At 63.1% G+C, this 112,412-nt stretch carries 113 protein-coding genes and 1 pseudogene (1 of these 114 running past the window's edge); 55 read left to right on the top strand and 59 right to left on the bottom strand.

The window, feature by feature from the left end:
• Positions 1-1,097, top strand: partial view of a glucodextranase DOMON-like domain-containing protein gene (locus CRO01_RS12465; protein ID WP_097009475.1) — the final stretch only. 2,854 nt of this gene lie to the left of the window's left edge; the window shows 1,097 of its 3,951 coding nt (coding positions 2,855-3,951); its start codon lies off the left edge, out of view; its stop codon occupies positions 1,095-1,097.
• A gap of 171 nt (positions 1,098-1,268) precedes the next feature.
• Here CRO01_RS12465 and CRO01_RS12460 read toward each other — a convergent pair whose 3' ends face one another.
• Positions 1,269-1,457, bottom strand: coding sequence for a DUF7470 family protein (locus tag CRO01_RS12460; RefSeq protein ID WP_097009474.1), 189 nt, complete (start codon positions 1,455-1,457; stop codon positions 1,269-1,271).
• A 147-nt stretch (positions 1,458-1,604) separates the two neighbouring features.
• On the opposite strand from CRO01_RS12460, the gene eif1A reads away from it, so the two are divergent.
• The 3 genes from eif1A to rio1 are packed head-to-tail and all read left to right on the top strand — an operon-like array spanning position 1,605 to position 3,011.
• Positions 1,605-1,883, top strand: coding sequence for a translation initiation factor eIF-1A (gene eif1A / locus CRO01_RS12455; protein ID WP_097009473.1), 279 nt, complete (start codon positions 1,605-1,607; stop codon positions 1,881-1,883).
• Positions 1,883-2,080, top strand: coding sequence for a PF20097 family protein (locus CRO01_RS12450; RefSeq protein ID WP_097009472.1), 198 nt, complete (start codon positions 1,883-1,885; stop codon positions 2,078-2,080). The genes eif1A and CRO01_RS12450 overlap by 1 nt, the downstream gene beginning before the upstream one ends.
• A 46-nt stretch (positions 2,081-2,126) precedes the next feature.
• A complete protein-coding gene (rio1, locus tag CRO01_RS12445; RefSeq protein WP_097009471.1) occupies positions 2,127-3,011 on the top strand; it encodes a serine/threonine-protein kinase Rio1 in 885 nt (294 codons plus the stop codon).
• A gap of 6 nt (positions 3,012-3,017) precedes the next feature.
• Here rio1 and samp2 read toward each other — a convergent pair whose 3' ends face one another.
• Positions 3,018-3,215, bottom strand: a complete 198-nt coding sequence (gene samp2 / locus CRO01_RS12440; protein ID WP_097009470.1) for a ubiquitin-like small modifier protein SAMP2 — start codon at positions 3,213-3,215, stop codon at positions 3,018-3,020.
• A gap of 66 nt (positions 3,216-3,281) precedes the next feature.
• Complete coding sequence (locus CRO01_RS12435; RefSeq protein WP_097009469.1) at positions 3,282-3,776, bottom strand: hypothetical protein; 495 nt, start codon at positions 3,774-3,776, stop codon at positions 3,282-3,284.
• Between the two features lie 105 nt (positions 3,777-3,881).
• On the opposite strand from CRO01_RS12435, the gene CRO01_RS12430 reads away from it, so the two are divergent.
• Positions 3,882-4,880, top strand: coding sequence for a replication factor C small subunit (locus CRO01_RS12430; RefSeq protein WP_097009468.1), 999 nt, complete (start codon positions 3,882-3,884; stop codon positions 4,878-4,880).
• On the opposite strand, the gene CRO01_RS12425 is transcribed toward CRO01_RS12430, so the two are convergent.
• From CRO01_RS12425 to CRO01_RS12395, 7 genes are all read right to left on the bottom strand, one after another.
• Positions 4,874-5,296 (bottom strand): type II toxin-antitoxin system VapC family toxin, encoded by a 423-nt coding sequence (locus CRO01_RS12425; protein WP_097009467.1) that lies wholly within the window; start codon positions 5,294-5,296, stop codon positions 4,874-4,876. The genes CRO01_RS12430 and CRO01_RS12425 overlap by 7 nt on opposite strands.
• Positions 5,278-5,529, bottom strand: a complete 252-nt coding sequence (locus CRO01_RS12420; protein ID WP_097009466.1) for an AbrB/MazE/SpoVT family DNA-binding domain-containing protein — start codon at positions 5,527-5,529, stop codon at positions 5,278-5,280. Before CRO01_RS12420 ends, CRO01_RS12425 begins: the two co-directional genes overlap by 19 nt.
• Before the next feature lie 116 nt (positions 5,530-5,645).
• On the bottom strand, positions 5,646-6,155 hold the full coding sequence (locus CRO01_RS12415) for a TspO/MBR family protein (RefSeq protein WP_097009465.1): 510 nt from the start codon (positions 6,153-6,155) through the stop codon (positions 5,646-5,648).
• 60 nt (positions 6,156-6,215) lie between these two features.
• Positions 6,216-7,013 (bottom strand): alpha/beta fold hydrolase, encoded by a 798-nt coding sequence (locus CRO01_RS12410; protein ID WP_097009464.1) that lies wholly within the window; start codon positions 7,011-7,013, stop codon positions 6,216-6,218.
• Positions 7,014-7,103: 90 nt separating this feature from the next.
• A complete protein-coding gene (locus CRO01_RS12405) occupies positions 7,104-7,790 on the bottom strand; it encodes a helix-turn-helix domain-containing protein (RefSeq protein WP_097009463.1) in 687 nt (228 codons plus the stop codon).
• Between the two features lie 105 nt (positions 7,791-7,895).
• Entirely contained in the window at positions 7,896-9,359 is a 1,464-nt protein-coding gene (locus tag CRO01_RS12400; RefSeq protein WP_097009462.1) for an HPP family protein, read from the bottom strand.
• 31 nt (positions 9,360-9,390) lie between these two features.
• Positions 9,391-9,663 carry a hypothetical protein gene (locus CRO01_RS12395; RefSeq protein ID WP_097009461.1) on the bottom strand — a complete coding sequence of 91 codons (273 nt, stop codon included), beginning with the start codon at positions 9,661-9,663 and terminating at the stop codon, positions 9,391-9,393.
• A 131-nt stretch (positions 9,664-9,794) separates the two neighbouring features.
• Between CRO01_RS12395 and CRO01_RS12390 the strand changes: the two genes are divergently transcribed.
• Entirely contained in the window at positions 9,795-11,975 is a 2,181-nt protein-coding gene (locus CRO01_RS12390) for an ATP-dependent DNA helicase (RefSeq protein ID WP_097009460.1), read from the top strand.
• A 107-nt stretch (positions 11,976-12,082) separates the two neighbouring features.
• Here the strand turns inward: CRO01_RS12390 and CRO01_RS12385 are convergent, their stop codons facing one another.
• The 4 genes from CRO01_RS12385 to CRO01_RS12375 form a co-directional block, all read right to left on the bottom strand.
• Positions 12,083-12,472: a PIN domain-containing protein gene (locus CRO01_RS12385; RefSeq protein WP_097009459.1), complete on the bottom strand. Its 390-nt coding sequence runs from the start codon at positions 12,470-12,472 to the stop codon at positions 12,083-12,085.
• Positions 12,469-12,621: a hypothetical protein gene (locus tag CRO01_RS16695; protein WP_179747481.1), complete on the bottom strand. Its 153-nt coding sequence runs from the start codon at positions 12,619-12,621 to the stop codon at positions 12,469-12,471. The genes CRO01_RS12385 and CRO01_RS16695 overlap by 4 nt, the downstream gene beginning before the upstream one ends.
• Positions 12,622-12,670: 49 nt before the next feature.
• Positions 12,671-13,180, bottom strand: coding sequence for a 2'-5' RNA ligase family protein (locus tag CRO01_RS12380; protein ID WP_097009458.1), 510 nt, complete (start codon positions 13,178-13,180; stop codon positions 12,671-12,673).
• Between the two features lie 66 nt (positions 13,181-13,246).
• A complete protein-coding gene (locus CRO01_RS12375; RefSeq protein WP_097009457.1) occupies positions 13,247-13,441 on the bottom strand; it encodes a DUF7554 family protein in 195 nt (64 codons plus the stop codon).
• Between the two features lie 178 nt (positions 13,442-13,619).
• Here CRO01_RS12375 and CRO01_RS12370 point away from each other — a divergent pair, with 178 nt between their 5' ends.
• From CRO01_RS12370 to hjc, 16 genes and pseudogenes are all read left to right on the top strand, one after another.
• Positions 13,620-15,908, top strand: coding sequence for a nitric-oxide reductase large subunit (locus CRO01_RS12370; RefSeq protein WP_097009670.1), 2,289 nt, complete (start codon positions 13,620-13,622; stop codon positions 15,906-15,908).
• A gap of 198 nt (positions 15,909-16,106) precedes the next feature.
• Positions 16,107-17,180, top strand: coding sequence for a copper-containing nitrite reductase (gene nirK, locus CRO01_RS12365; RefSeq protein WP_097009456.1), 1,074 nt, complete (start codon positions 16,107-16,109; stop codon positions 17,178-17,180).
• Between the two features lie 105 nt (positions 17,181-17,285).
• Complete coding sequence (locus CRO01_RS12360) at positions 17,286-18,545, top strand: helix-turn-helix transcriptional regulator (protein ID WP_097009455.1); 1,260 nt, start codon at positions 17,286-17,288, stop codon at positions 18,543-18,545.
• A gap of 154 nt (positions 18,546-18,699) precedes the next feature.
• A complete protein-coding gene (locus CRO01_RS12355; protein ID WP_097009454.1) occupies positions 18,700-19,557 on the top strand; it encodes a hypothetical protein in 858 nt (285 codons plus the stop codon).
• A 24-nt stretch (positions 19,558-19,581) separates the two neighbouring features.
• Positions 19,582-20,283 (top strand): DUF7345 domain-containing protein, encoded by a 702-nt coding sequence (locus CRO01_RS12350; RefSeq protein WP_218839191.1) that lies wholly within the window; start codon positions 19,582-19,584, stop codon positions 20,281-20,283.
• A gap of 474 nt (positions 20,284-20,757) precedes the next feature.
• Positions 20,758-22,005 (top strand): argininosuccinate synthase, encoded by a 1,248-nt coding sequence (locus tag CRO01_RS12345; RefSeq protein WP_097009452.1) that lies wholly within the window; start codon positions 20,758-20,760, stop codon positions 22,003-22,005.
• Positions 22,006-22,008: 3 nt separating this feature from the next.
• Positions 22,009-23,478: an argininosuccinate lyase gene (argH, locus tag CRO01_RS12340; protein WP_097009451.1), complete on the top strand. Its 1,470-nt coding sequence runs from the start codon at positions 22,009-22,011 to the stop codon at positions 23,476-23,478.
• A 219-nt stretch (positions 23,479-23,697) separates the two neighbouring features.
• Positions 23,698-23,862 carry a lysine biosynthesis protein LysW gene (gene lysW / locus CRO01_RS12335; protein ID WP_097009450.1) on the top strand — a complete coding sequence of 55 codons (165 nt, stop codon included), beginning with the start codon at positions 23,698-23,700 and terminating at the stop codon, positions 23,860-23,862.
• A gap of 57 nt (positions 23,863-23,919) precedes the next feature.
• The gene (gene lysX, locus CRO01_RS12330) at positions 23,920-24,810 is read left to right on the top strand and encodes a lysine biosynthesis protein LysX (protein WP_097009669.1); all 891 of its coding nucleotides are present in this window, start codon (positions 23,920-23,922) and stop codon (positions 24,808-24,810) included.
• On the top strand, positions 24,807-25,868 hold the full coding sequence (gene argC / locus CRO01_RS12325) for an N-acetyl-gamma-glutamyl-phosphate reductase (RefSeq protein WP_097009449.1): 1,062 nt from the start codon (positions 24,807-24,809) through the stop codon (positions 25,866-25,868). The genes lysX and argC overlap by 4 nt, the downstream gene beginning before the upstream one ends.
• Before the next feature lie 85 nt (positions 25,869-25,953).
• Positions 25,954-26,826, top strand: a complete 873-nt coding sequence (locus CRO01_RS12320; RefSeq protein WP_097009448.1) for an acetylglutamate/acetylaminoadipate kinase — start codon at positions 25,954-25,956, stop codon at positions 26,824-26,826.
• Positions 26,823-27,959: an aspartate aminotransferase family protein gene (locus CRO01_RS12315; protein WP_097009447.1), complete on the top strand. Its 1,137-nt coding sequence runs from the start codon at positions 26,823-26,825 to the stop codon at positions 27,957-27,959. The genes CRO01_RS12320 and CRO01_RS12315 overlap by 4 nt, the downstream gene beginning before the upstream one ends.
• On the top strand, positions 27,956-29,044 hold the full coding sequence (locus CRO01_RS12310; RefSeq protein ID WP_097009446.1) for a [LysW]-lysine hydrolase: 1,089 nt from the start codon (positions 27,956-27,958) through the stop codon (positions 29,042-29,044). The genes CRO01_RS12315 and CRO01_RS12310 overlap by 4 nt, the downstream gene beginning before the upstream one ends.
• A complete protein-coding gene (gene argF, locus CRO01_RS12305) occupies positions 29,041-30,003 on the top strand; it encodes an ornithine carbamoyltransferase (RefSeq protein WP_097009445.1) in 963 nt (320 codons plus the stop codon). The genes CRO01_RS12310 and argF overlap by 4 nt, the downstream gene beginning before the upstream one ends.
• Positions 30,004-30,202: 199 nt before the next feature.
• Positions 30,203-31,894 (top strand): Na+/H+ antiporter NhaC family protein, encoded by a 1,692-nt coding sequence (locus tag CRO01_RS12300; RefSeq protein WP_097009668.1) that lies wholly within the window; start codon positions 30,203-30,205, stop codon positions 31,892-31,894.
• Positions 31,895-31,995: 101 nt separating this feature from the next.
• Positions 31,996-32,418: pseudogene (gene hjc / locus CRO01_RS12295) on the top strand (Holliday junction resolvase Hjc); the annotation flags it as partial.
• Between the two features lie 7 nt (positions 32,419-32,425).
• Here hjc and CRO01_RS12290 read toward each other — a convergent pair.
• Complete coding sequence (locus tag CRO01_RS12290) at positions 32,426-33,073, bottom strand: hypothetical protein (protein WP_097009443.1); 648 nt, start codon at positions 33,071-33,073, stop codon at positions 32,426-32,428.
• Between the two features lie 144 nt (positions 33,074-33,217).
• On the opposite strand from CRO01_RS12290, the gene CRO01_RS12285 reads away from it, so the two are divergent.
• The gene (locus CRO01_RS12285; RefSeq protein WP_097009442.1) at positions 33,218-34,531 is read left to right on the top strand and encodes a cytochrome P450; all 1,314 of its coding nucleotides are present in this window, start codon (positions 33,218-33,220) and stop codon (positions 34,529-34,531) included.
• Positions 34,532-34,590: 59 nt separating this feature from the next.
• Here the strand turns inward: CRO01_RS12285 and CRO01_RS12280 are convergent, their stop codons facing one another.
• Entirely contained in the window at positions 34,591-35,259 is a 669-nt protein-coding gene (locus CRO01_RS12280; protein WP_245838545.1) for an SWIM zinc finger family protein, read from the bottom strand.
• Between the two features lie 255 nt (positions 35,260-35,514).
• Here CRO01_RS12280 and CRO01_RS12275 point away from each other — a divergent pair, with 255 nt between their 5' ends.
• Positions 35,515-35,763, top strand: a complete 249-nt coding sequence (locus CRO01_RS12275; protein WP_097009441.1) for a DUF7472 family protein — start codon at positions 35,515-35,517, stop codon at positions 35,761-35,763.
• Here the strand turns inward: CRO01_RS12275 and CRO01_RS12270 are convergent, their stop codons facing one another.
• Positions 35,764-36,810 (bottom strand): DNA primase large subunit PriL, encoded by a 1,047-nt coding sequence (locus tag CRO01_RS12270; protein WP_099458953.1) that lies wholly within the window; start codon positions 36,808-36,810, stop codon positions 35,764-35,766. It abuts the gene before it with no gap.
• Between the two features lie 129 nt (positions 36,811-36,939).
• On the opposite strand from CRO01_RS12270, the gene CRO01_RS12265 reads away from it, so the two are divergent.
• Positions 36,940-37,524, top strand: a complete 585-nt coding sequence (locus CRO01_RS12265; RefSeq protein WP_097009439.1) for a DUF7474 family protein — start codon at positions 36,940-36,942, stop codon at positions 37,522-37,524.
• A gap of 50 nt (positions 37,525-37,574) precedes the next feature.
• Here the strand turns inward: CRO01_RS12265 and CRO01_RS12260 are convergent, their stop codons facing one another.
• Entirely contained in the window at positions 37,575-38,534 is a 960-nt protein-coding gene (locus CRO01_RS12260; RefSeq protein ID WP_097009666.1) for a C-terminal binding protein, read from the bottom strand.
• A 132-nt stretch (positions 38,535-38,666) separates the two neighbouring features.
• On the bottom strand, positions 38,667-39,410 hold the full coding sequence (locus CRO01_RS12255; protein WP_097009438.1) for a DNA polymerase sliding clamp: 744 nt from the start codon (positions 39,408-39,410) through the stop codon (positions 38,667-38,669).
• A 120-nt stretch (positions 39,411-39,530) separates the two neighbouring features.
• Here CRO01_RS12255 and CRO01_RS12250 point away from each other — a divergent pair, with 120 nt between their 5' ends.
• From CRO01_RS12250 to CRO01_RS12240, 3 genes are all read left to right on the top strand, one after another.
• A complete protein-coding gene (locus CRO01_RS12250; protein ID WP_097009437.1) occupies positions 39,531-39,734 on the top strand; it encodes a hypothetical protein in 204 nt (67 codons plus the stop codon).
• Between the two features lie 86 nt (positions 39,735-39,820).
• Entirely contained in the window at positions 39,821-40,477 is a 657-nt protein-coding gene (locus tag CRO01_RS12245) for a lactate utilization protein (RefSeq protein ID WP_097009436.1), read from the top strand.
• Positions 40,478-40,576: 99 nt separating this feature from the next.
• Positions 40,577-41,344 carry a 23S rRNA (uridine(2552)-2'-O)-methyltransferase gene (locus CRO01_RS12240; protein WP_097009435.1) on the top strand — a complete coding sequence of 256 codons (768 nt, stop codon included), beginning with the start codon at positions 40,577-40,579 and terminating at the stop codon, positions 41,342-41,344.
• A 27-nt stretch (positions 41,345-41,371) separates the two neighbouring features.
• On the opposite strand, the gene CRO01_RS12235 is transcribed toward CRO01_RS12240, so the two are convergent.
• On the bottom strand, positions 41,372-41,545 hold the full coding sequence (locus CRO01_RS12235; RefSeq protein ID WP_097009434.1) for a ribbon-helix-helix domain-containing protein: 174 nt from the start codon (positions 41,543-41,545) through the stop codon (positions 41,372-41,374).
• Positions 41,546-41,623: 78 nt separating this feature from the next.
• Positions 41,624-43,891, bottom strand: a complete 2,268-nt coding sequence (gene tatC / locus CRO01_RS12230; RefSeq protein WP_097009433.1) for a twin-arginine translocase subunit TatC — start codon at positions 43,889-43,891, stop codon at positions 41,624-41,626.
• A 104-nt stretch (positions 43,892-43,995) separates the two neighbouring features.
• Here tatC and CRO01_RS17085 point away from each other — a divergent pair, with 104 nt between their 5' ends.
• Complete coding sequence (locus CRO01_RS17085) at positions 43,996-45,186, top strand: twin-arginine translocase subunit TatC (RefSeq protein WP_179747480.1); 1,191 nt, start codon at positions 43,996-43,998, stop codon at positions 45,184-45,186.
• A gap of 63 nt (positions 45,187-45,249) precedes the next feature.
• Here the strand turns inward: CRO01_RS17085 and CRO01_RS12220 are convergent, their stop codons facing one another.
• Positions 45,250-45,642, bottom strand: a complete 393-nt coding sequence (locus tag CRO01_RS12220; RefSeq protein ID WP_097009432.1) for a hypothetical protein — start codon at positions 45,640-45,642, stop codon at positions 45,250-45,252.
• Between the two features lie 222 nt (positions 45,643-45,864).
• Here CRO01_RS12220 and CRO01_RS12215 point away from each other — a divergent pair, with 222 nt between their 5' ends.
• Both CRO01_RS12215 and CRO01_RS16685 read left to right on the top strand, forming a co-directional pair.
• Positions 45,865-46,500 carry a histidine phosphatase family protein gene (locus CRO01_RS12215; RefSeq protein ID WP_097009431.1) on the top strand — a complete coding sequence of 212 codons (636 nt, stop codon included), beginning with the start codon at positions 45,865-45,867 and terminating at the stop codon, positions 46,498-46,500.
• 123 nt (positions 46,501-46,623) lie between these two features.
• On the top strand, positions 46,624-46,779 hold the full coding sequence (locus tag CRO01_RS16685) for a hypothetical protein (RefSeq protein ID WP_179747479.1): 156 nt from the start codon (positions 46,624-46,626) through the stop codon (positions 46,777-46,779).
• A 33-nt stretch (positions 46,780-46,812) separates the two neighbouring features.
• Here the strand turns inward: CRO01_RS16685 and CRO01_RS12210 are convergent, their stop codons facing one another.
• Positions 46,813-47,052, bottom strand: a complete 240-nt coding sequence (locus CRO01_RS12210) for a hypothetical protein (protein WP_097009430.1) — start codon at positions 47,050-47,052, stop codon at positions 46,813-46,815.
• A gap of 117 nt (positions 47,053-47,169) precedes the next feature.
• Between CRO01_RS12210 and CRO01_RS16680 the strand changes: the two genes are divergently transcribed.
• Positions 47,170-47,307, top strand: coding sequence for a hypothetical protein (locus CRO01_RS16680; RefSeq protein ID WP_179747478.1), 138 nt, complete (start codon positions 47,170-47,172; stop codon positions 47,305-47,307).
• A 30-nt stretch (positions 47,308-47,337) separates the two neighbouring features.
• Here the strand turns inward: CRO01_RS16680 and larE are convergent, their stop codons facing one another.
• Together larE and CRO01_RS12200 are read right to left on the bottom strand one after the other, a co-directional pair.
• Positions 47,338-48,219: an ATP-dependent sacrificial sulfur transferase LarE gene (gene larE / locus CRO01_RS12205; protein WP_097009429.1), complete on the bottom strand. Its 882-nt coding sequence runs from the start codon at positions 48,217-48,219 to the stop codon at positions 47,338-47,340.
• A gap of 58 nt (positions 48,220-48,277) precedes the next feature.
• Positions 48,278-48,601 carry a hypothetical protein gene (locus CRO01_RS12200; protein WP_097009428.1) on the bottom strand — a complete coding sequence of 108 codons (324 nt, stop codon included), beginning with the start codon at positions 48,599-48,601 and terminating at the stop codon, positions 48,278-48,280.
• A 139-nt stretch (positions 48,602-48,740) separates the two neighbouring features.
• Between CRO01_RS12200 and CRO01_RS12195 the strand changes: the two genes are divergently transcribed.
• On the top strand, positions 48,741-50,768 hold the full coding sequence (locus CRO01_RS12195) for a MutS-related protein (protein ID WP_097009427.1): 2,028 nt from the start codon (positions 48,741-48,743) through the stop codon (positions 50,766-50,768).
• Between the two features lie 56 nt (positions 50,769-50,824).
• On the opposite strand, the gene CRO01_RS12190 is transcribed toward CRO01_RS12195, so the two are convergent.
• Positions 50,825-51,145, bottom strand: a complete 321-nt coding sequence (locus CRO01_RS12190) for a hypothetical protein (protein WP_179747477.1) — start codon at positions 51,143-51,145, stop codon at positions 50,825-50,827.
• Between the two features lie 148 nt (positions 51,146-51,293).
• On the opposite strand from CRO01_RS12190, the gene CRO01_RS16675 reads away from it, so the two are divergent.
• From CRO01_RS16675 to CRO01_RS12170, 4 genes are all read left to right on the top strand, one after another.
• The gene (locus tag CRO01_RS16675) at positions 51,294-51,455 is read left to right on the top strand and encodes a hypothetical protein (protein ID WP_179747476.1); all 162 of its coding nucleotides are present in this window, start codon (positions 51,294-51,296) and stop codon (positions 51,453-51,455) included.
• Between the two features lie 94 nt (positions 51,456-51,549).
• Complete coding sequence (locus tag CRO01_RS12180; RefSeq protein WP_097009425.1) at positions 51,550-52,677, top strand: ORC1-type DNA replication protein; 1,128 nt, start codon at positions 51,550-51,552, stop codon at positions 52,675-52,677.
• Between the two features lie 102 nt (positions 52,678-52,779).
• Positions 52,780-53,655 carry a DUF4097 family beta strand repeat-containing protein gene (locus tag CRO01_RS12175; protein ID WP_097009424.1) on the top strand — a complete coding sequence of 292 codons (876 nt, stop codon included), beginning with the start codon at positions 52,780-52,782 and terminating at the stop codon, positions 53,653-53,655.
• Positions 53,656-53,757: 102 nt separating this feature from the next.
• A complete protein-coding gene (locus tag CRO01_RS12170) occupies positions 53,758-54,261 on the top strand; it encodes a PPC domain-containing DNA-binding protein (protein ID WP_097009423.1) in 504 nt (167 codons plus the stop codon).
• On the opposite strand, the gene uvrB is transcribed toward CRO01_RS12170, so the two are convergent.
• From uvrB to CRO01_RS12155, 3 genes are all read right to left on the bottom strand, one after another.
• The gene (gene uvrB / locus CRO01_RS12165) at positions 54,258-56,318 is read right to left on the bottom strand and encodes an excinuclease ABC subunit UvrB (protein WP_097009422.1); all 2,061 of its coding nucleotides are present in this window, start codon (positions 56,316-56,318) and stop codon (positions 54,258-54,260) included. The genes CRO01_RS12170 and uvrB overlap by 4 nt on opposite strands.
• A gap of 749 nt (positions 56,319-57,067) precedes the next feature.
• Positions 57,068-58,165: a Gfo/Idh/MocA family protein gene (locus CRO01_RS12160; RefSeq protein WP_097009421.1), complete on the bottom strand. Its 1,098-nt coding sequence runs from the start codon at positions 58,163-58,165 to the stop codon at positions 57,068-57,070.
• 97 nt (positions 58,166-58,262) lie between these two features.
• Positions 58,263-58,994 (bottom strand): fumarylacetoacetate hydrolase family protein, encoded by a 732-nt coding sequence (locus CRO01_RS12155; RefSeq protein WP_097009420.1) that lies wholly within the window; start codon positions 58,992-58,994, stop codon positions 58,263-58,265.
• Between the two features lie 56 nt (positions 58,995-59,050).
• Between CRO01_RS12155 and CRO01_RS17080 the strand changes: the two genes are divergently transcribed.
• On the top strand, positions 59,051-59,332 hold the full coding sequence (locus CRO01_RS17080) for an alcohol dehydrogenase catalytic domain-containing protein (RefSeq protein ID WP_375097341.1): 282 nt from the start codon (positions 59,051-59,053) through the stop codon (positions 59,330-59,332).
• 211 nt (positions 59,333-59,543) lie between these two features.
• On the opposite strand, the gene CRO01_RS12145 is transcribed toward CRO01_RS17080, so the two are convergent.
• The 12 genes from CRO01_RS12145 to CRO01_RS12090 all read right to left on the bottom strand — a co-directional run bounded on the left by CRO01_RS12145 (position 59,544) and on the right by CRO01_RS12090 (position 71,863).
• Positions 59,544-60,638 (bottom strand): mandelate racemase/muconate lactonizing enzyme family protein, encoded by a 1,095-nt coding sequence (locus CRO01_RS12145; RefSeq protein ID WP_097009418.1) that lies wholly within the window; start codon positions 60,636-60,638, stop codon positions 59,544-59,546.
• A 94-nt stretch (positions 60,639-60,732) separates the two neighbouring features.
• Positions 60,733-62,946, bottom strand: coding sequence for an LUD domain-containing protein (locus CRO01_RS12140; RefSeq protein WP_097009417.1), 2,214 nt, complete (start codon positions 62,944-62,946; stop codon positions 60,733-60,735).
• Positions 62,939-63,451 carry an LUD domain-containing protein gene (locus tag CRO01_RS12135; protein ID WP_097009416.1) on the bottom strand — a complete coding sequence of 171 codons (513 nt, stop codon included), beginning with the start codon at positions 63,449-63,451 and terminating at the stop codon, positions 62,939-62,941. The genes CRO01_RS12140 and CRO01_RS12135 overlap by 8 nt, the downstream gene beginning before the upstream one ends.
• Positions 63,452-63,568: 117 nt before the next feature.
• Positions 63,569-63,997 (bottom strand): universal stress protein, encoded by a 429-nt coding sequence (locus CRO01_RS12130; RefSeq protein ID WP_097009415.1) that lies wholly within the window; start codon positions 63,995-63,997, stop codon positions 63,569-63,571.
• A 60-nt stretch (positions 63,998-64,057) separates the two neighbouring features.
• Positions 64,058-65,083: an NAD(P)-dependent alcohol dehydrogenase gene (locus CRO01_RS12125; protein ID WP_097009414.1), complete on the bottom strand. Its 1,026-nt coding sequence runs from the start codon at positions 65,081-65,083 to the stop codon at positions 64,058-64,060.
• A 245-nt stretch (positions 65,084-65,328) separates the two neighbouring features.
• A complete protein-coding gene (locus CRO01_RS12120) occupies positions 65,329-66,465 on the bottom strand; it encodes a UxaA family hydrolase (protein WP_097009413.1) in 1,137 nt (378 codons plus the stop codon).
• Positions 66,465-66,779, bottom strand: coding sequence for a UxaA family hydrolase (locus CRO01_RS12115; RefSeq protein WP_097009412.1), 315 nt, complete (start codon positions 66,777-66,779; stop codon positions 66,465-66,467). Before CRO01_RS12115 ends, CRO01_RS12120 begins: the two co-directional genes overlap by 1 nt.
• On the bottom strand, positions 66,776-67,963 hold the full coding sequence (locus CRO01_RS12110; RefSeq protein ID WP_097009411.1) for a UxaA family hydrolase: 1,188 nt from the start codon (positions 67,961-67,963) through the stop codon (positions 66,776-66,778). Before CRO01_RS12110 ends, CRO01_RS12115 begins: the two co-directional genes overlap by 4 nt.
• An 80-nt stretch (positions 67,964-68,043) precedes the next feature.
• A complete protein-coding gene (locus tag CRO01_RS12105) occupies positions 68,044-69,348 on the bottom strand; it encodes a TRAP transporter large permease (protein WP_097009410.1) in 1,305 nt (434 codons plus the stop codon).
• Positions 69,341-69,907, bottom strand: a complete 567-nt coding sequence (locus CRO01_RS12100) for a TRAP transporter small permease (protein WP_097009409.1) — start codon at positions 69,905-69,907, stop codon at positions 69,341-69,343. The genes CRO01_RS12105 and CRO01_RS12100 overlap by 8 nt, the downstream gene beginning before the upstream one ends.
• 51 nt (positions 69,908-69,958) lie before the next feature.
• On the bottom strand, positions 69,959-70,981 hold the full coding sequence (locus CRO01_RS12095) for a TRAP transporter substrate-binding protein (RefSeq protein WP_179747475.1): 1,023 nt from the start codon (positions 70,979-70,981) through the stop codon (positions 69,959-69,961).
• Between the two features lie 93 nt (positions 70,982-71,074).
• Positions 71,075-71,863, bottom strand: a complete 789-nt coding sequence (locus CRO01_RS12090; protein ID WP_097009408.1) for an SDR family NAD(P)-dependent oxidoreductase — start codon at positions 71,861-71,863, stop codon at positions 71,075-71,077.
• Between the two features lie 153 nt (positions 71,864-72,016).
• Here CRO01_RS12090 and CRO01_RS12085 point away from each other — a divergent pair, with 153 nt between their 5' ends.
• Positions 72,017-72,979: a mannonate dehydratase gene (locus tag CRO01_RS12085; RefSeq protein ID WP_097009407.1), complete on the top strand. Its 963-nt coding sequence runs from the start codon at positions 72,017-72,019 to the stop codon at positions 72,977-72,979.
• A 233-nt stretch (positions 72,980-73,212) separates the two neighbouring features.
• A complete protein-coding gene (locus tag CRO01_RS12080; RefSeq protein ID WP_097009406.1) occupies positions 73,213-73,974 on the top strand; it encodes an IclR family transcriptional regulator in 762 nt (253 codons plus the stop codon).
• Positions 73,975-73,990: 16 nt separating this feature from the next.
• Here CRO01_RS12080 and CRO01_RS12075 read toward each other — a convergent pair whose 3' ends face one another.
• From CRO01_RS12075 to xacF, 4 genes are all read right to left on the bottom strand, one after another.
• The gene (locus CRO01_RS12075) at positions 73,991-74,734 is read right to left on the bottom strand and encodes an SDR family NAD(P)-dependent oxidoreductase (protein ID WP_097009405.1); all 744 of its coding nucleotides are present in this window, start codon (positions 74,732-74,734) and stop codon (positions 73,991-73,993) included.
• A gap of 684 nt (positions 74,735-75,418) precedes the next feature.
• Positions 75,419-76,594, bottom strand: coding sequence for a mandelate racemase family protein (locus CRO01_RS12070; RefSeq protein WP_097009404.1), 1,176 nt, complete (start codon positions 76,592-76,594; stop codon positions 75,419-75,421).
• Between the two features lie 97 nt (positions 76,595-76,691).
• On the bottom strand, positions 76,692-77,774 hold the full coding sequence (gene gfo6, locus CRO01_RS12065) for a D-xylose 1-dehydrogenase Gfo6 (RefSeq protein ID WP_097009403.1): 1,083 nt from the start codon (positions 77,772-77,774) through the stop codon (positions 76,692-76,694).
• A 136-nt stretch (positions 77,775-77,910) separates the two neighbouring features.
• Positions 77,911-79,350 (bottom strand): 2,5-dioxovalerate dehydrogenase, encoded by a 1,440-nt coding sequence (gene xacF, locus CRO01_RS12060; RefSeq protein ID WP_097009402.1) that lies wholly within the window; start codon positions 79,348-79,350, stop codon positions 77,911-77,913.
• Positions 79,351-79,441: 91 nt separating this feature from the next.
• Here xacF and CRO01_RS12055 point away from each other — a divergent pair, with 91 nt between their 5' ends.
• Together CRO01_RS12055 and CRO01_RS12050 are read left to right on the top strand one after the other, a co-directional pair.
• Complete coding sequence (locus CRO01_RS12055; protein WP_097009401.1) at positions 79,442-80,305, top strand: fumarylacetoacetate hydrolase family protein; 864 nt, start codon at positions 79,442-79,444, stop codon at positions 80,303-80,305.
• 829 nt (positions 80,306-81,134) lie between these two features.
• Positions 81,135-81,413, top strand: a complete 279-nt coding sequence (locus tag CRO01_RS12050) for a DUF7553 family protein (protein WP_097009400.1) — start codon at positions 81,135-81,137, stop codon at positions 81,411-81,413.
• 44 nt (positions 81,414-81,457) lie between these two features.
• Here CRO01_RS12050 and CRO01_RS12045 read toward each other — a convergent pair whose 3' ends face one another.
• From CRO01_RS12045 to CRO01_RS12035, 3 genes are all read right to left on the bottom strand, one after another.
• Positions 81,458-82,282 carry a DUF2270 domain-containing protein gene (locus CRO01_RS12045; protein WP_245838543.1) on the bottom strand — a complete coding sequence of 275 codons (825 nt, stop codon included), beginning with the start codon at positions 82,280-82,282 and terminating at the stop codon, positions 81,458-81,460.
• Between the two features lie 207 nt (positions 82,283-82,489).
• Positions 82,490-83,101: a rubrerythrin family protein gene (locus CRO01_RS12040; protein WP_097009399.1), complete on the bottom strand. Its 612-nt coding sequence runs from the start codon at positions 83,099-83,101 to the stop codon at positions 82,490-82,492.
• Between the two features lie 156 nt (positions 83,102-83,257).
• The gene (locus tag CRO01_RS12035; RefSeq protein ID WP_097009398.1) at positions 83,258-84,640 is read right to left on the bottom strand and encodes an ATP-binding protein; all 1,383 of its coding nucleotides are present in this window, start codon (positions 84,638-84,640) and stop codon (positions 83,258-83,260) included.
• A gap of 63 nt (positions 84,641-84,703) precedes the next feature.
• Between CRO01_RS12035 and CRO01_RS12030 the strand changes: the two genes are divergently transcribed.
• On the top strand, positions 84,704-84,880 hold the full coding sequence (locus CRO01_RS12030; protein ID WP_218839189.1) for a hypothetical protein: 177 nt from the start codon (positions 84,704-84,706) through the stop codon (positions 84,878-84,880).
• Positions 84,881-85,001: 121 nt separating this feature from the next.
• Here the strand turns inward: CRO01_RS12030 and aglF are convergent, their stop codons facing one another.
• The 4 genes from aglF to CRO01_RS12010 all read right to left on the bottom strand — a co-directional run bounded on the left by aglF (position 85,002) and on the right by CRO01_RS12010 (position 88,294).
• A complete protein-coding gene (gene aglF, locus CRO01_RS12025) occupies positions 85,002-85,748 on the bottom strand; it encodes a UTP--glucose-1-phosphate uridylyltransferase AglF (RefSeq protein WP_097009397.1) in 747 nt (248 codons plus the stop codon).
• 74 nt (positions 85,749-85,822) lie between these two features.
• Positions 85,823-87,097: an RNA-guided endonuclease InsQ/TnpB family protein gene (locus CRO01_RS12020; protein WP_097009396.1), complete on the bottom strand. Its 1,275-nt coding sequence runs from the start codon at positions 87,095-87,097 to the stop codon at positions 85,823-85,825.
• Between the two features lie 222 nt (positions 87,098-87,319).
• Positions 87,320-87,751, bottom strand: a complete 432-nt coding sequence (locus tag CRO01_RS12015; protein WP_097009395.1) for a hypothetical protein — start codon at positions 87,749-87,751, stop codon at positions 87,320-87,322.
• A gap of 9 nt (positions 87,752-87,760) precedes the next feature.
• A complete protein-coding gene (locus CRO01_RS12010; protein ID WP_097009394.1) occupies positions 87,761-88,294 on the bottom strand; it encodes a DUF7342 family protein in 534 nt (177 codons plus the stop codon).
• 170 nt (positions 88,295-88,464) lie between these two features.
• Here CRO01_RS12010 and aglM point away from each other — a divergent pair, with 170 nt between their 5' ends.
• Positions 88,465-89,751 carry a UDP-glucose 6-dehydrogenase AglM gene (gene aglM, locus CRO01_RS12005; RefSeq protein ID WP_097009393.1) on the top strand — a complete coding sequence of 429 codons (1,287 nt, stop codon included), beginning with the start codon at positions 88,465-88,467 and terminating at the stop codon, positions 89,749-89,751.
• A gap of 21 nt (positions 89,752-89,772) precedes the next feature.
• Here the strand turns inward: aglM and CRO01_RS12000 are convergent, their stop codons facing one another.
• Positions 89,773-90,126 (bottom strand): type II toxin-antitoxin system PemK/MazF family toxin, encoded by a 354-nt coding sequence (locus CRO01_RS12000; protein ID WP_097009662.1) that lies wholly within the window; start codon positions 90,124-90,126, stop codon positions 89,773-89,775.
• Positions 90,127-90,134: 8 nt separating this feature from the next.
• The gene (locus CRO01_RS11995) at positions 90,135-90,401 is read right to left on the bottom strand and encodes an AbrB/MazE/SpoVT family DNA-binding domain-containing protein (protein WP_097009392.1); all 267 of its coding nucleotides are present in this window, start codon (positions 90,399-90,401) and stop codon (positions 90,135-90,137) included.
• A gap of 271 nt (positions 90,402-90,672) precedes the next feature.
• On the opposite strand from CRO01_RS11995, the gene CRO01_RS11990 reads away from it, so the two are divergent.
• The 6 genes from CRO01_RS11990 to CRO01_RS11965 all read left to right on the top strand — a co-directional run bounded on the left by CRO01_RS11990 (position 90,673) and on the right by CRO01_RS11965 (position 99,590).
• A complete protein-coding gene (locus CRO01_RS11990) occupies positions 90,673-92,877 on the top strand; it encodes an MFS transporter (RefSeq protein ID WP_097009391.1) in 2,205 nt (734 codons plus the stop codon).
• Between the two features lie 60 nt (positions 92,878-92,937).
• A complete protein-coding gene (locus tag CRO01_RS11985; RefSeq protein WP_097009390.1) occupies positions 92,938-94,812 on the top strand; it encodes an O-antigen ligase family protein in 1,875 nt (624 codons plus the stop codon).
• Between the two features lie 35 nt (positions 94,813-94,847).
• On the top strand, positions 94,848-96,332 hold the full coding sequence (locus CRO01_RS11980; protein WP_097009389.1) for a flippase: 1,485 nt from the start codon (positions 94,848-94,850) through the stop codon (positions 96,330-96,332).
• A gap of 47 nt (positions 96,333-96,379) precedes the next feature.
• On the top strand, positions 96,380-97,321 hold the full coding sequence (locus CRO01_RS11975; protein WP_097009388.1) for a hypothetical protein: 942 nt from the start codon (positions 96,380-96,382) through the stop codon (positions 97,319-97,321).
• Positions 97,322-97,378: 57 nt separating this feature from the next.
• Positions 97,379-98,680 (top strand): sulfatase-like hydrolase/transferase, encoded by a 1,302-nt coding sequence (locus tag CRO01_RS11970; RefSeq protein WP_097009387.1) that lies wholly within the window; start codon positions 97,379-97,381, stop codon positions 98,678-98,680.
• Between the two features lie 115 nt (positions 98,681-98,795).
• Complete coding sequence (locus tag CRO01_RS11965) at positions 98,796-99,590, top strand: glycosyltransferase family 2 protein (protein ID WP_097009386.1); 795 nt, start codon at positions 98,796-98,798, stop codon at positions 99,588-99,590.
• A 26-nt stretch (positions 99,591-99,616) separates the two neighbouring features.
• On the opposite strand, the gene CRO01_RS11960 is transcribed toward CRO01_RS11965, so the two are convergent.
• From CRO01_RS11960 to CRO01_RS11950, 3 genes are read right to left on the bottom strand one after another with little or no spacing between them, the layout of a single operon-like run.
• Entirely contained in the window at positions 99,617-101,077 is a 1,461-nt protein-coding gene (locus CRO01_RS11960; protein WP_097009385.1) for a sulfatase family protein, read from the bottom strand.
• A 2-nt stretch (positions 101,078-101,079) separates the two neighbouring features.
• The gene (locus CRO01_RS11955) at positions 101,080-102,228 is read right to left on the bottom strand and encodes a glycosyltransferase family 4 protein (RefSeq protein ID WP_097009384.1); all 1,149 of its coding nucleotides are present in this window, start codon (positions 102,226-102,228) and stop codon (positions 101,080-101,082) included.
• Positions 102,229-102,282: 54 nt separating this feature from the next.
• A complete protein-coding gene (locus CRO01_RS11950; RefSeq protein WP_097009383.1) occupies positions 102,283-103,836 on the bottom strand; it encodes an alkaline phosphatase family protein in 1,554 nt (517 codons plus the stop codon).
• Between the two features lie 157 nt (positions 103,837-103,993).
• On the opposite strand from CRO01_RS11950, the gene CRO01_RS11945 reads away from it, so the two are divergent.
• Entirely contained in the window at positions 103,994-104,914 is a 921-nt protein-coding gene (locus CRO01_RS11945) for a polysaccharide deacetylase family protein (RefSeq protein ID WP_179747474.1), read from the top strand.
• Between the two features lie 3 nt (positions 104,915-104,917).
• Here CRO01_RS11945 and CRO01_RS11940 read toward each other — a convergent pair whose 3' ends face one another.
• Positions 104,918-106,039 (bottom strand): glycosyltransferase family 4 protein, encoded by a 1,122-nt coding sequence (locus CRO01_RS11940; protein WP_097009381.1) that lies wholly within the window; start codon positions 106,037-106,039, stop codon positions 104,918-104,920.
• Between the two features lie 168 nt (positions 106,040-106,207).
• On the opposite strand from CRO01_RS11940, the gene CRO01_RS11935 reads away from it, so the two are divergent.
• From CRO01_RS11935 to CRO01_RS11925, 3 genes are all read left to right on the top strand, one after another.
• The gene (locus CRO01_RS11935) at positions 106,208-107,185 is read left to right on the top strand and encodes an NAD-dependent epimerase/dehydratase family protein (protein ID WP_097009380.1); all 978 of its coding nucleotides are present in this window, start codon (positions 106,208-106,210) and stop codon (positions 107,183-107,185) included.
• Positions 107,182-108,540 carry a nucleotide sugar dehydrogenase gene (locus CRO01_RS11930; RefSeq protein ID WP_097009379.1) on the top strand — a complete coding sequence of 453 codons (1,359 nt, stop codon included), beginning with the start codon at positions 107,182-107,184 and terminating at the stop codon, positions 108,538-108,540. Before CRO01_RS11935 ends, CRO01_RS11930 begins: the two co-directional genes overlap by 4 nt.
• A gap of 78 nt (positions 108,541-108,618) precedes the next feature.
• Positions 108,619-109,539: an NAD-dependent epimerase/dehydratase family protein gene (locus CRO01_RS11925; protein WP_097009378.1), complete on the top strand. Its 921-nt coding sequence runs from the start codon at positions 108,619-108,621 to the stop codon at positions 109,537-109,539.
• A gap of 44 nt (positions 109,540-109,583) precedes the next feature.
• Here CRO01_RS11925 and CRO01_RS11920 read toward each other — a convergent pair whose 3' ends face one another.
• Positions 109,584-110,963 carry a sugar transferase gene (locus CRO01_RS11920; RefSeq protein WP_310731937.1) on the bottom strand — a complete coding sequence of 460 codons (1,380 nt, stop codon included), beginning with the start codon at positions 110,961-110,963 and terminating at the stop codon, positions 109,584-109,586.
• Positions 110,964-111,217: 254 nt separating this feature from the next.
• Between CRO01_RS11920 and CRO01_RS11915 the strand changes: the two genes are divergently transcribed.
• Positions 111,218-112,351 (top strand): DUF4330 family protein, encoded by a 1,134-nt coding sequence (locus CRO01_RS11915; protein WP_097009376.1) that lies wholly within the window; start codon positions 111,218-111,220, stop codon positions 112,349-112,351.
• Positions 112,352-112,412 lie beyond the last annotated feature (61 nt).

Raw genomic sequence — 112,412 nt, 5'->3', positions numbered from 1 at the left:
GCTACGACGGCTCGGCCGACGGCAACGTCATGCCCGTCGAGTCGGAGGCCGCCGCGAACGCCTTCGGCGGCGCCGAGAACGACAGCGCGCCGAACATCATCGACATGGTGACCAGCGACAACACGACCCAGCCCAAGGCGCTGTCGTACTCCGAGGGCGAGCTCGCCCAGCTCTCGTACGTGCTGGTCACGACCGAGTTCAAGGAGGTCGCAAGCTTCTCCGACCCGGTCGGCGACGGGATGGCATCGGGCCAGTACACTCTGCCGACCGCCGACGCCTACTACGAGAACGCGTGGGACATCGAGTCCTTCAGCGTCGAGGCCTCTCGTAGCCGCGTCCGGTTCAACTACACGATGGCCGAGGAGATCCAGAACCCGTGGAGCTTCGGCCCCGGCTTCAGCCACCAGATGTTCCAGATCTACGTGGCTGCGCCCAACGCTGGCGGCCCCAGCGGAACCGAAGGCCGCGGCGGGACGAATCTCGGCTTCGCCCAGCCGTACCACTACCGCGTGGTCGTCCACGGCGAGGGCACCATGGCCGTCGAGAACGCAGCCGGCGAGGCTATCTCGACGGACGTGAACACCCAAACCGACGGGAAGACCGTCTCCATCGACGTGCCCCGCGGCGCGCTCAGCTGGTCCCACGAGGAGACCGGCATGGCGATCCAGCCGGTCACCGTCCCCTACGACGGCTACGGCACCAAGGGCGTCCGCGGAATCGCCGAGTCCAACGGTCAGCACGCCATCGGCGGCGGCACGGGTACCAACGACCCGGCCGCGATGGACATCCTGACGCCCGAAGGCACCGATCAGGCGTCCGTGCTGAGCAACTACTCCGCCGACAGCACCGTCTCCCTGCCCTTCGTCACGGTGGGCAACTACAGCGGTGGCAGCGGTAGCGGCGGTAACAACGACGACGGTAACAGCGACGACGGCAGCGGCTCCAGCAGTGACAGCGGCGGTAACAGTTCCAGCAGCGACGACGGCAGCAGCGACGGGCTGCCCGGCTTCGGCGTCGCGGCTGGTGCGGCCGGCGTGGCCGGCGCCGCCGAGGCGGCACGCCGCATGTCCGACACCGAAGACGACGACGAAGAGTAACCGCAATCGAGCGGTTCCGATTCGACGCTGATTTTTTGCGCAGGAGATTCGAAGCGACGCCACGCGAGAGCTAGCGACGGCGGCGCCGCTCTATGGCTAGCGACGGCGACGCCGCTGGTCGGGACGGCTGTCAGAGAGTTAGACCGGGCGATATCGGTAGCTACCGGGGGATCAGAACATGCCACCCATACCCATCGAGTTGATGAGGCTGGTGACGAGCGCGCGAACGATCAGTCCGATCCCAGCGAGCACCAGCGCGATGCCGCCGGCGACGACGAGACTTTCGGAGGCGATGAGCGCGATACCGCCGAGGATCGCAAGCAGGCCGACGATACCGGTCGCACCGAGTCGTTTGAGCATACGCTCGGGAGTCCCGAACAACAGTTAATGGTTTTCGTTTGCGCGGGCGAGAGGACCAGACGGCCGAGTGCGCCCACGCGACGGCGTCTCCACGGGCCGTGAGCCCGATCCCGCGTTTTTAAAAACGTCCGCCACCAATGGGCGCACATGAGCGACGGCCGCAACGACCTCCGGATGCCAGAGGGAGACGAGGTGTTCGCCGAGGTCACGAACATGCTCGGAGCGAATCGCGTCAAGGTACGCTGCGCCGACGGCACCGAACGCACCGCACGGATCCCCGGCAAGATGCAAAAACGCATCTGGATCCGGGAAGACGACGTCGTGCTCGTCGAGCCGTGGGACTGGCAGGACGAGAAGGCCGACATCACGTGGCGCTACGACAAACAGGACGCCGACCAGCTGCGCGACGAAGGACACATCCAGTAATGGCGACCGAGCCGCGCTGTCCCGACTGCGGCGTCGGCATGGAGTCGGGACGGCTCGGAAGCGCCGAGCGGTTCGTGCTCGATGAGCAACGGGACGGACTGCTTGGGAAGGTCGGCGCCAAGGAGCAACTCGATGTCGACGCCGTCGTCTGCCCGGAGTGTGGGTTGGTTCGGGTCTACGCCGATGTCGACGAGTGAGCAATGAACGCACCCTTTTAGGGCTGGCTCGCCTAGCCCGTCGTAGATGAACGGCGAGTACGGCCTCCTCGACACCGACGAAGCCGAGGCGCCCGGCGACGAGTTCGAGGAGATCGACGTCAGCGACACGGAGGCCGACCGGATCGCGCGCGAACGCGACCGCGAGTTCGACCAGTGGCGAAAGCGCATCAAAAACTCAGAGCGGTTCAAAGTCCAAGAGTCGGCGTTCGACGACGCCACGTTCGCCGCGCTGTACAAACTCGTACAGGACGGCTACGTCGACGCGCTGGGCGGCCCCGTGTCGACTGGCAAGGAGGCAAACGTCTACGAGGCGCTGGGCGGCGAACGCTCCTTGAAAGAACTCGCCGACGGCGCCGAACAGGTCGCCATCAAGGTGTACCGAACGCGGGCGACCAACTTCCGGGACATGCGCGAGTATCTCGTCGGCGACCCCCGCTTCGAGGAGCTTGGCGACAAAAAAGAGATCGTGCTGGCGTGGACCCGCAAGGAGCTATCGAACCTCGAACGCGCGCGCAAAGCCGGCGTCCGCGTTCCGACCCCGATCGCCGCCCAGCGCAACGTGCTGGTGATGGAGTTCGTCGCCACCGAGGGCCAGCGCGCGCGCCGCCTCGACGAGGTATCCATCGAAAATCCCGAGACGGCCTACGGCGTCGTCCGGGAGTACGTCCGCCGGCTGTACGCCGCCGGACTCGTACACGGCGACCTGAGCGAGTACAACGTGTTGTTCTACGAGGGTCAGCTGGTGATCATCGACATCGGACAGGCGGTCACGATCCACCACCCCAACGCCGAGGAGTTCCTCGAACGGGACTGCGAGAACGTCGCTTCCTTTTTCCGCCGACAGGGCGTCGACGCCGACGGCGCCGAGTTGTACGAGTGGGTCCACGAGAACGCCGACCCGAACAAGTAGTCGTAGCTATCCGCCCTTGATGAGCCGCAGAACAGTCACCCGGTCGCTCTCGACGGGCTGGTCCTCGGGCACCGGACTCCCGTCGACCAGTACCGACGCCTCGTGCGGACTCAGATCGACCGCCGACAGGAGGTCGGCGTAGGTCGGTTCCGAGAGATCGACCTCGTGGGTGTCCTCGCCCTTGACGTCCACGATAACCTGCATGGATCGGCGTAGCGGCGGGACGGGCTTGAGCGTGTCGCGTCTCGGGCGGGCGAGCCGTCGGAGCAGCTACTCCGGAACCGATCGTCGGCGGTGCCAGAGCGACCACAGCATCGCCCCGCTGCCGAGCGTCAGGATACCCAAAAAGAGCACGTCGATCACGGCGTCGCGGGGGAGCCACGAGATCGTCGCCGGAACGACGCCGCCGATCGCGAGCGCAGGATACGGGCTGTCGACGCCGACCAGCGAGAGGACGCCGCCGAATACGCCGAGCGTGACATACACCAGTGCGAGCAGCGCAAGCGGGAGCCAGACCAGCGCGAACACGACGAAGGGGCCGGCGATCCACAGGGCGGTGAAAGCGAGCACCGCCAGTCCCGAGACCAGCAGCATCACGAACGCCCCCGAGACGAGCGCACGACCCGGTCGCCTGACGACCGTCCGGGACGCCGTCGCGGAAAACTCCGGCCACAGCGTCAGCGCGAGCGCGCCGACGAGGTAGTACGCCGCGGCTGCCGTCGCGGCGCCGGCGATCGGAGCAGGAAGCCAGCTCGCGGGACCCATAGCAAAGCGTACGACGAGTCGGGCCAAAAGCGTGGGCGGCGAAACGGTCGGCGCTGCGGGATCGCTCTCGGGGATTTTATAGCCGTGAGGGGACTGGGACGTGGTATGAGCGACGCCGAGGGAGCGCCGGCGGGTGGGCGACAGGACGTCTGGACCGAGAAGTATCGACCCCAGACCCTCGACGAGATCGTCGGGCAGGACGGGATCACCGAGCGCCTCCAGAGCTACATCGAGCGCGACGACCTGCCCAACCTCTTGTTTGCCGGCGAGGCGGGGATCGGGAAAACCACTGCGGCCACGGCCATCGCCCGCGAGATCTACGGCGACGACTGGGAGCAGAACTTCCTCGAACTCAACGCCTCCGACGAGCGCGGGATCGACGTGGTTCGCGGTCGGATCAAGGACTTCGCGCGATCGAGCTTCGGCGGCGAGGTGCAGGGCTACAGCTACCGCATCATCTTCTTGGACGAGGCCGACGCGCTGACCAGCGACGCCCAGTCGGCGCTGCGCCGGACGATGGAGCAGTTCTCGAACAGCACGCGCTTTATCCTCTCGTGTAACTACTCCAGCCAGATCATCGATCCGATCCAGTCGCGCTGTGCCGTCTTTCGGTTCGCGCCGCTTGCCGACGACGCCGTCGAGAAACAGGTCCGAAAAGTCGCCGCAGAGGAGGAGATCGATCTGACTCAGGACGGCGTCGACGCGCTGGCCTACGCCGCCGACGGCGACATGCGCAAGGCGATCAACGCCCTGCAGGCCGCCGCGGTGATGGGCGAGACCGTCGACGAGGAGACGGTGTTTAAGATCACCTCGACGGCCCGCCCGGAGGAAGTCGAGACGATGATCCAGACCGCTATCGACGGCGACTTCGTCGCAGCGCGCTCGAAGCTCCGCGAGTTGCTCGTCGACAAGGGGATCGCCGGCGGCGACGTGATCGACCAACTCCACCGGTCGGTGTGGGATCTCGACATCGACGACGACGCCGCGGTGCGCCTGATGGACCGCGTCGGCGAGGCCGACTACCGCATCACCGAGGGCGCCAACGAGCGCGTCCAGCTAGAGGCGATGCTGGCGTCGCTCGCGCTCGAAGCGGGCGATCAGTAGACGACGGCGTCCACTTCCTCGACATCCTCAAAGTCCGAGTCGCCAGTGTAGAGTACGGTACAGTCCAGTAGCGCGGCCGTCGCCAGATGGATCGCGTCCGCGTAGGAGAGTTCCCGCTCGCGGCGCTGATAGTACTTCGATCGCAGCTGCGAGGCGTACAGCGCGACTTCCGACGAGACGGGGACGACATCGATGGCGTCGAAGCCCTCGATCGCCCCGGTGACGAGATCCGCCGCCTCTCGGTCGACATCGCGGGCGAGGATGTAGTCGACCTCGGCGAGTGCGATCGCCGAAACGACGCCGCCGTTCGATCGGGCCTCCTCGATGGCGTCGCGCGCTCGTTCCCACGACTCACCGCGGAATCCGTACTCCAACCAGACCCACGAGTCCAGATAGATCACCGTAACCGGCTCCACTGCTCGCGCTCGCGCTCGATCAGCTCTTGGGCGTCGAGGTCGTACGGTGCCGCGCGCTGTTGGGCCTCGTCCAGACGGTCCATCGGATCGCTCGGAACGCCGACGATCCGCACGCTGCCGTCCTCGTCGAACCGGAACAGGACTTTCTCGCCGCGATGGAGTCCCATCCGTTCACGAACCTCCTTCGGGATCGTGATCTGGCCCTTGCTCGTGACGGTCGCCTCGTAAGACATTTTCAAATCCTCCTTACGTGAACTACATCCTCCTTACTCAAAAGTCTGCGGTCCCAGAAGGTAGACGACGCCTCAGTCGTGCGCACGACACTTAGCGAAAAACGCCGACGCGACACTCACGCGCTCCCCTGCCAGACCGCGTAGTTCAGCACCGCCGCGAACGTCACCCACGCCAGATAGGGCACCAGCAGCGCCGCTGCGCGCCGGTCCACCCGATCAAACGCCGCGATCGTCCCGACGATGGCGACCCAGAGCGCGGCGATGATCGCCAGCCCGAGTCCCGGCATCTGTAGGCCGAAAAACGCCGGCGTCCACGCGACGTTCAGCGCCATCTGGACGCCGAAGGCGCCCAGCGCGATCTTGACGGCGCGTCGGTCCGTGCCGCGGCGCCAGACCAGAAAGAGCGCGACGCCCATGAGGGTAAACAGCAGCGTCCAGACGATCGGAAAGGCGATCGTCGGCGGGAAGAACCACGGTTCTTCGATCCACGAGGTGTCGGCGCCGGCGACGACCGACGGCGCCGCGCCGACCGCGTTGACGCCGACGATGAATCCCGCGAGGGCGAGCAGGTTGCGTGCGTCGAGATCAGAGAGGCCGAAGCGCCCCGTCTGTTCGGTGTGGCTCATACGTAGAGTATGGGCCGCGACGGTCGTAGCAGTTTGGGCGGCGCGGCGGCGACCGAACGCCTACCGTCGGGTGGCGAGGAACGATTCGACCGCTGCTGCAACCGTTGCCGGCGCTTCGGCTGGGCCGCTGTGACTGACGCCGTCGAACTCGACGAAGCGGCTGTGGGGGAGTGCCTCGTGGACGGCGCGGGCGCTCTCGCGGAGGAACGCCGGACCGTCCGTGCCGGTCAGGACGAGCGCCGACGCCTCGACATCCAGCCGATCGGGAAGCCGGTAGCGCTCGACAGCGCGGTTCATCCGGACGACCTCCTCGGCGAGGTCGACACACTCCGGCCAGACCGGCCACTCGGCGAGCCACGCGTCGAGGTCGTCGATTCCGTCCGGGTGGAGAACCTGCTCGACGTAGCGTTTGATCGCTTCGCGGCGGTCGCCCTCGTCGAGAAGTGCTTGCATCCGGTCGGCTAGGTCTGCCTGCCCGCGATAGTCCTCGGGGAGAACGGCGGGTTCGTAGCCGACGACGGCTTCGATCGGCGCGTCCGTCGCGGCCTCGAACGCGGTGAGCGCGCCGAACGAGTGACCCAGCAGGATCGGCTGCCCCTCGACGGCGTCGACGAGCGCGCGAACGTACTCGGCCTCGCGGTCGACGATGTCGGCCGCGCTCGTCTCCGCTGGGTCGTCGAGGCAAGTCCCGAAGCCGGGACGCTGCGGGATCACGGCGGCGTACTCCTCGAAGTGAGGAACGACCGGCTCCCAGTACTGCCGGGGCGCCATCCCGCCGTGGAGCAAGATTAGCGGGCGTCCGTCGCCGCGTCGTTCGTACTCGATGCTCGTTCCGTCGTCAGTGGTCGTTGTCTGCATCGCTGGGTACGCTGATTGGTCGCAGACTCGGGTAGGGCTGTCTCTCAATCGTCCGGCGTTTTAAGTGAGCACCGCGGCCGGACGATCGAATCAGTCGAGCAGCGGCGGCCACGTCGGGGCGACCGTCTCCTCGACGAGCCGGGTCTGAGCGCGGCGCAGGCGTTCGGAGACCGACGACGCCGAGATGTCGAGTTCCGCGGCAACGTCCTCTAGAGAGGCACCTCGTGGGATGTCGAAGTAGCCCAACTCGTAGGCCGTCCGTAGCGCCTCGTCCTGTCGGTCGGTCAGCCCGTCGCCGGGTGGCTCGGGCGTTCCGTCCCGAGTGAGCCGTCGCAGACGGAAGCCGGAGTTGCGCTGCCAGAAGGTTCGGAACTCGTCGAACGTCTCCCGGTCGGCGAACCAGCCGGTCTGGGTCCAGCCGTCCGGCGTGACCTCTATGCGTTCGATGATGGCGTCGGCCGTGGCGAGCGCTTTCAACCCCGAGAGGTCGTCGAGATACGGGCCGAGCTGTTCTTCGAGACTGTACACCGGCAGCGTCTGGTAGCGGCGGGTGTCGCCGGCCCGCCCGACCAGCGTGCAGTCGGTCAGGTCGTCGGCACCGGCGATAGCCGCCTCGATCTCGTCTCGCGAACCGCCGGTGACGGTGAGCAGAAACACCGGGCGGTTCCCGTGGTTGAACTGCAGTTCGAGCACCATCGTCGCCGGCGGAACCGACGCCGCGGCGTCGACGGCCGGAAGGTGTTCACAGTGGATGTCGAACTCCGCCACGAGTCCCATAGCCGACGGTACGCGACGGCACGGATATAGGAGTCGAACGCGGCGCGGTCGATCGCGAAGAACGCTCCGACGACAGAGTCACGGGAGCGGACGAGTCAAGGTCGCTCACCGGTGGGCCACGATTGCGAGATCGGTATCGAGATCGTCGATGCGCTCGAACGTCGGCGGCGACACCAACCGGGAGGCGGTACTGCGATCGCGGCTCGCACCGACGACGACGAGATCAGTCGCCGGCGCGACTTGGCGGAGGAAGCGCTCGATCGACGCCTTCGGAACGCGCGTCTCGATGTCGCAGTCCGGCGTTTCGGCGAGGTTCGCCAGCATCTCGTCGGCCGTGCGCCGCTGGGCCTCGGCGTCGATGCAGTGGGCGACGCTCACGCGGCCGATGTCTCCGGCAAGTCGGCAGGCGAAGTCGATCATGGCATGTGCGGTGTCACCGGCACGCCTGACGGGGACCGTGATCCGCCGCCAGTCCGTTCGCCCGTCGCAGGACCGGTGGACGAGAACGTCCATCCGCGCCGCCAGCAAGCGCTCGACGTACGGCGTCACCTCGCCGTCCTCGGTCTCGTAGGGCGCGGCGATCAGATCGCAGTTGGCCTCGTCGGCGACCCGCCGTACCGTCGTCGCCGGCGACCCGCCGCTCGGGGCGACGATCACCTCGCAGGGAACGTCGAGGACGGTCTCGACCCGGTCGGCTAACTGCTCTAAGTCTGCGACCGTCGCTTCGAGCGCCGGCGCCGCCCCGCCTCCGCCCGCGTCAGCGTCGGCGTCGACGGCCGTCTCGGTGTCGGCGCCGTTCCCGAGCAGTGCCCGCTCTGCAGTCGCAACCGAGTCCTCCTCGACCACGTCCAGCAGGACGACCTTCCCGGCGTCGTGGGCGGCGGCGATCCGCCCCGCGATCATGGTCGTCGCCTCGACGGGATCGCCGCGGATCGGGACGAGCACGTTGTCGGCGCCCGTGGTGGAAGCATAGAGGTAGCGGGCGCGCTGTTTGTAGAACCGCTGGCGCCAGACGGCGAAGACGGTGGCGACGAGGGTCGAGCTCACGAAGACGCTTGCGACAAAGGAGGCCTGTCTGACGGGGTCGACCAGCAGGCCGAGCAGCGCCGTCGAGAACGCGGCGGCCTCCTCTATGTCCAGCGCCCACGTGACGACGCCCGTGAGAAAGACCGCGAAGGCGGCGCCCGGGGCGTCGACTTCGATCGCTGCGGCCGGCTGGTCCGGGTAGATGACGACGACGGCCACCCCGACCGCGATCCACGCGCAAACGGCGCCCGCGGTCAGCCCCGCGACGAACCGGACCGGCGAGGCGGCTTCGTGCTCGGGATTCGCAAACAGCGCGTACGTACCGGCGGCCAGCGGCGGGAACAGGAAGAAAGAAAGGTAGTCCAGTTGCGTCGAGAGGTAGGTGAGCAGCCCGACGACAACCGGGACAAACAGCAGGATGGAGACGTGTACGAGAGTGGTGGTCTCCTCGAGACGGAGGCGTCCTCCGCGGATCGCTCGGCCGAGGCGTCGGCGAAGCCACCGGACGCCCCCGCGAAAGCGGTTCAGCAGCCTGTTACGCATATCCTCCAGTAGCGCGAGGGGCAGGGTAAAGCTACGGGCGCCTGAACGTGTAGCTCACGTCGTCGGCGTCGAGCGTGAGCGTCCCGGCGTCGTGGTCCACGACGAGTTCCGCCGCGCCCTCCCGCTCGAAGTCGTGGAGCGCCATTCCCGTCTTCACGCGCCCGTCCCGAGATACCTCGACGCGTGCGGATCCGAACTCGATCCGGAGTCGGTCGTCGCCGACGGTCACGTCGCCGGGTTCGCCGAACCGGCGCAACGCGTCGCACACCTCGTCCCAGTCGTCGAGCCGAACGCGTTCTGTCACGGGCGAGCGTACGGACGCCGGGGACTAATAGCGGCGTGACGCCGCGGCGTCGTCCGCGAGAGGGCGGCGTCGAGCGTTCGCGAGCGCCCCCAGCCGAACCCTTTTGGTAGATCGGGACCCACGAACCTGTCGTGGCCGAAACCAACGGGTACATGCGGTTTTTCCCCTACGACGAGCCCTACGAGAACCAGCGGGAGGCGATGGACCGCATCCACAACGCCCTCGCGCGCGATCAGGACGTGCTGTTCGAGGGGGCCTGCGGGACGGGGAAGACGCTGTCGGCGCTGGTGCCGGCACTGGAGTACGCCCGCGAGGAGGACAAGACGGTCGTCATCACGACCAACGTCCACCAGCAGATGCGCCAGTTCGTCCGGGAGGCGCGTGCGATCACTCGACAGGAGCCGATCCGGGCAGTCGTGTTCAAGGGCAAGGGGTCGATGTGCCACATCGACGTGGACTACGAGGAGTGTCAGGTGCTGCGGGACAACACCTACGAACTGGTCGACGCCGAACGCGACGAAAAGCAGTTAGAAAAGCGTCAGCAGGAACTGCTGGAAGCCAGTCAGGAAGGCGACGAGCAGGCCGCCGAGGCCCGCAGCGCGGTGATGGACGAACTCGACGCCGTCGAGGAGCAGGTCGAAGCCTTGGAGGACAACAACACCTGCGACTACTACTACAAGAATCTCACCGGCGACACCGACGCCTTCTACGACTGGCTGTTCGAGGACATCCGGCGGCCCGAGGAGATCTACGAACACGCCCACGAGCAGGGCTTTTGCGGGTACGAACTGCTCAAAGACGGCATCGAGGGCGTCGATCTGGTCGTCTGTAACTACCACCACCTACTGGATCCGATGATCCGCGAGCAGTTCTTCCGGTGGCTCGGTCGGGATCCCGAGGACGTGATCACCGTCTTCGACGAGGCTCACAACGTTGAGGGTGCTGCCCGCGATCACGCCACCCGTACGCTCACCGAAAACACGCTCGACGCCGCCGTCGACGAGTTGCGTGATTCGGACGAGCCTCGCGCAGAGCGCGCACAGAACGTGATCGGGGCGTTCCGGGACGCGCTGGTCGAGACCTACGACGATTCCTTCCAGTTCGGCGGGCGCGAGCAGATCGACGAAAACTGGGAGGACGTTGCGATCGCCAACGAAGAGGGTCGGGACGACCTCACCAGAACGTTCCTGCAGGCCTACTCCGGGCAGGGGATCGACGGCGACATCGAGGCCGCCCAGAAGCTCGGCCGAACGCTCGACGAGCGCTACGAGGAGGCCTACAAGAACGGCGAGTCGAGCACCCGACAGGAGTGCCAGACGCTACAGGCCGCCGCGTTTCTGGACGCGTGGATGTCCGAGGGGACCGAGCTCGGACAGTACCCCGTCGTCTCGGTGCGCCGGGACGCCGGAACGGGCGACGTGTACGGCCGCGCCGAACTGTACAACTGCATCCCCCGCGAGGTGACCGAGACGCTGTTCGACCAGGTCCACGCCAGCGTGCTGATGAGCGCGACGCTGCGCCCGTTCGACGTGTTTTCCGACGTGCTCGGCCTCTCGAATCCGGTGACACTGGCCTACGGCCTGCAGTTCCCCGAGGAAAATCGGCGGACCTACGCCGTCGGGACGCCGCCGCTGTTCGCCAGCGATCGGAGCGATCCCGAGGTCCAGCAGGCCGTCGCGGACGTGCTCCGTGACGCCGTGCGCTTCACGCCGGGCAACGTGCTCGCCTTCTTCCCGAGTTACAGCGAAGCCGAGCGGTACCACAGTCACCTGCAGGGAATCGACGCGACGCGCTATCTCGACGAACCGGGCCAAAGCGCCGAGGAGCTACGCGAGACGTTCACCGAGGGCGACGACGGCGTCCTGCTGACCTCGCTGTGGGGCACGCTCGCTGAGGGCGTGAGCTTCGACGGCGACGACGCGAACACGGTCCTCGTGGTCGGTGTCCCCTACCCCCATCTCGACGACCGGGCCGACGCCGTGCAGGACGCCTACGACGCCTCCTTCGGGGACCGAGCGGGCGTCTCGGACGCCGGGTGGCGCTACGCCGTCGAGATTCCGACGATCCGCAAGACGCGACAGGCGCTCGGGCGGGTGCTGCGTTCGCCGGAAGATGTCGGCGTCCGCGCGCTGCTGGACGCTCGGTATACCGAGGAGAAAGAACGCGAACTCGGGAAATACAGCGTCCGCGACGCGTTCCCGCCCGAGGAGCGCGACGAAATGCTCGATGTCGATCCCGAGAAACTCAAGTTTGCGATGCTGAACTTCTACAACGACCACCAAAAGTACGACGGCGAGCCGCCGCGGCCGTAGGACGCCGACACGGCGGGATTGATTGCAGGATCGGCATCACTAAGCCGGAAGCGAGACGATTTTTTGCCCAATGCCCGGCGGAGGAACTCCAGTGATACGACCCTCTATCAGAGCACGTTGCTTGGGAGTTTTGCACCTTGGTCGACGAGTTCAACATCGAACGAGACGAGCGTCGCGTCGATGGCATCAGCAGCAGCGAGTACGAGCGCGTCCATCGGATACAGGAGCGTCTCGGACTGCAGGCGATTAGCCGCAACGACATCCGAGGCGTCGGGAAATGTGACTGTAGCACGGGACGTGATCCGGTCCTCGATTTGTTCGATCCGATCCCGCTCGAACTGTTTCTTTTTCGTCAACACGCTTCGCAGTTCCATCAGGTTCAGTACGGAGACGTACGTCTCGTCAGCGCTGTTGAGCAATTCGATAGCATCGACAGAACGGTCCGTGTCACGAGTGACCGCCGCAACGAGAACGTTTGTGTCCAGAAGGACCTTCATAATCGCTCGCGGACATCCCGTACGGCCTCGACTGCATCCACTTCGACATCGACAGCTAGCTCGTCGAGGGCATCACCGAGCGGGACATCCTCGTCGTCTTCTGGATCTTCTCCCATGAACTCGGCGAAGTCATCAGTCGTGAGGCTCATAGAATGACGTTGTTGGGCAGTTCGCAAAAATCTGCTGGTGACCAGTATTCTACGCCGGCAGCGACACCGTCCGCACCACTTCCGCCCGGCTCGCATCCCAGAACTCCAGTTCTGAAACCGTCCACTCGATCGGCTCGATCTCCCGCTCGGCGAGACGCCGCGCCGCCTCCAGATTCCCGCCCCGCGCCAGCGTGACGTGCATCGTGTAGTCGGGGCCCTCCAACCCCTTGATCGCGCCCAGATCGTCGACGAGCGTGCGGTGGATCCGATCGAGTCCGGGACTCTCGACGGCGAGATACACGACCGGCGCGGCGCCGTTGGGCGGGTCCTCGAAGATGTCGATCTCGGAGATCCGAGCCTCGACAGCGGGTGCGCCGGCGAGCGACCGGCGGGCCTGCTCTGCGAGGGGATAGAAGCCGCCGACATCGTCGCCGTCGCCGAGACGCTTGACGAGAATCGAGTGGCGATCCCGGATCGAGTCGAAGCCGACCAGCTCGGGGTGGAGCCGCGAGGCGAGTGCGGACACCTGTCCGGGAACGGGAGCGTTCAGGCTGAACACGGTCGGTGTAGCGGGTGGGCCGAAAAGAGCGTAGCGATTATCGGCGCGACGCCGCCGTGGCGGTGCTTACAGCCGGTCGGTGAGCCACAGCACGAGCAACACGAGAAGTCCCAGCAGAACCAGCGGCTGCAGGAACCCAAGAACGCCGAGCAGCAGGCCGAACACCTCGCCGACGATCTCCAAGACGAGGAGCAAGATCACGAGCACGAGCACGATCCGGAGCAGTCCGTCGACGTCCATGTCCCCGCGTGTGTTCATCATGGCCCACCGTTTCCCCGGTGGCGACAAAAAGACATCGGCCGGTTCGATCGGCGGCGTCGTCCGAAAGACGGCACAGACCGGCTGGAACGACCGGGTCGGGTCGAACACGTTCGGGCGGGGTTTCGCCCGACGGGAACCGGAGCGGCGTAGAAAAACCGGGACGCCGAACTGTCGGGCGATGCAAGTCACGAGACAGACCTTGGCGAAGGCGCTCGTCGTCGTCTTCGTCGCCAATCTGATCGTCATGGGGGCCGGCGCGGCGCTGGCCTACCAGCAGGAGCCGCCGATCCCCGAGACGGTCGTCGGGCCGGACGGGCAGACGGTCGTCACCGCCGAACAGGTACAGGACGGCAAGAAGACGTTCCAGTCGAACGGGCTGATGAACCACGGGTCGATTCTGGGCAACGGCGCGTACTACGGTGAGGACTACACCGCAGATGCGCTGGAGCTCAAGACCCAGTACATGAAGGCGTACTACGCCGACGAGCGCCACGGCGCCGAGTACGAGGCGCTCGACGCCGGCGAGCAAGCGTCGATCGACGCCGCTGTCAAGGACGAACTGCAGACGACCGGGTCGAGCGGGACGATCCAGTACTCCGCGGCCGAGCTGTACGCCCACCAGCAGGTCCGCGAGGAGTACGTCCAGCGGTATCACGAGGGCTCGGCCGAGCGCGGCGTCCCCGAGGGGATGATCGAATCCGAGTCGGAAGCCCGTGACTTCGCCGACTTTGCGATGTGGACCGCGTGGATCGCCCACGCCGACCGGCCGGGCACCGACCACAGCTACACCAACGAGTGGCCCTACGTCCCCGACGCCGGCAACGTCCCGACCGGCGCGACGCTGACGTGGAGCGTCATCAGCATGGTGTTGCTGGTCGCAGGCGCCGGCGCTGGCGTCTACCTCTACCGGTCGATCGACCTAGCCGAGCCGAGTGCCGAGGGGATCGACGTACCCCACCCCGACGACATCGACCTGACGCCGAGCCAGATCGCGGCGCTCGGCTTCGTCGCGGTGTCTGCGCTGCTGTTCTTGGCGCAGGTGTTGCTCGGCGGGCTGCTCGCACACTTCTACATCGAGCGCGACGCCTTCTTCGGACTGGGCGAGCTGCTCGGGTTCAACATTCTCCAGTGGGTTCCCTTTGCGATGGCCAAGACGTGGCACATCGACCTCGGGGTGCTCTGGATCGCCACGCTGTGGCTCGGCGCCGGGCTCTTTTTGGGCCCGCTGCTGACCGGCCACGAGCCGAAGAACCAGAAACGGTACGTCTACGGACTGCTCGGCGCGCTCGTCGTCGTCACGGTCGGCGGCATGACCGGCATCTGGTTGGGCGCCAACGGCTACCTCCCCGAGAACCTGTGGTGGCTACTCGGCAACGAGGGGCTGGAGTACCTCGAAGTCGGCCGCGTCTGGCAGGTCGGGCTACTCGCCGGCTTCGGCATCTGGGCGGTACTGGTCGCCCGCGGGTTCAAGCCGCTGCTGGATCGTGAGCCCCGCTTTGGCCTCGCGCACATGATCCTGTACGCGGGCGGGTCGATCGGCCTGCTGTTTATGGCCGGGATGTTCTACACCCCCGACACCAACATCGTCACCACCGAGTTCTGGCGCTGGTGGGTCGTCCACATGTGGGTCGAGGGCGCCTTCGAGTTCTTCATCGTCGCCATCGTCGGGCTGACGCTGGTCTCGATGAACCTGCTCTCGAAACGCTCGGCGGAGAAGGCCGTCGGCCTCGAAGCGCTGCTGGTGATGGGCAGCGGCGTCATCGGCGTCTCGCATCACTACTGGTGGATCGGCCAGCCCGACGTGTGGATCCCGCTGGGCAGCGTGTTCTCCACGCTGGAGCTGATCCCGCTCATGTTCATCCTGTTCGAAGCCATCGGCGAGTACCGCGCGATGGCCGACGCCGGGGAGTCGTTCCCCTACAAGTTGCCCTTCGCGTTCATCGTCGCAAGCGGCGTCTGGAACTTCGTCGGCGCCGGCGTGCTCGGCTTCTTCATCAACCTGCCGCTGATCAACTACTACGAGCACGGCACCTACCTCACGGTGGGCCACGCCCACGCCGCGATGTTCGGCGCCTTCGGCTTCCTCGCGCTGGGGATGGCAACCTACATCCTGCGGATCACGACCGAGAGCGCGAACTGGTCGGCTCGGCGGCTCCGGGCGGCGTTCTGGTGCTGGAACGTCGGGCTGGCGCTGATGGTGTTCGTGTCGGTGCTACCGGTCGGCTTCCTCCAGCTGGAAGCCGCCTTCACCGAGAGCTACGCCGTCGCCCGCAGCGTGGCGTTCTACGAGCGCCCACTCGTGCAAGCGCTGTTCTGGGCGCGCATGCCCGGCGACGCGCTGATCATCGTCGGCACCGCGCTCTTCGGCTGGGATGTCGTCGAGAAGCTTCGGACTGTGCGGTCCAGTAGTACCGACCCCGACGAGCAGGTCGTCTCGGATCGCGTGATGGTAGAGAGCGACGACTGACCGGCCGACGCGGTCGGTCACGGCGACCTCGTCTCTCGGCCACCCGCCATTCGAAGGCCATTGGTTACCGGTCATCTATTACTGCGCATCTTTATACCATAGGCGAGAACATATTCGCCTCTCACCCAGAGGAATGGGAATCGTTTCGCCGTTTGATGTGATCATACCGCCAATCTGTGCATGTAGGAGGACCCACCAATGTTCGACACCAACCGACGCCGCGTGCTGCAGGGGGCGGGCGCGATGTCCGGCCTCGCACTGGCGGGCTGTACGGCCGAACCGGCGGCAGAAGAACCGACCAACGAGACCGACACCCAGCCACAGCAGACCGCGCCGACGCTCGACGCCGACCGGGTCGCCGCCGATCCGACTGACATTCCCGGTCCGATCGAGCGGAACGAGCCCGCGGAGGTCGACGTGACGCTGCGTCCGGAAGAAGTGACCGCCGAGGTCGAAGACGGCGTCACGTTCGAGTACATGACCTACAACGGGCAGGTGCCCGGACCGATGATCCGGGTCCGACAGGGCGACACGATCAACCTTACCTTCGAGAACCCCGCCGAAAACAGCCTGCCCCACAACGTCGACTTCCACGCCTGTTACGGGCCGGGCGGCGGCGCCGAAGCGACGATGACCTCCCCGGGCGAGACGGCGAGCCTGAAGTTCGAGGCCCAGTACCCCGGCGCGTTCATCTACCACTGCGCCGTCCCGAACATGGACATGCACATCAGCGCGGGCATGTTCGGCATGATCCTCGTCGAGCCCAAGGAGGGCCTCCCAGAGGTCGACGAGGAACTGTACATCGGCCAGCACGAACTCTACACCGACAAAGAGACCGGCGCCGAGGGCCACCACGGGTTCGACATGGACGCGATGGCAGCCGAGGAGCCGACCTACGTCGTGATGAACGGCGAAGCCTACGCGATGACGCCCGACGGCTACGGCCACGCCGCCGAACTCGAAACGGACCAGACCGCCCGCGTGTTCATGGTCACCGGCGGCCCGAACCTCACCAGCAGCTTCCACCCGATCGGCAACGTCTGGGCCGATCTGTGGGCCGAAGGCGCGCTCAGCTCCGATCCCGATCACAACGTCCAGACCAAGCCGGTGGCGCCGGGCAGTACCGCCGTCGCCACGATGGAGTTCCCGGTGCCCGGAACGGTCAAGTTGGTCGACCACGCGCTCAGCCGGACCGGCCGGAAGGGCTGTATGGCGACGGTCAACGCGACGGGCGAGGAACGGCCGGACCTGTTCGATCCGGAACCGCAGTAGCCCCCGGTTCCGGACTACCTGTTCGTCAACGGACCTGTCGGACGCCGTAGCGTCCGGTTCGGAGCCGGAACGTTTTATGCGGCCGGGCGAGCAGTCCCGACGAGTATGCAGTTGAGAGCGACGGCCGAACGGGACGACGAGAGACGCGGGAGCCGACCAGCCTCGGTCGCGGTCGCGCTGGTACTGGTGCTCGCACTCGTCGGAGGGGGGATCACAGCGGGCACCGCGGCAGCCGCCGGTGCGAGTTCGGCGGCGTCGCCGAGCGCCGAGCGCCCGGCTCAGCTCGACGCCGCAACCGCCCAAGCCGGCGGGCCACCAGTCGGAGCGGCGTTCCAGCAGGAGATCGACCCCGACAGCGTTCGCCTGACCGTCGAGGTCGACGCGAACGGGACGGCCCACTGGCAGATCGAGTACTGGACTGAACTCCAGACCGACAACGAGACCGAGGCGTTCGAGCAGTTGCAGTCGGATGTCGCGGCCAACCCCGACGAGTACACCGCGCGCTTCGCCCAGCGGATGAACCAGACGGTCACGAGCGCCGAAAACGCCACCGGACGGGAGATGAGCGCCGGCGAGTTCGGCGTCAGCGCCCGTACAGAAACGATCCCACAGGAGTACGGCGTCCTGACCTACACGTTCACGTGGGGCAACTTCGCAGTCGTCGACGGCGAGCGGCTGCGGATCGGCGACGCCATCAGCGGCTTCTTCCTGAACGACCAGACGCGCCTGCTGGTCGCGTGGCCCGACGGGTACGACCTCGTCGAGTCGCGGCCGGACGCCGACGAGCGCCGCGACCGGGCGGCGCTCTGGTACGGCTCGCAGACCGACTTCGTCGGCGACGAGCCGCGCGTGATCGTCAGCTCCGGTGACGACAGCGGGACGGGCGGGATCGCCGACGGCGGTGCTCGCGGGCCGGTGCTTTGGGTCGGGCTGGCGCTCGCGGTGCTGGCGCTGGCCGGCGGCGGTATCGCGTTGCTGGGACGGGACGACGAGGACGGGGACGACTCGACGGCGTCTGTGCCGTCGCACGATGCCGCTGACGAACCGGAGGATACGGCGTCCGACGAACAGCCCGGCGCCGCGGGACGAGGAGAGGAGGCCGCGGCCGACGCCGAACCCGACGGCGACGCCGCGGACGACCCGCCGCCGGACCTGCTGAGCAACGACGAGCGCGTGCGGCGTGCGCTGGAGCGAAACGGCGGCCGCATGCGCCAGCAGGAACTGGTCGAAGAGACTGGCTGGACGGAGGCAAAGACCAGTCAGGTCGTCGGCGAGATGCGCGAGGCGGGGACGATCGAGTCGTTCCGACTCGGCCGCGAGAACGTCCTGAAGCTTCCCGACGAGGACGACGAAAGTAGTTTATAAAACCACCGACGGTTTAGCCATCCCATCAGACTTAATTCGAGATAATCGCCATACGTGAGCGGTTTTTAATCCGCGTTGATTCGACGCAAGGGACGTTGATTCGGTGTCAGAATCGCCCCTTTATACGTACTTCCCGCCACAAGGAGGGGATGCAATGCGACGAACGACGACCCTGATGGTGCTGGTCGCGCTGGTCACGTCCGCGGTTGCGGTTCCCGTGGGCGCGACTGGCCAGTCGCCCGCTCAGGCAAGCACGCAGGCAGAGGCACAGGCGAGCGCAAACAGTAGTGTGGCTCCCGGTGAGCAGTTCGCCGGCGTCGTCGGCGTCACCGAGGCCGAGTTCGAAGGCGAGGTCCAAGAGCGCGCGTTCGGGGTCCGGATCGCCCAGAACGCGAGCGCCGAGGCCCGAAGTGACGTCGTCGGCGACCAGCTCGAAGAGGTTCGCCAGCGCGTCGACGATCTCGAACAGCGCGCCGAGCGCCTGCGAGAGGCCCGTGACAACGGCACGATGACGGAAGGCGAGTTCCGCGCCGAGATGGCCGTCGTCGCGGCCGAGAAACGAACCGTCGCTAACCTCACGGCCGACACCGAAACGGTCGCTCGCGGGCTCCCCGAGGACGTGCTCGCCGACAACGGCGTCGACGTCGACGCCATCGTGACGCTGCGCGAGCGCGCCAGCGAACTCGGCGGCCAGAACGTCTCCGAGATCGCGCGCTCGATCGCCGGCCCGAACGTCGGCGCGACCGCGCAGGTCGACGTTAGCGCGAACGGCTCGGTCAGCGTCGACGTGCCCGGCCTCGAAATCGGGGCTGACGCCGACGGTGACGCGAGCGCCGGCACAGACAACCAGTCCGACTCGGACGCCGACCAGACCAGCGTCGGCATCGATAGTGACACGAGCGTCGACGCCGACAGCGGTAGCGTCGACGCCAACTCGACGACCGACGGGAGCGTGTCGGTCGACGACGGCGTCAGCGCCGACGCCGAGACGAACACCACGGCCAGCCTGTAATTCAGCTCTCCCTCTTCGATGAGTATGACGTCAACGACACACAGAGCCGTCGCTATCGCACTCGTCGCCGCGCTAACGGTCGGGGCGGTCGCTCCGGCGGCGAGCGCACAAGAACAGTCCGGCGCCGCCGAGCCGTCGATGGTCGTCGAGGTACAGGACGACGGCGACGCCGTCGTCACGCTGGTCTCGACGTACAATCTGACCGAGCAGGCCGAACAGGACGCGTTCGAGTCGCTCCAGAACGACCAGAGCGCACGCGAGAACGCGACTCGGCGGTACGCGACCCGACTCGACGCCGTCGCGGAGAACGCCAACGGCGAGGTCGACAGGGAGATGGAAGTGCCCGTCGAGGGCGCGAGCATCGACCTCGAACGAACCGGCGATGTCGGCGTCGTCCGACTGAGCGCGACGTGGACGAACCTCGCGGCCGTCGAGGACGGTAAACTGGTCGTGTCCGAGCCGTTTGCGAGCGGCTACGATACCGACCGACCGTTCGTGCTCGTCGCACCCGGCGGGTACGAGCTCTCGAACGCGACGCCAGCCCCCGATTCGCAGGACGGGGCGAGCGCCACGTGGGACGCCGGCACGTCGCTCGACGGCTTCGAGGCGACGATGAGCGCCACCGACGGCGGCATCGCCGATAGCCTTCCCGGCTTCGGCGTCGGTGCCGCCGCCCTCGGCGCCGCCGGCGCGGCCGCGATCGGGCTTCGGCGTCGCCGCGGGTGAGCGCGATCGCTCGCAAGCGTGTTGACCGTCGCGACCGCACACTGACTGCCCCTCATCGCTCTCCCCGCTGACCCCCTCCGCTGGCTGCGTGGGCTCTCGCTTCCGAATCGGACGCAGCCAGTTCGTGCTGTCTATTCACACACCAATTCTGCCCGTACAGTCCTCTCGATGCCGTATTCCGGCGGTAACACGGAAGTTTTTAATAGCACAAGCGAAGTACGTTCCTCTAACATGGCGACGACTCACACCGTCCCGACGCTCGCCGTCCGGGAGAGCCGTGAGTCCGCCGGCGCTTTCCTGCGACGACGACTTCGACGGGGCCTCTTTTAGGCCCACTACTACTCTACACTACGACCCGGTTGCTTCAGCGAACAACTGAGAACTCTTTTCGTTGCCTATAGACATCTCTGCGCGTTTCTTTCATAATCAAAAAGGAAGAACTTAATACCGTCCGAAGATTGGATTCAGGTACCAATGGAACGCGTGGCACTCGCATTTTCGGGCGGCCTCGACACGACCGTCTGTGTCGGACTGCTCGAAGAAGAGTACGGATACGACGAAGTGATCGGCGTCACCGTCGACGTCGGCCAGCCCGAAGAAGAGTTCGAGGAAGCCGAAGAGACTGCCGAAGCGCTCGACGTGGAGACCCACGTCGTCGACGCCCGAGAGGAGTTCGCCACGCTGTGCCTTGACTCGCTGAAAGCGAACGCGACCTATCAGGGCTACCCGCTGGGCACCGCGATGGCCCGTCCCGTGATCGCCAACGCGATTCTGGAGACCGCGATCGAGAACGACTGCGACGCCGTCGCTCACGGCTGTACCGGCAAGGGCAACGACCAGCTCCGGTTCGAGGCCGTCTGGCGCGACTCCGATCTCGACGTGATCGCGCCCGTACGCGAGCTCGAACTTACCCGCGAGTGGGAGATGCAGTACGCCGAGGAGCACGATCTGCCCGTCCAGAGCGGTAACGACGGCGACTGGTCGATCGACACGAACCTCTGGAGCCGCTCGGTCGAGGGCGCCGACCTAGAGAAGCCCGACTACGTCCCGCCGGAGGATATCTACGAGTGGACCGACGCTCCCGGCGACGCCGACGGCACCGAACTGGTCGAGATCGAGTTCGAGGACGGCGAGCCCGTCGCGCTCGACACCGTCGGGGAAACCCCGACGAGCCCCCAGCCGCCGGCTGGGGACGGCGACGATCTGGGCCCGGTCGAGCTGATCGAGTATCTCAACGAGCTGGCGGGCGCCTACGGCGTCGGTCGCACGGACATGATGGAAGACCGTATGCTCGGCCTCAAAGTCCGCGAGAACTACGAGCACCCCGCCGCGACAGTGCTGCTCAACGCCCACGAGGCGCTCGAAGGGCTCGTTCTCACCCAAGAGGAACGCGAGTTCAAGTCCCAGATCGACCAGCAGTGGTCGAAGAAGGCCTATCAGGGCCTGATCGACGCACCCCTCGTCGGCGCGCTTGAAGGCTTCATCGAGGAGACCCAGTCCCGCGTGACCGGTACGGTGACGATCAAGCTCGAAGGCGGCAGCGCCCGCGCGGTCGGCCGCGAGAGCGAGTACGCCGCGTACTCCGAGGACGCCGCCTCCTTCAACACCGAAACCGTCGAAGGACAGGGCATCACCCAGAAGGACGCCACTGGCGTCGCCAAGTACCACGGCTTCCAAGGTCGCTTGGCAAACTCCGTGGTCGACGGCGTCGACGAGGACTGAGAGATGACAGAGAGGACTCCAGATTCCGAGACAGAGTCGGGCGACGTGGTGCGCAGGGACCGCTTTAGCGGCGGGCCCGCCCGGGAGTTCCTCTCCTCGATGGACGCCGATCGGCGGATCTTCGCCGCCGACGTGGCGGTCGATCGCGCGCACGTGGTGATGCTTGCAGAACAGGGGATTATCGAGGCCGACGTGGCCGGCGAGATCCTCGACGCCCTCGACGACATCGAAGCTGCGGGCCACGGCGCCCTGCCCGAGGGCGAGGACGTTCACGCGGCGATCGAGACGGCCGTGATCGAGCGCGTCGGCGCCGACGGCGGCAAGATGCACACCGCCCGCTCGCGCAACGACGAAGTGGCGACCTGCATCCGCCATCGCCTGCGCGAGGACCTGCTCGACGCCGCCGAGACGACCGTCGCGCTGCGCGAAGCGCTGCTGGAGGTCGCCGCTGAGCACACAGACACCGTGATGCCGGGCTACACGCACCTCCAGCCCGCCCAGCCGACGACGGCCGCCCACTGGCTCTGCTCGTACGAGCAGGCGATCGCTCGTGACACCGAGCGCCTGCTCGACGCCTACGGCCGAGTAAACCGCTCGCCGCTCGGCGCCGCGGCGTTCGCCGGCACGACGTTCGACATCGACCGCGAGCGCACCGCCGAGTTGCTCGGGTTCGAGTCGGTCGTCGGCAATTCGATGGACGCCTCCTCGACGCGGGACTTCCTGCTGGAGTCGGTGAGCGCGCTGGCCGCGCTGGCGACGACGCTGTCGGGGATCGCCGAGGACGTGGTGCTCTTCGCAAATCGCGGCTTCGTCGAGCTGGACGACGATTACGCCTCGACCTCGTCGATCATGCCCCAGAAAAAAAATCCCGACACGCTCGAACTGGTGCGCTCGACCGCGGGCGACGCCGCAGCGGGGGTCAACGGTCTGCTCACGACGCTGAAGGGACTGCCCCGCGCGTACAACCGCGACCTGCAGAACGCGACGCCGTACGCGTGGGAGACGGTCGACGCCGTCGTCGAGGCGGCCGACGTGGTCGGCGGGGCGATCAGCACCGCCGAGTGGCCCGAAGACGCGCTTGCCGACGCCGCCGGCGAAGGATTCTCGACGGCGACCGGCGTCGCGGACCTGCTCGCGGCCCACGGACTGCCGTTCCGGACGGCTCACGAGGTCGTTGCGGTGGCGTCCGAAAAGGGCGCGGACCTGCAGGCCGTCGAGGCCGCCGCCGAGGAAGTGCTCGACGAACCGCTGAGCGAGTACGTCGATCCCGCGGCCGTCGAGGCCGCGCTCGACCCCGCCGAAAGCGTCGCCTCGCGCGATTCCGTCGGCGGGCCAGCGCCGGCAGCCGTCGCGAGTCACCTCGACCGAGCGACCGACGGCGTCGACGCCGACGCGACGGCGGTCGACGAACGCCGGACGACGCTGGCCGACGCCGAAGACCTGCTCGACGACGAGGTGAGCGAGTATGTCTGAGCGACCGTTCGCCGTCCGGCGGCGAGCGTCGCCGCAGGTCGGTCGACGACCACGGGCGCGATCCCCGCGAGGGGAGTGATAATATATTCCAGAACTGATACTGGATGCGCGAACCGCGACCCTGACGCTTTCTTAACCCCGTAGACGGTAGTCTGCGCGTTTATTTTCGCCGACACTTTCGGAGGATTTAAGTAGATAGGGGTACGAGTGGGGAGTACAATGGCAGAATGCGTCGAATGCGGGGCCGAGGTGTCCCTGCACGACAACCTCGAAGTTGGAGAGATCGTCGACTGTACGACCTGCGGCGCCGAGCTGGAGGTCACCGACACCAACCCACCAGTCCTCGAGAAGGCCCCCGAGCTGGAAGAGGACTGGGGGGAGTAACGTGTACGCCGGAACTGCACGCAGTTCCGAGCTCGCCCTCGCTTCGGGGTGGTTCGCGTGAACGTCGGACTGCTCTACTCTAGGATCCGCAAGGACGAGAAACTGCTGCTCTCGGAGCTGCGCGACCGTGGCCACGAGGTCACGAAGATCGACGTGCGCGACCAGCAGTTCTCGCTCAGCGACGCCCCCGAAGCGTTCGAGGACGTCGACATCGTGCTCGATCGCTGTCTGGCGACCAGCCGGAGTCTCTACGCCACGCAGTTCTGCGAGGCCTACGACGTGCCGGTCGTCAACGCGCCCGAGACCGCTGAGATCTGCGCCGACAAGGTGAAAAACAGCTTGGCGCTGGAGCAGGCGGGCGTCCCGACGCCCAACACCGAAGTCTCCTTCACCAAGGAGTCGGCGATGCAGTCGATCGAGAAGTTCGGCTACCCCTGTGTCCTCAAGCCCGTCGTCGGGTCGTGGGGCCGCCTGATGGCCAAGATCGACTCCCGCAGCGCCGCCGAAGCGGTGCTCGAACACAAGGCGACGCTGGGCCACTACGAGCACAAGGTGTTCTACGTCCAAGAGTTCGTCGAGAAGCCCGGCCGTGACATCCGCGTGCTGGCGACCGACGGCGAACCCGTCGCCGCGATGGTTCGCTCCTCGGACCACTGGCTGACCAACGCCGCACAGGGCGCCGAAACCGAGGCCTTCGAACTCGACGAGGAGGCCAAGCGGCTGGTCGAGGAGGCCAGCGAAGCGGTCGGAAACGGCCTGCTCGGCGTCGACCTGATGGAGGTCGGCGTCGACGAGGAGGGTGAGCCAACCGGCTACACCGTCCACGAGGTCAACCACACCGTCGAGTTCAAGGCGCTCGCCGATGCCACCGACATCGATGTCGCCGCGGAAGTCGTCGACTGGCTGGAAGCGAAAGCCGAGGCCGAAACCGAGGTGACCGCACAATGAGCGCCGACGACGAGGCGGCGCTCACGGCGGGCGTCGTCGGCGCGAGCGGCTTCACCGGCGGCGAGTTGCTACGGTTGCTCGCGGGCCATCCCGAGTTCGAGATCGCGCAGGCGACCAGCCGGTCCTACACCGGGAAGTCCGTCGGATCGGTCCATCCGAACCTGCGTGGCACTCACTCGGATCTGCGCTTTACCGACCCCGAGGAGTTAGAGAGCGTCGACGTGCTCTTTACCGCGACGCCACACGGCGTCTCGATGGGCCAGATCGACGAGTTCCAAGCGGCCGCCGACACCGTCGTCGACCTCTCGGCTGACTTCCGACTCGACGCCGAAGCGCAGTACGACGAATGGTACGACGGCCACGACCGCCCCGAACTGCTCGCGGAAGCCGAGTACGCGCTTCCCGAGATCAACCGCGAGAACCTGAAAGGTGCGGAACTGATCGCATCAGGGGGCTGTAACGCCACGGCGACGATCCTCGGCCTGCACCCGCTGATCGAGGACGGCGTGCTCGACGGCTCCGAGCAGGTCGTCGTCGACGTGAAGGTCGGTTCCTCGGAGGGCGGCGCCGGCGGCGGCGACGCCTCCAGCCATCCCGAGCGCTCGGGCGTCGTCCGCCCCTACGCGCCGACGGGCCACCGCCACGAGGCCGAAATCGAACAGTTCCTCGGCCTCGACGTGTCGTTCACCTGCCACGCGGTCGACATGACCCGCGGCGCATCGGCGACGGCACACGTGTTCCCGAACGGGCCCGTCTCGAAGGGCGACCTCTGGAGCGCCTACCGTGGCGCCTACGAGGACGAGCCGTTCATGCGCATGGCCGCGGGCGGGAGCGGCGTCTACCGCTACCCCGAGCCCAAGGCCGTCGCGGGCACCAACTACGGCGAAGTCGGCTTCGAGCTCGACCCCTCGAACAAGCGCGTGGTCGTGTTCTCGGCCATCGACAACATGATGAAGGGATCGGCCGGGCAGGCCGTCCACGCCGCCAACGTCGCGCTCGGCATCGAGGAGACCGCCGGGCTGGAGTTCCAAGGGCTCCACCCAGTCGGCGCGCCGTAGATCGGCCCGCGCCGGCCGTTACCCGGCGCAAACCGTCAGTTTTGAATCCGACGGCCTGATTTCAACGTACAACAAGGAGATTCTCATGACAACGGTACTCAAGATCGGCGGCGCGCGCGCGGTCGACCCCGCGGGAGCGCTGGCCGACGTTGCGGAACTCGTATCGCAGGGCGAAGACGTGGTGGTCGTCCACGGCGGCTCGACGGCCGTCGACGACACGCTCGAAGCACTCGGCGAGGAGCCGACCTACGTCGAGACGCCGGGCGGCGTCGTCGGACGGTTCACCGACGAGCGCACGATGGAAGTGTTCGAGATGGTGCTGCCGGGCAAGCTCAACACCGACCTCACCGAGGCGCTGCAGAATCAGGGCGTCAACGCGGTCGGGCTCTCCGGCGTCGACGGGAAGGTGCTCTCGGGCCGCCGGAAGTCGGCCGTGCGCGTCGTCGAGGACGGCAAGAAGAAGATCAAGCGCGGCGACCACTCCGGCAAGATCACCGATGTCAACGCCGATCTGCTGGAGACGCTGCTTGCCGGCGAGTACACCCCCGTCGTCACGGTGCCGATGCTCGGCGAAGAGAAGTCGGGCGGGTACACTGCCGTCAACGCCGACGCCGACCGCGCCGCTGCGGCCGTCGCGGGCGCGCTCGACGCCACGCTGGTCGTGCTGACGGACGTGCCCGGCATCCTCGAAGATCCCGAGGACGAGTCGACGCTGATCGAGACGGCCGACGACCCCGCCGGGCTCGAACTGATCGAGGACGCCGCTGAAGGGTTCATGACCAAGAAGGTCATGGCCGCCAAGGAAGCCCTCTCGGACGGTGCCGACGAGGTCGTCGTCGCGGACGCCAACGCCGAGGAGCCGGTGCTGTCGGCCGTCGATGGCGGCGGCACGCACATCGCGGCGAGCGCGCTTGCAGACGATGCGGACGCCGAACCAGAAGCGGAGACAGAACAATGAGCGGATTCATTTTCAACGAGAAGCCGATCCAGATCGAATCGGGCGACGGACCGTACCTGTACGACGACGGCGGCAACGAGTTCCTCGACATGGGCGCCAGTTACGCCTGCGTCCCGCTGGGACACAGCCACGACGCCGTCGACGCCGCGGTGCGCGACCAACTGGACGACCTGACCTACGTGCAGGCGTCCTACCCGGTCGAGTCCCGGACGGCGATCTACGAGTTGCTGGCCGAGACGGCGCCCGACGGCATCGACAAGACGTGGCTCTGTAACTCCGGCACCGAGGCCAACGAGGCCGCGCTGAAGTTCGCCCGGAGCGCAACGGGCGACTCGAAGATCGTCGCCACGATGCAGGGGTTCCACGGCCGGACGATGGGCTCGCTGGCGACCACCTGGAAGAACAAGTACAAGGAGCCCTACGAGCCGCTGATCGGCGACGTGGAGTTCGTTCCCTACAACGATCCCGAGGCGCTGGGCGAGGCGGTCGACGCCGACACCGCCGCGGTGATCGTCGAACCGATCCAGGGCGAAGGCGGCATCAACCCCGCCGAGAAGTCCTTCCTCGAAGCCGCTCGCGAGGAGACCGAGGCTAACGACGCCGCCTTGATCTTCGACGAGGTCCAGACCGGCATGGGCCGGACGGGCACGCTGTGGGCCGCCGAGCAGAGCGGCGTCGTCCCGGACATCCTCACCAGCGCGAAGGGACTGGGCAACGGCTTCCCGATCGGTGCGACGCTGTGTCGCGACTGGATCGCCGAGAACTACGGCTCGCACGCCTCGACGTTCTCGGGCGGCCCCGTCATCAGCGCCGCCGCCGAGGCGACCGTCTCGACGATCGTCGACGAAGAGGTCCCCGCCCACGCCGCGGAAGTCGGCTCGTACCTGCGCGAGGAGATCGAGGCCGAACTCGGCGACACGGTGCGGGACGTTCGCGGCGAGGGGCTCATGGTCGGCGTCGAGGTCAAGCGCGGCTCGAATCGCTTACTCAAGCAGCTCGCGCTGAACCACGGCATCCTCGCGCTGCCCGCGGGCCGGTCGGTGCTCCGACTGCTGCCGCCGCTGACCATCGAGCGCGAGCACGCCGATCAGGTGGTCGACGCGCTGGTCGACGAACTGGGTGATGGCTCGTGAGCGCCGCAGTCGCCTCCATCTCGGCCGACGACGCGCGCGATCTACTGGTCGACCTCGTCGAGACCCCCTCGCCGACCGGCGAGGAGGACGCCGTCGCCGAACGACTCGTCGACTTTTTCGAGGCCCACGACCGCGAGGTCTGGATCGACGACATCGGCAACGTGCGCGCGCCGGCCGACGATTCAGTCTTACTGACCTCTCACCTCGACACCGTCCCGGGCGACATCCCCGTCCGGATCGACGACAGCGAGTACGACGAGGGCATCCGCGCGGGCGAGGCGCTGTGGGGCCGCGGGAGCGTCGACGCCACCGGCCCGCTGGCCGCGATGGCCGTCGCCGCCGTCCGCACGGGAGTGAGTTTCATCGGCGTCACCGGCGAGGAGGTCGACTCCCGGGGCTCGCGCCACGTCGTCGAGGACCGCGATTCCGGCCCGGACGCCGTCGTCAACGGCGAACCCAGCGGCTGGAACGGCATCACGCTGGGCTATCGCGGCCTGCTCGCTGGTACCTACGTGGCGACCAGCGAGTCCGGTCACAGCTCGCGGCCCGAGAACAACGCCGTGCAGGACGCGATTCGCTGGTGGTCGCAGGTCGAAGCCGAGTTCGAGGAGGACGAGTGGGGGCCCGTCTTCGAGCAGGTGACGCCCAAGCCCACCCAGATGAAGGGCGGCCTGACCGAGGACGGCCTCTCCGTCGAGGCGACGATGGAGGTCCAGTTGCGCGTTCCGCCGCGGCTCACCGTCGAGGAGGTCCGCGAGATCGCCGACGGCTACCTCGAAGGCGTCGGCAGCGTCCACTGGAACGACAAGGTCGAGCCCGTGATGCAAAGCTCCCGGACGAAGGTGGCCCGGGCGTTCCGCGTTGCGATCCGGCAGGCCGACGGCGACCCGCGCCTGCTGCGCAAGACCGGCACCAGCGACATGAACGTGTTCGCCCAGCACTGGGACTGCCCGATGGTCACCTACGGCCCGGGCGACTCGGATCTCGACCACGCGCCCAACGAACACCTCGCGCTCGAAGAGTACGACCGATCGGTCGACGTGCTCGTCGATGTCGCCGAGCGGCTTCAGGAGGGTGACAAATGAGCGACGCTCGTGACAGCCGGCGCGCGCCCGGCAAGTACGGCGACTCGGAGGCTCGTCACTTCCTCGACATCGACGACCTCACCGGCGACGAACTCGACGAGGTGCTCGACGTTGCCGCCGAGTACAAAGCCGAGTTCGAGGCCGAGGGGCCGCACGACGACTTCGATCAGCAGACGCTGGGAATGCTGTTCCAAAAGCCCTCGACGCGAACCCGCGTCTCCTTCGAGACGGGAATGACCCAGCTGGGTGGCCACGCCATCTTCCTCGGCGAGGACGACATCCAGCTCGGCCGCGGCGAGCCCCTGCGCGACACCTCGCGGGCGCTCTCGCGGTACGTCGACGTGCTGATGGCCCGCGTGTTCAAGCACGCCAACGCCGTCGAACTGGCACGCTACGCCGACGTGCCCGTCGTCAACGGACTGACCGACGACGCCCACCCCTGCCAGACGCTGGCGGACCTGCTGACGATCCGCGAGCACGAGGGGAGCTTCGAGGACGTGCAGGCGGCGTGGATCGGCGACGGCAACAACGTCGCTCAGTCGTTCATGTTGGGCTGTGCGCTGACCGACATCGACCTGACGGTGGCGACGCCCGAAGGCTATGGCATCGACGACGACGTGGTCGAGCGCGCCCGCGACCTCGGCGGCGATCCGACGATCACGACCGATCCGGTCGAAGCCGCCACCGACGCCGACGTGATCTACACCGACGTGTGGATCAGCATGGGCCAAGAGGACGAACGCGACGTTCGGATGGACGCCTTCGAGGGGTTCCAGGTCGGCGACGACCTGCTCGCTCACGCCGACGACGCCTCGGTGATGCACTGCCTGCCCGCCCATCGGGGCGAGGAGATCACCGACGACGTCATGGAGTCCGACAGCGCCGCGGTCTGGGATCAGGCCGAGAACCGCCTGCACGCCCAGAAAGGGTTGCTGGTCTGGCTGCTCGATCAAGAGTAGCACTGCGGCGAACGGCTGACGAGTTTTCCTTCTGTTTCGTGCGAATCAGTAGCCGAAGGCCCCGGTTGGGCCAGCAGAGAGGTCGGTACTGCGATAACTTGCCCCAATTTTTATTATATACATCGGTCCATACCTTCGTATGGCCGAACACTTCGGCGTGCTCGCGCTGGCGCCGCCGCTGTTGGCGATCGTACTGGCGATGACCACCAGACAGGTGTTGATCTCGCTGTTCGCCGGCGTCTGGATCGGGGCGTTGCTGGTCGCCGAGTGGAACCCGATCGGCGCCACGGCGCTGACGATGGACTGGCTCGTCGAAGTCGTCAGATCCCCCTTCGACACCAAGTTCATCATTCTGATCCTGTTCATGGGCGCCGGCGCCGCGTTCATCCACAGATCGGGCGGGATCTTGGCGCTCGAACGCTGGATCGGCGACCGGGTGACGACCGCCCGCGACTCCCAGATCCTCACGTGGCTGATCGGCGTGTTCATTTTCTTCGATTCGTACACCAGCACCGTCGTCACGGGCAACGCGACGCGAGAGCTCGCACAGGACAACAACTCGTCCCGCGAGATGCACGCCTACACGCTGGACTCGACGACCTCGCCCGTGACGACGTTCGGCCCGGTGTCGAACTGGATCGGGTTTCAGGTGTCGATGATCATCACCGGGTTCGAGGCCGCGTCCTTTACCGCCGACGAGCTGGGCGTGACGGCCTTCGGCCTGTTCTTGCAGTCGATCCCGTGGAACATCTACTGCTTCATGGCCTTCTTCATGGTCGGGTTCATCGCGATCACCCAGCGGTTTTTCGGGCCGATGCTCGACGCCGAGTGGCGGGCGCGCTCGACCGGGAACACGATCCGGGAGGACGCGACGCCGCTGTCGGATGTCTCGGCCGACGTGGGCGAGCCGAGCGAGAAGAACCCGACGCTGGTGAACTTCTTCGCGCCCATTCTGGTGTTGCTCGTGGTCGGACTGGTCTCGATGTGGTATCTCGGCGGCGGGCACCAGCCCGGCGTCGACATCGCCGAGGCGTTCCGAGAGACCGATGTCGCGCTCGGGCTGTTGTACGGCGCCTTCGCGTTCATGCTGACCGGGTTCGTCGGCGCGGTCGGCTTCCGGACGATGGACTTAGAGGAGGCCAGCGACACGATCATCGACGGCTTCAAGACGATGATGATCGCGCTGGCGATCATCGTGCTGGCGTGGGCGATCGGGCTGGCCGCCGAGAACGTCGGCACCGCCGAGTTCATCGTCGAGATAATGGTCGGCAGCGGCATCCCCGGGAGCTTCCTCCCGCTGATCATCTTCATCGCGGCGATGTTCGTCGCCTTCACGACCGGGACCTCGTGGGGGACGATGGCGATTCTGACGCCGCTTGCGATCCCGCTTGGCTTCCAGCTCGTCGGCCCCGAGGTGCTGCCGGTGCTGGTGGCGACGCTGTTCGGCGGCGCCATCTGGGGCGACCACAGCTCGCCGATCAGCGACACGACGGTGATGTCCTCGATCTTCGCCGGCTCGGACCACATCGACCACGTCAACACGCAGATCCCCTTCGCGGCGACGGCCGCCGGCGTCACCGGTATCGTGCTGGTGCTGTACGGCTTCGGGCTGCGGAGTCCGATCGTCGCACTCCCGCTGGCGTTCGTGCTGACCACAGTCGCGGTCATCGCGCTCAACAAGTTCGACGCGCGTCGCAAGGGCCTCCCCGAGGTGATGCCGACCCGCGACGCCATCGAGGCCGGCGAAGTCGATATCGAGGACGTTTCCTCGGGCGAGGTCGACGGCAACAACGGCAGTTACGATCACGTCTCGCCGGTGACGGTGACGGCGATCACCGTCGTCGTCGCGTACTTCGCGCTCGTGTTCGCGTTTGCGACGCTCGGGGCGTGACGCCGGTGCGGCGACGGACGAACTGACGCGGCGTCGTCCCTCCCCTCGGCGCCGTCCCCGCAATCACTGGGTTCAAGAGTCGCCCGAACCACCTTCCGTCAATGTCGAACGCGAAAGGCGACCGGCGCGAGCGCGAACTCGTCAACAAGTTAGACGAGGCCGGCTTCGCGGTGATGCGCGCGCCGGCCAGCGGGAGCGCAACGGAGCGGGAACTGCCCGACGCGCTGGCGGGCAACGGCGAGGACTTCTACGCGATCGAAGCCAAGTCCAGCGCCGGCGATCCGATCTATCTCACCGGCGAGGAGGTCGAGGCGCTGGTCTTTTTCTCGCAGAACTTCGGCGCCAAGCCCCGCATCGGCGTCCGGTTCGACCGCGAGGACTGGTATTTTTTCCACCCGGCGGATCTGTACACCACGGACGGCGGCAACTACCGCGTCAAAAAAGAGACCGCGCTCTCGGACGGCACCGACTTCGACGAGCTGACCGGCCACTCCAGTCAGGCGCGGCTGGACGACGTGGGCGAGTAAGGGCTCATCGAAGGTTCGACTCGCGCTCGACGACCGTGTACCCCTGCGCTTCGAGCGCCTCGTCCCTGTATCTGTGTGCGAACAGTTGCTGGGGAAGGCGTCGGAGACCGAAGCGTCGGTCGGAGTCGTATTCGACATCGATACGCGTCTGATCGCCATCCGCACGGATGGACGCAGTGTACGTCGCCCACGGCTGATTGCTCGCCGTGACTTTCAGCTCGACACGAGCGCCATCGCGTGTCGTCGTCTCAGTGTGTGTCCGAACGGTCACATCGGCAGAACGCAGGCCGAACAGATACGACGTGGAGTACGTTGCCGTGTCGTCGTCCGTGGTCACGTCGTCCGCGATACCCCACTGGAACACGAGCACCGGCGGCGTCGATCCCGCAAACGCAGTGCGTACTGTCTCTGGGTCGTCGTCGCTGCGGAGTCGAACCGTTCCGTGCGGTCGAAGCACCGGTGCGCGGACGACGACGGCCAGCACCGCGGCGACGGCGACCGCGGGTACCAGCGAGGTCAACAGGTACGCTCCGATGAACAGCGAGGCAACGACGATAGCGACGAGCGCGCTGAGCGGGCGTTCACGCCGGAGATAGCGCTGCGCGACGGCGACGCCCGCGTCGGGGCGGTTACCGTCGGTCGGAGGGGACATGGTACGCATCCGCTTTGCAAGTGAGTTAATTCTACTGAATCACCGTTCGGTGTAAGATCCATTCGTGACCGATCGACAGTGCAGTTCCTGTCAGTTCACGGACCAGCGAGCGATTCATACCTGTCCAGTCAAAGCTCCCGTACGATGCACCCGAAGCCGCCCGGCCCACAGGACCTCCCGCTGGTTGGCGCGACGCCGTACTACGCCCGCGACCCGTTTCGGTTTGCGACCGACCTGCGCGACGCCTACGGCGACGTGGCGCAGTTCCGGCTGGGCCGCCAGCAGACCTATCTTGTGACGACGCCGGCGGGCGTCGAGCAGGTGCTGGTCGACGAGGCCGACCGATTCAGCAAGCCCGACTTCCAGACCGACGCGATGGAGGAGCTGCTGGGGCAGGGCCTGCTGCTGAGCGAAGGGACGTTCTGGCGCGATATGCGCACGCTGGCCCAGCCGGCGTTCGCGCCCGACCGAGTCGCCGGCCTCGCGGACATGATGGCCGAGCGCACCGAGGCGCTGACAGCGCGCTGGGAGCCCGGTGAGGTGCGCGACGTGGAGTCCGAGATGGCGCGACTCACCGTCGAGATCATCGTCGACGCGATGTTCGGCGCCGACCTCGGGCCCGAGCGGACGCAGATCGTCCAAGAAAACCTCGAACCGCTGGGGCGGCGCTTCGAGCCGGAACCGCGTCGCGCCGTCGTCCCCGACTGGCTGCCGACGCCGGAGAACCGCCAGTACCACGCCGCCATCGAGACGTTGGAGGGGGTCATCGACGACATCGTCGCCGAGCGCCGGGACGCCGTCGAAGACCGGAGCGACCTGCTGTCGATCCTCCTGCGCGCCCGCGAGGACGGCGATATCGACGATCGACAGGTCCGTGACGAGCTGATGACGATGCTGCTGGCCGGCCACGACACGACGGCGCTCGCTCTGACGTACACGTGGTACCTGCTCTCGGAGCATCCCGAAGTCGAGCGGAAGGTCCACGAGGAGATCGACGCGGTCGTCGACGGCCGGCCGACGTTCGCCGACGTGCGCGAGCTGTCCTACGTCCGCAACGTGCTCGACGAGGCGATGCGGCTGTACCCGCCGGTGTACGCGATGTTCCGCCAGCCCGACCGTGACGTCGAGATCGAAGGCTACGACGTTCCTGCAGGCTCACTCGTCATGCTGTCGCAGTGGGCGACCCACCGGGACCCGCGGTACTTCGAGGAACCAGAGGAGTTCCGCCCCGAGCGCTGGGCCGAGAGCGATCATCCGACCTACGCCTACTTCCCCTTCGGCGCCGGGCCGCGCTCGTGTATCGGCAAGCAGTTCTCGCTGACCGAGGCGACGATCGTGCTGGCGACGATCGCCCGCGAGTATCGGCTGGACCGAGTCGACGACGGAGAACTGGACCTCCGAGGATCGCTGACGATGCATCCGAAAGACGGCGTCGACGTGCGGATCGAGCCGCGGTGACAACGCTGGTGGGCAGCCGGCGGGGGAGATCAACTGGCTGAAGCCGCCGCGAATCGCCGTCAGGGCGCCGCTGTGGCCGCCGACCGCTCGGGCGGCGACGGCGAGAGCCGCGAGCGCGGGAACGTGTAGACCGTCAGCGACGGCGGGACCGGGCCGTCCGCCGTGAACTGGAGCGATTGGGGGTAGACGGCCGCGACGACGGCGTCGTCCTCGGGATAGTCGGCGTTCGAGTAGTGGTCGGCGACGGAGTGTCCGCGCCGGATCGAGATGTCGTCGGCGCGGCGCTCGGGCGTTCCGACGACGAGCACCCGGTTCCCCGTCTCGCGGTCGTAGACCAGATCGCCGACTCCGAACTCGTGGTCGCCACAGAGGTGTGGCGCGTGGGCGCCCTCGTCGACGAACAACTCGACGCCACAGACCGCACAGTCGACGGCCATCTTCCCGGGCGGCGGAACCCGGCCCTCAGAAACGTCGATGGCGACGCGGCGGAGATGCTTGCAGCGCTCGCCGCGGTAGACGTGGTCCGGACAGGTGCAGCGACCGCCCTCCAGATCGACGAGGTAGCTGTGCCCGCTCTGGCTGTCGACCTCGTAGGTGCCGCCGCCGATCGCCGTGACGCGCATCCGCTCGGTGAACGCCCGCCGCGTGCGCTCGTCGACGCCGCTCTTGCCCCTCGAGATCCCCCGCCTTCGCCGGTCTGACGCTGGTGTGTGTTCGGTTTGCGTCATAGTATGTCATAGGGGATCCAGCCGGGTAAGTCTTCCAGTCGAAATAAGGATAGCATCCCTCATACGCCGATATTCGGGGAAAAGAGACCAATCGAACCCCCTTCACTTCCGGTGCAGTTTGTGGTCGTGCGAGGGTTCGATGCCGCGGCTGGCTCGAATCCAACGAGTGGTAGTGTCTCGGGCGGTGAGCCGACCGGTTTACGCCGAGAGAACGCCACCGAAGCCCTTTTTGCCGGGCCGGGGGTTCCAACAGGTATGGACATAGAGCGCGAGCAAAAGATCGAGATCGGCGTCTCGGTCGGCGGGCTGGCCGTCGTGATCGGTGCGATGATGGCGGTCGGCGCGAGCTACTCGGCCGACGGCGGCCTGACGGCCCAAGGCGGGCAGTTGCTGGTCGGAACGATCGTCGGCTTCATTCTGCTGATGGCCGTCACCGGCTACCTGCTCGCAACGAAAGTCACGGCGAACGAGGACAACGACGACGAGACGCCGGAACTGGCCTAATTACTCCGATTCTGCAGTCGCGGTGTCGGCGTCGTCGAGCCGCCGGTCGTAGTACGTGATCGGGTGCTCGACCGATTCGCAGAGTTCGTCTTTGTCGACACAGAGTCCGTAAGCGACCATCGAGTTGCAACTGGGTGGCGCGTAGCCGGGGTCGTCCTCGTCGCCGAGATGGGCAGCCTGATAGCGGATCGACTCGCCGCCGACGGTCGCGCCCGCAACGAGATCGGCGGCCGCGTCGGGCGCCATTCCGAGACTCGTCAAGAACGAAGTCAGCGCGAACCGACCGGGCTCGTCGATCGACTCGCCGTCGTCGACCTGCTCCAGTAAGGCCCGGATACAGGGCGGGAACAGCGAGGGGACGACGGCGTCGAAGTCGGTGCTGAGCTGGCGGTCGGCCAGCGATTCTTCGATGCGCTCGACGGCGTCCGAGAGACCCTCCGCGATCGGATCGGGCACCGGCAGTGGGAGCCCGTCTGCGACGCGCTCGCGGATCGCTGCTTCGAGCAAGTCACGCAGTTCCGCTTCCTCGACGGGTACCTCGCCGTCGCCGAGCGCGCGCGTCGCCAGTCGCCACTCCGCGCCGTCGAGTTGTCCAGACAGGCGCAGATAGGGACCGACCGCGACGCGATACTGGTCGTCGCCGGTCGATCGAACGTCGCCAGCCAGATCGAAGTCGGCGAGCAGCCGGTCGATCGTCATCCGCGAGCCGCTCGTGCTCTTTAGCTCGGCGTCGTCGTCGGCGTCGGCCTCGAAGCGCTCGCGGGCGGTCGAAGCCTCGGCGTGGGCGTACTTGCGGAGCAACACCGGCTCGTCGACGAGCGAGACGAGCACGCGAGCGATCGGATACGATAGCAGTTCGACGCGCGGACGGCGATGTGGCGCCCCGACGGACTCGCCCGAGAGCGCGGCGTCGACGCGCTCGACGGCCCGATCGACCGCGGCGGCGCCGTCGTCGCGGAGCACCAGCTCGGCGAGGTCGACTTCGGCGAGTTCGACCGCCTCGCGGGCGGCATCGAGGAACGGATACCGCGCGTGGAGCCGCTTCATCGGCCTGCCGTTTCGGTTGGGCACCGATAAAACGACCGATCGGCGCGGGCGACGCCGATCTGGAGACTGCCGGCCCGGCCGGTAAGCAATCGGCATCCTTTTGCCGTGCCGAGCGTAGCAACGCGTGTTGTGCCGTACTTCGGGTATCCCTGTCCAGACTGCCGGACGACCAACGATCTCCACGAGCCGGGCTGTCGGTTCTCGGGGACCGACTGGGAAACCGTCGAGAAGGCCTACACCGACGTGCTCGCGGTCCTCTCGGCCGAGCCCCGTCCCGAGTCAGCCCTTCGGGAGGCCGTCGACGGGCGCTGGAGCGGCCTGCACGCCGCCGCGCTCTCCCAGTTGCGCCGGGAGCACCGCGTCCGCGAGGACGACGACGTGCTCGAACTGCTGACGCCCGAGGAGCGCAAAGAGCGCGTCAGCACGCCGACTCACGACCCGATCAAGACGATCTACGAGGAAGGCAGCGTCCCCGGCTGTCACGACAACAGCGTGTTCGCGCTGATCGCGTGGTACGAGATGGTCGGGCTCTCGTGGGACGAAACGCGCGAAAACGTCGTCGAGTGGCTCCACCAGACCGGCACGTGGGCGCGGGGCGGCTTCGAGGAGGCAACACCCGAGGAACTTGTCGACAGCAAGCGCCACGTCTACGAGCAGGGCTACGGCTGGAAGGAAAAAGCGACTGCGGCGAAGTCGGTCATCGACCGGAACTAGTAGTTACGGCCGGTCGCCCCGACGCCGCGATTCTCGACGGTAATCGCACCTCACCAGCCCTTCGGCTGGACGGGATTTTCGGGCTCTTCACCCTGTAGCACGCGGCGAACGTCGCCTGCGACCGTTTCGTTCAGATCCTGATGGGAGTCCGCGGAGTACCACGCGGCGTGTGGCGTCAGGACGACATCGTCGCGCTCTAAGAGCGGGGAGCCGGTCGGGGGCTCCTCGTCCATCACGTCGAGCCCGGCGCCGAAGATTTCTCTGTCGACGAGCGCCTCGTAGAGGGCGTCCTCGTCGACGATGCCGCCGCGGCCGACGTTGACGACGATCGCGTGGTCGGCCATGCGCTCGAAGGCCTCGGCGTCGAACATCCCGCGGGTCTCCTCGGTCAGGGGCGCGTGGATCGTCACGGCGTCGGCCCGGTCGAGCAACTCCTCGAACTCGACGAGGTCGGCGTCGTACTCGTCGGTCGTTTCCTCGTCGACGTAGGGGTCGTAGACGACCAGATCGAGGTCGAAGCCGGCGGTGAGATCGGCCAGTCGCTGGGCGATCGTCCCGAAGGAGACGACGCCGAGCGTGGAGCCGTAAAACCGGGGGAATGGACGGTCCGGCATCCAGTTCCACTCCTCGGTCTTGACATCGCGGTCGTACTCGACGAGCGTGCGGCGACAGGCGAGTAGCAAGGAAAACGCGTGTGTCGCCACCTCGTTCGTGGAGTAGCCGGGAACGTTGACAACTTCGACGCCGGCGTCACGGCAGGCCTCGACGTCGACGTTGTCGAAGCCGGTGCCCGCGCGGGCGACGATCTGCAGGGCGTCGAGGCGGTCGACGAGGTCGGCATCGACGCCCGTGTTGACGTCGAGGACGAGCGCTTCGGGGTCGGCGTCGACGATCGCCTCCCGGTCGCCCGTCGGTATCGGTTCGAGTTCGTGGTCGATCGGTGCAAGTTCGTCGCGGACGACGTCCTGTTTGATAAACGGCGTGTCGCTGACTGCGATTGTCGTGGTCATGAGTACATCGAACGGCGGGTGCGGCCCGACCGCGATATCGGGGGACCGGGCCGCCTGCATGGACATTTCGATGGGACGCTAATAAATGACTCTGCGGACCCCAGCGAGTGAAAACGGGCGAAACTCGCGCGATCAGTCCGACTGGATCCGCGGCGCGAGCATGAACGTGACGTTGCCTTGCCCCTCGGCGATGTCGAAGTGCATCTTGACGGGGAACTCCTCGCCGAGTTCGGTCGTGACCTCGCCGTCCTTGGCGATCGCCTTGTTCATGTCTTTCAGGTAGTCGAGGCTAAACAGCGAGCGCGCCTCGCCGGCCTGCAGGTCGATCAGATCCTCGCGGTCGAGTTCGAAGTGAACGTCGTCGGTGTCGCCCTCGGCTTCGACGTAGAACGTCTCGGCGCTCTCGTCGACGCCCAGCGCGATGTGGTCGGAGACCATGTCGGCGGCCGTGACCGCGCGGTTGATGTCGCTGCCCTCGATGACGACCTCGGCGGGCAGGTCGAGATCCGGGATGTCGGGCTCCTGTCGGATCGAGTCGGGGTCGATCAGCGCGAGCGTGTACTCCAGCCCGTCGATCTGGATGTGGAGCTTTCGCGTCTCCTCGTCGAGTTCGAGTTCGACGAGCTGGCCGGAGTCGGCCATCCCGACGATGTCTTCGAGGCGAGAGAGGTTGACGCCGATGATGCCGCCGTCGGCCTCGTAGGACTCGAAGGCGGCGTCGTCGAGCGACAGGTCGACCATGCCGACGTTCGCGGGGTCGACGGCGCGGATGGCGATGCCGTCCTCTTCGAGATGGATCTTACACTCGTCGACCAGCACGCTCACGGAGTCCAGCGCCGTCCCGAGCGTCTCGGCACTGACGATCGCCTTGAACATATTGGTCGAATTTTTAGCGTCCCGGCATAAAAACCCCCGCGTTCGCGCTCGCGCGTGCGAGGACTCCACAGCGCCGCAGCGAGACCCATATTTATGTCGTTTCGGCAATAATTCTCGTGTATGCGAATCACGCTCAGCGACGCGCGCGACTCGTCAATCGCTGCGGCGATACTGCTCCTCGGCGTCGGCGCCGCGGCGTACGCGGCGTACTACACCAGCCAAGGCGGTGAGTTCGGCGCCCCGACTGGCTCGCTCCCGTGGTGGCTCGGTGTCGGCGCCGCCATCGTCGCCGTGGTCGTGACGCTCGTCCGGGCGAGAGCCTGACCGATCGAGGGGAGTAACACCGGCGTAACCACCTGACGCGGGTGTCCGCGAGACGTTAAGACGCTACCGACACAACGGGTGGTACGATCATGTCGCAGAAATCCGACTACGTAGACGACGCCGAAATCGACGCGACGCTCGACCAACTTCCCTCCGACGAGACAGTCGAAGAGACGGTCGCAAACCTCGAAGCAAACGGGTTCGAGGTCGTCGTGGTCGACGACGCCGACGAGGCGCTCGACGCGGTGCAATCGGAGATTCCCGCCGGCGCATCCGTGATGAACGGCCACTCGACGACGCTCGAAGAGATCGGCTTCGTCGAGTATCTCGGCGAGGGGGACCACGAGTGGGAGAGCCTGCCCGACGAGATCTGGAGCATCGACGACGACGCCGAGCGACAGGCCGCCCGCCGCGAGTCACAGACGGCCGACTACTTCCTCGGCGGCATCAACGCTATCTCCCAGTCGGGCGAACTCGTCGCGGCCGACCGCTCGGGCAGTCGCATCGGCGCCTACCCCTTCGCCGCCAGCAACGTCGTGATCGTCAGCGGCGTCAACAAGATCGTCCCGACGCTCTCGGACGCGCTCGACCGGCTCGAAGACGTCGCGTATCCGCTCGAAAACGAGCGCGCACAGGAGGCCTACGGCGTCGACTCCGCGATCGCCAAGCAGCTCATCTTCCGACAGGAACTCGAAGAGGGACGCACGACGCTCGTGCTCGTCCGCGACCAGCTCGGTTACTGATCGGCGCCGCGGCGCCACGTCTCGGACACTCGTTTTCTCTGCCCGCTCGCCGCCGAGCGAAGCGCGTAAACCCGCTGAGGGTCAACTACGGGCAATCAGATGGCCCGGAAAGACCACTACTACAACAAGGCCAAGCAGGAGGGGTATCGGACCCGCGCGGCCTACAAGCTCAAGCAGTTAGACGCCGCAGAAAATCTCATCGAGGAGGGCGATGTCGTCGTCGACCTCGGCGCCGCGCCCGGCGGCTGGACGGAAGTCGCCGCCGAGAAAGTCGGTGAGACGGGAACCGTGATCGCGGTCGACCGCCAGCGGGTCGACGCCGTCGACGCCGACGCGCAGGTCGAGTACGTCCGCGGGGACATGACCGACGAGAGCACCCGCGAAGAGGTCGTCGAGATCGCGGGCAAGGTCGACGCCGTCGTCTCGGACATGGCGCCGAACATGACCGGCGAGTACAACCTCGATCACGCCCGCTCGGCCCACCTCGCCCGGCAGGCGTTCGAGACGGCGCTGGAAGTGCTCGACAGCGGCGGCGACTTCGCGGCGAAGATTTTCCAAGGACAGGACCTCGAACCACTGCGCGAGGACATCGACGAGGAGTTCAAGTACGTCCGGACGATGGCGCCCGACGCCAGCCGCGACGAGTCTTCCGAAGTGTATCTGGTCGCCAAGAGCCGGCTGACCGCGCCGGTCAGCGCCGGCGACGAACTCGAAGTCGAGATCGAAGACGTGGGCAGCGAGGGCGACGGCATCGCCAGCGTCGAAGGGTTCCGGCTGTTCGTCCCCGGCGCCGAGACGGGCGAGACGGTCCGGGTCCGGGTCGACGAGATCAAAGAGCGCTTTGGCTTCGCCGAGCGGATCGACTGAGAACCGGGCGGTGTAGGACGGACGACGTTACTCTTCGTCTAGCCGGCCGTGACGTTCGTCGATCTCGTCGAGAATATCGAGGTTCTTCCTGATCGACGCGCGGACGGCTTCGCTGCGGTTGACGTACTTGCCGTCGTCACCGACGTGTTCGTCGAGGTCGGCGAGGAGTTCTTGAGGGATCTCGACGCTGATCTTTGGCATACGGAGTGATACTGTCGGGTCGGCATCAAACTGGCGACAGCGGCCGCACTACCGAATGCGATCGGCCGGCGGCGTCGATCAGGCCGGCGAGCCGCCGCGGCCGCGGAGCCGTCCGGGCAGCGTGACGATCCACAGCACGCCCAGTCCGAGCAGGTACGCGAGCGCGACCGGGGCGGCAAACAGCAGCATCGTCAGGATGCCGTTGGGCGTCGCCACGCCCGCGATCGCAAAGATGGCGAGGACGACGACCCGCCAGCGCTTGAGCATCGCCCCGAACGAGACGACGCCGCTGCGGGCGAACAGCAGCATCGTCACGGGAATGTTCGCCAGCAGGCCGATCCCGATGGTCAGCGAGAAGATCAGCCAGAAGAAGTTTCTGAGCCGGTAGGAGACGATCATCCCCGCGGCCTTCGCGTCGGCGACGAAGTAGGAGATGAGCTCGGGCGCGATCACGAAAAAGCCCAGCAGGCTCCCGCCGATCAGGCCACCGACGAGACAGCCGCCCCAGAGGAAAAAGACCGACCGCGAGACCTTACCTTGGGCGACGAGCCCGCGCTCCTCTAAGGCGGGCCACGCGTAGTAGAGGATCATCGGGAGCGTGACGACGACCGCGAGGATCGTACTGACCTGCACCTCGAAGATCAGCACCTCGACGGGGTGGAGCGCGATGATCTCGCCGGCGCCGCCCGCGACCTGCGAGCCCGCCTCGGTCGGTCGCAGTTCGGGGGGGACCTGCGAGAGGAACAGCTCGCGGATGTCGCCGATCCCGCCGGAGTAGAGCCAGACGAACACGCCGACGAACACCGCGATGCCGAGCCCGACGATGCGGAACAGCTTCGAGGTGAGGCTGGAGAAGATAAACTGGAGATCGTAGAAGTAGCCGCCGATCTCCTCTTCGGTCGTCTCGTCCTCGGTAAAGGCGTCCATCATCCCCGCGGCGGTACCGGTCACCAGACTGCCATCGTCCTCGTCCCCGGAATCGGCCGCCGCGGCGTTTGCATCGCCGTCACCCGATTCGGCGTCATCGTGGGCGGCCTCGACCTCGTCGAACCGGTCGAGGATCGCTTGGGCCTTCTCGGGGTGGTCGTCGTCCATCGCCGTTCGCGCGCGCTCTAAGGCCTCGTCTTCGGTCAGCGAGAGGAACGTCTGTGGCGGGGCGGCCCGAACGCCGGCGGCGTCGAGATTGTCGAGGTCGAGGTCAGACGGATCGCCCGCACTGGCGGGTGCGGGACCGTCGCTCGAACTCGACGACCGCGAGGGACGACGCGGCTGGACTGGCGAGCGGAGCACGCGAGCCGTGTTGTAGATGATCCCCAGCAGTCCGACGACCGCGGTGACTTTCGTCGCCGCCCAGAGGCGCGCCAGCGAATCGCCGGCGACGAACTCGCCGGCCGGCCGGATCATATCGGGGAGCGCCGGCAGCAGTTGTTGGTTGGCGAGTTCGGGACCACCGGCCGACAGGAAGGCGAGCGTCCCGACGAAGGCGGCCACGAGCGCGGCAACGAGCACCTTCCCGCGGCGGCGGAACTTCTGTGCCTCGGCTGGGTCTGCGGCCCGCCCGGCGCGTTTGACGTTGGTGATGAGCTTCGAGAGCCCCAAACTGGCGGCGTACAGCGCGACCAGCGGGAGCGCCCACATCACCTGCGTGAACGGGTCCGGCGGGGAGAACACGGCGCCGAAGACGAAGATGCCGAGCACGGCGTACTTCCACTTGTCCCGGAACGTCTCGTAGGGGACGATCTCGGTGTAGGACAGCACGGCCATCGCCATGGGAAGCTGGGCGGCAAGGCCGAAAGAGAGGCTCAACAGGAGGATGAACTCGGTGTACTCGACGATGCCGTAACTTGGCTTGACGCCGGCCTGCACGGCGTTGCTAGCCAAGAACTCGAACATGTAGGGGAAAAAGACCCCGTAGGCGTAGATGACGCCGCCGACGAACAGCGTGACCGACGTGACCGCGAAGCCGACGACGCGGCGCTTGTTGATCGGCACCGTCGCGTCGGCGCGCTCGACGATCGCCTCGCGACCGTAGTACAGCAGGACGGGTACCGCAAACAGGATGCCGACGGCGAGGCCGATTTTCACCTGCAACAGGATGACGTCGAACGGCGTCCGGACGACGATATCGGTGACCTCGGCCGTCTGGGGACCCATGCGGGACTTGGTGTTGGCTTCGAGGAACTCCCAGACGAACGCCCGCATCGCCCAGATCGTCCCCATCATGCCGATAACGAAGGCGATAAAGGCTTTCTGGAGGTGTGTCTGGGCCGACGAGAGCACGCCCGCGATCGTCTCGCGGCCGGCTTGGACGGTCTGGACTGTGTCCTCGTCGACGGCCGAACTCATAGCTACCGGGAAGTAACTGGCTTGCCGTTATCAATCTTCTTCTCCGGGCCCTCTTCGGGTCAGTAAAAAGGCCTATAATGCGTCGTGCGCCTACATTCGATCAGATGGCCGAGCAGCCGGACGACAGGGACGAGTCGGTCCCCGAGGACCGAGGCGACAGTCCGGACGAGGAGCCACAGGACCCGCCAGCCGAGACGACAGACGACGCGGAGTCGTCGGGCGAGGCGGGTGCGGACGAAGAGCCGACATCCTACCGGCCGTATCACGACCCCAGCGAAACCGACCACACGGCGAGCGACGGCGACGAGCAACGGGAAGCGAACGGCGTCGATGCCGACGACAACTCGGCGAACGGCGTCGAGTCGTCGCCCGACCGGATCCATCCGGACCCGGCCGACGCCGGCGCCGGGCACGCCGACCAATCCGAGGACGCACCACCGGAGGACGCGCCGCACGCCGACGGCGGCACTGCCGAGGAGAACGCCGCCCGAACCGACGGCAGCCACACCGGCTCTGGCGTCGGCGTCGCCGGAACCGGCAGTGTCGCCGACGAGACCGGCGAGGTCGGTATCGGTCAGCCGCCAGACGATCAGGAGATGCCGCTGGCCGACCACGTCGAGGAGATGATAAACCGGCTCGCGGTCGTGCTGTTTGCGGCCTCAGTGGTGACGGTGGTCGCGTTCCCGATCGCCGAGAACCTGATCACGACAGTCTGGTACGGCGTTCTCCCGAACCAAGACGTGGCCGCGCCCCACGTCTACGGCCCGCTCGAGCTCAAACTCACCGAGTTGAAACTCGCCAGTCTCGCGGGGCTGACGGTCGCGCTACCGGTCGCAGTGTACGAGACGTATCTGTTCATGCGCCCGGGGCTGTATCCCAACGAGCGTCGGTACTATCTGGCAGCGGTTCCGACGAGCCTGATTCTCGCACTCGTCGGCATCGCCTTCGCCTATTTCCTCGTGCTGCCGGGGCTGTTCACCTACTTCATGTACTACTCGGACGTGACCGCAAACGTCGCGTTCGGGCTGCGAGAGACGTTCAACCTCATCCTGACGATGATGGGGATGCTCGCGGTCGTGTTCCAGATTCCGCTGTTGATCATGCTGGCGATCATGATGGGGATCACCTCGCGGGCGTGGCTGGCGGCCAACCGGCTGTACTTTTGGGGGGCGTTCCTCGGTATCGCCTTCCTCTTTAGCCCGGACCCGACCGGGATGGCGCCGCTGCTGGTCGCCACGACGATGGTCTTGCTCTATGAAGGCACGCTGTTGCTGTTGCGCTGGGTCGGGCGGTAAGGGATCAGCCGCTCATCGCTGGTACAGTAACGCCGCCGGAGCGACCCACCGCGCCGTCGGTTCTTATTCGCTGTCGTTGACCAGTGACGTGTCCGTCACGTTCGCCGGTCGGGTGCGTTCCAACGCGTACTCGGCGGCGGCCTCGACATCCGAAGGACCGTCGCAGGCGCCGACGAACAGGTCCGCAAACGTCGACACAACCTCGTCGGCGCGGGCGGCCGTCGTGACCGTTCGCACCTCGGTCTGTGTGGCGAGTTCGGTGTAGGGGTACAGCGTGAGGAAAATCGTGTAGGCGCCGGGTTCGCCGGCGTCGGCGTCGGGCATCGCAACGTGGAGGCGTACGTCGCCAGTGTCGTGGACGTACCCCTCGTAGGTCGGATCACGACCGGACCGGCGCGCCAGCCGATCGTACCGCTCGTCGCGTGCCCAGTCGGTCGGCAGCTCGTCGTCGTCCATCATCCTCCACAACAACCCCCTATTTAACGAACGTATAGAATGGCCCAATATTCGCCCGACATAATCTGCGTTCCAGACGAACGTCACCGTTTGGCACCACCAATACCCTGATAAACTGGCCAAGCGTCCAGAGTCTGAGGATCGGGCGGCAGCGTTTGCCGCGCAGCGGCGTCGTGACGGGCACGCCAAGCTACTTTGTGTCCGGGAACTAACAGGACGGCGATGGGAACGGTCGTTCTGGTACGGCACGGCGAGACGGCGTGGAACGACGAGCGACGGATTCAAGGCTGGGCGCCCGCCTCGCTCAACGATCGCGGGCGTCAGCAGGCCAAGTCGCTCGGCGAGCACGTCGCCGCGCGGTACGAGGTCGACCGCATCGTCGCGTCGGACCTCCGGCGAACGACAGAAACTGCCCGCGAGGTCGGGCGAGCGCTGCCCGGCATCGACGTGGAGTTCGCGCGGGCGTGGCGCGAGCGCGACTTCGGCGTCCTGCAGGGACTGGCCTACGGCGACCTGTTCGGGGAGTACCCCGAGTTCTCGGTCCAGAAATCGGGCTACGACGCCGCCACCGCCCGTCCCGAAGGCGGCGAGAGCTGGGTCGACGTGTTCGATCGGATCCGGGACGCGTGGACCGAGCTGATCGAGACGGTCGGCGAGGAGACGGTCGTGGTGGTGAGCCACGGCGGGCCGATCCACGTCGTGATCGGTCTCCTCCGGGGCTACGACGTGATCGAGACGATCACGAAGGTCGAACTGGACAACTGCGCGCTGACGGAGGTCGGCGTCGACGGCGACGGCGCGCCGACCCTCCACAGGGAGGGCGAGACGGCATTTCTGGACGCCGACGCCGAGCAGTAATCGGGAGCGCGTCCGCGCTTCGGAACGACATCCAAAGCGACAATCGCTAGTGAGACAGCCGAATTTTCGAAGCGACGGGCACCGCACCACAAATACTACAGCGATACATGATAGGCGTTCAATATGACCGCCGTCTCGAAAAATTCGATCTTGGGCATCCAACTGACGCTGCTCGGCGTTTTCGTCGCTGTACTCGATATCGCACTCGGGTTCCTGCTGTCAGCTACGTTGGTGTTTGTCGGAACGATATTCGTCGGGTACGGGCTGGCGAACGACTGAGGACGGTAGAAAATATCGACGCCGAACCCGTTGCTACCGATCGTCGAGTTCGCGCTCCATCTCGCTTGCTTGCTCGTGTACCTCGGCGACGGCCTGCCGTTGCTCGTCGCGGGACGCCGACGCGCCTTGGAGCCGATACCCGCCGATCTGCCAGTCCGGTGTGAGGTCCCAGACCGTCCCGTCGTCGGACGCCGAGGCGTCCGCGGCGCCGTCCGAATCGGGGTCGTCGCGCTCGCCGCGCTCGAGTAGTCGGTCCCAGAGCCACCGGAACATACGCGTTCGTTGCACGCTATGGGGAGATAAAACTAGGATTGGTCGAGAAGGCGGCGTCGTCACTCGGTCGGTGTACCAGCCACAACGGTTATGCCGGCCGAGCGCTCTCACGACGACGTGAGCGAGTACTACGTCACCCTGAACGGCGACCGGGTCGCCGGGCCGTTCGACGACCGCGCCGAGGCAAAGCGGTGGGCCGACGAGGAAGGGACCAACGAGGTCGGCCTGAACTACATGGTCGAGCGCGCCGCCTGACGCCGCGGCGGCGCGACGCCGCTGGTCGATCTACTCCGAGCGCAGCGCGCTGTAATCGGTGTCGAAAACGTTCTCGACGAGCGGTTCGTCGTCGGCCTCGGCTTCGTTGCCGGGGCTGACGCTGCCGGTCTGATAGCCGTGTAAGTCGAGCGTGACATGCTCGAAGCCGAGGTCGGTCAGGTGGTCTCGGACCGTCTCGACGAAGTTCGGATCGAGCGCGACCTCTAACTCGTCCTCGGCGACCTCGATCCGGGCGAGGCCGTCGTGGTCGCGCACGCGAAACTGCGAGAAGCCCCACTCTCTGAGGACGCGTTCTGCCTTCTCGACGCGCGTGAGTTTCTCCTCGGTGACTTCGAGGCCGGTCGGGATGCGCGAGGAGAGACACGCCATCGAGGGCTTGTCGGCGACCGAGAGGTCGTAGCGGTCGGCGATCTCGCGGACCTCCTCTTTGGTGATGTCGTGTTCGAGCAGCGGCGAGTGAGCGTCGAGTTCCTCGACGGCCTGCAGGCCGGGGCGATGCCCCTCACCGGGATCGCTGGCGTTGGTGCCGTCACAGACCGTCCCGATGTCGAGTTCCTTCGCGTGGTTGAACATCTGGCCCAGTCTCATCGTCCGGCAGTGATAACACCGGTCGTCGCCGTTTGCGACAAAATCCGGGCTGTCGAGTTCGCTGAACTCGACGATGTCGTGTTGGATGCCGATCTCGTCGGCGACCCGACGGGCGTCGTCGAGTTCCTCGTCGGGTAAGGTTTCGCTCTTTGCGGTGCAGGCCACGGCGTCCTCGCCCAGCGCTTCTCGGGCGACCGCGGCGACGACGCCGGAGTCCACGCCGCCGCTGAAGGCGACCAGCACGCCGTCTCGCTCTGCGAGGTCAGCGCGCATCGCCTCCAGTTTCTCCTCGACGGTGTCCATGGACCGACCTTGTCGGTCGACGGGGAAAAGCAAACCGACACGGCGGCGAACTCGCCGCTTACTCGACGCGCTGCCAGCACGCCGCGGCGTCGAGACGAGGCAGCGCCTCCTCGACATCGATCTGAGCGGCGCCGTAGAATCGCTCCCGACCGACGGGGGTGCGTACCGACAGCAAAACGGTGTCGTCGGTGACGCGGACGATCGAGAGCTTCCACGACGTTCCGACGTGGTTCCACTCGCTGTGGGAAGTCGCGTCGTCGTCCTCGACGACGCGCGAGCCGAGTTCCCAACTCAGCCGGCTCAGACGATCCAGATCGAACGGAAACGACTCGGGAAGCGCCGCGCGGTCGACGCCGCCGTCACGAGCGCCGTGTGCAGCCATACCGCGATATTCCCCATCCATGATTAAAAATACAACTATTCCGGAGCCAGCCGGTAATCGGATGCTCGTACGACCCAGCGCGTGAGCCGATCGCCGACGGCGGGAGCTTTTTCTCGTTCGGATCGAATGGGGCGAGTAGATGGAGTTCGAGTCGATTCCGGGCGTCGGAGCCAAGACCGCCGCGGCGCTTGCCGAACTCGACGACGCCGAGCGCGCCTTGGAGACCGGCGACGTGGCCGCACTGGCCGAAGCGCCGGGGATCACGCAGGGCCGGGCCGCCCGCATCGCCCGCGGCGCGATCCGTCGCGAGCACGACGACGACGGCGCGTTTCTGGCGACCGACCGGGCGCGGGAGGTGTACCGCGAGGTGCTTGGGCTGCTCGCCGATCGCACGGTGACGAGCTACGCCGAAGCACGCTTAGAGACGTTTTTCCCCTCCGGCGCGCGCTCTCGGGTCGAGGAGGTCCGCGAGTTCGCCCGCGAGGCGATGGAGCGCGACGCCGACGCGGCTGCGATCGACGCGTTGGCCGGCGTCGAGCCGCTGTCGGAGCCCCGAGACGTGACGGTCAGAGATCGCTGTCTCGCTACTGCGGACGCCGAGCGCTACCGCGAGGCGACCGACGCGATGCCCGAGTTGAGCGTCGAAGTCGTCGAGGACGCCCGCGGGCTGGCCGAGTTGGCGCGTGGGTACTCGACGGTGATCGCCATCGACGAGGCCTTCGCCGGCGTCGACGTGGAGGGCGACGTTCGCGTCGAACCAGACGCCACCGAGCGACCCGCCGAGATCGTCCCCGAGCGCGCGCTGGCGTTTTTCGCGGCGAACCGCGACCGCATCCGGGCGGCGATCGACGTACACCGGGCGTCAGACCTCGATCCCGACTGCGATCTGGACGCGCTGGAGGGCGCCCTCGAACGGCTCGACGACGACGGCACGCCCGCCGGCGACGCCGAACTCGAACGGCTGACGAACGCGGTCGACGATCTCGACGCCGCCGTGGGGACCTCCGAGTCGGTCGCCAACGATCGCCTGCGCGAGTCGATCCGCGAGCAAGATGTGACCGTCGAGGGATCTGACCTGCTCTCGCTGGTCGAGCAGGGCGCGGGCGTCGACTCGCTGCTTTCGAGGGAACTGGCCGACGAGTACGCCGCCGCGGTCGAGGCGGCCCGCGAGAACCTGATCGACGCGCTCGATCTCGATTCGGGAGAGGCAGAAATCGCTCGCCGAGCGTTCGGCGAGGACCCCACGTTTCCGGTCGAGCACGACGAGGACGCGATCTCGCGGCTGCGCGAGGAGCTACAGGCCGCCCGCGACCGACGGGCGACCAGACTCAAGACGGAGCTCGCGCAGGATCTGGCCGACGAGCGCGAGAACGCCCGCCGACTCGTGCGGGCCGCGCTCGAACTCGACGTGGAACTCGCAGTGGCGCGCTTTGCCGCGGACTTCGAGTGTACGATGCCCGACCTCGTCGAGCCCGCGGCCGCGGACGGCGGGACCGCTGCTGTGCAGAACGGACGCGAACGTGCCGGCGGCGTCGCCATCGAGGGGGGACGCTCACCACTGCTCGACGTGCCGATCGAGGAAGTCGATCCGGTCGACTACGAGGTCGGCGGCGTCGCGCTGCTCTCTGGTGTAAATAGCGGCGGGAAGACATCGACGCTGGATCTGGTCGCCGCCGTCGTCATTCTGACCCACATGGGCCTGCCCGTCCCGGCCGAGGACGCCGACATCGCGCTGTTCGAAGACTTACACTACCACGCCAAAACCCAGGGGACGCTCGACGCCGGCGCGTTCGAGAGCACGGTCCGGGAGTTCGCCGATCTGGCGACGGGCGGGGAGGGCAGTCTCGTCCTCGTCGACGAGCTAGAGAGTATCACCGAACCCGGCGCGAGCGCGAAGATCATCGCGGGCATCCTCGAAGCCTTGGACGAAAACGACGCGACCGGCGTGTTCGTCTCGCACCTCGCAGGCGAGATCCGCGAGACCGCCGACTTCGAGGTGACAGTCGACGGCATCGAGGCCGAGGGGCTGGTCGACGGCGAGTTGCAGGTCAATCGCTCGCCGGTCAAAGACCACCTCGCGCGCTCGACGCCGGAACTGATCGTCGAGAAGCTGGCAGGGGAACACGACAGCGAGTTCTACGGGGAGCTACTGGAGAAGTTCGAGTAAGTGAGACTGCGACGGTTCGGCGTCGCCGCCGTCCTGCCGTGCACGGGTAATAGAGTTCAATAGAACTTGTCTTCCCACCAGTCGTCGCGCTCCTCGTCCGAGTCGGTCGCGGACACCTCGCTCGCGTCGTCCGTCGCACCGACGCTTGCCGAGAGTGCTTTCCCTCGCGCCAGACCGTGAGCGTACACCGCAGCGGTCGCGAGCGTCTCGTCGTCCTGCAGCGCGAACGAATCGGTGACGTCGTCCGGAACCGAATCGGGGGCGGTGACGCGATCGCCCGCCGCGTACTCGGCGGCCGCGCGGAGCGCCGCCGGATCAAGTTCGTCGAACCGTTCCTTCAGGAACGCCGGAAGCAGGTCGATAGACGCGGTTTCCATACCCTCGCAGTCGCAAGTGCGCGTATTTAATGTCACGAACGTGATTATTTCCGAACGAAACGTCGGCGAACGATGGGAAGACGAACCGACCGACGCCAACTCGCGGGGCCGTCCGCTTTTCATCGCCGTCGTGGTAGCGTCACATGCCATGCCAGAGCAGTTCCAGTGTCCCGATTGCGGGTTCGTCGTCCGGACGCCGGAGTACGGCGAAGCGATCGACCTCGCGCGCCGGCACCGCGACCGGAAGCACGGCGAGGACGCCGACGAGGGGTCGGTCGAGACGCACGTCGCGTCGGTGTCGAGTACCTGATACGGCGAGTAGGACGCTCCTACCGCCGATCAGTCGGTGCGTCAGACGCATAGCTGCCGAAAGACTAAGTGCCTCGGGGAGCGTGGTGAAAGTGATGGCCGACGACCCCGAGGAGGGGATGCTGTCTTGGGACGAATCGGTGTTCCGGGACGAGCACGTCTTCGAGATCGACTACGTCCCCGAGACGTTCAAGCACCGCGAGAGCCAGATGGAGAGTCTCAAGTACGCGCTGCGCCCGGCGGTGCGCGGGTCCCGGCCGCTGAACGCGATGGTGCGCGGGCCACCGGGCACGGGCAAGACCACGTCCGTCCAGAAGCTCTTTAGCGAACTCGCCGCCCAAAGCGACGTGGCGACGATCCGGGTCAACTGTCAGGTCAACGCGACGCGGTACGCGGTGTTCTCGCGGCTTTTCGAGGGCGTGTTCGACTACGAACCGCCGACGAGCAGCATCTCGTTCAAGAAGCTGTTCACCCAGATCGCCGACCAGCTCGTCGAGGACGACGAGGTACTGATCGTCGCGCTCGACGACGTGAACTACCTGTTCTACGAGAACGAGGCCTCAGACACGCTGTACTCGCTGCTTCGGGCCCACGAGGAACACAGCGGCGCGAAGATCGGCGTCATCATCATCTCCTCGGACCCCGATCTGGACGTGATCGACGCGCTGGACAGCCGCGTCCAGAGCGTGTTCCGCCCCGAGGAAGTGTATTTCAACCGCTACGGCGAGGGCGAGATCGCCGACATCCTCCGCGAGCGCGTGAAACGCGGCTTCCACGACGGCGTCGTCTCGACGGCGGTGCTCGATCGCGTGGCCGAACTGACCGCCCAAAGCGGCGATCTGCGCGTCGGCATCGACCTGCTGCGACGGGCCGGGCTGAACGCGGAAATGCGCGCCAGCCGCACCGTCAACTCGCAGGACGTCGAGGACGCCTTCGAGACCTCGAAGTTCATCCACCTCTCGCGGAACCTCAAGAACCTGAGCGACAGCGAGGCCGACCTCGTCGAGGTGATCGCCGAGCACGACGGCGATCAGGCCGGCGATGTCTACGAAGTGTTCCACGAGCGCACCGAACTTGGCTACACCCGATACTCCGAGATCATCAACAAGCTCGAAAAACTCGGCATCATCGAGACCGAGTACGCCGAAATCGAGGGGCGCGGCCGGTCTCGGTCACTCTCGCTGGAGTACGAACCCGAGGCGGTGCTGGATCGGTTAGAGTGAGTCGGACAACACAGCCCGTTCTGCTACAAGTATCTTTCCCGTACTTTCCACCCGAGTAACCGGTTAGGGGGATTAAGGGTGGTTGCACAAGAACGTCGAAGTATGACCGCCACGACACCGCGACGCGGGTTTCTGGCCGGTATCGCCGCGATCGGACTCGGTGCGCTCGGAGGCTGTATCTCGCTGGGCGAGCGCCAGCAGACCGAGGAGACGCACACGTTCGATGTGAGCGATAGCTCGGAACTGACCGTCGAAAACGGCGTCGGCGACGTGACCGTCAGCGCCGAAGAGCGCTCGGACGTTCGGGTCCGTGCAGTCAAACACGCCGGCAGCGAGGACCAGTTCGACGCGATCACGCTGAACGACGAGCGAGCGGGCGAGACGCTCTCGCTGACCGTCGACAACGAGATCGACAGCGTGTTAGTCGGATCGCCGCCGTCGATGACGCTGGACATCGCCGTGCCCGCCGATCTGCGCGTGGCTCGCGTCGACACCGCGACAGGCGATGTCGGCGTCAGCGACACGGGCGGGGACATCGCCATCGAAACCGCGACGGGCGACGTGGATATCACTGAGACGGCAGCCGGTGTGTCCATAGATACCAACACCGGCGATATCGTCGTCTCTGGTGCCGGTGGGCCGGTTCGAACGAGCACCGATACCGGCGACGTGCAAGTCAGGCGTGGGTGGATCGACGACATCCAGACGACGACCGGCGACGTGGATGTCGAGGTGGCCGCGCTCGACGGCGACGCCGACATGGGGACCGACACCGGCGATGTCGACGCGGCGCTGTCGGCGTCGCTCGACGCCCGCGTCGCGGTCGAGACTGACACCGGCGACGTGTCGGCCAGCGGGCTGGACTTCTCGGACCTAGAGTCCGCCGAGCACAGCCTCGAAGGGACGCTCGGCGAGGGAACTGACCGGCTCTCGATCGAGACGACGACCGGCGACGTGACGCTGACCGGGACAGAGTGATATTCGGTCGCCAACGTCACGTCACGTAATTATCTATAGTAACGCCGAGTAATTCACCCAGAAAGTAGCAGAATTTTTGTAGAGCGGTAGACTGGTACCCGTGTGGAATATCGAGAGGTCAACACGACGCGAAAGCTGCTCGTTCGGCTGCGCGACGGCGAAGAGCTTCGTGCGGGGATCGAACGCGCGGTCGACGACGCCGGCGCCGACGCGGGCTGGTTCGTCGGCTTCGGCGGGCTCCGAAACGCGACGCTGTGGTTCTACGATCAAGAGGAGCGGCGCTACGACGACCGGACGTTCGACGAACCGCTCGAACTGACGCTGTGTATCGGCAACGTGGCGTCGGTCGACGGGAACACGTTCGCCCACACGCACGTCACGGTCTCGGACATGCGCGGCAACTCGGTGGGTGGCCACCTCGAATCGGCCGAGGCGTTCGTCGGCGAGATCTACGTCGAACTGTTCGAGGACGCCGTCGAGCGTCGCTCGGAGGCCACGCCGGTGCTGGAGACGGAGTCGTGGCGATCGGCCGCGATCGACGCCGATCCCACGGCCCACGAAGCAACCGGGCTCACGCTCAACCACACCGGGAGCGGTGACGACTAGAACTCCGGATCGATCTCCGGCGCGACGCCGTCGTCGGCGCCGTCGAGGTCGAACTCCTCGCGCAGTTCGCGCATCCGGTCGCGGATGTCCGCGGCGAGTTCGAACTCCAGATTGTCGGCGGCCTCCTGCATCCGGCGTTCGAGTTCCTCGATCTGGCGGGCGGCCTCGTCCTCGTCGCTCGGGCCGTCGCCGGCGACGCCGCTGGTGTCGGTTTCGGCGCCCGGCAGGTTCGTCTCGCCGATCTCCTTGTCGATCGTCGTGGGCTCGAAGCCGTGTTCGGCGTTGTACTCCTGCTGAATCTTCCGGCGGCGCTGGGTCTCCTCGATCGCCGAGTCCATGGCGTCGGTCCGGTCGTCGGCGTACAGCACGACCTCGCCGTTGACGTTCCGGGCTGCACGGCCCATCGTCTGGACGAGCGTCGTCTCCGACCGCAAGAACCCCTCTTGGTCGGCGTCGAGGATAGCGACGAGCGAGACCTCCGGGATGTCGAGTCCCTCGCGCAGGAGGTTGATACCGACGAGCACGTCGATCTCGCCCAGTCGGAGCGACCGGATCAGTTCGTGGCGCTCTAAGGTGTCGGTCTCGTCGTGCATGTACGCGACATCGACGCCGGCTTCTTCGAGGTACTCGGTGAGGTCCTCGGCCATGCGCTTGGTGAGCGTCGTGACGAGCGTGCGTTCCTCGCGCTCGATGCGCTCGTCGATCCGGTCCATCAGATCTTCGACCTGCCCGGTGGCGTCGGTGACCTCGACCTTCGGGTCGACGAGGTGGGTTGGTCGAACGATCTGCTCGACGATCTGTGCGGACTGGTCGCGCTCGTACTCGCCCGGCGTCGCCGAGACGTACAGCATCTTCCCGGCTTTCTCCTCGAACTCCTCGAAGGTCAGGGGGCGGTTGTCGTACGCTGTGGGAAGCCGAAAGCCGTTCTCGACCAGCGAGTCCTTGCGGGACTTGTCGCCCGCGAACTGGCCCTTGATCTGGGGGATCGTCTGGTGGGACTCGTCGATCACAGTGAGAAAGTCGTCGGGGAAGTAGTCCATCAGCGTGTAGGGCGCCTCGCCCGACTCCCGGTCGGCGAGATACACCGAGTAGTTCTCGATTCCCGAGCAGTAGCCCGCCTCGCGCATCATCTCCAGATCGAAGGTGGTGCGCTCCTCGATGCGCTGGGCGGCGAGCATGTCGCCCTTGCGCTCGAAGTAGTCGATCCGGTCCTCCAGATCGGACTCGATCATCTCGATGGCGTCTTCGAGCGTGTCGTCCTCGACGGAGTAGTGTTCTGCGGGGTGAAAGAGGACGGCCGGCTCCTCGCTCACGACCTCGCCGTGCATGGGATCGACCTTCGTCATGCGGTCGATCTCGTCACCCCACAGCTCGACCCGGACGGCGTAGCGGCCGTACATCGGGTAGATCTCGACGGTGTCGCCCCGAACTCTGAATGTGCCCTGCGTGAAATCCACGTCGTTGCGCTCGTAGTTCAGATCGACGAGCCGGCTCAGCAGTTCGTCGCGCTCGATCTGCTGGCCGTCCTCCAAACGAAGGCTCATGGCCTCGTAGTTCGCCGGATCGCCCAGTCCATAGATCGCAGACACCGACGCGACGACGATCACGTCGTCGCGCGTCAGGAGAGAGCGCGTCGCCGAGTGGCGAAGCTTGTCGATCTCGTCGTTGATCGAGGCGTCCTTGTCGATGTACGTGTCGGTCTGCTCGACGTAGGCCTCGGGCTGGTAGTAGTCGTAGTAGGAGACGAAGTACTCGACGGCGTTGTCCGGGAAGAGATTCTTGAACTCCTCGTAGAGCTGGGCGGCGAGCGTCTTGTTGTGGGCGATGACCAGCGTCGGCTTCTGGATCTCCTCGATCGTCCACGAGACGGTGTTTGTCTTCCCCGAGCCGGTGACGCCGAGCAGCGTCTGTTCGTCGGCGCCGTTCCGGTAGCCCTCGGCGAGTTGCTCGATGGCCTCGGGTTGGTCCCCGGCAGGCTCGAAGGGCGCCTCGACTCGAAACGGGCGTTCCTGTTCCGGCTGGTCCGGTGACAGCGGCCCGGAGTTGGCGTCGCTCATCTGGAACTGCGTTGGTGCTCGAAGCACTTTACGGGCGCGCTCGATGCGCAGTACCCCGAGGCGATACGAGTTTCCGGGAAGCAGAAATTCGAGGGTTCCCGCGTGTTCGAATGCAGCGGAGCGGCGGTGTGCGGAGATCTAGGTTCGGCGCGATGATAAGTAATTACGCGATCTGATTCCCTTTTATACCAAATACAAATAATGAATTGTGTGTTGATATATCTACGACGGCCGGAGAGATTCCTATCCACCGATCGTTGTCAACGCCGTCGCAATGTTCGGCTGGGACCACGTGGAGACGCGGCCACAACCACTCTCGTTCACCGTCTTGACCCGGCGAGATTTATTCGGTGCAAGTCGAGTATAGAACCGGTATACAACGGTTAATGCCCCGAAATCGTCTGAGCGCCATCTCCACACCCTCTATCCAAATATATAAACAAAATTCTCCTTGCAACACCAATATACACCAAAATACTCCAAGTAGTTCAAAACTCACCAAATAATACCGGGTAAGTCCCGAATATATGCTTTTCTGAGAACACACATGCCCGGCCAGAGGTCAGGAGCTCCTTTTACCGCCACAGACCCAGCCGAAGCTCCCCGTGCGGATCGTCGATTCGCTCGGCTGATTTCCCATAGGAAAGTAGGCATTTCGGAGATCTAATTAGTACTTTATTATTCTTCGAAAAGCATTATGTCGTAGTTCCGGACTCAATGTCGTCGCGTTCCGTCCGGATCCCAAACCGTCACCAAGACGTGATCGTCACGTCGCGAAGCGGCCTGTCGAGCGGGATCGAAACGTCACCGCTCGTGTAGTGGGAGATGTAGAACCCGACGATGATCTCGAGCGATCGGAGCGCCTCCCTTCCCGGCGAGCGGTTCGTCGCCTCGCCGTCGAGCAGGTCGAAGACGTGGTTGGCGGCGTTCTCGAAGGCCGATTCGTAGTCGTCGTCCCACGTCCACGCGTCCTCGATGCCGGGCAGCGGCTCCTCGACGTGCTCCCCGTCCTCAAGCGACCAGTAGCGCCACTCGCCGTCGTCGTTGTTCAGGTACAGTTTGCCTTCACTCCCCACGAACGAGAGGGCCATCGACGAATCGTCTCGCGGGATGGTGCAGTCGATCGTGGCGAAGGTTCCGTCATCCAGCAGGACGTACCCCCCGCCAGCGGCGTCGTCGACGTCCCTGTCCGCTTCGAGCGAATCGACCGCCTCGTTTTCCCCCGAGATGTACCCGGAGACCCGATCTGCCCGCGCGTCTAACAGATAGACAAGCATGTCGAGCAGGTGAGTCGAGTTCCGGAGCAGTTCCATCCTGAACTGGCTCGACACCGAGTGGACCTCGCCCAAGAGGTCGTCCTCCTGTATCAGCGCGTGGAGTCGCTGCAGCTTGTCCGTGAACCGGAAGGAGTGGTTGACAAGCAGCTCCGCGTCGGCGTCGTCGCACGCCTCGATCATCTCCTCGGCGTCGGACACGCCGGAGGCGATCGGCTTCTCGCACCAGATGACGTCGGGAGCGGCCGCGGACCGCGCGGCGTCGACGACGTGGTCGCGGTGCAGGAACGACGGCGTGCACACCGACACCGCGTCTAGGTCCTCCTCGGCCAGCATCGCCTCGTGGCCGTCGTAGCGGCGCTCGGCCGGAATCTCCCACGCCTCGCCGAACCGACGGAGGTTCGCCTCGTCGACGTCGGCGACCGCGACGAGATCGACGCCCGGCGTGGCGTCGTACCCGCCCGCGTGGCTGGCGCGTATCTTCTCTTGTCCGATGGCGTCCTCGTCGTGCATCCCGAGAATTCCCATTCCGGCGATTCCGCCGGTGCCGATTATCCCCGCTCGATAGGTCATTGATGACGTGTTACTGTGTATCGTGAGCGATCATTAAACTTCTGTCCGGTTTCGCGCCGCCACGGCACAAAGCGAGACGGGATCGAGAGGCGCGGTCCTACCGACTTGCGAACTCGTTTTCTAGGACGCCGACGCCCTCGACCTCGACCTCGACGATGTCGCCGTCGGAGAGCGGACCGACGCCGGCGGGGGTTCCGGTCGATATCACGTCGCCCGGTTCCAGCGTCATGTACGCGGTGATCTCCGCGATCAGTTCCTCGACCGAGAAGATGAATTGGTCGCGACTCGAACTCTGTCGTACTTCGCCGTTGACACGCAGTTCGACGTCGGCGTCCTCGGGGACCTCGTCGGGTGTCGCCACGACCGGTCCTATCGGCGCGGCGTTGTCGAACGCCTTCCCGCGGACCCAGTTCTGCTCGACGCGCTGGTCGTCGCGGTTCGACACGTCGTTGAGACAGGTGAACCCGTCGACGACTGACATCGCCTCATCCTCCGGAACGTTGCGGCACTGCTCGCCGATGACGACGCCGAGTTCGGCCTCGTACTCCACCGATTCTTTGCCCGGTGGAAGCGGGATCTCGTCGCCGTGACCGGACACCGTGTTCGGAGGTTTCAAAAAGAGCATCGGTCGATCGGGCAGCTCCATGCCCTCTTCTTCGGCGTGGTCGGCGTAGTTGAGACCGACGCACACGATCTTACTCGGCTTGACCGGGGAGCGCACGTCGACCGTCTCGGGGTCGTACGTCCGTCCACCGAACTCGATGCCATTCTCGGTCCAGATTCCAGCTCTGACGCTCCCGGCTGGGTCGCTGAATCGAACTCGTCGCATACGAGGAGGGTTCATCCCGACCGGTATAAGTATTCTGGTGGTTACGCACCCCGCGAGTGATGGGTCACGAGTACGCCGGGACCGTCGCCGCAATCGGCGAAGAGGTCGATGGTCTCTCGGTCGTCGACAAGGAGATCAAGGAACCGATCCGCCGCTGCGGCGACTGTTTTCAGTGCAAGAACGGGTCGAACGTCTGCAAGAACTTCTCGATCACCGGCATGCACACCGATGGCGGCGTTCGAGGCGTTCCTGTACTCCGAGACCTGCAAACCGGTGTTCTCGTTCGACCGGCCGGGTGCGTCTCCGGGGCGCAAACGGAGCGTGTCCAACAAAAATAGACACCGTTGGAATTCAGTGAAGGGCAGATTGACGAGTCGGACGCAGAGTATTTTATTATCATTCATTAAGATACCCGAGAACCGCCGTGGATTTACAGACATAAGATTGTAATTCATCGGTCGCCGATCTACGACTGGCGCCCCTGAATTGCGTCCACGATGGATGGACGCCGGTTCGCGGCCGCCGACGAGGTCGCGCGGACGGCGGAGATCAGTTTACCCGGTACGCGTCCGCACCCTCGAAAGCCATCCCGTGTCCAGGACGGTCGGGCGGGAGTATCTCACCATCCTCGACCGCGACGGGATCGGCGAGTAGTTCGTCCAACACGGTTGAGTGGTGTTCGATGTACGGGACGTTGTCGAAGGCACACGCGAGGTGGGCGTGGAGCGGCTCGATGTAGTGCGGCGACAGGGCGAGTCCAGTCGCCGCCGCCTGTTCGGCGACGTTCACCCACGGCGAGATCCCGCCGACCCGGCAGACGTCGGGCTGCAGGTAATCGACGGCGTTGCGGTCGATCACCTGCCGGAACTGCGTCTCGTTGTAGAAGTTCTCGCCGGTGGCGATCGGGATGTCGATGCGCTCGCGGAGGTCGGCGTACGACGTGTAGTCGCCCTTGGGAAGCGGTTCCTCCAGCCAAGTTATCGCCGCATCGTCGAGTCGGCCGGCTAGGTCACGCGCCTCCGGCACCGTGTACGAGCAGTTGGCGTCGAGCATCAGGTCTAGGTCGGCTGGAAGCGCGTCCCGAACGGCACGCACGCGCGTGACATCGCGATCGACCGACGATCCCACCTTCATCTTCATGCCCGCGAACCCGTCCTCGGCGATCCCCTTCGCGTTCTCGACGAGTGTGTCCGCGTCGTACTGGAGCCAGCCACCATCGGTCTCGTACATCGGCACGTCCTGTCGAGCCCCGCCGAGGAGTTCGCACAACGGGAGCCCGGCGATCTTCCCGAGGAGATCCCAGACCGCGATGTCGACCGCAGCGAGGGCGAACTCGCTTATCCCCTCGCGCCCGACAAACGTCGTGTTCCCCCGCAAGTTCGACCGCACCCTACGGGGGGAGACCGGCTGGCCCTCCAGTAGCGGGACGAGTTCGTCGTCGAGGAAGCGCTTGATCGCAGCGCCGCCGCGGCCGATCGTGTAGGTGAATCCGAATCCGCGCCGAGCGCCCTCCGACTCCACGGTGACCGAGACGATCTCCAGCGTGTCGAACGACTGCGTCGCATCCTCGAGGACCTGCTCGTTCGGCACGCGGTAGAGGTCGGTGTCGACTGTGCGTATCGTATCCGTAGACTTCCGGGTCATGGTACATTCGGCTATCGGATCCTCGATATAAAGAAGTTACCCGAGGTAGACGATCCCCCGATTGCCGGGACTACCTGCGGACGGCCTCGGGAGACTATCGGCCAGCGGGATCGAGAAGTTCGATGGGGTGACGCGTCCCCGGCGATAGCAGCGAGTCGAGTTGCTCCATACAGGAGGTGCCGCTGGCGACGACCGTCCGCTCGTCGGCGACCGCCTCGAACTGGTCGGCCAGCGTCGCGCCGACGTCCATGCTCAGGTCGTAGTACTCGGTTTTGTACCCGAAGCTCCCCGCCATCCCGCAGCACTCGACGTCGGAGGTGAACACGTCGTACCCCAGCCGCTCCAGCACCGTCTCGGTGTACGCTTCTAGGCCGAGCGTTCGCTGCTGGCAGTGGCTGTGGTACGCGACGCCGTCACCGTCACCCGCGGGCAAGGCGTCGGCGTCTGCGCCGTTCTCCAGCAGGCCGAACACGTACTCTAGAATCTCGTAGCTCCCCTCGTCGAGTCGCTCGTGATCCTCCGCGGGGAGCAGTTTTTCGTACTCGCGGCGAAACATCGCGAGGTCGCTGGGTTCGACGACGACCACGTCGTACCCGTCCTCGACGTACGGGTCGAGCGATTCGGCGACGGCTTCGGCCTTCCGTTCGGCCGTCGCGATCATCCCTTGGGACAGCGGCGCGCGCCCCGAACCGCCGACGTCGGGGACGACGACGTCGCAGCCGAGCGCCTCCAGCACGCGGACAGCGGCCTTGCCGCGCTCGGTCTGCACGTAGTTCGTGTACACGTCCGGATACAGCGCGACGCGACGGGCGGGCTCCTCGACGCGGGACTCGCGGCTCCCGGCCCAGTCGCGGAACGTCGTGCGCTCGAACTCGGGCAGATCGCGTCGGGCGTCGACGCCCAGCACGGACTCCATCGCCGTCCGCGCGAGGCCGGTCGAGGCGACGGCGTTCGAGAGCGGCGCGGTCACGCTCCCGATTTTCGCCATCGTCTCGAAGTTCCCGAAGAAGCGCTTCCGGAGCGGCGTCCCGCTCTCCTCTTCATCAGGGATCAACCCGTCGACGAGCATGTCGTCGAAGCCGGGATCCTTCCCGCGATTAATGCGATCCCGGACGACCGTGTTGATCCACGGGATGTCGATCTTCACCGGACAGGCGTTCACGCAGCGGGAACAGCCGGTACAGAGGTCGTTGAACTCCGCCGCCACGTCGTTGCCCTCGATCCCGGCCTCCCAGCCGGTGGCGATACCGCCCGTGTACGTCTCGCCGCCGAAGGCGTGGCCGCCGACCGACTGGAAGTTCGCACATGAGTTCGCGCAGGCGCCACAGCGGATGCAGTACAGCGTCTCGCGGAGATCGTCGTCCTCGCGCATCGCCCGCCGGCCGTTGTCGAGGAGCACCAAGTGGAACTCCCTGTCCGCGTCGCTGTTCCCGAAGTTCGGCTCGTCCTCGCTGTCGAAGTCGATCGCGGGCGTGTCGACCGGCGGCGTCAGCAGCGACAGGTACTGCGGGATCTCCTGCCCCGTCGCAGACCGCGAGATGAGCTCCGCGAACGGCTCCAGCTCGGTGACCGAGGGGATGATCTTCTCGATTCCGGCGACGGCGACGTGCGTGTCGGGGATCGACGCGCACTTGCGGGCGTTGCCCTCGTTCGTCACCAGCGCTATCGACCCGCTGTCGGCCATGACGAAGTTCGCGCCCGTGATGCCGACGTCCGCGTCGTCGATGCGCCCGCCGAGGTACTCCCGTGCGAACGCCGTCAGCTTCTCCGCGGAGTCGAGCGACTCTTCCGGGTCGAACTCCCGTTCGAACAGCTCCGTGATATCCTCGCGGGACTTGTGGAGCGACGGGCCGACGATGTGCGACGGCGCTTCCTCGGCGACCTGGACGACGAACTCGCCGAGGTCGGTCTCCCAGACATCGAGGTCGTCGGCCTCCAGCGCCTCGTTCAGGTCGATCTCCTCGGTCGTCATCGACTTCGATTTCACGACGCTGTCGGCGTCGGCGTCGGCCGCGACCTCGCGAACGTATCGGTTCGCATCGGCGGCGTCGTCGGCGACGTACACCGTCCCGCCGTTCGCCTCAACGGCCTCTCTGGTCCGTTCGATGAGTTCCGGGAGACGCTCGATCGCGTCCTCCTTTATTTCCCGTGCTCGGGACCGGTTGTCCTCATGTTCGTCCTCACCGACGGCCTCCACCGCGTCGTACCGTTCGGCGTTGAACAGGCGCGTGTTCTCCTTGATCTCGTCACCCTCCGATTCGAGTAGCGTGCGGATGCGGTCGGCATCCAGTTGTTCTGATTCACTCATTGTCCCTGACGATGACGATGTGGACCTGTTCGGGTCCGTGGACACCCTGTACGAGTGCGCCCATGTCGCCGGTCGAACTCGGTCCCGTCGCGAGGATGAACGACTGTCGATCGGCCTCGAACTCCCGCCGGATCCAGCCGAAGGCGTCCCCGAGGTCCGACCGAAGGTCGCTCGCTTTGATCACTACCACGTGTCGTTCGGGGTACAGCGCGACGAACTCGTCGCCCTCTTTTCGGAACTCGACGGCGACCGTCCCCAGCGAGGCGATACCCATACGCGATCCCGTCACGCCCGTCACCGCGTCCCTGAGCTGTGCGGGCGACGGGCCGAGGGTGACCGGCGTCTCGGCGAGCGAGAGATCGTCGAACGGCAGTTCGGCTCCGACCGCGGGGGGATCGACCAAGTCGGCGACCGTCGTCGCCAGATCGTCGGGCGAGACGACGGTCCACGCGGTGTCTAGACGCGACAACGACTGTTGGAACTGCTCTACCGAACCTGTGCTCATACGTCCACCTTCGTGCGTATCGGGATAAGCATTGCAATGTTCGTGTCAGTTCTAGCTGGGGAGCAGTCGCCCGGATCAGCTAGTCGCGGCTGTGACATCATGGTCGACTCGGATCAGCTACTTCGTCTCCGTGATGGTCACGACGGGACGTTCCGTCTTCAGGAGGATCGACTGAGTGACGCTGCCGAACAACGCCTTCCCCGTCGGGGAACGGGACCGGCCCCCGACGACGACGTACCGGGCGTCGACCTCGTCCGCGTAGTCGAGAACCGTCTTGCTCGGATTCCCGACGCGGCCGACGATCTCGTAGTCGGCATCGACAATCTCGTCGACCCCCTCCATCGCCGCGGTGGCGGCGTTTTCCTCGACGGATCCCGAATCCGTCTCGCGCGCGCCGGACTGCTTTTCGACCAGCCGCGTGTACTCGGTCTCCTCGACGACGTGGACGAGGTGGAGTTCGTCGTCGAACGCCCGCGCGAGCTCGTCCGCCTGCGCGGCGATCTCCATCGACTGCTCGGATCCGCTGATAGCTGCGACGATTACCATGCCGAAACACGGTGTCCGTTTGAACATAAATCTTCGGCCGCGTATCCGTCGAGTTCCCGGTCAGTCCGTCGAGATCATGCCCTTGACCACGTCGGGCTCCGTGGCCCGCTCGAACGCGTCGCCGATCCGGTCGAGCGGCAGGTCGAAGTCGACGATTCCGGCCGCGTCCACGTCACCGCTCGCGAGCAGGGAAATCGCCGTCGGGTACGTGTTGGCGAATCGGTAGCTCCCCCGCACGTCGACCTGCCGCCGGACCAGTTCGAACGTGTCCACCGGCACCTCGGCGTCGGGCGCGAGGCCGACCAGCACCGCGGTGCCGTCCGGCCCGGGCGTGTCGAGCACCGCCTCGATCGCGGGCGGCGCTCCGGTGGCCTCGATCGCGGCGTCGACGCCCGCGCCGAACTCGTCGCGGACCGCCGTGGCGGGGTTCGTCTCGCGGCTGTCGATCGCGAGGTCTGCGCCGCGGTCGAGAGCCCGGTCGAGCTTCGAGTCGACGACGTCGACGACGGCCACGTTTGCGGCTCCGGCCGCCCGTGCCACGTCGGCGGCGAGGAGTCCGATTGGGCCCGCACCCATGACGAGCACCGAATCGCCCATTCCAACCTCGGCGCGCCGAACGGCGTGGACGCCGACGCTTATCGGCTCGCAGAGCGCCCCCTCGCGGGGAGAGACGGACGCCGGGAGACCGTACACGTACTCCGCGGGCCAAGCGACGTACTCCCGAAACGCGCCATCGGTACCGGGCGTCGCCATGAACTCGACCGCCCGACAGAGGTTGTACGCTCCACGCCGGCAGTGCTCGCACTCGCCGCAGGGAACGCCGGGCTCGATCGTCACGGCGTCGCCGACAGCGTGGTCGTCGACCTCCGCGCCGACTTCCACGACCGTCCCGGCGCTCTCGTGGCCGAGCACCAGCGGGTCCTCGACGACCCGGTCGCCCATCTCGCCGTGCTCGTACCAGTGGACGTCAGAGCCGCAGATGCCCACGTCACTCACTTCGACGAGCACCTCCGACGGCCCCGGCGTCGGGCGCTCCCTGGTTTCCGGCTCGAACGTTCCCGCCTTGACGAGCGGCGCCGCTCTCATGCCGGCGCCTCCGAGGTGCTCCAAGCAGTGCCGTCGGTTCGTTCCGGCCCGTCGCAGCCGGGCGTTCGGGCCGTCTGCTGCCGACCCGCTACCGAACCGTGTTCAAACAGTGTCATCTCGTGTTCTACGTGACGTGTTGCTGTATTATTCTTTTCCCCGCCTCGAATCACTCGGGTCGTCGCCGTTCGGCCCGCGGATCGTCGACCGCGGAAACGGAGCCGTTCGTCGGCGGTCCGGCTGCCGCCCTACAGCGACGGCCCGACGCGACTGATCGCGAACGACGTCAGCCCGTGTTCCTCGCTCGCGGTCCGGGCGCCGCCGGCGACGCGACCGAGCTCGCCGAGTACCGCGTCGATGTCGGCCGCTCGGGCGTCGAGGTCGATATCGTCCGCGAGCGCCTCCGCCGTCGCTCCGTCGCCGGTCATCTTGAGTACCGGGACGACCGGATGTCCCGTCGGCACCCCGTCCGCGGTGACGTGGACGACGACCGACGCCCCGGCCGCCGCGAGCGCGGTCGCGGCCTCCTCGAAGCGGGAGGGGGAGTCGACCAGCGTCAGCCCGCTGCCGGTCGAGGCGCGGCCGCCGTACGGGACGAGTTCGTCGACGCTCGCGCTTCCCCACGCCCCGACGATCTCGTCGAACGGTGCGTCGGCCGCGCGCCGGGCGACGCGACGGGCGTTCCCGGGGCGGCCGGCGTCGCGTTCGCCGACGGTCCGGACCGAGTCGGCGACGGTCGCCGTCGCGGCGCGGTCGGCTGCCGCGTCCCGGTGGGCTGTGAGACGATCCGTCCCGGCGACGACGACGCGCGCGCCGGCGTCGATTAGCGCGTCGACGGTATCGCCCACGAGCGGATCCGCGACCGTCCGCGTCGACTCGTCGAGGTCCGAGCTCACGACGCCGACGGTGAGGTCGGCGAGCGTCGCGCCAGTCCGATCCGCGTCCGCCGCGGCCGCCGCCAGATCGGCTGTTGCCGCGGCGCCCTTCTCGACGCAGGGGTCGGTGCCGCCCGCGTCCTGTATCGCCGTCTCGCGGACCGTCACGCCGCTCTCGGCGACCCGGTCGGCGAACGGCCCGCTCTGGAGGTGTTCACAGCCCAGCCCCACGACGGTCGCGCCCGCGACGTTCGGATTGCGGGCGAGATTTAGAAGCGTCCGTTCGGTCTGGTCGTGGTCGTCGCCGATCTGCCCGCAGCCGTGGTCGTGCGGAGCGCAGACGGCGCTCTCTTCGCTCTCGGCGACGCGTTCGGCGACGACGTGCGAGCAGATCACCGACGGGACGACTAGCACGCGGTTCCGCACGCCCACGCGCCCGTCCTCCCGCCGGTAACCGTCGAACGACGGCGTCGGCTCGCGGTCCGAAGCCACGCCAGTCGGCGCCGACATCAGGCCACCTCCCCGTCGCCTACGGCGCGGTCGCCTCGGCCGCGCCTGCTCTCGCAGTTGTGCGTGTGCACCCACTCGCCGGGAGCGATCGGCTCGACGGCCTCCCCGATCGTCTCGCCGTACTTCACGACGGCGTCACCGGGTTCCATCGCCACCAGCGCGATCTTGTGGCCGAACGGGACCGCCTCCGCGAGTTCGACCGTCACGCCGTCGTGCGGGATTTCCGTGCCGGCCTCCAAGTCGTCGATAGCCGTGACGACGTTGTCCCGGGCCGTCATGTACAGCCCCGCGTCGCCGAGGACCGTCCCCTTCATGCGTCACCCCGCAACTCCGCGAGTTCGTTCGGCTGGAGTTCGTTGACGGCGAACTCCTCCAGACGGTGGCGCTCCGCCGCGGTCCGCTCGCCGCCGGCAACCGCGAGCAGCGTCTCGTAGATCCGCTCGCCGACGGCGTCGATCGACTCGCCGTCGATCACGTCGCTCGCGTCGACGTCGACGTTCGCGGCGAGGCGGTCCGCCGTCTTCGGGTTCCCCGTCACCTTGATCACGGGTGCCAGCGGGTTCCCGGTCGTTGATCCCCGCCCGGTCGTGAAGGCGACGACCTGCGCACCGCCGGCGACCTTGCCGACGACGCTCTCGATGTCGTACCCCGGCGTGTCCATCAGCACCAACCCACCCCCGGTCGGGAGCCGCTCGGCGTAGTCGACGATGCCGCGGACCGGGGTCGTCCCGCCCTTCGAGATGGCGCCGAGGCTCTTCTCCTCGATGGTCGTCAGACCGCCTTCTTGGTTGCCGGGGCTCGGCTGCGCGCCTCGCAGGTCCACGCCCATCAGTTCGGCCGTGGCCTCCCGGCGCTCGACGCGATCGAGGAGTCGCTCTCTGACGCCCTCGTCCGCGCACCGCTCGGCCAAGACGTGCTCGGCGCCGATGAACTCCGGCGTCTCGGAGAACGTCGCCGTGCCGCCGTCTCGGACCAAGCGGTCGCAGGCCGCCCCGACGGCCGGGTTGGCGGCGATCCCGCTCGTCGCGTCGGAGCCGCCGCACTCGACGGCGAAGACTAGTTCGTCCGCGCCGCGTTCCTCCCGGCGCGCGCCGGAGATCTCCTCGCGAAGGGAGCGGGCCAGTTCCGTTCCCTCCTCGACTGCGGCCGCCGTCCCGCCCGCCTCGCGGATCGAGAGCGTCGCCGCGCCGCGCCCGGTCGCCGCCACCGCGTCGGCGATATCGTCAGCGTCGATCGCCTCCGTGCCGAGATCGACGACCAGCGCCGCGCCGACGTTGGGGTTGCTGCCGACGCCCGTCAGCGTTCGCTCGACCTGATCGCGAGCCGCCGCCGGCGGATCGGTCCCCATCTGGTGCGGCGTCGCTCGGACGGTCTCGGCCGATCGATCGGCGATCTCCGCCGCGACCGGCGACGCCGTGACCGACGTCGGTATCACTGCCACGTAGTTTCGTACACCGGCGGGGCCGTCGTCCCGCGGGTAGCCCTCAAACGTTCTCACGGGTGGTACTCACTGGCAACCGGAAAAAGTGTTTCCGTTGGTTCAGGCGCCGGCGACGAGGGGAGAAAACGAAGGCCGCCTCAGCCGCCCATCAGTTCGGTCACCGGGTACGTGACGACCTCCGGGACGAAGATGGTGATCAGCAACACCAAGAGGATCGGCACGTAGTAGGGCAAGACTGCCTTCATCGCCTCTTCCAGCGTCGCGTCGGTCACCTTCTCTAGGACAAAGAGGATGACGCCGAACGGCGGCGTCAGCAGACCCAGCATCAGCGTCAGGATCATCACGATGCCGAAGTGGAGCGGATCGATTCCGGTAATCTCCAGGATCGGCATGAAAATCGGAACGAGGATCGTGATCGCGGCGATGGTCTCCATGAACGTCCCGACGACAAGCAGGAGCCCGACCAGCAGCAGGATCACGATCGTGGGATCGCCCGAGAAGTTCGTGATCGACTCGGCCATCAGGATCGGCAGCTGCAGCTGGAGCGCGACGAGGCCGTACAGCGACGCCACGCCGACGATGAACGTCAGCGAGAACGTCTCGACCATCCCGTACTGGAGCTCCTCGAACAGCCCCCGGAGGGAGAGTTCGTCGTAGACGAACATCCCGAGGAAGATGGTGTAGACGACCGCGATGGCCCCCGCTTCGGTGGCGGTGAAAATACCCGAGAGGATGCCGCCGACGATGAGTATCGGGGCAAACAGCGGGAATACCGCCTCCTTCAAGCTCTTCCAGCAATCCCCCAGATCGAAGGAATCCTCGGACTCGTACCCCCGCAGGTGCACGATCAGGAAGACGAGCGCCATCAGGAAGATACCGATGAGGATCCCGGGGATGATCCCGCCGAGGAACAGCTCGCCGATCGACTCTTCGGCCAGCACGGCGTAGATGATGATCGGCACGCTCGGCGGGATGATCGGGCCGATGATCGCGGACGATCCGGTGACGCCCAGCGAGATGTCTTTCTCGTACCCCTGGTCGCGCATCGCGGTGTACTCGACGCGACCGAGTCCCGCGGCGTCGGCGACCGCGAGGCCGGACATCCCCGAGAAGATCATGCTCGCGACGATGTTGACGTGGGCGATCCCCCCGCGGAACTGCCCGACGAGTGAGTTCGCCAGCGAGAAGATGCGCTGTGTCATCCCGATGCGGTTCATCAACCGTCCCAGCAGCAGGTAGAACGGGATGGCGAGCAGCGTGAAGCTGTTGAGCCCGTAGAGCAGCTGTTGAGCGATCAGCCCGGGGTTGAGTCCGCGCCCGAACGGAGATAGCATCACGATGACGCAGGTGGCGCCCATGGCGATCCCAACGGAGACGCCGAGCGCGTACAGGACCAAGAGCGTCCCGAGGAACAGAGTGCCGATAATGAGCACCTCACTCATCGGCCATCCCCTCCTCGAGCTGGCTACCGCTGGTTTCGTCGCCCGTCCACGCCAGGATCTCTCGTACGAGCGCCACGAGGTCGATCGCGGTGTAGAGCAGCATCAGCGCGAGGCCGATGCCGATCCCGAGGTAGAGATGACCGGACGTGACGAATCCGATTCCACCGATCGACGTCGCCCAGTCATCGATGGTCGTGATGACCGTCCCTTCGAGGGCGACGAGCAGGAAGCCGGCGGTAACCAGTTTTCCGAGCACTTTCACCAAGTAGCCGAGCCACGGCTTCCAGTTCGCGAGCCGTTCGAGCAGGAACTGGATCGCGATCTGCTCGTTGTTCCGAATGGCGACGGCAGCACCCAGATACGTCGCGATGACGAGCACGAACCGCGCCGCCGGCTGGGTCCAGTGAAGGAAGCCGAACGTGGGCAGGTTCAACAGCCGAATGAACACCTGAAGCGTGGTCAGGACGATCGTCGACGTAAACAGCGCCGTCGCGCTGTAGAGGATGATCCTGTCCAGGAGGTGATCCCGCTTCAGGTCGAGTGATTGATCGATTTCCATTGTAAGTGAAACAGTATCTAGCTCACCTAATCATCTTTACGGATCTACCGGTCACATATTCCGGACGGTTTCCCAGTCGAAGGCCCACGTGTTTTCGAACAGTTGCTCGACTGCCGGTGCCGCCTGCTCCTGGAACGCTTCGGTGTCGACATCCTCGACGATCGTCATACCCTGCTCGCCCAGCTCCTGAATCAGGTCCTCCTCGCTCGACTGGGATTCCTCCGAGGCGGTCTCCGTCACCGACTGGCCGACCTCCATGATCATGTCTTGGTGGGTCTCGTCGAGCCCCTGGTAGAAGTCGTCGTTGATGTAGATGTTCCCGTTCGCGATCAGGTGGCCCGTCAGGCTCAGGTGGCTCTGGACCTCGTGGAGGTTGAACGCGCTGATCTGCTCCGCGCCGCCCTCCGATGCGTCCGCCGTCCCCTGTTCGAGCGCGCTGTACAGCTCGTCCAGCGCAATCGGGGTCGGCGAGGCACCGACCTGCTCCCAGATGGCGACCCACGGGTCGAGCTCCGGCAGGCGCAGGTTGAGTCCATCGACGTCGCTCGGGCCGCGGATCGGCGAGTTCGAGGTGAAGTGGCGCGCACCGCGGTAGATCTGCTGGCCGATGGGGCGTTGATTCCCGCTCTCGACGAGCGCGTCGTGTGCCTCCTGCATCTGGTCACTCTCCAAGACCGACAGCAGCTGGTCGTAGCTCGAGAGAACGAACGGGCACCCGAAGAACCAGTACTCGGGCGCGAACTGGAAGTACGGGAAGCTACCCGCGGCGTGAGCCTCGACGCCGCCTTGGCTGACGATCTCGCCGGTCTCGTCTTCAGAGCCGTAGGCACCGCCGGCGCTGATTTGGACGGAAATATCGCCGTCCGACTCTTCCTCGATGTTCTCCTTGAACATCTCGGAGGTCTGGACTAAGATGTGTCCCGGCTCGAACGTACTGGCGATCGTCATGTCGACGCCACCGCCACCGCCGCCGCCTCCCGTGAGGCCGGAACAGCCGGCGGTCGCTGCGATAGCGCCCGTACCGATACCCTTGATCAGCGAGCGTCTGCTAACAACGGATGACCCATTTGACATGGTTCATCATAGACGACCGGGCACAATTATATAAAACTTTGTAATGTGGCAGTTGTCACCACCAACCATTCAGACAGTACCGAGTTGGCGATGTCACGCGCGATCTTCGTGGTATCGCCAAGCGTCGGACGTCCATCCGCCGTCGGCCCGAAGCACCTCGCCCGTGACGTACGTGTCCCCGCGTGCTAGGAAGCTCACGCAGTTGGCCATCTCCTCGACGGTGCCGTACCGCGCCATCGGCGTGCGTCGACGGATGTCGTCGTCGGTGTATCCGGCCGAATCCTGCGTCTGGTCCGTGATGTCGGTCTGGATGAACCCCGGCGCGAGCGCGTTCACGCTGATATCGTCCTCCGCCCACTCGACGGCGAGGGTTCGGGTGAGATTGATCACGCCCGCCTTCGCCGCACAGTACGGCGCCCGCATGTGAAACCCCATCTCGCCCATCATCGACGAGACGTTGACGATCGCCCCGCCGTCGGCTTGGGACTGCATCTGCCGGCCCGCCGCCTGACACCCGATGAACACGCCCGTCAGGTCCACGTCGATCACCCGCCGCCAGTCCTCGACGTCGATCTCTTCGGCCGGACCCAGCGTCGTCATCCCCGCGTTGTTCACCATCACGTCCAGCGAGCCGAAGCGATCGACGGTCGCCTCGACCATCGCCGCCACGTCGTCGCGATCGCTCACGTCGGCCTGCACCGCGACGGCTTCTCCCCCGCGGTCCACGATCTCGTCGACGACCGATTCCGCTCGCCGTTCGGAAGAGCGGTAGTTGACGATCACCGATGCCCCCTGCTCCGCGAGTTTGATCGCGATCCCGCTGCCGATCCCTCTCGATGCACCCGTGACGATGGCAGTCTCTCCGTCGAACGTCTCGCTCATGTGTAATCCGTTGAAATCTCACACGGCAGAGTATTTCTATCTTCCCCCGGCAGTACCGGCCGCTCGCGGATCGAAGCGTCCGATCGATTGGAGCTTCGGCAAATCAGCTCGGGGAAAGAAAGCTATTTATTCGTAGTTCTAAATCATCTGTCCATGGTCGACTTAGCGGTAGTCTTACCGCCACAGCCGGACGACAGATGGCAGCTCGCCAAACAGATGGGCGTGACCAACGCCGTCGTTCACACCTTGGAGATCGGTGACGGCAAAACGTCTTGGTCGTACCACGACCTGTTGCACACGAAGAACTGGTACGAGGACGCCGGGCTCGACGTCAGCGTCATCGAGGGGAGCGTCCCGCTGACCGACCGCGTCAGGCTTGGACTGGAGGGTCGCGACGAGGACATCGAGGAGTTCAAGGAGTTTATCAGGCACTGCGGGGAGCTCGACATCCCGGTCGTCTGTTACGACTGGATGGTCGGCATCCGCTGGGCGCGAACCGAGGCGCACGTCGAGGCGCGCGGTGGATCGCTAGTGACCGCATACTCCGACGATCGGATGCATAGGGACGGAGCCGAGCAGGCGGTCGACGCTTCTCGCGAGCAAATCTGGGAGGCCCTAGAGTACTTCCTCCAAGAAGTGACGCCTGTCGCGGAGGAGGCCGGGGTGAAACTCGGCCTCCATCCTGATGATCCCCCTCGGGAGTCGCTCGGCGGCGTCCCGCGCATCGTCAACAGCCCCGAGGCGTACCAGCGCGTTCTCGATTGCTACGACAGCGAACACAACGGGATCACGTTCTGCCAAGGCAACTTCGCCGCGATGGGCGTCGATCTGCCGGAGACGATCCGACGGTTCGGCGACCGCATCAACTTCGTCCACTTCCGCGACGTCGAGGGCGACGCCGACAACTTCGTCGAGACGTGGCACGACGAGGGCCCCAACGACATGCTCGCGGCGATGGAGGCCTACCAAGAGGCCGTCGATGACGACGTGGTGATGCGCCCCGACCACGTCCCGACGATGGTCGGAGAAGACAACTCGAATCCGGGCTACCACACGAAGGGGCGGCTCTTTGCGATCGGGTACATGCGGGGACTGATGGAACGGACCGAACAGTAAGACGCCGCTGATCGTGCGGGGACGTTGCGTCGGTGGGACGACGCGCGCCCGCGGACATCCCGCCGTCGCACCATGATTTTCGCCGGATAGAACGCGTGACAGATCGCATCGGGATCCGGAACGCAGCGCACAATACTATAATTAATAATGGTGTTGGATACCGGCAGTACGCCTCCAGTATCGTTGGACAACCTTCGAAAGTGATATCCGGCATGCCACGCCACACCTACACAATGACAGACGACCCAAATCGAATCCAAGCGGTCGAAAACGTCTTCGAGATCATCGAGAGCGTGGGGGAACTCGAACGGTGTGGGGTCCGCGAGCTCGCCGAGCACATGGACCTCCCGAAGAGCACGGCCCACGTCTACCTCAAAACGCTGGAGGACATCGGATACGTCATCAACCGGGACGGCGAGTACCACCTCAGTCTCCGGTTTCTGAATATCGGCGGCCGGGCCCGACACAACATGAGCCTCTACCAAGAGGGGCGCAGCGAGGTCGACGAGCTGGCCCAGACGACGAGCGAAGTCGCCACCATCGGCTACGAGGAGGACGGCTACCGGGTGATGCTGTATCGGACGGAGCCGACGGGAGCCGTGTTCAACAACGCGCCGACGGGCGAGTACACCCAGATGCACTGGACGGCGCTGGGCAAAGCGATACTGGCACAGAAATCCGACGCGGAGGTCCGGGCGATCGCGGACCGTCACGGGCTCCCGCGGGCGACGGAACACACGATCGTCGATCAAGACGAGCTGCTCGGCGAGATCGAATCCGTCAGATCCCAAGGGTACGCCGTGGAGGACGAAGAGCGCGTCAAGGGGGTCAGGTCGGTCGCCGTCCCGATCGAGAGCAACGGCGAGACGGCCGGCGCCGCGATCTCCGTGGCGGGGCCGAAACACGAGTTCGACGACGATCGCATCCAAGAGGAGTTCCTCCCGGCGCTCCAGAACACCGCCAACGTGGTCGAGCTCAAGACCAAACACTACTGAGCGGATCTTTCCTCTCTCAGGCCGTCGACCCGCCATCGACGTGGATGACCTCGCCCGTGAGATAGTCCGACCGATCCCTCGCGAGAAACGCCGCGAGATCGCTGATATCCTCCGGTTCTCCCAGACGACCGAGCGGCACGCCCGCCGCCCGATCGTCGGCCCACGATGGGTCGCGCTCCCGCACGTCCTCGTTCATCGACGTCTTCGTCGTCCCCGGAGCGATCGCCACCACCGAGACGCCGTCGGGACCGTAATCGACCGCGAGCTGGCGGACCGCGGCGTGGAGGCCGCCCTTGCTGGCGCAGTACGTCGGTAGCTCCGGAACGCCGACCGATCCCGCTTCCGAGGAGACGTGGATGAGCGTTCCCTCCGTCTCCATCAGGGCGGGCAGCAGGTGCTTGCTGACCCGGAGCGCGCCGACGAGGTTCACGTCGATCACCGCCGTCAGGTCGTCCTCGTCCGCCTCGTGCAGTCGCCCGCGTGCGATCGTCCCCGCGCTGTTGACGACGGTGTCGATCGTTCCGAGGGTGTCGACCGCGGTCGTCGCGGCGCGCTCGACGGCCTCGTCGTCCCGCACGTCGCACTCGATCGGAACGCACCGGGTCGGCAGCGACGCCGCGAACTCCTCCAGCGCCGATCCCGACCGGGCGAGGGCGGCGATATCCGCGCCGCGAGCGGCGTACTCCTCGGCGATCGTTCTTCCGATCCCGCGGCTCGCTCCGACGACGAACGCGTTCGTATCGTCGAGGTCTCCAGACATCGAATTCACGTCCGATCTCCTGTCAAATAACTTCTCGGGTTCCCCGGTGAGAGATGCCGTCGGCCACGGTCGTAGCGTCGGAACCGCGTCCCGACAGGGCGAGAGGGTCGGTGGTATCCTGTTCCCGATACAATCGCCCGACTGATCCGGACGCTGTGCCGAGGAGCACTGACTGTCCACCCCTATGGGCACTGCACCTTCTGGCTCCTCCGGGTGTCTCGATCCGCGTCCAACAAAACTAGACGCCGAAACGTTCGCTCGACCACTACAGCTGTTTTCAAGACCGTGCGTGCCACGTGTACATTTAACAAGGATCCGGGTGGCGAGGTATCGCGGCAACGCATCTCTTTACATCGGTAACTCTGTAATACGTCCATCAGTCGACCTGCAGCAGCTCCCCCGATCCACGTCCACTATTGGTGGACGATCCGATTGGCCGGCGGACCAAGTCGGCAGAAATCGATATCAGTCTGCTTCCCGCGGGGCGTACGAGAGCGGAGTCGAGAAAACGGCAGCGTAGACGCCACGTGTGCGTCCCGTCATCGCGCCCGGGAATGCGCGCCACTGCGGGCGAGAACGTGCTCGGGGGAACGGATCCAGAGTGATCATCGCGAGCGAGCCGACCTCCCGTGATGTGCCGCGACCGAACGGCGGATGCCCGCCGTCCACGGTCGATTACCACCGTCACTCGTAGGTGTGGACGGCGCCGGTGGTGTTCGCCTCGATGAAGTCCCAGTCGTACTCCACGCCGAGGCCGGGGCCGTCCGGTACTCCGACGGTGCCATCGTCGTCGACGGTATCGATCATGTCGGAATAGCCGCCGTCGTAGACGGGCGGCTGCGTGTTCTGACAGTGGGGATGGACCAGCGCCATCTCGTAGTAGTTCGAGTTGCGGCAGGCGGCGATACAGTGGCGCTGGGCCGGGCCGGGCGCGTGGAACTCCACGTCGAGGCCGTACGCCTCGGCCATGTGTGCGACCTTCATCGCGCCGGTGATTCCCGCGTCGTACTCGGGGTCCGCGCGGAGGAAGTCCGTGGCCTCGTTGCCCGCGAAGTCCGACTTGACTTCGAGGCCGCGGACGTGTTCGGTCTGGAGGATGGGGGTGTCGAGCTTCCGGGCGAGCTTCCGGTGGGCGTGCTGTGAGATGCCGCCGTCACGGAAGGGATCCTCGTACCAGAAGAATCCCTGCTCGTCGAGCGCGCGGCCGAGTTCCAGCGCGTCCGCGAACGTCTCGAGTTCGCATGCCGGATCGTGCATCAGATCCATCTCGTCGCCGACGCGCTCGCCGACCGCGCGGACGGCTTCTATCTCGCGGGTGAGATCGCGGGACTCGTCGCCGCCGCCCCAGCCGTGGATCTTGAAGCCGCCGAAGCCCCGGTTCAGACAGTCTTCGGCGAAGTCGGCGAACGCCTCGGGCGAGTCGAGCCCGCCCGCCTCGTCGCCGTGGTACGTCGAGGCGTACGCTGGAATGCGTTCGCGGTAGGTGCCGAGCAGTTCGTGGATGGGTGCGTCGTAGTACTTGCCCGCGAAGTCCCACAGCGCGATGTCGATGGGGCCCATCCCCATCCGGTCGTACTTCCGCAGGGCGCGCTTGATCTCCGACCAGTGCTTCTCGCGCTTTAGCGGATTCTTGCCGATTAGGTACTTCGCGATGATGTTGTACTGGGCCGCCGCCGGGGAGTTCCCGCCGACGTACTCGCCGACGATCCCTTCATCGGTGTGGATCTTCACGCCGAACAGTTTCCGGTAGGTCGTTTCGCCGGGCTCGTACACCAAGTTGAACCCGTGTTTGTCGGTCCCAACGTCTTCGAGCGGGTACTCGAACTCGCGGCTCTCGATCCTCGTTATTGTCGGTGCCATGGCCCGATGTTCCGCGGAGCGGATAATAAAACTGTCCACCGACCGACGCGTGACGAGGACGGCGCGGGACGAGAACGCGAGACGACGGCGGCGGCCCTCAACGCAGGTCGACCGTCTCGTCGGTCTCCGAGGCCTCGTAGACGGCCTCGATCGCCTCGATGTCGACGAGGCCGTGCTCGCCGTCCGGGTACGGTTCCTCGCCCGCGAGCAGGCAGTGGGCGAAGTACTCGAACTCCTCTTCCATCTGGTCGACCTGCTCGAAGTCGACGTCGAACGTCGTGCCGCCCCGGGAGACGGTGAGCGCGCGGTCGTCCCACGGGTAGAAGGCGGGGTCGATCCGCAGGCGGCCCTCCGTTCCGATGACGGAGATGTGACTCGCCATGTAGGCGTTCTGGCTCGCGGTACAGACCGCGTAGACGTGGCCCGGAAAGTCCAGCTGGAACGCGGCGTGTTCGTCCGGCACGTCCGCGAACGCCTCATTCACGGAGGCGACCGTGCCGCGGACACCGACCGGGTCCTCGCCGAGCAGGAACCGGCTCGTATTGATGGGGTACAGACCGATGTCCATGACCGCGCAGCCGCCCGAGAGCTCGCCGTCGAGCCGCCACTGGTCGGGATCGGGCACTAGGTCGAGGATCGGCTCGGTCATATTCCCGTTGACGAAGACGGGGTCGCCGACGACGCCCTCGTCGAGCAGCTCCTTCGCGCGGCGGACCGCCGGTTCGGTGTGCATCCGGTAAGCGATCATCAGCGTCGCGTCGTGCTCGTCGCAGACCTCGACCATCCGCTCGGCGCGCTCGACGGTCGCCTCCATGGGCTTCTCGCAGAGGATCGCCTTGTCCAGTTCGGCGGCCGTCTCGACGAATGGGTGATGGCGCGCGTTCGGCGTGACGACGTAGACGGCGTCGTACGCGTCGCCGGCTGCCCCCTCGTGGAACTCGTCGTAAGTGATCGCGTGCTCGACGGTCGGCGTCGACGACGCCACGTCGGCAGCCTTCTCGCGGTCGCCGCTGACCAGTACGGTCGTCTCGCAGAGATCGCCGTTCGCGACGGCCGGCATCGCCTGCTCGCGGGTCCACCAGCCGACGCCGACCATGGCGAACCGAACCGGGTCGTCGGTTTCGGTGATCTCCTGCCAGTCCCGCCGGGCGAACTCGTCGGCGAGGGCCTCGATCTCCATGCTGGAACCGTCTCGGGCCGGCGTAATAGTCGTTACGTGGAATCGAGCGGAGCGTCGGAACGGGCAGGTGGAGCGGGCGGCGCGGCGCCGGAACGGGATCACGCCGGCCCGCTCCCTCGACCGGACGGCTCCGCGTTCAGTAGCTGTCGTACACCGTCTTGCTGATGGTGTAGAAGTCAAGTCCCGCGTCGCCCTGCTCGCGGTACGTCTCGCTGGAGGAGGCTTTCACGCCGCCGAACGGAACGTGGAGCTCGAGCCCGGTCGTCTTCTCGTTGATCTTCACGACGCCAGCTTCGGCCTCGTCGACGAAACGGTTGGCCTCCGTGTGATCGTCCGTGACGATGCTGGCCGAGAGCCCGTACTCGACGCCGTTGGCGACGTCGAGGGCCTCCTCGTAGCCGCCGACGGGGATGACCGACAGCACCGGGCCGAAGATCTCCTCTTGGGCGATCCGGTAGTCCGGCTCCACGTCCGAGAAGACGGCAGGTTCCACGAAGTACCCCTCACGGTCGAGCGCCGCGCCGCCCGTTTCGAGGGTTGCGCCCTCATCCTCCCCGATCCCGACGTAGTCGACGGTGCTCTCCAGTTCGGACTCGCTGACGTGGGGACCCATGTCCGGGTCGTCCAGACCCGGGCCGGGCTCGATCGCCTCGGCGCGCTCGACGACCGCGTCGACGAACTCGTCGTACACGTCCTCGTACACGATGGCGCGAGAGCAGGCGGTACAGGCCTGTCCCGTGACGCCGAACGCGCCGGACGCGACGATGTCAGCCGCTTCCTCGACGTCGGCGCTGTCGGAGACGACCGTCGGGTTCTTGCCGCCCATCTCCAGCTGAACGCGCTTGCCGTCGTCGGTCGCCGTGTCGTACACGGTGTTGCCGACGGCCGTGCTCCCGGTGAACGAGACGGCGTCGACCTCGGGATGGCTGGCGATGGTATCGCCGACCTCGCTACCCGGACCGGTGACGACGTTCAGGACGCCGTCCGGAAGGCCGGCCTCCTCGAGCGCCGTCGCCATCTCGTGGACCACGCCGGGGGCGAGCGACGCGGGCTTGATGACCGCCGCGTTCCCGGCCGCCAGCGCGGGCGCGATCTTCCACGCGGGGATGGCGATGGGGTAATTCCACGGCGTGATCAGCCCCGCGACGCCGAGCGGCTCGTTTTCCGTGTACAGGTTCGTGTTCCGAGCGCTGGAGCTTTTGACCGTGCCGCCGAGGTCGCTCGCCTTCGCGCCGTAGTAATCGAAGATGTCGATGGCGCGCTGGACCTCGCCGCCTGCCTCGCTGCGGGTCTTTCCTTCTTCGCGGACGAGGAGGTCGGTGAGCTCGTCCTTGCGCTCCGCGAGGAGCGCGCTCGTTCGCGAGAGGATCCGACCGCGCTCGGGTCCGGGTGTCGACCCCCACTCAGCGCTCGCGGCGACGGCGGCCTCGATGGCCGTCTCGGTGTCCGCCGCGTCGGACTGCGGGTAGGTCGCCACCACTTCGTCCGGGTTCGCCGGGTCGCGCGTCTCGAACGTTTCGCCGCTCCGTGCGTCAGTCCACTCTCCGCCGACGTAGTTGCTGTACTCGGTTGGCACACGCTCTAATCAGTTCTATTCGCCTTTAACGTTTTACCCTCACGAGCGATCCGGCGGGAGATTTATGATAGCGAAGGTTCTCTCTCATTCCATGCGATACTACCGGCTCGACGACGGGTCCGACGACAGGCTGATTGCCGACGACGGCGACGCCGCGTACGATCTCACGGCAGTCAAGCCCCGGCTGGACGATTTCGGCGACCTCGCCGCAGCCGCCGACATCGCGGAGACCGGCGTCGACGAGCTAGCCATCCACCTGACAGCGGACGCTCCGGCTATCGACTTCGCGCCGGAGGACGCCGCGCTCCCGATCGTCCCCGAGGAAGTGTGGGCCGCGGGTGTGACCTACGAGATCAGCGAGGAAGCGCGCGAGGCCGAGAGCGGGATGCCCGAAATGTATTTGGACGTTTACGGCGCCGAGCGCCCGGAGATCTTCTTCAAGGCGACGCCGAGCCGGACCGTCGGCCCCGGCGAGGCGATCGGCGTCCGCGGCGACTCCTCGTGGAACGTTCCGGAACCGGAACTCGGAATCGTGCTGTACGACGGCGAAATTGTCGGCTACACGATCGGTAACGACGTGAGCAGTCGCTCGATCGAGGGCGAGAATCCGCTGTACCTCCCACAGGCGAAGGTGTACGACCGGTGTTGCTCGCTCGGGCCCTGTGTCGTCTCTGCCGAAGCGATCGGCGATCCGCACGACCTGACGATGTCGATGACCATCGACCGCGACGGGGAGACGCTGTACGAAGACGAGACCTCGACGGCGAAGATGGCCAGAACCTGCGAAACGCTCGTCGACTACTGGACCGCACACAACGCGGTCCCGGAGCTGGGGGTCCTACTGACTGGCACATCCCTCGTTCCCGAGGAGGGGTTCACACTGTCACCGGAGGACGAGGTATCGATCTCTATCGAGAGCATTGGACGGCTGGAAAACACCGTTATCGAGGTCTGATAGCGTCTACGGACCGAGATCCCGAGCCGGTCTCACGGAAATCGATCGACTGGGGGATCGAGAGTCCATCATTCTGACGTGATTCTCGCGACGCGATGGCCCTGTAGCTTTGGTTATAAACACGTCTATAGTTTTTCTCGGTTCCGATCACAGCAGTTTAGCGGTGTTTCATGATGGCACGAACAAACCATAATTAGATTGACTAGAGTGTCCAAACTTAAGATAATTTACTATATTTTGCATCATGAGCACTGCAGATTTTAGTCCGAAGGATAGACGACCGAATCTATCGAACTGTGAAACCGTTGATCAGCAGAAAATAGATATAATGCCTTCCTACCTTTTTATTCAAAAATTTATTTTAGGCATATAATAAGGCTTGTGACCGAGGCGATACTCTGCAATGAGGATGTACGTCCATCTCGCTACCGGAAGTAGTCGCTGCCTCATATTGCGATTTGAGGTGCTCTGTGGATTGTTGCATCCAACAAGTGGCATGGAGACCCGACCACCGCGAGTCCAAGAATCATTTAGTACGCCTACTGGAGATCCGGTTATGTGCCGGCAGCTGGCAGCAGATTCCTATTTATTATGAACTGTATGTAAAACCGTTATTTTTGCGGCAGATAGTTGAATCAGTTTCGTGGAGTCTCCTGATTCTCATTCAAAAACTACGTACACGTTTCTATCACGCATAGTAGACGGTGCAGATCGAGTTGAACAACCTAGCGACTCGTCGCCGCGGCTCCTAGGGGGGTTTCAACACGCGTCCTCAACCATCGATACGAATGGATAAACGTTCTATACGATACGGTGGATACTTCGAACCATGACACACGACGAACTCGCCGACGCGAGCGACGCACTCAAAGACGCCAGCGAAGCTGCAGCGACCGACGAACTGCGCGAGCACCTCCACGAGCGCTCGGACGCGCTGGCGACGCTGGCCTCGAAAGACCGCAAGCCCGACCACGGCCGACTGGCCCGCGAGGACGGCGTCCTGCGGGACGTGCTGGACGACAACGACGTGAACGAGGACGTGAGCGAGCACGTCGAGACGGCCCGCGAGAAGATCCGAGAGTTCCGCGAAGATCTGCCCGGCGTCTAAGACACCGACCCGGCCGATTTTTGTCCTAGTGTCGCACCGACCTGTTAGTCGTCAGCGTGGTGTGTGGCCGACTCGTCGCGGAGATCCTCTTCCCGAAGCTCACCGCGGGCGTGCCACGAGCGCGGCCGGCAGGCGACAACAGTCGTCGCCGCGAGAAACACCACGACGATCGCGGTGACGGCCTCGCCCGGAATCTGGCCGATGTCGGCGCTGGCGGGCCACGCGGCGTCGCCAAAGGCCAGCACCCGGAGCAGCCACGCGCCCGAGAGGATGCCAAAGAGCGGCAGGTACACCCGGCGAAGCCGGTGGGAAATCGCCTCCTCGGCGGGAATCTTCAGCGTCGGCCGGCGATAGTCAGCGGCCAGGCGCTCGCGCCAGCCGTCGTTGATCGGTGAGGACGGATCGAGGCCGGGCGCCCAGACGTTCCGCTGGAGGATGCGCACGCGCGAGCGCCACGTCTCGTAGGCGCGATACCGTCGCGCTTCGATCGTCAGGAAGAGCGCGACCGCCGCGTTCCCGATCAGGAGGACGTAGTGGGGGTTGTTCGCGCTGCCGAAAGCCCACGTGAGGATCGCGGCCATCAGCACGACCGCCCAGTTGGTCGTCCGGTCGAGGCGCTCGCGCCAGAGCTTCATGCGGTGGACCTCGCCACGGTAGAGATGTGCGAGTGCCGAACTCGGGCCCATGTCGACATCGAGCAGCCCTCGGCCGACGGCGGGGTCGAAATCGGTTGGCGACTTGGGGTCGGTGTCGTGTGCGGACGCCGCGCCGCCATCGGCGGTTCCGGACGGTGTTTCGGCCTTACCGTCGACTGCTCCCGACTCGACTCCCATGGGATCGATGTTGTTCGGATCGGTGTCGCCGCTCACTGGACGGTCACCGTCGCTTGACGCCGCTGGTCGATCGCTCGCCGCACGGCAGAGGCGGCTAGCTGGTGCTGTTCGGTGCTCGTGGTCGGCATCGTGGAGTCACACTCCGGTACGCGGACGGTTAATGCTTTTGCAAGAACTATACAATACTACCGGCCGGCACAGCAGACCGGAGAAACAGCGCGTGAGTCGGGACGCCCGAGAAGCTCAGCAGACGGGCTTGGGGTTGACGCCCATCGCTTCGAGCTGCTCGGTGTAGGACTCGTAGGCCGCCTGCACGGCGTCTGTCGCCGCGGCGGCGACCGCATCGTCGTCGACAGCGAGGTCGTCGACCAGTTCGAGCACGTCCTCGCGCAGGTCGTCGAGGTCGCCGCCGTAGCCGCGGAACAGCGACGCCGTCTGCGGGTCGGCTTCGCCGACGAAAAAGCCGGTGAGCTGTTCGACGAGCTTGCCCGCCACGAGCGTGTGGCCGAGCAGGCCACCGAGGCGCGCGGCGGCGTCGTCGGCGTCGCGGAGCTGTTCGTGTAGCGCCGGGACCGCGTCGGGGTCGTGCTCGCCGAGCTTGTCGAGCACCTGCTCGTAGTGGTCTGCGGTCAGTTGGGCGGCCTCGTCGTAGCAGTCGCGCTCGTCGTCGCCGTCCGCTTCGGGCACCCACGCGGCGACCGTCTCGCTGGCGGCGTGGGCGCGGTCGGCCGCGGCGGTGAGAACGGCTTGTTCTTCCATCTCGCCGCTGGTGATCGCGTACAGCGCCTTCGAGGAGCCGAGTCGTGAAAGGGCGGTCTCGTTGTCGTCGCGGACAGTATCGAGTAGGTCGGACATGTGGTGTTGTAGGCGAAGTGGGTGTTTGTAAGCGTCGTTGTGTGCGGAGGTGGTTGACAGTCAGAGGGAGCAGAAGCACAGCCGATTCGGTGCCCCAAAAGGCCAGATCGCAAACTGCGATTGGTACCATTTTCCCGGTCCCGAAGGAGGTGGCTCTTAGATTCTGTAATCGGTGGCGATCAGATCGGACAACCCGAAGAGGAGGACATCATCACGCGTTTCTGCGACGCGTTCGAGGTCATCAGTGTATCCGGAGCGGCTGAAAAGAACGTACAGCGGTTCCCCGTCTGCTGGTTTTTCTGCCCACCTGACTTCCGATGCTGTCCGTTCGAGATCCGCGAGAACACCTTCGCTCACGGGGTGAGATGTGAACTTACATTCTCCAGCGACAAGTCCTTCACCTGTAAGGCCGAGAACGTCCAGCTCGTGTTCCTTGAACCACCACCGCCCTACCTCACGGAATCGTCGGTCGACGAGATTCGGCAGCGCTCGTTGACACAGTCGTTCGAACAGCGGACTCACGTAGTCCGCTAGTTCGGGCACAACGAGTTCGTCGTACGCGTCTTCGTCGAGCATGCGAAGCTGGTCTTGATTACCATAGACGAATCGGAACCAGAACCGGAACAGCGGCGCGGCAATTCGGTATCGGCCGCGTTTCGATGCTGTCGGCGATTCCGTCACGGGGATGTGACGTTCGACGAGGCGAAGTCGACGGAGCTTCTGGAGATACGTACTGAGTGAGCTGGACTCGACACCGGCCATGCCAGCGATTTCGTTCGGCGTGCGACGCCCGTGAGCGAGCGCGCGGAGGATGCTGAAGTACGTGTTTGGTTGTCGAAGTTCGGTACGGAGGAGGAACTCAGGTTCGGAATACAGGAGTCCACGCTCCGAAAGGATCGCTTGCTGCACATTCGTTCCTAACGGCTGGTCGGGATCGATGGTCTGGAGGTAGTACGGTGTACCGCCGTAGATCGACCACGCAGTGATGGCGGTTTCGGGGTCGTAGTCCGGAAAGAACTGGTGGGAGTCGGCTACAGAGAGGGGTTTGAGATCAATCGTCGCCGTCCGCCGGCCGTACAGCGGTGCACTCCCGGAAAGAACCTTGTCCTCCATGACGCTGATCGAGGACCCAACGAGCACGATGGTCATCCCCGTTTCCTGCAATTTCATGTCCCAGACGCGCTGAATCCGGGATGGAAGGGATTCGTCCTCCTCGATGAGGAACGGAAACTCGTCGATGACTACGGTAGCGTCTTGCTCGCCGAGCGCTTCTAGAAGTAGTTCCCAGTCTCGGCGGACATTGCGCAACGAAGGGAACTGTGCGGTGGCAGCGTCGATAAATTGTTCGAGCTGATTTTGTGCGGTGGACTCGACTGCTTGGTAGTAGACAGCGTCGTCCCGATCAGCGATGGACTGTCGGACGAGTTCGCTCTTGCCGAGACGACGGCGTCCGTAGATCACGACGAAGTCCGCCGTTCCGGACTCGTAGCAGTCCGTGAGTTGCTCGAGTTCGAGATCCCGATCGACGAATTGCTCCATACGTCTGGTACCATCTCCACACAAATAGAACTCTCCATTTCGGAAATTGTGATTTCCGAAATCGTGATTTCTTATCTGGGGACGGCCGAGCGGGCTCGGTGGGGACCGAACACGCGTGAGGAAGAGTTCGTCCTCTTCTCGAAGAGCGGCTTCGTCGACGGACTCGCCGACGATCTCGGCGACAACCGGTCGCTGTTCGGTCTCGAAGAACTGGACAAACTTCTCGTCCCGAGCTCGTAGAAGCAGTGGGGATTCAGCGAAAGGCGAAGCCTTTCGAGGCCTCGATAGAGCTCCGCTCTATCGGTGGCCCCACCCTCACGGACCGAGGCGCGTATGCGCCGAGGGAGTAGGGTGGGGTAGTTTACTCGCTCGATGCCGCCGCGGCCTCCTCGTCAACCTCACCGGTCAGGCGCCGTTCGGCTTCGTCGCGGTCCTCGGGATAGCCGATGTCCAGTCGCCAGCCGTCGAGGCCGATCGCGTCGATCGTGCGCCCGCTGGCCAGCAGGAGGTCGACCGCCTCACTGATCTCGTACTCGCCGCGATTCGAGGGCTGGACGAGGTGACAGGCGTGGAAGATCGCGGGCGTGAACGTGTAGAAGCCAGTCATCACGAGGTTCGTCGGCGGCTCCTCGGGTTTCTCGATCACGTCGGTGATCTCGCCGTAGTCGTTCGTGTCACAGACGCCGTAGCGGGAGGCCTCCTCCATGGGCACCTCCTCGACGAGGAAGGCGGCGTCGGCGCGGTCCTCGTTGTGCCGGCGCACGACATCCTGGAGGTTCGCGTCGAAGATATTGTCGCCCAGCATCAACATGAAGTCCTGATCGACGTGTTCCTCGGCAGTGAGCAGCGCGTGGGCGAGGCCCTGCTGTTCGCGCTGGTGGGTGTAGGTGATCGGCACCCCGCGGAACTCGTCGTCGTAGTGCTGGATGATCTTCTCTTTTTTGTAGCCGACGACGACGATCAACTCCTCGGCGCCGAGTTCGACCAACTGCTCGAAGCAGTGGGTGAGGATGGGTTCGCCGGCGACCTCGACCATCCCCTTCGGTTTGTCTTCGGTCAGCGGCCGCAGGCGAGTGCCTTCGCCAGCGGCGAGAACGACTGCTTGCATGCGTTGTTGTCCCTCAGTCAGCTTTGACATCCTCCCCGCACTAAAGTGCGAAGGTTCCCGACCGCGTTGGGATATTACGGTTCGCGGTTCACGGCCTGTTCTCGCGGGACGAAACTGCCCTCGCTACGGTCGAACAGGTGAACCGCTGGCTGTGCCAACCAGCCGTTATCCCTATCACCGCCATCCGTGGCGAGACTCGGGAGTACCTTTTGTCGAATATTCTCCGCGCCGTTCACGTCTGCGTTCGAAACCGTACCGCACGCGTCACACACGTACAGTCCACGCTCCACACGCTGGTTGTCATCCGTGTGACCACATGCTGAACACGACTTCGATGTGTCGCGTTCCGACACCAACTCCACGTCGATGCCCTCGGCTTCTGCTTTGTAGCCGAGAAGCGTCGTGAAGCGGTCGAACGCCCACCCATGCAAGTCGAGATTCCCGTGGTCGCCCCAATTCCGAGGTTCGCCGTTTTCATCGTCCTCACGGATGCCGCCGAGGTCGCCCACGACAAGTGTACCAACACCTCGTTCGACACACTCCTCTACGATTGATTTCGAGAGTGCGTGCAAGAAGTGCGTCCGACGACCAGTTCTCGTCCGATCAAGACGAGTAGCCTCACGGGACGAGGAATCGTCGCATTTGGCTTTCTGCTTCGTGAAGTAGTATTCGTCCTCTTTGAGTGCGCCACCGGGGTACAACACCGACTCACCGCCGAACGAGACGGCGGCGACGTTGCAAATCCCGAGGTCAACACCTGCCACTTCATCACCCGGCGGTTCCGGGTCGATGGTGGTGCGACAGACGAACTGTAGCCGCCACTCGTCGCGCTTGTAGACGGTGCGAACCTGTTGAATGTCCCACTCGGACAGGTCAACATCTGGGCGAGTCTGGTACTCACAGAGGATGAAGTCCGAACGATGTTCTTTGAGGTTTCGTCCTTTCGAGAGGCGAACGCGGGTGAACTGTGCGTCGTGCTTGAAGCCAGCCGCTTTGAACGACACGGTTGAACGCGGGTGGGAGTCTCCGTGTTTGCGGTAGCCGGGCGGTCGGGCACGGTCATCGCCGTTCCGACGCTTGCCGAACCAGCCGGTGAACGCTTCAGCGAGTTCTTCGAGAACGCGCTGACTGGATTGAGAATGTAAGTCCGTGTAGCGGTCGTGGCGTTTGAGTTCGGCTTTGAGTTCCCCATCATCGGGAATATCGCCCGTTTCGTCCCACCGTTCTTGTGCGTAGTAGCGACCGACGTTCCAGAGTTTTGAGGCGGCCCATCCGAGTTGGTCGAGGTCGTCACAAACCTGTTGCTGGTTCGTGATTGTGGCCTCGAAGGTTCGGATGGTTCGACTCATTTTCTGGCTTCATAACTGGTTATGAACGGTGGTATCTTGATACAGTCGGTTGGCGTGAAATATCCGGCCTTGCCATCGACGGTGGGTTGTGTAGGAGTTGTCGGCTGTATCCTCGCCCTGAAGAGCGGGGTTTTAGCCTTGCAACTTCCATAAAGTCATTTCGTGTCGCTGGAATTATGTGAGGTAGAGACCAGATCTCCCACACGACGAACAGCAGTTTCATCACTTCCAGAGATCCGCGATCCGTGCTTCGATTTCGTCGAGAACAAGCCGCAACACGTCGCGGTGGTCGTTCGGCCACGAAGCGTCCTTGCCGGGCGTCGGCGCGGCAGGAGAGGGATGGAAATGGTCCCGCGAATTGTGGGGGTTCGGATGGCGATCCCAGCGACACTCCCACGAATCATCCGAGGAAACCTCACGGTAGTGGATTTTGAAGTCGTCGTTCGTGTACCAGCGAACGGCTAGACTCGCTTTATCGACGCTCGCGGGGTAGTACGATGCTGCAAGCGAGACGTTGAGCTCCAGATGTCCGTTAGCGTCCGTGATAGTCGCTCGGGAAACTTGGTTCGTGCCTTGGAGACGCGTCTGGAGAAATTCGAGAATCGGACGATCGATCGGCGCGGGGCTCCGACCGTCGCCTGCTGGCGGCACCATTGGACGTGACTACCCAGACACCGGTTCGGTCTCAGTATCAGCGCGTTGCTGTCGGGCGCGTTCGTAGCGTTCGCGCTCCTCTCGAACGGTTGCCCAGTCGGCGAGATCGCCATACACGGCATCGATCGTCCGCTCGTCGCTCGCTTCGGCGGCTGCGACAGCGTCGACTGCCCCTGGCCTCTCGGCGTCGTACGTCTCCTCGTACGCGGTGATCCGGTCGGTTAGGTTCCGGACGCGCTGGCGAAGCGTATCGAGAGTGTGCTCGGCGGCAAGCTGGTTGATCCGTCGCCACTGGAAGTACGCGTCGTTCCGTTCGTAGGTGACCGGAGTGCCGTCATAGCGCGTGACGATCCCGAGATCGCTAAACCAGCCGAGATACTTCCGGGCCGTTTTCGGATCGCAGTCGACCTGATCGGCGATGGCACCCGCCGTCGTCGGCTCGCGGGTCTGGAGGACCGTGCCGTAGATGCGCTGTTCGACATCGTCACCGCGAAATGCATCCTCGAACGGTGGAGGGCCGTCGGAGGCGTCTGTGGCGTCCATACTCGATACTACGCAGCCACAGATATAATTCTTTCTTCGGAGAATAGTTTCCCGAGCCTCTCAGAGACACCTGTCGATCTCCAACGGCACAGAGCGCTATCCAGACGGACAGTACAAATACCAAACCACGGTGCACAACGTTAATGCGCCCGAGCGAACCATCACCGAGCATGAACATCAACGTCGTCGGGAGCGGCTACGTCGGGACGACGCTCGCGGCCTGTCTCGCCGATCTGGGTCACGACGTAACGGCGATCGACATCGACGAAGACGTCGTCGCCGAACTGAACGCGGGGCGAGCGCCGATCCACGAGCCCGGACTGGACGAGCTGGTCGCCGAGCACGCCGGCGAGAACTTGCAGGCGACGACAGCCTACGAGAATGTCGCTGACGCCGAGGCGACGTTCCTCGCCATCCAGACGCCATCGCGCGAGGACGGCAGCATCGACGTGGCGCCGCTGGAAGCGGCCGCCGAGATGACTGGCGAGGCGCTCGCGGACGCCGACAGCGATCATCTGGTGATCGTCAAGAGCACGATCACGCCGCCGAAGGTCGACGAGATTCGGGACGCCGTCGCCGAGGGACTGGGCGAGTCGTCATCGCGCGTCGAGGTGGCGACGAACCCCGAGTTCCTGCGCGAGGGGACTGCAGTTGAGGACTTTCTGGCACCCCAGAAGGTCGTCTTCGGGACTGACTCGGCGTGGGCGACCGATCGGCTGGAGGCCGTGTACGCACCGCTACTTGCCGACCACGACACTCACGTCGTCCAGACGGGCCCCGAGACGGCGACGATGATCAAGTACGCCAACAACGCCTTCTTGGCGACGAAAATCTCGCTGATCAACGACTTGGGGAACGTCTGCAAGGAGTTCGGCATCGACGCCTACGAGGTCGCCGACGCGATCGGTCTCGACGACCGCATCGGCGAGCAGTTCTTGCGTTCGGGCGTCGGCTGGGGCGGGTCGTGTTTTCCCAAAGACGTCGCAGCGATCATCGCCGCGGCGCGGGAGGCCGGCTACGATCCCGCAGTGTTAGACGCCGCCGTCGAGGTCAACGACCGCCAGCCAGAACGACTGCTGGAGTTGCTCGACGAGCACGTCGACGTGGAAGGTAAGCGTGTCGCCGTGCTCGGCCTAGCGTTCAAGCCCGGGACGGACGACACGCGCAACTCGCGGGCGATTCCGGTGATCGAGGGGCTCAAAGAGCGCGGAGCCGACGTGGTAGGGTACGATCCGGTCGCAACCGAGAACATGCGCGAGCAGTTCCCGGAGATCGAGTACGCGGACTCCGCTGGTGAGGCGCTGGAGTGGGCCTCGGGAGCGCTCGTGGTGACCGACTGGGACGAGTTCGCGGCGCTCGACGAAGCGTTCGACGCGATGGAAGAGTCCGTCGTGGTGGATGGGCGGCGTGTCGTGGAGCGCGGTGAGGGGATTACGTATGAAGGGCTGACCTGGTAGTGACGTGAGCTGACCGACTCGCTACACATCACGAAGCCCGAGACTGTACTCGAGGGCGGTATCGACCTCTGCCATCCGGTCATCCGGGATGGAGCCAATCACATCGGAGACGCGATGATCAACCGAGACAGTCCGAATCTGACTACAGACAGCGACTGAATCCTCTCGAAGCGCACACTCGTCGGCAGGAACCAGCACTTCGAACGGATAGAGTTCATCACCGAAAGAGGTCGTGAACGGGACGACAATGGTCGTCGGGGCGTTCTCGTTTCCAACATCGTTCTGGACAACGAGACAGGGGCGCGTACCACGCTGCTCAGATCCTTGCGTTGGGTCTAGCTCGACAATGGCAATATCGCCACGGTGAACGTGCATCGAAACCACTACCACTCCGGCACGTCGCCGAGGGTGTCGTTAGCTTCCTGAGAGACATCAGCCATCTCGTCGGCCAGCGCTTGGTGCTGTTCGGCACGACGACGGTATCCCTCTGCGAGGTCCTCACGTGAAACCGGTTTCTCGATGACGATCTGTCCTGATTCCTTTCGGATCGTGACTTCGTCGCCGCCGTGGAGACCAAATTCCTCGCGGAACTCTTTCGGAAGGGTCACTTGACCGCGTTCGCCGACTGTACGTTTCTCTGCGCCGGGCATACATACTCATATCATATCCATACTCTTAGCGCTGTCGGCATCACTCGAAGTCGCGTTCGAACGCGTCGATCTCGAAGACGAGCCACACGTTGCCGATAAGATCATCGAAGCGCTAGAGGCGACCGACGACGCCGCCGCGCTGGCTACCGAGACGGACACTCAAACGCCCAGGATGAATTCGGGAGCGGACTGAGTCCATATATTGCTTCGTTGTCAGTGGGCGTCGCGTAAGCGAAAGGACCATGGGCGCCGCCTATAACCTTTCGTAGCAATGCCACCGGAGGCCGGCCAGTCCCAGACGGACCGTGAGGCCGTCCACTCGTTCCTCGATGATCGACCCGACGCCGAAGCGACGCTCGAAGCGATTCTCGATGTCGACGCCGAGCGCGAAACGTGGACGTTCGAGGACATTCCTGCAGACTCGGGAACGTTCGGTGAGCTCGTCTCTCAGGGAATCGTCGAGAAGGCCGACGGCGAGTACCGGCTTGCCGATCGGGACGCCGTCGTCGCCGCGGTGTCCGGGGACGCCGAGACGGTCGAACAGGGTGATTCGTTCTGGGAGAGCTTCGAGTTCAATCTGGACGTTTCCGTCGACCCCCGGGCGATGGCCGGCCTCGCCGGCGCGCTCGTCTTTTTGCTCGTGATGCGAATCACCGCGTACGGGTCGGTGATGCGCGACGAGCACGTCATTTCGCCGGGGAACGACCCCTACTTCTTTCGCTACTGGATGGAGGAGTTGCTCACCCGATCGTCGGGGCCGACCGACTGGGGCGTGATTGCGACCCTTCCCGAAGGGATGGAGGGGACCCGACCGCTCTCGCACGCGACGAACTGGTTCGTCGCCGAGTTGCTAGGCGGTGGACAGCAGGCGGCGACGACCGTCGCGGCGTGGTTGCCCGTCGTCGCCACGCTCGCGCTCGGCGTCGTGCTGTACAAGCTCGCGACCGTGCTGACCGACGATCCACGTGTGGGCATCGCCTCGGTCGCCGTGCTGGCGACGATTCCGGCCCACGCCGTCTATACGGGGATTGGCTTCATAGATCATCAGATCCACCAGTATTTCTGGCTCGGCGTGACGGTGCTGTCGCTGGCGTGGTTGGCGGTCGATCTCCAAGAACGACGCGACGTGAACGCGTCGAACGACGCCGCAATTCGGGCACACCTGAGCGCAGGCTGGACGTGGGTCACTGCTGTAGCGCTCGGGATCGGCGTCGGCTTCTCGGCGCACGCGTGGGGCGGGTCACCGCTCGTGTTCATCCCGCTCGCGGGGTATATCGGTCTCCGCGCGCTGATGGACGCCCGTGCGGACGTGTCGCCGGCAGTGGCGAACATTCCGCTCGTTGTCGGCGTCGGACTGGGAAGCGTGATTTCGTACCTACTGCACGCGCGCTGGGGTTGGCAGGAATCGTTCGCCGCGTACACGCCGCTTCTGGTGTTCGGCGGGACGATCGCGGTGCTCGTGCTGGGCGAGGTCTGGCGTCGCTTCGACTGGCCGCTCAGCGCGCTCGTCGTGCTCGAAGCGGGCGTGGCCGGCGCGGGGCTGTGGTTGTTCCGACGACTGCGCCCCGAGGACGTAGCGCAGTTGCAAACTCGTGTCGACGATCTGTTCTTCCGTGACGGGATGACCGAGGCGAACTCGCTGTTCGCTGCCGAATACGGGTTCGTCTTCGGGCCACTGACCCAGACCGGGCTTGCATTCTACCTCGCGCTGGTGCCGTTGGGCTGGGCGACGTGGGTCGCGTATCGGCGCTACGAACCCGGGTGGCTGTTGATGGCGGTGTGTACCTGGTACTTCACCGCGCTCGCAGGAATTCAGATGCGGTTTACCGGGCAGTTAGCGCTGTTCGTCTCGGTGCTGGGGGGCCTCGGGCTGGTGTACGTGCTGTCGGCGGTCGATTTGGCTCGGACGCCGCTTCCGTTTCAAGAGGAAGGCCCGGATACAGGATCGTTACTTGGATCGGGGACAGCTGACGGACGGCGCTCGATCTCGGTTGGGGTGCCAGACGACCAGGCACAGTTATCTTATCTGGTCGGTATCTTCGTGTTGTTCGCCGGGCTGGGAATGGTGTTAGTTCCCTCGCTGGTCAGCCAAGTGACCTACAGCGATGCCGAGTATCAGGCTGCGGTGGCGATGGACGAGCATGCGGAGAGTACAAACCGGACGTATCCTGAAAACTACGTGCTGAGCGAGTGGGATGAGAACAGGATGTTCAATTACGTGGTCAATGGGGAGGCTGAGACGTATGGGTACGCCGAGCGAAACTACGACGACTTCTGGGCGAGCAAAAGTCTGGATCAGTGGTACGAACAGTCCGAAAGGAAGATAGGATATATCGTAGTCACTGGTGAAGTGGAATCATCGGCAATTGGTGGGCAGAGTACCAACGGCGGAGAGTCAACAGACACGAACCATCAACAAATATTCATTAGCGAAAATCGAGAAGTGGCGGTATACGCAGTGAGACAGCAAGAATGAGTTTGCAGTTGTCAGTCTATGTCCAGTAGCTTATTATAAACCAATTAATAAACAAGAGATATGAAATCTGCACTTTCCGGGTCAAGATCAATAATAGGCCAAGACCTATTACCAAGTCAAATCACAGTATCGACAAAGGACATCATTGTTTCTTCTGTGGCACTGGTCGTACTGCTTAATATTCTTGCGCCAGCAGTTGCAGTGTTCTCGCCGATCCCACTTCTCGTCTCGGTTGGGATCGTGATGTGCGCATACTTCGCTTTCATTATTATCAACGGGAGTATTGGAGAAGGTATCGTTAGCGCGGCCGTCGTTTTAACAACGTACAGCGCTGATGTGCCGGTACTTTCTGGACCGGGAGGCGCGGAGTTCGGAATCCTGCTGGCAGATCTTGTGATCTTCCCCTGTATTGTTGGACTGCTCTATGTGGAACGACATGACCTCAGTTTCGGGGCGTATAGCAAGTACACGGCTGGAGCACTGTCATTTTTTGTTTTTTGGTCATATATATCAGCCGCAATTTCTAACGGCCCATCATCTGTGAACGCCATCGCCTTCTCATTGTCAGTTACAAGATATTTATTCTACTTCATCTTCGCGGCTCTACTCATCCGATGGGTTTCAGTACTTGACGCGATATACCCGCTCCTCGTGGCTACCGCCGGGCACACCGTCGTAGCGATCGCGGAATCGCATCGCGGGAAGGCATACGGATTTACGCGACTCGGTGATGCTACAGGCAGCCCTCTTGGAGAATTTGACCTCTGGTTTGTCGAATTTACGTCTGGACTCTTTGCCGGGGGATTCAGCGGATCGTCGCGAATTCTAATTTCGCTATTACTTATCGTAACGCCACTCGCAGTTGCCGTCACAATAGCTGAAGAACGTACTCGGCTGCTAAAATTCGCCGCACTGGCTTTTCCTCCATTCACTATAGTAATGGTGCAGATCAGTGATACTGATGCTGGGCTCGGTGCAATGATTCTCGTATTTGGCTTGATCATCATATTCAGTGGATATTCGTTATTTGTCAGAGGCAATAGGCGGTTTAAGACATCAGTGTACGGAACAGTTTCAGGGATCGCTTTGACACTCCTGTTGTTTATGTTGGGTAGAGAAAAAAGCCCAACCGGTCGGCAGAGCGGTTCCGCGGGAGTGGGTGCTGGGACGACGAATCAGTCGGACGGTTCGCCAACCAACGGCTCATCCTCAACTGGGCCAACCAACGGCTCATCCTCAACTGGGCCAACCAACGGCTCATCCTCAACTGGGCCAACCAACGGCTCATCCTCAACTGGGCCAACCAACGGCTCATCCTCAACTGGGCCAACCAACGGCTCATCCTCAACTGGGCCAACCAACGGCTCATCCTCAACTGGGCCAACCAACGGCTCATCGGAAGGTGGAGGAAATCAGATAGGAGCTGATTCCTCACCAACAGGACTTCAGAAAGAAATTCTGGAACTCTTCCAAGGCATTCCTGGATTCCAGTCGAACACTCTTCTGATACGCCTCCAACAGTACGCCGCAGCGGTTGATCTCGGGGCTCAGTACCCGCTCTTTGGGATCGGTGGCTGGAATTTCGTGATGGTTTCAGAATCATATGGGTTTGATAAGCCAAGAGTAATCCACAACACCTACTTAGCACACCTTGCCGAGGTCGGCATTCTTGGTGCTCTCGCATTCGTTATCTCAGTCACTCTCCCGATCATAATTGCGATCCAGTTATCACAAGAGTCCGAGGCGAGCGATGCGTTTCTCTGGTGGTCGTTCGCGTTTGGGTTGCTTGCATTCCACGCGTACGCATTCTGGACATCGATTTATCATAGTGCAGTCGCTTACAGCGTGCTCTGGCTCTTGAACGGCATAATTGTCGGCGCGAAGTATCACGACACGAGTGTTGTCTCACGAGGTGGACGAGCCGACACTGAATAGCAAGCGTTAGGTGGATTGCTCGGCACGAAATCGCCATGTCGAGCGATTCTTCGTCAGTGAACACCTCGCTACGAGAAATTCTCAGAGGTGGATCTATATTCGTACTTGCAAAGGTGATTACGAACGCCGCAGGCTTCCTGCTTAATTGGGTTCTCATCCAGGCGCTTGGCACGGCACTGTATGGAATCTACGCATATGCGCGACTGATTACAGCTACGACAATGACGATCACCGCTGCAGGAATGGACAAGGGAGTGCTCAAGTACGTTCCCGCAAACGCTGACGACGAGCGACGAGATCAGATCGTAAGCGTCGCTCTCGGGACTGTGTTTGTGTTTAGCGTTCTGATTGCGGTCTGCCTATATCTCTTCGCACCAATCATCAACCAACTTACACTACAGAATAATCTGTTGCCTGATGTCCTCCAAATCCTTGCCATCACAGTCCCATTTTACACACTCACGACGCTGCTAGGCGCAGTGTTTCGGAGTATGACGATTGTTGAGTACGACGCACTCTTGTCGAAGGTGTTCCCTCGCATTGCTCGTTTACTCGCAGCGGTGGTAGGACTGCTCCTCGGATATACGCTTGTTGAAACTGTCGTCGCGCTGGCAGTGGCGAGTGCTCTCGTCTTCGCAGTTGCAGTCACAGTGTTTCTCGCTAAGACGGACATCAGAGCACGGACGGGAATAGAACGAGAAACTGCGTTCAGTCTATACAACTTCTCGTTCCCGTTGATGTTTTCGCGGGCTGGGACGTTTCTATACAAACGGATCGACGTTTTCATGGTTGGTATCTTTTTGACATCAGCTGATGTTGGGATCTACAATATCGCGGCGCTACTTGCAACTGCAATCGTGATCCCGCTTAGCGGGATCAATCAGCTGTTCCCACCTATCGCATCTGAATTATATACGAATGGAAAAATCGACCGGCTCGAATCGGTGTATCAGATTGTGACTCGCTGGGCGTTTACGATTGCGGCCTTTGGTGCAGCCCTTCTCGTCGTTCACCGGACTACAGTGCTTTCGCTGTTCGGAGACGAGGTCACCGCTGCGACAGCCTTGTTTTCGCTGCTCGTGTTAGGTCATCTCGTGAATGCGACAGCAGGCCCTAGCAATTACGTGCTAATGATGGCCGACCATCAGTACCTCACGATGATTAATCAGTGGGCGTTCGGTCTGCTCAACGTAGCACTCAATTATGTTTTGCTCACTCAGTTCGGACTGATCGGGGCTGCTATCGGGACGATGACGAGCCTGTCACTTCTTAATGTCGTTCGAGTCATACAAGTATGGTATCTTGAGAAGATCGTGCCGTACTCTTGGCAATTTGCTAAGCCGATCGCCGCTTGCATCATAGCAACGCTCCTGATGGTGATGGTCAAGCCGTTGTTTACCGGGTACTCACAACTACTGTTCGGTGGAACTGTTGGTGGAGTAACGTTCTTACTCTTACTATATGTGTTTGGAATAGAAGAAGAGGACGAATCGTTTGTCAGAGAAGAGATAATCAACTAAATACGAGAAGCACAGGATTCAGGTGTGGACAAAAATAGTACTGACTAATGAAGATCCCGGATCGATACTCCCTCGAAAACCTTCTCACAGCTTTGAAACGGCCGTCACTTGTGCTGTCTGAAGCAAATGCTCTCGGCACCAAATTGAATATCAACCTTCAAGATAAGCTTAACTACCCGAGTGGAACTGATATCCCGGGACGCGATTGGGACAATCTCATTATTTTGGATGGTTGTCGCTACGACATGTATGCCGAACACTGCAATATCGAGGGGGAACTAGAAAAGTGCCGTTCCTCGGGGAGTGAAAGCTGGGAGTTCCTCCAGAATAACTTCCAAGGAGAGCAACACCACGATACGGTGTACGTGACAGCGAACCCTCACGCGCCCAAGCTTGACTCGGACACGTTCCACGCAGTCGAAAATCTCCTCGATGAATACTGGGACGCGGAGCACCAAACAGTGCGCCCAGAGGACGTCGCCGACGCCGCGATTGAAATATACCAAGAGTATCCAGACAAGCGGTTGATCGTCCACTTCATGCAGCCACACTTCCCGTTCATCGGAGATACCGGAGACGACCTGGAGCACAAAGGGATCGATCTCCACCGCGAAGGACGAGAAAGCACTGACGCACAAGTGTGGATGAATTTGAAGTACAATCGGGCGGACAAAGAATTAGTCTGGAAAGCGTACCGTGAAAATCTCGAAGTGGTGCTCCCTCACGCAGAGCGTGTTATGGAGTCAATTCCTGGTAAAACCGTGATTACGTCTGATCACGGGAATCTTCTCGGAGAGCGAACTGGACCAATCCCAGCTCGGGGATACGGCCATCCTCGCGGGTTACACGCCGAGGAATTGCGTGAAGTTCCGTGGCACGTCATCGAATCATCGGAGCGACGGTCGATCACCGCTGACCCACCGGTGAACAGTGAAGATCTTGACTCCGAAATAGTTGAGCAACGGCTCGATAACCTTGGGTACAAATAAGCAATCGAGACAGAGCAACGATAGCTTCAAGGGCTGTGCCGAGGTCGTGAATATCCAATGACGAATGTAGCAGTAGTGGTCTTGGATACGCTCAGGTATGATTACTTCGAGGACTATTTCGGCTGGCTAGACGGTACACGATTTACAACAGCATACTCCACTTCGCACTGGACAATACCTGCCCACGCATCTTTATTCACAGGCCTGTATCCGTCTGAGGCTGGTACTCACGCGAAGTCGCCGAGCTTAGAGTGCGACACGACTGTTCTTGCGGAACACCTCCGTCAAGAGGGCTATAAAACTCGGTTTTTTACTGGAAACGGAAATATCACTGCATGGCCAGGGTGGGAGCGAGGTTTCGATCATTTTGTTAAGCCGCGGGACCTAGACCCACAGTTTGAAAATTCAGTTGACTGGGATGCGTTCGACCAGAGAATCAACGCAAGCGGTCTAAGCCGGTATCTCCATGGACTGTGGTACTGTGTAACCGCTGATTCACCGACGTTCAGAAGTTTAAAACACGGCTACCGCCGTTTCAAAAAATCAAACGCCGATGGAGGGGGAGAAGCTATTCTGGATCGACTACAGAAGACGAACTTCCAGAACAACGGAGAGTTTCTTGCGGTGAATATCATGGAAACGCACACGCCCTATTACCCGCCATCAAATGAAGCAAATCCCATCCGAGTTTCCATCGGCCAAGCTTTCGCCGAGAATGTGACAGAGCCAGCCAAGGTCTGTTCGGCGTACGAGCAGTCAGTTATCTATCTATCGTCGGTTTATGAACGGATATACGAACAGCTCAACAAGGATTTTGATTACGTCATTACTCTCGGAGATCACGGCGAAATGCTTGGCGAACATGGTCTCTGGAACCACGGATACGGTTTATATCCGGAGCTAACCCAAATTCCGCTGGTTATTAGCGGCTCTGAGATTCCCGATACTACCAGATCAGAGCCGGTGAGTATTCTGGATGTCCACGCAACGATTGGATCACTCACCGGAATTGACGTTGGCGGGCGCGGCCAGAATCTACTTGATGACGATTTTCAGCCCCGTCATCGTCTCGTCGAGTATCATGGGTTCATGAACTCTCACCGGGAGCAATTCAAACGGGAGGGGGCCGCACTCGAAACGTTCGACAAGCGGGACAGTCCGCTGTACGGCATGGTCACTCCTGACGGGCGGTACGGCTACCAAGATCATGACGCAGGAGTACAATTCGTTGGAGAATCCATCAGCTCCTTTGAAGAAACACTACATGAAAAGCGAAAGTACTTAGATGAAGTTGATAATACCGCGGTAGAGCCTGACGAAACAGTAAAAAGTAGGCTGAAAGATCTCGGATACGCTTGATCACGCTGATCCCGTCTACAGTCTGAGTGACAGTCAGGAAGCCAATGTCATCAAGCCGTTGTGTGGCCGTTACTTGAGGAACAGGTTTATTTTATCGCTGCCCCCAGACCTGAGCATGAATACTACCGTCTCTGTTATTATTCCATATAGTTCTACTCATACCCCAAAGAACATGTTATTAGAGGCGAAAGAATCGGTTAAACAGCAATCCGTTCAGACAGAATTGATAGTCGTGGAAGACACAGACCAGCGTGGGCCGGCATGGGCTCGCAACGTCGGCCTTGAGCGGGCCGACACGAGATACGTTGCCTTTCTCGACGCGGACGATCTATGGGAACCCGACAAACTCGAACGGCAGCTAAAGCGAATGCACGAAACCGGGGCCGGACTGTGTGTCGAAGGGCAGCAGATGACGACAGGAGATTTCATTCAGAAGCTATTTGTTGGCCAGATCGGGTCGCTAACCCCCTCCATCCTACTTGATACCCATCAAACGGACGTACAATTTGAAGAATCACTTCAGCGACGAGAGGATCACCTCTTCATGCTCGAAGCAGCGCAAGATGCTGGTGTCTGTTTCTGTGAGGACATAGTAACGGTTCGAAAGCAAGAGAGCGGAGTATCAGCTACTACGGACTCCTCACTACGATTTGAAGCAGATTTACATTTTCTCTGGCTTGGCTGGCAGCGTATTTCAGAATATAAACTGCATTTCAGTGAGTTCGTTCACCAACTATATCACCGCCACGGGCGTCTAAAACATACAGAAGGCAACTTCCGTGAAGCAATATCATATCTGATAATAGCCACTCGAATTAGGGTGCGTCCAAAAACCGTTGCTGCTCTTTGTATCAGCGTAATATTTCTCTTATTTAAAATATTAGGTCTGGATGTGAGTAAATACAAATAGACGGTTCTTTTATATTTACTAGTTAGTTACAAATAACCAAGATCTTCGAGTCTATCTTTTGTCGATGAGTTCATTTGAACTGATTCACGTGGTATATCTGAGAATTCTGAGAAACGATTGCGCAATAGCTGTGAGAGTTCATCAACGGTATCTAAATAATCGTTTGAGACATCATTTTGTTCGCTAGGATCTGAATCGATATTATACAATTCTATTGTTCCATCCAATCCTTCGATAAGTTTCCACTCATCCGACCTAACTGATCGCAACGATCGATCGTACTCTTTCACGTCCGCAGGAACTTGCCCGACACGTTGTTCCAGTGCTTCTATGGATGGTTGGGGAGTGGCGTACTCTCCATGCACGTATTCACGTCCCCCACGCTCAAGCGCTTGCTGTAAACTTCGGCTTGAAGCGGCTTCATCGTCAGTTGATGCGTCCGCGACTTCCAGTAGTGTCGGAAACAGATCCCGGACCTCAACGAGACCATCAAATCGCTTACCTGCCGGGAATTTGTCCGGATACCGAACGAGCAGCGGAACATGAAGTAACGAATCGTAGAGACAATACTGATGATCCATCAGCCCATGATCACCAATGTTTTCGCCATGATCTCCAGCAATCACGATCATGGTCTCCTCAAGTAATCCACTCGTATCAAGGTAGTCGTACAGATTTCCGAGCCGATAATCGAGATAATTGAGTTCTGCCTTGTACAACGCTTCCAGCAGTTCAAAATCGGAATTATCCATTTGCACTTGATCACAGATATACTCCCAAGCGTTCTGGTTGAGGCCGTCGAAATCTGACTGATCAAGATGTTCGGGTAAGAACCTCGGCCGGAATTTCTCAGGCGGATCGTACTCTAAGTGCGGCTCCAGATAATTGGCGAAAATAAAGAATGGTCGGTCGTCGCTGCCGTAAGAAGATAGCCAGCGTCGAATCTTCCAATTCTTTAGTCTTGCACCTGAGTCATAGCGCTCCTTGAAAAACTTCGCGTAAAGGGCGTTGAGAATCGTTCGGTGGGCATCGCGCCTGAACAAACTCTTGCCGACTGCCACCCCTTGTTCAACGAGACCGTTTTTCTCCTTCGCGATCGCTTCGAGATCCACGCCGCCGTTGACGATCTTTAACCACGTGCTGAAGTGTTCGAACCCCCGTTGAAATCCGAATTCTGGAGCAACCCATGTGTTACTGGAGAATGCAGCAGTGCGATATCCGGACCTGTTGAGGAGTTGAGCTAATGGGGGGTAGTCTGGGTCAAATGATGTCGATCCTGCATGTGTTCCATGGTCAGAAGTATACCGACCAGAGAACATCGAGGCGTGAGATGGTAGTGTCCACGGAGCGGTGCTGAAGGCGTTCGTAAACAGCGTACCATCTTCGGCAATCCGGTAGAAGTTAGGCATCACCTCTGGATCATTATAGACCGTTTTTGCCCGGGCCGTATCCATCACAATAAATAGAATATTGGGTGTCGTAGCCATGCTTATCGTTGAAGAATTGTCTCGTACTGTTGCAGATATGCTTCCATAGAGTATTCATTTACGATTCGTTGGCGACTATTCTGTCCAATTTCGTCCATTAGATCGGGGTTCTCACGGAGTTCTAGAAGATAGTCTGCAATCTGTGACGGCGATTTCGGCTTGACGAGATACCCAGTCGTTTGGTGATCGACGATCTCCGGTACTCCTCCGACGTTCGTGGCGATAACGGGAGTCTCAGTGGCCATAGCTTCCTTGACTGAGCCAGGTATGCCCTCATTTTGAGATGGGAGAACAAACACATCGATCGAATTGTAGAAGCTCGGCATATCGTCAACCCACCCCTCAAACGTAACCACGTCCTCTATACCATTCGATGCGACGAGTCGTTCAAGACGATCGAGATACTCGGTGTCGTCCACGTCGGGCGGTGAGCCGGCAATTGAGAAGCGAATATCTGGATCGCTTTCGTTGATGCGTGTGGCCGCCGATATGAAATCCTCGACTCGTTTGCGCGGAGTAATCAAGGAGGCCATACCCACCCGAAATTCATTCTGCTTAGGGTTCGGGGATGGAGAAAATCGGTCAGTGTCTATACCTTTACTTATAATAGTCAATTTATCTCTGGCACGCCGAAGCTGAGACTCCGTGAAGATCCGTTCTGCCTGAACGGGGGATTCAATCAGAATTTCGTCGGTTGCACGAATTGCAGTTGTATTGAGATATCGTCTGAAACCAGTTGAAGGGTTTCCAAGCCCGATGTTCCAGAGGAGCCGTGCATCAGACAGTATCGAATACGGGATAATCGACAATAGCGCCCGGAGATTCTTACACCAGATCACGTCTGCGTCCCGTAGCACGGATCGAGCTTCAGCGTTGAACTGAAGCAGTCGAAAAGCAGAACGAGTTTTCAGGCTGATCGACCCGGTCAAAAGTGCTTCATTGTACGAGTCAAGGCTGCCGCGGAAGGGAACAATTTCGACGCGGATACCCTCTTTCCTTAGCTTTCGGGTGAGTGTGTCGTCTCGTTGAGCGAGCACAACAGGATTGATCGACCCCTGATCGATGGACGAAAGGAGCCGATACAGCATGTGGGAACCCCCTCCATAAGATCCTGAAGCAATGTGGAAAAAGACGACAGTGGATTCACTCATCGTTTATGCTGTTCACCAAGCAGTTTACAGAACGATGCAGACGGATACCGGCAGTCATTCTAGGTAGCCGAGGTCCGCAAGACGGTCACTGACTTCACTCTCCTCGTGGGCGGTTGCTCCCTGATCACTGTCTATCTTCCCTGCACGAGCTGTCGTAACGTCCGTCTCAGCCGGGGCAGTTCCTTCCTGAAAGATGTCAACTCGAGGATCGTCATCAAGATTCTGGGGGATAGATTGGCCGTGTAGATGTAAAAGAGTTGGAGCAATCTCTGTAATATCCATGCTACCTAGTTGTTCACCGGCTTTGATATCTGGTCCAGACGCAATGAATAGTCCAGTTTCTTTGTTTTCTCCCCGCCATCGATCAGGTGTTCCAAACGGAGCTACGTCGCCGATTTTTCCTTCAATGTGAACGCCAGGAGCCTGCCGAAGGAGAATGTCCGGACCGTCGGCACGAGCTGGGCCATCGTAAACCTCGCTAGAGGGGACGGCAGAGACTATTTCAGTGCCCTCGTGCTCAAGACCATCTAGCTTGCTTATCAATTCGTCTGTGATTTTCTCTCGTTCCGTTTCGTCTTCAGAAAGGACGTATACCGGACCTTGGCCACTGGCAACTGCCTTCGAAGCATCCCAGTCAATGACAGAAGCTTTCGCACCTTGGGTTACTGCTCCAGATTCATCAGGGAGGGCGTTCTGTATCCGGGAGGGAAGGAGGGTTCGCATGAACCACTCAATCCCGGCGTTAGCGAGAATCGGACGAACACGCTCGCGTGTCAGGCCAAATCGATAGAGAAGATCAGCAATTCCACCGGTTGTTTCGAGGTATCCTTGCTCTTCTAGCCACGCATTGATACGGAAGCTAACCTGAATCTCGTTAGAACCGTGATCAGACATTACAAACAACCGATCCATCTCGTCAGTCTCAAGTAGACGTTCGAGTCGCTGGTCAATTTTAGTCCAAGCCGCTTTGACGATCTCGTCGTCCCAGAAGAAGTGATGCAGAACGTTCAGATAAAAGACGGTGACGTGGATGAGTTCGTACTCGCCGTCAGTAAGCAAGTCTTCCACGATATCAAATCGATTATCGATTAACTCGTAGATTTCATCGATGCAGTCACTATCCGGGCTATCTACCGACAGTTCTCCAAGTTTCTCAGGATGTACTTTGTAGTCGTACTCCTCCTGTAGTTCCGTCTCGAGTTCAGCAGGAGACGTGTACCCGCTTTGCTCGGCGCCGGGACCACCAGCGATGTGAATCCCATCGATATCAGACGGTGGATAACTCGTTGGGAGGTTCACGACAGCAGAGCGTCCATCAAGGTAGTTCCAGTAGTGAGTGCCGTTGAAGTTCTCAGCGGAGCTGGTACTATAGATGTCATGTTCCTCGCGATCAATGTACTCCCACCAGAAAACGCCCAACTTTCCGGGATTCGTTCCCGTAGCGTAAGCTTGCCAATTGGGACACGTGACCGGGGGAACGCAACTCTGGAGATCAGATGAAACGCCGTCTTCGACGAGCTGTTCGATTGCAGGAAGCTCTCCCTCATCGATCCATCGATCGATGAGTTCAAATGAAGCTCCATCCAATCCAACAACAACCGTAGTCATTGCGGGGTCATTTCAGATATACCTACGTAACTATACCGATTCGCTTGACGAGTGGCGGTTGTCAGACGCGTCGTGAGAGCAGACAATAAAATAGCAAGAGAAGAGTGATATGGAACAAGAAATAGAGCCGATATCAAATAGTCGGGACCAGTCGACAATGGGAACATTCGTCGTCTCGCTGGATACCGAGTTCAGTTGGGGCTGCTTCGACACAGGAGATGTCGATCGTTACAAACAGGCCTATAGAAACACTCGAAGCGCCATTACCAGTCTCTGTGACCTTTTTGATCAGTACGAGGTTCCGGCAACTTGGGCACTCGTAATGCACCTGTTGGAAGATTGCTCCGGACACGAAGAGATGATATCTCCGGAGATAGATCGGGTTGATGATTGGTTCGATGCTTCTCCTTGCAGCTCAGGTATCGAGAAGGAACTTTGGTATGCCCCAGATGTCCTAACCGAGTTGAGATCCCGTGAAGTGGACCACGAAATCGGTCTTCACGGATACTCACACATGATCCTAGGAGAGCCAGGCTGCACACGTGAGGCAGCAGAAGCAGAGATACAAAAGGCTGTAGCGGTCGCTGAGGAGGCGGGAATTTCGCCACAGACGTTTATTTTTCCCAGAAACAAAATTGGCCATATAGACATTTTAGCAGAGCATGGGATCCAGAGCTACCGTGGTAAGGACGACCGTTGGTACGAATATCGCATCCCTGGGCCACTCCGCCGTCCGTTACGATTTGGAGATGAGTTCTTTTGTCGAACTCCACCAGTAGTGACACCTCAGAAAAAATCAGGTTTAGTAGAGGTGCCAGGGTCTCAGATATTCCGACCAGTCAACGATAAGTGGCAATACACACCCGCACGCACACAAGTCAAGCGAGCAAAGAAGGGACTCGATAGAGCTGCCAAAACTGGGAAAATTTTTCATTTATGGTTTCATCCGTTCAACGTCGCTACCGAACTTGAACGGCACTTGCAGTTGTTTGAGGAAGTTCTCAAATATGCGGCGCAGCTTCGTTCCGAAGGGAAAATACAGGTCCAGACTATGGCGGACCTCGCAGAGCGTGCATGATGCTCACCGATTCGAATCCAAAAGGTCAGCATATACCGATGCGTAATCGTCCTGCATCCGAGTCATAGAGAACTGTTGTGCTCGCTTCCGACTGGCCATGCCAAAGCGCTCACGTAACTCTGGAGAGGTAGCAAGGCGGGCAATTGCGTCTGAGAGAGCGTTTGTGTTTCCAGGTTCGATCAGAATACCATTTGTTTCGGGATCTACCTGTTCCGGAATTCCAGCGATGTCGGTCGCCACAACCGGTAACCCGGCTGCCATCGCCTCGATAATGACGAACGGCGTGCCTTCCCGAAATGACGGGAGCACCAGCATATCGCAAGCGGCCATGACAGCAGGTATGTCGTCGCGGTAACCAAGCAAGTGGACTGTTTCCTCAAGTCCGCGCGCCTCAATTTCGGACGAAAGTTCGTCAGACAATGGCCCATCACCGGCAATCAAAATAGAAACACCATCCACAGCAAGCTCTTCGGTGGCATCGAGGAGGACCTCAAACCCTTTCCCACGAGCTAGCCGGCTGACCATCAGTACTTGGACCTCCGAGTCTGGAAGATCTGATGCTGGATAACCGCTGCTAAACTTGTCGAGATCGATCCCATACCGAATCGTTTGATACTGTTCGGGGCGACCGATCCCACGGGAAAGGTACTCCTCAGAGATAATATCGGCTATTGATATTATCGCATCGGTCCAAGGAGCTGCAGCAACCTCGGAGCGTTCGACAAACCAGTTGAGGAGGTTATTTCGGTCCTCTGAGAATGGCACACCATGGATGGTGTGGACCACATTTGATGTCCCAGCGAGTCTAGCTGCTGCCCGTCCGATAATTCCGGCTTCAGTACTGTGAGTGTGAACGATATCAAAGTCGTTCTGGCGAATGAAGTTGGCCACAGAAAGCACTGCAGGCGCTGCCGTAATCGGATTGTAATGCCTGATCAGGTTGAACTGTTTAGTGTCGGCGCCTTCTTTCTGAAGAAGTTCGACGTACTGGTGATCAACCTCAGACCCGTACCCGACAGTGACGTTGTATCCGTCCAATTCGGTAGCAATTGGTATGAGACCATTAACTGCGCCTCCGCCGATAAGTCTCGTAATAAGATGAAAAATACGTGGATTCGACGACATCAAGCCAGTCTCGGGATTCCATCAATAAAGATGGTATGGTCGGCCGAAGAGCGTCTGTAGTACAAGAACAAATAAAGCTGGTATCTCGAATCCAGTTATGGAATATCAGAGAGTAAACCTCAGAGCAGAAGAATTATTACGAAGAAACGCCCTTTCAGTTGTTAAGAAATGGCTACTCTTATTACCGGAGGAGGGGGTTTCATTGGCTCCCACCTTGTCGACTTATTACGCGAAGAAACTAACGAATCCATTATTATTCTTGATAATTTTTCTACCGGAACAAAAGATAATATTGCCGGATTCGACCGTGTTGAAGTCATCAACGGTAGCGTCTGTGAATCAGATATCGTCGATGGCGCCGTATCACGAGCGACTGAAGTGTATCATCTCGCTGCTGCGGTCGGTGTCGAGAAGATTGTCGACAATCCTCTCGATTCGCTCCAGACGAATCTGGAGGGGACCGAAAACGTCCTCGAAGCCGCTGCCGAGCATCAGGTCCCGACGTTCATCGCATCGTCGTCAGAAGTGTACGGTAAATCGACTGCAGTCCCGTTTGCCGAATCCGACAACCGCATCCTCGGACCGACGACGAGCCCGCGGTGGAGTTACGCTTCCGCGAAGGCCGTCGACGAGGCCTACGGGCTGGCATATCACGACGCCGAAGACCTGCCGGTCGTCGTCGGTCGATACTTCAACATCGTCGGGCCGCGCCAATCCGGCCAATACGGCATGGTGATTCCGACGTTCGTCGAGCAGGCCCTCGCGGGCGAGCCACTGACTGTCTACGGTGACGGCACGCAGACGCGTAGTTTCACCCACGTCGAGGAGGCCGTTCGCGCGACCTACGAGCTGCTGCACGACCCCGACGCCCACGGCGAGGTGTTCAACGTCGGCGCACCACAACCGACGAGCATCAACGACCTCGCAGAGCGCGTGATCGAACTCACGGGCTCAGAGTCCGAGATCGAACACATTCCCTACGAGGTCGCCTACGACGAGGACTTCGAGGAGCCCCAGCAGCGAGAGCCCGACGTATCGCAGCTCGAAGCGACGCTCGGCTGGCGTCCCGAGACGGAGCTCGATCGCATCCTCGAAGACGTCATCGAAGAACGCCGAGAGCCGACGGTTCCGGAGGCAGCAGAATGAACGGCGTCCGGGATCGGATCATTCGTGCCGACGCGACAGTCGCAGTTGTCGGTCTCGGATACGTCGGTCTCCCGCTCGCGTGTCACTTCTCGGAGGCCGGCTTCGATGTCGTCGGATTCGACATCGATCTCGACCGCGTCGAACAGCTACGTGACGGCACCTCGTACGTCGAAGACATCGACGACGAGACAGTACAGCAGGCGATCGATCAGGGGTTCGAGCCCACGACGTACGCGAATGCTCTCGAAGAATCAGACGCATTCCTCGTTGCCGTACCGACAGGCGTAGAACAGTCAGAGCCAGATATGAGCGCTGTACGGAAGGCAACAAAGAGCGTTGCAGAAAATGCTCCCGACCGCGAGGTGCTGTTCGTTGGCTGTAGTACCGTGTATCCCGGAGCAACCGAGGAGATCATCCGACCGACTCTCCGTGAAAACGGCCGGAGGCCTGGAGAAGACACGCTCGTCGCGTTCGCGCCTGAACGAATCAATCCTGGCGGATCGTACGACTTCGAAGAAATTCCCATTGTGGTTGGAGGGGACTCCGACGAGGAACGAGACGCTGCGACGACGCTGCTTGAGGCCGTCGTCGAAGAGACGGTTCCAGTCGAGTCGACTGGCGCGGCCGAGCTGACAAAGGTCGTTGAAAATACCTACCGAATGGTGAACATTGCGCTGGTCAACGAGGTCGCAAAGCACGCCGAGGAGATTGGGATCGACGCCCGTGGAGCGATCGAAGCCGCCGGAACGAAGCCGTTTGGCTTTCAAGCGTTCTCCCCGGGCCCCGGCGTCGGCGGTCACTGCATCCCGGTCGACCCGCAATTCCTTACTTGGCAAGGCCGCCAAGACGGTCGGAAGCTCGATCTGGTCGAACAAGCACACGCTATCAACGAATCGATGCCGAATCACGTCGTCGACAGCGTCGAAACCGCTCTTGCAGCACGGGGACAGTCGCTGGACGGGTCATCTCTGCTGGTTCTCGGTGTTAGCTACAAACCGAATGTCGGTGACGTTCGGAACTCGCCAGCGCTCGATATTACTAATTCGTTGTCAAGTCGTGGAGCGACCACAAAACTGGTTGATCCACAGGTTGACCGAGTTACAATCGACGGGGCGACTATCGAACCCGATAATCAAATAGATCCTGAGACAGTCCAAGAAGTAGACACCGTACTGCTCCTTGTCGATCACGATACATTCGAGTACGAGACAATCAGTGGTGCCGAACTCGTAGTGGATACACAAGCGGTGATACCTGACGAATTCGGCGGGGCTGTCGTCCGGTTGGGAGACGGTCGCACTACCGAGTGGCGTTCTGAACAGGTCTCGACTGCACCGCAGACATCATCAAAGTGACGACCAACAGTATAGAAATCACATAGCCCAAAAGGTCAGAAGAAGAAGTCTTTTCACCGCGTTCGAATCAGGACGTGTATGCAGGAAATCGCCCCAGAGGGGCAACGAATTCTTGTTACGGGAGGAGCTGGATTCATCGGAAGCCATCTCGTTGATGCGCTCGTCGAGAACAACGACGTTCGCGTGCTCGATAACCTCTCGACCGGTCAGAGGGACAACGTTCATTCAGAGGCTACATTAGTCGAAGGCGATATCCGAGACGGAGAAACGCTCGAAACCGCGCTCTCGGACATCGACCTCGTCTTCCACGAAGCAGCACAGGTGAGCGTTCAGCGATCTGTCGAAGTTCCCGAAAAGAGCTTCGAGATCAACACTCGGCCGACACTTCAGATTCTCGAGCGAGCACGAACAGACGATATCAGAGTGATACTTGCCTCCAGTTGCGCGATTTATGGCGACCCCGACTACGTGCCGATCGACGAGGAGCATCCGCCCTCACCCAGTTCGCCGTACGGACTGGAAAAGCTGACTATCGATCGGTATGCCCGACTCTATAACGACCTCTACGGTGTCGAGACGGTTGCACTCCGCTACTTCAACGTGTACGGCCCTCGTCAGACAGCAGGAGATTACAGCGGCGTGATCAGCATCTTCGTCGATCAAGCAACAGAGGGAGACGACATTACAGTAGAAGGCGACGGAGAACAGACGAGAGACTTCGTACACGTCGACGACGTAGTTCGCGCAAATCTACTCGCAGCACGAACCGACGCGGTCGGTGAAGCATTCAACATCGGTACTGGTTCTAGCGTCACGATTCGAGAACTGTCTGACATGATTCAAGAGGTCGCTAAGTCGAATTCTGATATCGTTCACGTCGATCCGCGTTCTGGAGATATCGGTGAAAGCAGAGCAGAGATCGACAAAGCACAGACAAAGCTCGGATTCGATCCAAGGACGACTCTGAGAGAAGGGTTAGAGTCGCTTATCGACGAGTAATAATAATTTAGTTGAATGTAACTCCCTAGAAAGTGCTGCCTCTCTTAATTAGAACCACCAAACGAGACAAGATCGGCAACCACCTTCGAGATCTGTCGCACGACGATCCGAAGGTCGTAAAAGAACGACTGATTCCGTACGTACTGGAGATCGTGTTGAAGTTTCTTTTTTGGCTCGTGACCGGTGGCATCGTTGATTTGAGCACGACCAGTCAGGCCAGGTTTCACGAACCACCGCTGTCGCCACGCATCAGCCTCGGCTTCGTACTCTGGTTCCAGTTCGGTGATCGCAGGACGTGGTCCGACAACACTCATGTCGCCGACTAAAATCGACCACAGCTGAGGAATCTCGTCGAAGTGCGTTGTTCGGAGGAATTCTCCGAGAGGAGTGCGCCTGTCTTGGTCAATATCGAGGTCGACATCGTCGTCAACTGGCTTGAGTGTTCGAAACTTTCGGACTGTGAACGTATTTCCGTATAGGCAAGTTCGTTCTTGATTGAAGAAAACTGGCCCCTCACCTTCGAAATTGATCGCCAGAATGATGAGGCCAATCATCGGAGAGAGCACCACCAGCGCAGTTCCAGCGAACGCAATGTCGAACACCCGCTTGAACAGGTAGTCCTGTGCGTTCCACGGTTCCAGTTCGACATCGGCCAGCGTACCGACAGCATCCTCTTCGGTCAGTATCGTGTCGGCGAACTCGCGGTGGACCTTCGCTGTGACGCCGTACTCGTGGCAGGTATCGAGCACCCCGAAACACTCGGCTCGGTCGGGTTCGTGGAAGGCCAACACGACGGTGTCGATATCAAGATCCACGAGTGCGTCTTCAAGTCGAGACAGGCCACCAAGTCGTTCAAGATCTTCCACGCCGCCGTCAGCGATAGCCTTCGATGCTGTGACGTTCTCGGTGGCTGTCCCATCGCCGCTGGCGAACACGCTCGTCGGGGAAAGATACCCTAGTAGCGGCAGTGACGTTTCGGCCGAAAGCGTCGAGATCTGATTAGGATCGTCACCGACGATCAAGACGCGTTCGGCATCGCCGTGTGGCCATCGGTGGATCCACACGAACCACGCAGGGATGGCGACCGACAGCGCACTGACGGTGAGGAGAAGGGTCGTCCGTGGAATGCCGGACACCCAGTCGAAAAAGCCCACCGTCGCAAGCGCGAGGCCGGCGACGACGACCCGCTTGAGCGAGATGGAAACTGTGTCGAGACTCCGCCGTGGGCGAGGCCGATACAGCGGGAGCAGACTGGCGAGAACCACGAGAGCCGTCAGTGAGAGCGTTTGGACGAAAGGAACACCGTTCTGAGAGACTGGACTGAACCGACTCATCAGCGGGACGGACGCCGTTGCGAGTTCCTGCAAAGCGGGCGTATTCGAGACGAAAACGGCCCCAACAGTAAGCAACAGCGCTCCGGTCACCGCAGTGATCCGGTAGCGCCATCCAGTGAGCATTCAATCGTTCAACCGTGTCGGGCTACTATAACGTCTTTGAAAATACTGACCAACGCACCGTCACGTGAACGGCTCAGGTGATTAGGAGCGAGTGTTCTTCATCCGAAACGATCGTGCGAAATTCGTGATCGACACCGACCCCTCTCGTGGCACGGCACTCGAATCTGGAAAGCATTTAATGGGCCCGAAAAAGCATCGGCTATGAACGACGCTGGTGAACAATGAAGATCCTCGACGAGAACGGCAATCTCTTCGGCCGTGTCAACGTCGTCGACGCGCTCGTCGTGCTGGTAGTCCTCGCTGTGGCAACCGCCGGCGCGACGCTTGTACTCGGTGTCAGCTCCGAGCCAACTGGCGGTGCAGACGGCGATTCGACGCCGAACACCACGATCCGATACGCGACGCTTGATCTCGGCAATCAGCCGGACGAAATTGTCGATGGCCTCGAGACAGGCGATAACATGGATGTCAACGGGCCCAGCAACCTCACGATCACTGACGTACATGCGACGCCGGTCGCCAATATCGGGAACAACAAAGATACACATCTGACCATCCGCGCGAGACTCACCGGCACCGAGAATAGCGACGGATTCGTCTTCGGGGAAAAACGGCTTCAGCTCGGACAGAGTCTCACGCTCGACACAAGTGACTACTCGGTCAAGGGCAGCGTCACCGCACTCGCCTCCGAAAACGGATCGATCGAGATCGACCGGACGCCCGTCGTGCTTGAGACGAAACTCGATGCCGCTACTTCCGAGGCGATCGAGGTCGGCGACGAACACCGACTGAAAAATGAGACGATCGCTACGGTACGAAACGTCACCGCCTATCCCATAGCCGAGAACACCCGCCGGGTGTTCGTCGGGCTCGAACTCGCAACGATCGAACGCGGAGACGCTCCGTCGTACGCCGGTCAAGAAGTTAGTCTTGGAACAAACGTCGCATTCCGAACTGACGCGTACGACCTAGCCGGAACTGTGGTCCGACGCGGAAGCACCGTAGAATACGGCGACCCAACCACGACAACCGCGACACTCCAACTCGAAAGCATCAGTCCCGAATTCGCAGAGAGTTTGGAGGCAGGAATGGCCGAAGCTGAGCGAAATGAGACGCTGGCGACGATCCAGAGCGTCGGTATCCAGCCCGCGGGAGTCATACTGAAGAGTAACGACGGCAACATCTACCTGCGCGATCACCCCACCAAAAAGGACGTCACGCTCACGGTCGAGTTGACGACGCGACAGACAGACTCTACGCTGCGCTTCCACGGTCGCCCGATTCAGGAAGGCAACACAATCACACTTGACCTTCCGGATCGGACGTTCGACGCCGAGATCACCGAGTTCCAGTAATCACTAACCCGAATCATCTCGTTGCCACTTGCTTTGGCACGAGAACACGCAGGTGTTGACT

The sequence above is a fragment of the Natronoarchaeum philippinense genome (assembly GCF_900215575.1).
GTDB lineage: Archaea > Halobacteriota > Halobacteria > Halobacteriales > Natronoarchaeaceae > Natronoarchaeum > Natronoarchaeum philippinense.
Note: the sequence above shows the minus strand (reverse complement) of the source record. Positions and strands in the feature narration are given on the sequence as shown.

What these genes read in the sequence shown, in the direction of transcription:
- CRO01_RS12460 (WP_097009474.1), bottom strand. Translation starts at nt 1,457, where the DNA reads ATGCTCAAACGACTCGGTGCGACCGGTATCGTCGGCCTGCTTGCGATC.
- eif1A (WP_097009473.1), top strand. Translation starts at nt 1,605, where the DNA reads ATGAGCGACGGCCGCAACGACCTCCGGATGCCAGAGGGAGACGAGGTG.
- CRO01_RS12450 (WP_097009472.1), top strand. Translation starts at nt 1,883, where the DNA reads ATGGCGACCGAGCCGCGCTGTCCCGACTGCGGCGTCGGCATGGAGTCG.
- rio1 (WP_097009471.1), top strand. Translation starts at nt 2,127, where the DNA reads ATGAACGGCGAGTACGGCCTCCTCGACACCGACGAAGCCGAGGCGCCC.
- samp2 (WP_097009470.1), bottom strand. Translation starts at nt 3,215, where the DNA reads ATGCAGGTTATCGTGGACGTCAAGGGCGAGGACACCCACGAGGTCGAT.
- CRO01_RS12435 (WP_097009469.1), bottom strand. Translation starts at nt 3,776, where the DNA reads ATGGGTCCCGCGAGCTGGCTTCCTGCTCCGATCGCCGGCGCCGCGACG.
- CRO01_RS12430 (WP_097009468.1), top strand. Translation starts at nt 3,882, where the DNA reads ATGAGCGACGCCGAGGGAGCGCCGGCGGGTGGGCGACAGGACGTCTGG.
- CRO01_RS12420 (WP_097009466.1), bottom strand. Translation starts at nt 5,529, where the DNA reads ATGTCTTACGAGGCGACCGTCACGAGCAAGGGCCAGATCACGATCCCG.
- CRO01_RS12415 (WP_097009465.1), bottom strand. Translation starts at nt 6,155, where the DNA reads ATGAGCCACACCGAACAGACGGGGCGCTTCGGCCTCTCTGATCTCGAC.
- CRO01_RS12410 (WP_097009464.1), bottom strand. Translation starts at nt 7,013, where the DNA reads ATGCAGACAACGACCACTGACGACGGAACGAGCATCGAGTACGAACGA.
- CRO01_RS12405 (WP_097009463.1), bottom strand. Translation starts at nt 7,790, where the DNA reads ATGGGACTCGTGGCGGAGTTCGACATCCACTGTGAACACCTTCCGGCC.
- CRO01_RS12400 (WP_097009462.1), bottom strand. Translation starts at nt 9,359, where the DNA reads ATGCGTAACAGGCTGCTGAACCGCTTTCGCGGGGGCGTCCGGTGGCTT.
- CRO01_RS12385 (WP_097009459.1), bottom strand. Translation starts at nt 12,472, where the DNA reads ATGAAGGTCCTTCTGGACACAAACGTTCTCGTTGCGGCGGTCACTCGT.
- CRO01_RS16695 (WP_179747481.1), bottom strand. Translation starts at nt 12,621, where the DNA reads ATGAGCCTCACGACTGATGACTTCGCCGAGTTCATGGGAGAAGATCCA.
- CRO01_RS12375 (WP_097009457.1), bottom strand. Translation starts at nt 13,441, where the DNA reads ATGATGAACACACGCGGGGACATGGACGTCGACGGACTGCTCCGGATC.
- CRO01_RS12370 (WP_097009670.1), top strand. Translation starts at nt 13,620, where the DNA reads ATGCAAGTCACGAGACAGACCTTGGCGAAGGCGCTCGTCGTCGTCTTC.
- nirK (WP_097009456.1), top strand. Translation starts at nt 16,107, where the DNA reads ATGTTCGACACCAACCGACGCCGCGTGCTGCAGGGGGCGGGCGCGATG.
- CRO01_RS12360 (WP_097009455.1), top strand. Translation starts at nt 17,286, where the DNA reads ATGCAGTTGAGAGCGACGGCCGAACGGGACGACGAGAGACGCGGGAGC.
- CRO01_RS12355 (WP_097009454.1), top strand. Translation starts at nt 18,700, where the DNA reads ATGCGACGAACGACGACCCTGATGGTGCTGGTCGCGCTGGTCACGTCC.
- CRO01_RS12350 (WP_218839191.1), top strand. Translation starts at nt 19,582, where the DNA reads ATGACGTCAACGACACACAGAGCCGTCGCTATCGCACTCGTCGCCGCG.
- CRO01_RS12345 (WP_097009452.1), top strand. Translation starts at nt 20,758, where the DNA reads ATGGAACGCGTGGCACTCGCATTTTCGGGCGGCCTCGACACGACCGTC.
- argH (WP_097009451.1), top strand. Translation starts at nt 22,009, where the DNA reads ATGACAGAGAGGACTCCAGATTCCGAGACAGAGTCGGGCGACGTGGTG.
- lysW (WP_097009450.1), top strand. Translation starts at nt 23,698, where the DNA reads ATGGCAGAATGCGTCGAATGCGGGGCCGAGGTGTCCCTGCACGACAAC.
- argC (WP_097009449.1), top strand. Translation starts at nt 24,807, where the DNA reads ATGAGCGCCGACGACGAGGCGGCGCTCACGGCGGGCGTCGTCGGCGCG.
- CRO01_RS12320 (WP_097009448.1), top strand. Translation starts at nt 25,954, where the DNA reads ATGACAACGGTACTCAAGATCGGCGGCGCGCGCGCGGTCGACCCCGCG.
- CRO01_RS12315 (WP_097009447.1), top strand. Translation starts at nt 26,823, where the DNA reads ATGAGCGGATTCATTTTCAACGAGAAGCCGATCCAGATCGAATCGGGC.
- argF (WP_097009445.1), top strand. Translation starts at nt 29,041, where the DNA reads ATGAGCGACGCTCGTGACAGCCGGCGCGCGCCCGGCAAGTACGGCGAC.
- CRO01_RS12300 (WP_097009668.1), top strand. Translation starts at nt 30,203, where the DNA reads ATGACCACCAGACAGGTGTTGATCTCGCTGTTCGCCGGCGTCTGGATC.
- CRO01_RS12290 (WP_097009443.1), bottom strand. Translation starts at nt 33,073, where the DNA reads ATGTCCCCTCCGACCGACGGTAACCGCCCCGACGCGGGCGTCGCCGTC.
- CRO01_RS12285 (WP_097009442.1), top strand. Translation starts at nt 33,218, where the DNA reads ATGCACCCGAAGCCGCCCGGCCCACAGGACCTCCCGCTGGTTGGCGCG.
- CRO01_RS12280 (WP_245838545.1), bottom strand. Translation starts at nt 35,259, where the DNA reads ATGACGCAAACCGAACACACACCAGCGTCAGACCGGCGAAGGCGGGGG.
- CRO01_RS12275 (WP_097009441.1), top strand. Translation starts at nt 35,515, where the DNA reads ATGGACATAGAGCGCGAGCAAAAGATCGAGATCGGCGTCTCGGTCGGC.
- CRO01_RS12270 (WP_099458953.1), bottom strand. Translation starts at nt 36,810, where the DNA reads ATGAAGCGGCTCCACGCGCGGTATCCGTTCCTCGATGCCGCCCGCGAG.
- CRO01_RS12260 (WP_097009666.1), bottom strand. Translation starts at nt 38,534, where the DNA reads ATGACCACGACAATCGCAGTCAGCGACACGCCGTTTATCAAACAGGAC.
- CRO01_RS12255 (WP_097009438.1), bottom strand. Translation starts at nt 39,410, where the DNA reads ATGTTCAAGGCGATCGTCAGTGCCGAGACGCTCGGGACGGCGCTGGAC.
- CRO01_RS12250 (WP_097009437.1), top strand. Translation starts at nt 39,531, where the DNA reads ATGCGAATCACGCTCAGCGACGCGCGCGACTCGTCAATCGCTGCGGCG.
- CRO01_RS12240 (WP_097009435.1), top strand. Translation starts at nt 40,577, where the DNA reads ATGGCCCGGAAAGACCACTACTACAACAAGGCCAAGCAGGAGGGGTAT.
- CRO01_RS12235 (WP_097009434.1), bottom strand. Translation starts at nt 41,545, where the DNA reads ATGCCAAAGATCAGCGTCGAGATCCCTCAAGAACTCCTCGCCGACCTC.
- tatC (WP_097009433.1), bottom strand. Translation starts at nt 43,891, where the DNA reads ATGAGTTCGGCCGTCGACGAGGACACAGTCCAGACCGTCCAAGCCGGC.
- CRO01_RS17085 (WP_179747480.1), top strand. Translation starts at nt 43,996, where the DNA reads ATGGCCGAGCAGCCGGACGACAGGGACGAGTCGGTCCCCGAGGACCGA.
- CRO01_RS12220 (WP_097009432.1), bottom strand. Translation starts at nt 45,642, where the DNA reads ATGGACGACGACGAGCTGCCGACCGACTGGGCACGCGACGAGCGGTAC.
- CRO01_RS12215 (WP_097009431.1), top strand. Translation starts at nt 45,865, where the DNA reads ATGGGAACGGTCGTTCTGGTACGGCACGGCGAGACGGCGTGGAACGAC.
- CRO01_RS16685 (WP_179747479.1), top strand. Translation starts at nt 46,624, where the DNA reads ATGACCGCCGTCTCGAAAAATTCGATCTTGGGCATCCAACTGACGCTG.
- CRO01_RS12210 (WP_097009430.1), bottom strand. Translation starts at nt 47,052, where the DNA reads ATGTTCCGGTGGCTCTGGGACCGACTACTCGAGCGCGGCGAGCGCGAC.
- larE (WP_097009429.1), bottom strand. Translation starts at nt 48,219, where the DNA reads ATGGACACCGTCGAGGAGAAACTGGAGGCGATGCGCGCTGACCTCGCA.
- CRO01_RS12200 (WP_097009428.1), bottom strand. Translation starts at nt 48,601, where the DNA reads ATGGCTGCACACGGCGCTCGTGACGGCGGCGTCGACCGCGCGGCGCTT.
- CRO01_RS12195 (WP_097009427.1), top strand. Translation starts at nt 48,741, where the DNA reads ATGGAGTTCGAGTCGATTCCGGGCGTCGGAGCCAAGACCGCCGCGGCG.
- CRO01_RS12190 (WP_179747477.1), bottom strand. Translation starts at nt 51,145, where the DNA reads ATGGAAACCGCGTCTATCGACCTGCTTCCGGCGTTCCTGAAGGAACGG.
- CRO01_RS16675 (WP_179747476.1), top strand. Translation starts at nt 51,294, where the DNA reads ATGCCAGAGCAGTTCCAGTGTCCCGATTGCGGGTTCGTCGTCCGGACG.
- CRO01_RS12180 (WP_097009425.1), top strand. Translation starts at nt 51,550, where the DNA reads ATGGCCGACGACCCCGAGGAGGGGATGCTGTCTTGGGACGAATCGGTG.
- CRO01_RS12175 (WP_097009424.1), top strand. Translation starts at nt 52,780, where the DNA reads ATGACCGCCACGACACCGCGACGCGGGTTTCTGGCCGGTATCGCCGCG.
- uvrB (WP_097009422.1), bottom strand. Translation starts at nt 56,318, where the DNA reads ATGAGCGACGCCAACTCCGGGCCGCTGTCACCGGACCAGCCGGAACAG.
- CRO01_RS12160 (WP_097009421.1), bottom strand. Translation starts at nt 58,165, where the DNA reads ATGACCTATCGAGCGGGGATAATCGGCACCGGCGGAATCGCCGGAATG.
- CRO01_RS12155 (WP_097009420.1), bottom strand. Translation starts at nt 58,994, where the DNA reads ATGCGACGAGTTCGATTCAGCGACCCAGCCGGGAGCGTCAGAGCTGGA.
- CRO01_RS12145 (WP_097009418.1), bottom strand. Translation starts at nt 60,638, where the DNA reads ATGACCCGGAAGTCTACGGATACGATACGCACAGTCGACACCGACCTC.
- CRO01_RS12140 (WP_097009417.1), bottom strand. Translation starts at nt 62,946, where the DNA reads ATGAGTGAATCAGAACAACTGGATGCCGACCGCATCCGCACGCTACTC.
- CRO01_RS12135 (WP_097009416.1), bottom strand. Translation starts at nt 63,451, where the DNA reads ATGAGCACAGGTTCGGTAGAGCAGTTCCAACAGTCGTTGTCGCGTCTA.
- CRO01_RS12130 (WP_097009415.1), bottom strand. Translation starts at nt 63,997, where the DNA reads ATGGTAATCGTCGCAGCTATCAGCGGATCCGAGCAGTCGATGGAGATC.
- CRO01_RS12125 (WP_097009414.1), bottom strand. Translation starts at nt 65,083, where the DNA reads ATGAGAGCGGCGCCGCTCGTCAAGGCGGGAACGTTCGAGCCGGAAACC.
- CRO01_RS12120 (WP_097009413.1), bottom strand. Translation starts at nt 66,465, where the DNA reads ATGTCGGCGCCGACTGGCGTGGCTTCGGACCGCGAGCCGACGCCGTCG.
- CRO01_RS12115 (WP_097009412.1), bottom strand. Translation starts at nt 66,779, where the DNA reads ATGAAGGGGACGGTCCTCGGCGACGCGGGGCTGTACATGACGGCCCGG.
- CRO01_RS12105 (WP_097009410.1), bottom strand. Translation starts at nt 69,348, where the DNA reads ATGAGTGAGGTGCTCATTATCGGCACTCTGTTCCTCGGGACGCTCTTG.
- CRO01_RS12100 (WP_097009409.1), bottom strand. Translation starts at nt 69,907, where the DNA reads ATGGAAATCGATCAATCACTCGACCTGAAGCGGGATCACCTCCTGGAC.
- CRO01_RS12095 (WP_179747475.1), bottom strand. Translation starts at nt 70,981, where the DNA reads ATGTCAAATGGGTCATCCGTTGTTAGCAGACGCTCGCTGATCAAGGGT.
- CRO01_RS12090 (WP_097009408.1), bottom strand. Translation starts at nt 71,863, where the DNA reads ATGAGCGAGACGTTCGACGGAGAGACTGCCATCGTCACGGGTGCATCG.
- CRO01_RS12085 (WP_097009407.1), top strand. Translation starts at nt 72,017, where the DNA reads ATGGTCGACTTAGCGGTAGTCTTACCGCCACAGCCGGACGACAGATGG.
- CRO01_RS12080 (WP_097009406.1), top strand. Translation starts at nt 73,213, where the DNA reads ATGACAGACGACCCAAATCGAATCCAAGCGGTCGAAAACGTCTTCGAG.
- CRO01_RS12075 (WP_097009405.1), bottom strand. Translation starts at nt 74,734, where the DNA reads ATGTCTGGAGACCTCGACGATACGAACGCGTTCGTCGTCGGAGCGAGC.
- CRO01_RS12070 (WP_097009404.1), bottom strand. Translation starts at nt 76,594, where the DNA reads ATGGCACCGACAATAACGAGGATCGAGAGCCGCGAGTTCGAGTACCCG.
- gfo6 (WP_097009403.1), bottom strand. Translation starts at nt 77,774, where the DNA reads ATGGAGATCGAGGCCCTCGCCGACGAGTTCGCCCGGCGGGACTGGCAG.
- CRO01_RS12055 (WP_097009401.1), top strand. Translation starts at nt 79,442, where the DNA reads ATGCGATACTACCGGCTCGACGACGGGTCCGACGACAGGCTGATTGCC.
- CRO01_RS12050 (WP_097009400.1), top strand. Translation starts at nt 81,135, where the DNA reads ATGACACACGACGAACTCGCCGACGCGAGCGACGCACTCAAAGACGCC.
- CRO01_RS12040 (WP_097009399.1), bottom strand. Translation starts at nt 83,101, where the DNA reads ATGTCCGACCTACTCGATACTGTCCGCGACGACAACGAGACCGCCCTT.
- CRO01_RS12035 (WP_097009398.1), bottom strand. Translation starts at nt 84,640, where the DNA reads ATGGAGCAATTCGTCGATCGGGATCTCGAACTCGAGCAACTCACGGAC.
- aglF (WP_097009397.1), bottom strand. Translation starts at nt 85,748, where the DNA reads ATGCAAGCAGTCGTTCTCGCCGCTGGCGAAGGCACTCGCCTGCGGCCG.
- CRO01_RS12020 (WP_097009396.1), bottom strand. Translation starts at nt 87,097, where the DNA reads ATGAGTCGAACCATCCGAACCTTCGAGGCCACAATCACGAACCAGCAA.
- CRO01_RS12015 (WP_097009395.1), bottom strand. Translation starts at nt 87,751, where the DNA reads ATGGTGCCGCCAGCAGGCGACGGTCGGAGCCCCGCGCCGATCGATCGT.
- CRO01_RS12010 (WP_097009394.1), bottom strand. Translation starts at nt 88,294, where the DNA reads ATGGACGCCACAGACGCCTCCGACGGCCCTCCACCGTTCGAGGATGCA.
- aglM (WP_097009393.1), top strand. Translation starts at nt 88,465, where the DNA reads ATGAACATCAACGTCGTCGGGAGCGGCTACGTCGGGACGACGCTCGCG.
- CRO01_RS12000 (WP_097009662.1), bottom strand. Translation starts at nt 90,126, where the DNA reads ATGCACGTTCACCGTGGCGATATTGCCATTGTCGAGCTAGACCCAACG.
- CRO01_RS11995 (WP_097009392.1), bottom strand. Translation starts at nt 90,401, where the DNA reads ATGCCCGGCGCAGAGAAACGTACAGTCGGCGAACGCGGTCAAGTGACC.
- CRO01_RS11990 (WP_097009391.1), top strand. Translation starts at nt 90,673, where the DNA reads ATGCCACCGGAGGCCGGCCAGTCCCAGACGGACCGTGAGGCCGTCCAC.
- CRO01_RS11985 (WP_097009390.1), top strand. Translation starts at nt 92,938, where the DNA reads ATGAAATCTGCACTTTCCGGGTCAAGATCAATAATAGGCCAAGACCTA.
- CRO01_RS11980 (WP_097009389.1), top strand. Translation starts at nt 94,848, where the DNA reads ATGTCGAGCGATTCTTCGTCAGTGAACACCTCGCTACGAGAAATTCTC.
- CRO01_RS11975 (WP_097009388.1), top strand. Translation starts at nt 96,380, where the DNA reads ATGAAGATCCCGGATCGATACTCCCTCGAAAACCTTCTCACAGCTTTG.
- CRO01_RS11970 (WP_097009387.1), top strand. Translation starts at nt 97,379, where the DNA reads ATGACGAATGTAGCAGTAGTGGTCTTGGATACGCTCAGGTATGATTAC.
- CRO01_RS11965 (WP_097009386.1), top strand. Translation starts at nt 98,796, where the DNA reads ATGAATACTACCGTCTCTGTTATTATTCCATATAGTTCTACTCATACC.
- CRO01_RS11960 (WP_097009385.1), bottom strand. Translation starts at nt 101,077, where the DNA reads ATGGCTACGACACCCAATATTCTATTTATTGTGATGGATACGGCCCGG.
- CRO01_RS11955 (WP_097009384.1), bottom strand. Translation starts at nt 102,228, where the DNA reads ATGAGTGAATCCACTGTCGTCTTTTTCCACATTGCTTCAGGATCTTAT.
- CRO01_RS11950 (WP_097009383.1), bottom strand. Translation starts at nt 103,836, where the DNA reads ATGACTACGGTTGTTGTTGGATTGGATGGAGCTTCATTTGAACTCATC.
- CRO01_RS11945 (WP_179747474.1), top strand. Translation starts at nt 103,994, where the DNA reads ATGGGAACATTCGTCGTCTCGCTGGATACCGAGTTCAGTTGGGGCTGC.
- CRO01_RS11940 (WP_097009381.1), bottom strand. Translation starts at nt 106,039, where the DNA reads ATGTCGTCGAATCCACGTATTTTTCATCTTATTACGAGACTTATCGGC.
- CRO01_RS11935 (WP_097009380.1), top strand. Translation starts at nt 106,208, where the DNA reads ATGGCTACTCTTATTACCGGAGGAGGGGGTTTCATTGGCTCCCACCTT.
- CRO01_RS11930 (WP_097009379.1), top strand. Translation starts at nt 107,182, where the DNA reads ATGAACGGCGTCCGGGATCGGATCATTCGTGCCGACGCGACAGTCGCA.
- CRO01_RS11925 (WP_097009378.1), top strand. Translation starts at nt 108,619, where the DNA reads ATGCAGGAAATCGCCCCAGAGGGGCAACGAATTCTTGTTACGGGAGGA.
- CRO01_RS11915 (WP_097009376.1), top strand. Translation starts at nt 111,218, where the DNA reads ATGAAGATCCTCGACGAGAACGGCAATCTCTTCGGCCGTGTCAACGTC.